At 60.8% G+C, this 115,343-nt stretch carries 97 protein-coding genes (2 of these 97 running past the window's edge); 54 read left to right on the top strand and 43 right to left on the bottom strand.

Features of this window, described 5'->3' with window-relative positions:
* The 4 genes from glyQ to L6D82_RS16760 form a co-directional block, all read left to right on the top strand.
* Positions 1-778: the 3' portion of a glycine--tRNA ligase subunit alpha gene (glyQ, locus tag L6D82_RS16775; protein WP_003187265.1), read on the top strand. Its footprint begins 176 nt before the window's first position; only the last 778 of its 954 coding nucleotides appear in the window; the start codon falls outside the window, past its left edge; it ends in the stop codon at positions 776-778.
* Positions 775-2,829 carry a glycine--tRNA ligase subunit beta gene (gene glyS, locus L6D82_RS16770; RefSeq protein WP_102687904.1) on the top strand — a complete coding sequence of 685 codons (2,055 nt, stop codon included), beginning with the start codon at positions 775-777 and terminating at the stop codon, positions 2,827-2,829. The genes glyQ and glyS overlap by 4 nt, the downstream gene beginning before the upstream one ends.
* Before the next feature lie 4 nt (positions 2,830-2,833).
* Positions 2,834-3,373: a D-glycero-beta-D-manno-heptose 1,7-bisphosphate 7-phosphatase gene (gene gmhB, locus L6D82_RS16765; RefSeq protein ID WP_165369524.1), complete on the top strand. Its 540-nt coding sequence runs from the start codon at positions 2,834-2,836 to the stop codon at positions 3,371-3,373.
* A gap of 82 nt (positions 3,374-3,455) precedes the next feature.
* Complete coding sequence (locus L6D82_RS16760; protein WP_102687905.1) at positions 3,456-4,235, top strand: lysophospholipid acyltransferase family protein; 780 nt, start codon at positions 3,456-3,458, stop codon at positions 4,233-4,235.
* 157 nt (positions 4,236-4,392) lie between these two features.
* Here L6D82_RS16760 and L6D82_RS16755 read toward each other — a convergent pair whose 3' ends face one another.
* On the bottom strand, positions 4,393-5,934 hold the full coding sequence (locus L6D82_RS16755) for a sensor histidine kinase (protein ID WP_129972470.1): 1,542 nt from the start codon (positions 5,932-5,934) through the stop codon (positions 4,393-4,395).
* Positions 5,935-6,097: 163 nt separating this feature from the next.
* On the opposite strand from L6D82_RS16755, the gene L6D82_RS16750 reads away from it, so the two are divergent.
* The gene (locus L6D82_RS16750) at positions 6,098-6,814 is read left to right on the top strand and encodes a response regulator transcription factor (RefSeq protein ID WP_064592400.1); all 717 of its coding nucleotides are present in this window, start codon (positions 6,098-6,100) and stop codon (positions 6,812-6,814) included.
* 62 nt (positions 6,815-6,876) lie between these two features.
* Here L6D82_RS16750 and gyrB read toward each other — a convergent pair whose 3' ends face one another.
* From gyrB to dnaA, 4 genes are read right to left on the bottom strand one after another with little or no spacing between them, the layout of a single operon-like run.
* The gene (gene gyrB, locus L6D82_RS16745; RefSeq protein WP_011331734.1) at positions 6,877-9,294 is read right to left on the bottom strand and encodes a DNA topoisomerase (ATP-hydrolyzing) subunit B; all 2,418 of its coding nucleotides are present in this window, start codon (positions 9,292-9,294) and stop codon (positions 6,877-6,879) included.
* A gap of 5 nt (positions 9,295-9,299) precedes the next feature.
* Positions 9,300-10,403, bottom strand: a complete 1,104-nt coding sequence (recF, locus tag L6D82_RS16740) for a DNA replication/repair protein RecF (protein ID WP_003220208.1) — start codon at positions 10,401-10,403, stop codon at positions 9,300-9,302.
* Between the two features lie 14 nt (positions 10,404-10,417).
* The gene (gene dnaN, locus L6D82_RS16735) at positions 10,418-11,521 is read right to left on the bottom strand and encodes a DNA polymerase III subunit beta (RefSeq protein ID WP_007954131.1); all 1,104 of its coding nucleotides are present in this window, start codon (positions 11,519-11,521) and stop codon (positions 10,418-10,420) included.
* 39 nt (positions 11,522-11,560) lie between these two features.
* Positions 11,561-13,084 carry a chromosomal replication initiator protein DnaA gene (gene dnaA / locus L6D82_RS16730; RefSeq protein ID WP_011331732.1) on the bottom strand — a complete coding sequence of 508 codons (1,524 nt, stop codon included), beginning with the start codon at positions 13,082-13,084 and terminating at the stop codon, positions 11,561-11,563.
* A gap of 568 nt (positions 13,085-13,652) precedes the next feature.
* On the opposite strand from dnaA, the gene rpmH reads away from it, so the two are divergent.
* The 24 genes from rpmH (at position 13,653) to L6D82_RS16610 (ending at position 37,670) form a co-directional block, all read left to right on the top strand.
* Positions 13,653-13,787, top strand: a complete 135-nt coding sequence (gene rpmH / locus L6D82_RS16725) for a 50S ribosomal protein L34 (RefSeq protein WP_003213577.1) — start codon at positions 13,653-13,655, stop codon at positions 13,785-13,787.
* A gap of 16 nt (positions 13,788-13,803) precedes the next feature.
* Positions 13,804-14,205 (top strand): ribonuclease P protein component, encoded by a 402-nt coding sequence (gene rnpA, locus L6D82_RS16720; RefSeq protein WP_011336726.1) that lies wholly within the window; start codon positions 13,804-13,806, stop codon positions 14,203-14,205.
* Positions 14,198-14,443, top strand: coding sequence for a membrane protein insertion efficiency factor YidD (gene yidD, locus L6D82_RS16715; protein WP_010465488.1), 246 nt, complete (start codon positions 14,198-14,200; stop codon positions 14,441-14,443). The genes rnpA and yidD overlap by 8 nt, the downstream gene beginning before the upstream one ends.
* A gap of 2 nt (positions 14,444-14,445) precedes the next feature.
* Positions 14,446-16,128, top strand: a complete 1,683-nt coding sequence (gene yidC / locus L6D82_RS16710; protein WP_085748005.1) for a membrane protein insertase YidC — start codon at positions 14,446-14,448, stop codon at positions 16,126-16,128.
* 81 nt (positions 16,129-16,209) lie between these two features.
* Positions 16,210-17,580 carry a tRNA uridine-5-carboxymethylaminomethyl(34) synthesis GTPase MnmE gene (gene mnmE / locus L6D82_RS16705; RefSeq protein ID WP_236190524.1) on the top strand — a complete coding sequence of 457 codons (1,371 nt, stop codon included), beginning with the start codon at positions 16,210-16,212 and terminating at the stop codon, positions 17,578-17,580.
* Positions 17,581-18,132: 552 nt separating this feature from the next.
* A complete protein-coding gene (gene mnmG / locus L6D82_RS16700) occupies positions 18,133-20,031 on the top strand; it encodes a tRNA uridine-5-carboxymethylaminomethyl(34) synthesis enzyme MnmG (protein ID WP_007954140.1) in 1,899 nt (632 codons plus the stop codon).
* On the top strand, positions 20,028-20,672 hold the full coding sequence (gene rsmG, locus L6D82_RS16695; protein ID WP_007911906.1) for a 16S rRNA (guanine(527)-N(7))-methyltransferase RsmG: 645 nt from the start codon (positions 20,028-20,030) through the stop codon (positions 20,670-20,672). Before mnmG ends, rsmG begins: the two co-directional genes overlap by 4 nt.
* Before the next feature lie 18 nt (positions 20,673-20,690).
* Positions 20,691-21,488, top strand: a complete 798-nt coding sequence (locus L6D82_RS16690) for a ParA family protein (RefSeq protein WP_007954142.1) — start codon at positions 20,691-20,693, stop codon at positions 21,486-21,488.
* 9 nt (positions 21,489-21,497) lie between these two features.
* On the top strand, positions 21,498-22,370 hold the full coding sequence (locus L6D82_RS16685; protein ID WP_064600630.1) for a ParB/RepB/Spo0J family partition protein: 873 nt from the start codon (positions 21,498-21,500) through the stop codon (positions 22,368-22,370).
* Positions 22,371-22,518: 148 nt separating this feature from the next.
* Positions 22,519-22,926: a F0F1 ATP synthase subunit I gene (locus L6D82_RS16680; RefSeq protein WP_003229783.1), complete on the top strand. Its 408-nt coding sequence runs from the start codon at positions 22,519-22,521 to the stop codon at positions 22,924-22,926.
* Positions 22,927-22,942: 16 nt separating this feature from the next.
* Positions 22,943-23,812, top strand: coding sequence for a F0F1 ATP synthase subunit A (gene atpB, locus L6D82_RS16675; RefSeq protein WP_007954148.1), 870 nt, complete (start codon positions 22,943-22,945; stop codon positions 23,810-23,812).
* A gap of 134 nt (positions 23,813-23,946) precedes the next feature.
* A complete protein-coding gene (gene atpE / locus L6D82_RS16670; protein ID WP_003097235.1) occupies positions 23,947-24,204 on the top strand; it encodes a F0F1 ATP synthase subunit C in 258 nt (85 codons plus the stop codon).
* Positions 24,205-24,261: 57 nt separating this feature from the next.
* Entirely contained in the window at positions 24,262-24,732 is a 471-nt protein-coding gene (locus L6D82_RS16665) for a F0F1 ATP synthase subunit B (RefSeq protein ID WP_011336718.1), read from the top strand.
* 12 nt (positions 24,733-24,744) lie between these two features.
* Positions 24,745-25,281 carry a F0F1 ATP synthase subunit delta gene (locus tag L6D82_RS16660; protein WP_011336717.1) on the top strand — a complete coding sequence of 179 codons (537 nt, stop codon included), beginning with the start codon at positions 24,745-24,747 and terminating at the stop codon, positions 25,279-25,281.
* 21 nt (positions 25,282-25,302) lie between these two features.
* Positions 25,303-26,847, top strand: a complete 1,545-nt coding sequence (atpA, locus tag L6D82_RS16655; RefSeq protein WP_041073579.1) for a F0F1 ATP synthase subunit alpha — start codon at positions 25,303-25,305, stop codon at positions 26,845-26,847.
* Positions 26,848-26,897: 50 nt separating this feature from the next.
* On the top strand, positions 26,898-27,758 hold the full coding sequence (gene atpG, locus L6D82_RS16650; protein WP_007954161.1) for a F0F1 ATP synthase subunit gamma: 861 nt from the start codon (positions 26,898-26,900) through the stop codon (positions 27,756-27,758).
* A gap of 27 nt (positions 27,759-27,785) precedes the next feature.
* Complete coding sequence (atpD, locus tag L6D82_RS16645; RefSeq protein ID WP_007954162.1) at positions 27,786-29,162, top strand: F0F1 ATP synthase subunit beta; 1,377 nt, start codon at positions 27,786-27,788, stop codon at positions 29,160-29,162.
* A 45-nt stretch (positions 29,163-29,207) separates the two neighbouring features.
* Positions 29,208-29,633, top strand: coding sequence for a F0F1 ATP synthase subunit epsilon (locus tag L6D82_RS16640; RefSeq protein WP_007954164.1), 426 nt, complete (start codon positions 29,208-29,210; stop codon positions 29,631-29,633).
* Between the two features lie 118 nt (positions 29,634-29,751).
* Positions 29,752-31,119 (top strand): bifunctional UDP-N-acetylglucosamine diphosphorylase/glucosamine-1-phosphate N-acetyltransferase GlmU, encoded by a 1,368-nt coding sequence (gene glmU / locus L6D82_RS16635; RefSeq protein ID WP_236190521.1) that lies wholly within the window; start codon positions 29,752-29,754, stop codon positions 31,117-31,119.
* Between the two features lie 130 nt (positions 31,120-31,249).
* On the top strand, positions 31,250-32,026 hold the full coding sequence (locus tag L6D82_RS16630) for a DeoR/GlpR family DNA-binding transcription regulator (RefSeq protein WP_102687914.1): 777 nt from the start codon (positions 31,250-31,252) through the stop codon (positions 32,024-32,026).
* A gap of 2 nt (positions 32,027-32,028) precedes the next feature.
* Positions 32,029-33,861 carry a glutamine--fructose-6-phosphate transaminase (isomerizing) gene (glmS, locus tag L6D82_RS16625; protein WP_102687915.1) on the top strand — a complete coding sequence of 611 codons (1,833 nt, stop codon included), beginning with the start codon at positions 32,029-32,031 and terminating at the stop codon, positions 33,859-33,861.
* A 73-nt stretch (positions 33,862-33,934) separates the two neighbouring features.
* Positions 33,935-34,861, top strand: coding sequence for a LysR family transcriptional regulator (locus L6D82_RS16620; RefSeq protein ID WP_085747999.1), 927 nt, complete (start codon positions 33,935-33,937; stop codon positions 34,859-34,861).
* A gap of 104 nt (positions 34,862-34,965) precedes the next feature.
* Positions 34,966-35,592 carry a glutathione S-transferase family protein gene (locus L6D82_RS16615; protein ID WP_064379665.1) on the top strand — a complete coding sequence of 209 codons (627 nt, stop codon included), beginning with the start codon at positions 34,966-34,968 and terminating at the stop codon, positions 35,590-35,592.
* Between the two features lie 38 nt (positions 35,593-35,630).
* Positions 35,631-37,670, top strand: coding sequence for a 2Fe-2S iron-sulfur cluster-binding protein (locus tag L6D82_RS16610; RefSeq protein ID WP_236190520.1), 2,040 nt, complete (start codon positions 35,631-35,633; stop codon positions 37,668-37,670).
* 4 nt (positions 37,671-37,674) lie between these two features.
* Here the strand turns inward: L6D82_RS16610 and L6D82_RS16605 are convergent, their stop codons facing one another.
* From L6D82_RS16605 to L6D82_RS16570, 8 genes are read right to left on the bottom strand one after another with little or no spacing between them, the layout of a single operon-like run.
* The gene (locus tag L6D82_RS16605) at positions 37,675-38,805 is read right to left on the bottom strand and encodes a glycosyltransferase family 4 protein (RefSeq protein ID WP_102717943.1); all 1,131 of its coding nucleotides are present in this window, start codon (positions 38,803-38,805) and stop codon (positions 37,675-37,677) included.
* Positions 38,806-39,936, bottom strand: a complete 1,131-nt coding sequence (locus tag L6D82_RS16600; RefSeq protein WP_236190519.1) for a glycosyltransferase family 4 protein — start codon at positions 39,934-39,936, stop codon at positions 38,806-38,808.
* Complete coding sequence (locus L6D82_RS16595) at positions 39,920-41,287, bottom strand: glycosyltransferase family 4 protein (RefSeq protein WP_236190518.1); 1,368 nt, start codon at positions 41,285-41,287, stop codon at positions 39,920-39,922. The genes L6D82_RS16600 and L6D82_RS16595 overlap by 17 nt, the downstream gene beginning before the upstream one ends.
* On the bottom strand, positions 41,284-42,537 hold the full coding sequence (locus L6D82_RS16590; protein ID WP_085747995.1) for an ABC transporter ATP-binding protein: 1,254 nt from the start codon (positions 42,535-42,537) through the stop codon (positions 41,284-41,286). Before L6D82_RS16590 ends, L6D82_RS16595 begins: the two co-directional genes overlap by 4 nt.
* Positions 42,537-43,334, bottom strand: a complete 798-nt coding sequence (locus tag L6D82_RS16585; protein WP_085747994.1) for an ABC transporter permease — start codon at positions 43,332-43,334, stop codon at positions 42,537-42,539. The genes L6D82_RS16590 and L6D82_RS16585 overlap by 1 nt, the downstream gene beginning before the upstream one ends.
* Positions 43,335-44,777: a mannose-1-phosphate guanylyltransferase/mannose-6-phosphate isomerase gene (locus L6D82_RS16580; protein ID WP_102687921.1), complete on the bottom strand. Its 1,443-nt coding sequence runs from the start codon at positions 44,775-44,777 to the stop codon at positions 43,335-43,337. It lies immediately after the preceding gene.
* 3 nt (positions 44,778-44,780) lie between these two features.
* Positions 44,781-45,752: a GDP-mannose 4,6-dehydratase gene (gmd, locus tag L6D82_RS16575; RefSeq protein ID WP_007954189.1), complete on the bottom strand. Its 972-nt coding sequence runs from the start codon at positions 45,750-45,752 to the stop codon at positions 44,781-44,783.
* Complete coding sequence (locus L6D82_RS16570; RefSeq protein ID WP_129972462.1) at positions 45,749-46,663, bottom strand: GDP-mannose 4,6-dehydratase; 915 nt, start codon at positions 46,661-46,663, stop codon at positions 45,749-45,751. The genes gmd and L6D82_RS16570 overlap by 4 nt, the downstream gene beginning before the upstream one ends.
* A 427-nt stretch (positions 46,664-47,090) precedes the next feature.
* Here L6D82_RS16570 and L6D82_RS16565 point away from each other — a divergent pair, with 427 nt between their 5' ends.
* The 6 genes from L6D82_RS16565 to L6D82_RS16540 are packed head-to-tail and all read left to right on the top strand — an operon-like array spanning position 47,091 to position 55,266.
* Positions 47,091-48,638: a glycosyltransferase gene (locus L6D82_RS16565; protein ID WP_236190517.1), complete on the top strand. Its 1,548-nt coding sequence runs from the start codon at positions 47,091-47,093 to the stop codon at positions 48,636-48,638.
* Positions 48,632-49,936, top strand: a complete 1,305-nt coding sequence (locus tag L6D82_RS16560; protein ID WP_102687924.1) for a glycosyltransferase — start codon at positions 48,632-48,634, stop codon at positions 49,934-49,936. The genes L6D82_RS16565 and L6D82_RS16560 overlap by 7 nt, the downstream gene beginning before the upstream one ends.
* Positions 49,933-51,087, top strand: coding sequence for an acyltransferase family protein (locus L6D82_RS16555; protein ID WP_236190516.1), 1,155 nt, complete (start codon positions 49,933-49,935; stop codon positions 51,085-51,087). The genes L6D82_RS16560 and L6D82_RS16555 overlap by 4 nt, the downstream gene beginning before the upstream one ends.
* Complete coding sequence (locus L6D82_RS16550; protein WP_085747987.1) at positions 51,081-51,899, top strand: class I SAM-dependent methyltransferase; 819 nt, start codon at positions 51,081-51,083, stop codon at positions 51,897-51,899. The genes L6D82_RS16555 and L6D82_RS16550 overlap by 7 nt, the downstream gene beginning before the upstream one ends.
* A gap of 48 nt (positions 51,900-51,947) precedes the next feature.
* Entirely contained in the window at positions 51,948-53,141 is a 1,194-nt protein-coding gene (locus L6D82_RS16545) for a DUF3142 domain-containing protein (RefSeq protein WP_236190515.1), read from the top strand.
* The gene (locus L6D82_RS16540) at positions 53,128-55,266 is read left to right on the top strand and encodes a hypothetical protein (protein ID WP_236190514.1); all 2,139 of its coding nucleotides are present in this window, start codon (positions 53,128-53,130) and stop codon (positions 55,264-55,266) included. The genes L6D82_RS16545 and L6D82_RS16540 overlap by 14 nt, the downstream gene beginning before the upstream one ends.
* On the opposite strand, the gene L6D82_RS16535 is transcribed toward L6D82_RS16540, so the two are convergent.
* Positions 55,263-55,892, bottom strand: a complete 630-nt coding sequence (locus tag L6D82_RS16535; RefSeq protein WP_236190513.1) for a LysE family translocator — start codon at positions 55,890-55,892, stop codon at positions 55,263-55,265. The genes L6D82_RS16540 and L6D82_RS16535 overlap by 4 nt on opposite strands.
* Positions 55,893-56,036: 144 nt before the next feature.
* Here L6D82_RS16535 and L6D82_RS16530 point away from each other — a divergent pair, with 144 nt between their 5' ends.
* On the top strand, positions 56,037-56,510 hold the full coding sequence (locus L6D82_RS16530; protein ID WP_236190512.1) for an Lrp/AsnC family transcriptional regulator: 474 nt from the start codon (positions 56,037-56,039) through the stop codon (positions 56,508-56,510).
* A 37-nt stretch (positions 56,511-56,547) separates the two neighbouring features.
* Here the strand turns inward: L6D82_RS16530 and lpdA are convergent, their stop codons facing one another.
* Positions 56,548-57,948 carry a dihydrolipoyl dehydrogenase gene (gene lpdA / locus L6D82_RS16525; protein WP_085747982.1) on the bottom strand — a complete coding sequence of 467 codons (1,401 nt, stop codon included), beginning with the start codon at positions 57,946-57,948 and terminating at the stop codon, positions 56,548-56,550.
* A gap of 210 nt (positions 57,949-58,158) precedes the next feature.
* On the opposite strand from lpdA, the gene hflK (L6D82_RS16520) reads away from it, so the two are divergent.
* The 5 genes from hflK (L6D82_RS16520) (at position 58,159) to cfaB (ending at position 65,472) form a co-directional block, all read left to right on the top strand.
* Positions 58,159-60,105: a protease modulator HflK gene (hflK, locus tag L6D82_RS16520; protein ID WP_236190503.1), complete on the top strand. Its 1,947-nt coding sequence runs from the start codon at positions 58,159-58,161 to the stop codon at positions 60,103-60,105.
* Positions 60,102-61,148 (top strand): protease modulator HflC, encoded by a 1,047-nt coding sequence (hflC, locus tag L6D82_RS16515; protein ID WP_236190501.1) that lies wholly within the window; start codon positions 60,102-60,104, stop codon positions 61,146-61,148. Before hflK (L6D82_RS16520) ends, hflC begins: the two co-directional genes overlap by 4 nt.
* Complete coding sequence (gene hflK, locus L6D82_RS16510; protein ID WP_236190498.1) at positions 61,145-62,203, top strand: protease modulator HflK; 1,059 nt, start codon at positions 61,145-61,147, stop codon at positions 62,201-62,203. The genes hflC and hflK (L6D82_RS16510) overlap by 4 nt, the downstream gene beginning before the upstream one ends.
* A complete protein-coding gene (locus tag L6D82_RS16505; RefSeq protein WP_236190496.1) occupies positions 62,200-64,107 on the top strand; it encodes a heavy metal translocating P-type ATPase in 1,908 nt (635 codons plus the stop codon). The genes hflK (L6D82_RS16510) and L6D82_RS16505 overlap by 4 nt, the downstream gene beginning before the upstream one ends.
* Before the next feature lie 177 nt (positions 64,108-64,284).
* Positions 64,285-65,472 carry a C17 cyclopropane fatty acid synthase CfaB gene (gene cfaB, locus L6D82_RS16500; protein ID WP_236190495.1) on the top strand — a complete coding sequence of 396 codons (1,188 nt, stop codon included), beginning with the start codon at positions 64,285-64,287 and terminating at the stop codon, positions 65,470-65,472.
* Positions 65,473-65,474: 2 nt separating this feature from the next.
* Here the strand turns inward: cfaB and cls are convergent, their stop codons facing one another.
* Entirely contained in the window at positions 65,475-66,914 is a 1,440-nt protein-coding gene (gene cls, locus L6D82_RS16495) for a cardiolipin synthase (RefSeq protein WP_011336657.1), read from the bottom strand.
* A gap of 146 nt (positions 66,915-67,060) precedes the next feature.
* Between cls and L6D82_RS16490 the strand changes: the two genes are divergently transcribed.
* Positions 67,061-67,579 carry a DUF3617 domain-containing protein gene (locus L6D82_RS16490; protein WP_007954220.1) on the top strand — a complete coding sequence of 173 codons (519 nt, stop codon included), beginning with the start codon at positions 67,061-67,063 and terminating at the stop codon, positions 67,577-67,579.
* 44 nt (positions 67,580-67,623) lie between these two features.
* Here L6D82_RS16490 and L6D82_RS16485 read toward each other — a convergent pair whose 3' ends face one another.
* From L6D82_RS16485 to folE2, 6 genes are read right to left on the bottom strand one after another with little or no spacing between them, the layout of a single operon-like run.
* On the bottom strand, positions 67,624-68,961 hold the full coding sequence (locus L6D82_RS16485) for a dihydroorotase (protein WP_236190493.1): 1,338 nt from the start codon (positions 68,959-68,961) through the stop codon (positions 67,624-67,626).
* Positions 68,962-68,964: 3 nt separating this feature from the next.
* Positions 68,965-69,525, bottom strand: coding sequence for a gamma carbonic anhydrase family protein (locus L6D82_RS16480; protein ID WP_011336655.1), 561 nt, complete (start codon positions 69,523-69,525; stop codon positions 68,965-68,967).
* Positions 69,522-70,397: a metal ABC transporter substrate-binding protein gene (locus L6D82_RS16475; protein WP_236190491.1), complete on the bottom strand. Its 876-nt coding sequence runs from the start codon at positions 70,395-70,397 to the stop codon at positions 69,522-69,524. The genes L6D82_RS16480 and L6D82_RS16475 overlap by 4 nt, the downstream gene beginning before the upstream one ends.
* 11 nt (positions 70,398-70,408) lie before the next feature.
* A complete protein-coding gene (locus tag L6D82_RS16470) occupies positions 70,409-71,275 on the bottom strand; it encodes a metal ABC transporter permease (RefSeq protein ID WP_039765042.1) in 867 nt (288 codons plus the stop codon).
* Positions 71,275-71,943: a metal ABC transporter ATP-binding protein gene (locus tag L6D82_RS16465; RefSeq protein WP_102687935.1), complete on the bottom strand. Its 669-nt coding sequence runs from the start codon at positions 71,941-71,943 to the stop codon at positions 71,275-71,277. Before L6D82_RS16465 ends, L6D82_RS16470 begins: the two co-directional genes overlap by 1 nt.
* Positions 71,940-72,836, bottom strand: coding sequence for a GTP cyclohydrolase FolE2 (gene folE2 / locus L6D82_RS16460; protein WP_236190490.1), 897 nt, complete (start codon positions 72,834-72,836; stop codon positions 71,940-71,942). The genes L6D82_RS16465 and folE2 overlap by 4 nt, the downstream gene beginning before the upstream one ends.
* An 84-nt stretch (positions 72,837-72,920) precedes the next feature.
* Here folE2 and L6D82_RS16455 point away from each other — a divergent pair, with 84 nt between their 5' ends.
* A complete protein-coding gene (locus L6D82_RS16455; RefSeq protein ID WP_236190488.1) occupies positions 72,921-74,120 on the top strand; it encodes an N-acetylmuramoyl-L-alanine amidase in 1,200 nt (399 codons plus the stop codon).
* Here the strand turns inward: L6D82_RS16455 and L6D82_RS16450 are convergent.
* Positions 74,117-74,491, bottom strand: a complete 375-nt coding sequence (locus L6D82_RS16450) for a glutamine synthetase (RefSeq protein ID WP_085747970.1) — start codon at positions 74,489-74,491, stop codon at positions 74,117-74,119. The two genes, L6D82_RS16455 and L6D82_RS16450, sit on opposite strands and share 4 nt — an antisense overlap.
* 224 nt (positions 74,492-74,715) lie before the next feature.
* On the opposite strand from L6D82_RS16450, the gene zigA reads away from it, so the two are divergent.
* Together zigA and L6D82_RS16440 are read left to right on the top strand one after the other, a co-directional pair.
* Positions 74,716-75,921 (top strand): zinc metallochaperone GTPase ZigA, encoded by a 1,206-nt coding sequence (zigA, locus tag L6D82_RS16445; RefSeq protein ID WP_102687939.1) that lies wholly within the window; start codon positions 74,716-74,718, stop codon positions 75,919-75,921.
* Complete coding sequence (locus L6D82_RS16440) at positions 75,921-76,571, top strand: DUF1826 domain-containing protein (RefSeq protein ID WP_236190486.1); 651 nt, start codon at positions 75,921-75,923, stop codon at positions 76,569-76,571. The genes zigA and L6D82_RS16440 overlap by 1 nt, the downstream gene beginning before the upstream one ends.
* 4 nt (positions 76,572-76,575) lie before the next feature.
* On the opposite strand, the gene L6D82_RS16435 is transcribed toward L6D82_RS16440, so the two are convergent.
* Entirely contained in the window at positions 76,576-76,932 is a 357-nt protein-coding gene (locus L6D82_RS16435) for an NADH:ubiquinone oxidoreductase (RefSeq protein ID WP_129972449.1), read from the bottom strand.
* 25 nt (positions 76,933-76,957) lie between these two features.
* On the opposite strand from L6D82_RS16435, the gene L6D82_RS16430 reads away from it, so the two are divergent.
* The gene (locus tag L6D82_RS16430; protein WP_236190484.1) at positions 76,958-77,929 is read left to right on the top strand and encodes a CobW-like GTP-binding protein; all 972 of its coding nucleotides are present in this window, start codon (positions 76,958-76,960) and stop codon (positions 77,927-77,929) included.
* Position 77,930: 1 nt separating this feature from the next.
* On the opposite strand, the gene L6D82_RS16425 is transcribed toward L6D82_RS16430, so the two are convergent.
* Complete coding sequence (locus L6D82_RS16425; protein WP_007954242.1) at positions 77,931-78,344, bottom strand: DUF3301 domain-containing protein; 414 nt, start codon at positions 78,342-78,344, stop codon at positions 77,931-77,933.
* Between the two features lie 117 nt (positions 78,345-78,461).
* Here L6D82_RS16425 and pdxY point away from each other — a divergent pair, with 117 nt between their 5' ends.
* The gene (pdxY, locus tag L6D82_RS16420) at positions 78,462-79,334 is read left to right on the top strand and encodes a pyridoxal kinase PdxY (RefSeq protein WP_129972447.1); all 873 of its coding nucleotides are present in this window, start codon (positions 78,462-78,464) and stop codon (positions 79,332-79,334) included.
* A gap of 102 nt (positions 79,335-79,436) precedes the next feature.
* Here pdxY and L6D82_RS16415 read toward each other — a convergent pair whose 3' ends face one another.
* Complete coding sequence (locus L6D82_RS16415; RefSeq protein ID WP_236190482.1) at positions 79,437-79,919, bottom strand: acyl-CoA thioesterase; 483 nt, start codon at positions 79,917-79,919, stop codon at positions 79,437-79,439.
* A gap of 282 nt (positions 79,920-80,201) precedes the next feature.
* On the opposite strand from L6D82_RS16415, the gene L6D82_RS16410 reads away from it, so the two are divergent.
* Positions 80,202-81,965 (top strand): cation:proton antiporter, encoded by a 1,764-nt coding sequence (locus L6D82_RS16410; protein WP_085686044.1) that lies wholly within the window; start codon positions 80,202-80,204, stop codon positions 81,963-81,965.
* Between the two features lie 21 nt (positions 81,966-81,986).
* On the opposite strand, the gene L6D82_RS16405 is transcribed toward L6D82_RS16410, so the two are convergent.
* From L6D82_RS16405 to uvrD, 4 genes are all read right to left on the bottom strand, one after another.
* Positions 81,987-82,394: an SMI1/KNR4 family protein gene (locus L6D82_RS16405; protein WP_236190480.1), complete on the bottom strand. Its 408-nt coding sequence runs from the start codon at positions 82,392-82,394 to the stop codon at positions 81,987-81,989.
* A gap of 138 nt (positions 82,395-82,532) precedes the next feature.
* Positions 82,533-83,411: a Tim44 domain-containing protein gene (locus L6D82_RS16400; RefSeq protein WP_085653924.1), complete on the bottom strand. Its 879-nt coding sequence runs from the start codon at positions 83,409-83,411 to the stop codon at positions 82,533-82,535.
* A gap of 175 nt (positions 83,412-83,586) precedes the next feature.
* Positions 83,587-84,027: an EamA family transporter gene (locus L6D82_RS16395; protein WP_064379739.1), complete on the bottom strand. Its 441-nt coding sequence runs from the start codon at positions 84,025-84,027 to the stop codon at positions 83,587-83,589.
* A gap of 148 nt (positions 84,028-84,175) precedes the next feature.
* A complete protein-coding gene (gene uvrD, locus L6D82_RS16390; protein ID WP_007954248.1) occupies positions 84,176-86,359 on the bottom strand; it encodes a DNA helicase II in 2,184 nt (727 codons plus the stop codon).
* 259 nt (positions 86,360-86,618) lie between these two features.
* Between uvrD and L6D82_RS16385 the strand changes: the two genes are divergently transcribed.
* The 3 genes from L6D82_RS16385 (at position 86,619) to L6D82_RS16375 (ending at position 90,824) form a co-directional block, all read left to right on the top strand.
* Entirely contained in the window at positions 86,619-89,492 is a 2,874-nt protein-coding gene (locus tag L6D82_RS16385; protein ID WP_236190477.1) for a putative bifunctional diguanylate cyclase/phosphodiesterase, read from the top strand.
* A gap of 150 nt (positions 89,493-89,642) precedes the next feature.
* Positions 89,643-90,509: a transcriptional regulator HexR gene (hexR, locus tag L6D82_RS16380; RefSeq protein ID WP_007954250.1), complete on the top strand. Its 867-nt coding sequence runs from the start codon at positions 89,643-89,645 to the stop codon at positions 90,507-90,509.
* A gap of 108 nt (positions 90,510-90,617) precedes the next feature.
* Positions 90,618-90,824: a PA3496 family putative envelope integrity protein gene (locus L6D82_RS16375; RefSeq protein ID WP_007954251.1), complete on the top strand. Its 207-nt coding sequence runs from the start codon at positions 90,618-90,620 to the stop codon at positions 90,822-90,824.
* On the opposite strand, the gene L6D82_RS16370 is transcribed toward L6D82_RS16375, so the two are convergent.
* Positions 90,766-91,728 (bottom strand): LysR family transcriptional regulator, encoded by a 963-nt coding sequence (locus L6D82_RS16370; protein WP_007954252.1) that lies wholly within the window; start codon positions 91,726-91,728, stop codon positions 90,766-90,768. The genes L6D82_RS16375 and L6D82_RS16370 overlap by 59 nt on opposite strands.
* Positions 91,729-91,918: 190 nt before the next feature.
* Between L6D82_RS16370 and L6D82_RS16365 the strand changes: the two genes are divergently transcribed.
* On the top strand, positions 91,919-93,334 hold the full coding sequence (locus L6D82_RS16365; RefSeq protein WP_007954255.1) for an acetyl-CoA carboxylase biotin carboxylase subunit: 1,416 nt from the start codon (positions 91,919-91,921) through the stop codon (positions 93,332-93,334).
* 11 nt (positions 93,335-93,345) lie between these two features.
* Positions 93,346-95,154, top strand: coding sequence for a sodium-extruding oxaloacetate decarboxylase subunit alpha (oadA, locus tag L6D82_RS16360; RefSeq protein ID WP_102717915.1), 1,809 nt, complete (start codon positions 93,346-93,348; stop codon positions 95,152-95,154).
* 105 nt (positions 95,155-95,259) lie between these two features.
* Here oadA and L6D82_RS16355 read toward each other — a convergent pair whose 3' ends face one another.
* The 5 genes from L6D82_RS16355 to L6D82_RS16335 form a co-directional block, all read right to left on the bottom strand.
* Entirely contained in the window at positions 95,260-96,726 is a 1,467-nt protein-coding gene (locus tag L6D82_RS16355) for an autotransporter outer membrane beta-barrel domain-containing protein (protein WP_309295558.1), read from the bottom strand.
* 200 nt (positions 96,727-96,926) lie between these two features.
* The gene (locus tag L6D82_RS16350; protein WP_236190475.1) at positions 96,927-99,884 is read right to left on the bottom strand and encodes an autotransporter outer membrane beta-barrel domain-containing protein; all 2,958 of its coding nucleotides are present in this window, start codon (positions 99,882-99,884) and stop codon (positions 96,927-96,929) included.
* A gap of 221 nt (positions 99,885-100,105) precedes the next feature.
* Positions 100,106-100,777 (bottom strand): GNAT family N-acetyltransferase, encoded by a 672-nt coding sequence (locus L6D82_RS16345; RefSeq protein ID WP_102688441.1) that lies wholly within the window; start codon positions 100,775-100,777, stop codon positions 100,106-100,108.
* A gap of 12 nt (positions 100,778-100,789) precedes the next feature.
* Positions 100,790-101,236 (bottom strand): GNAT family N-acetyltransferase, encoded by a 447-nt coding sequence (locus L6D82_RS16340; protein ID WP_011336633.1) that lies wholly within the window; start codon positions 101,234-101,236, stop codon positions 100,790-100,792.
* A 10-nt stretch (positions 101,237-101,246) separates the two neighbouring features.
* The gene (locus L6D82_RS16335; protein WP_236190473.1) at positions 101,247-101,870 is read right to left on the bottom strand and encodes an FMN-binding negative transcriptional regulator; all 624 of its coding nucleotides are present in this window, start codon (positions 101,868-101,870) and stop codon (positions 101,247-101,249) included.
* 92 nt (positions 101,871-101,962) lie between these two features.
* Between L6D82_RS16335 and pdxR the strand changes: the two genes are divergently transcribed.
* Positions 101,963-103,516, top strand: a complete 1,554-nt coding sequence (gene pdxR, locus L6D82_RS16330; RefSeq protein WP_236190470.1) for a MocR-like pyridoxine biosynthesis transcription factor PdxR — start codon at positions 101,963-101,965, stop codon at positions 103,514-103,516.
* Here pdxR and L6D82_RS16325 read toward each other — a convergent pair.
* The 7 genes from L6D82_RS16325 to aspA form a co-directional block, all read right to left on the bottom strand.
* Positions 103,513-108,126: a dermonecrotic toxin domain-containing protein gene (locus tag L6D82_RS16325; protein WP_236190468.1), complete on the bottom strand. Its 4,614-nt coding sequence runs from the start codon at positions 108,124-108,126 to the stop codon at positions 103,513-103,515. The two genes, pdxR and L6D82_RS16325, sit on opposite strands and share 4 nt — an antisense overlap.
* A 117-nt stretch (positions 108,127-108,243) precedes the next feature.
* Entirely contained in the window at positions 108,244-109,350 is a 1,107-nt protein-coding gene (locus tag L6D82_RS16320) for a polyamine ABC transporter substrate-binding protein (RefSeq protein WP_236190466.1), read from the bottom strand.
* Positions 109,347-110,372 (bottom strand): histone deacetylase family protein, encoded by a 1,026-nt coding sequence (locus L6D82_RS16315; protein WP_007954279.1) that lies wholly within the window; start codon positions 110,370-110,372, stop codon positions 109,347-109,349. Before L6D82_RS16315 ends, L6D82_RS16320 begins: the two co-directional genes overlap by 4 nt.
* A 132-nt stretch (positions 110,373-110,504) precedes the next feature.
* Positions 110,505-111,503 (bottom strand): AraC family transcriptional regulator, encoded by a 999-nt coding sequence (locus L6D82_RS16310; protein WP_085747955.1) that lies wholly within the window; start codon positions 111,501-111,503, stop codon positions 110,505-110,507.
* 88 nt (positions 111,504-111,591) lie between these two features.
* Positions 111,592-112,596, bottom strand: coding sequence for an asparaginase (locus L6D82_RS16305; protein ID WP_102688437.1), 1,005 nt, complete (start codon positions 112,594-112,596; stop codon positions 111,592-111,594).
* A 99-nt stretch (positions 112,597-112,695) separates the two neighbouring features.
* Complete coding sequence (locus L6D82_RS16300; protein WP_085747953.1) at positions 112,696-114,141, bottom strand: alanine/glycine:cation symporter family protein; 1,446 nt, start codon at positions 114,139-114,141, stop codon at positions 112,696-112,698.
* Between the two features lie 442 nt (positions 114,142-114,583).
* On the bottom strand, positions 114,584-115,343 hold the 3' portion of the coding sequence (aspA, locus tag L6D82_RS16295; RefSeq protein WP_003229645.1) for an aspartate ammonia-lyase. The gene runs 665 nt beyond the window's last position; the window shows 760 of its 1,425 coding nt (coding positions 666-1,425); the start codon falls outside the window, past its right edge; it ends in the stop codon at positions 114,584-114,586.

Below are 115,343 nucleotides of genomic sequence, written 5' to 3'. Positions count from 1 at the left end.
CTACGTGCAGCCAAGCCGCCGTCCGACTGACGGCCGTTACGGCGAAAACCCGAACCGTCTGCAGCACTACTACCAGTTCCAGGTAGTCCTGAAGCCGAACCCGGACAACTTTCAGGAGCTGTACCTGGGCTCCCTCAAGCATGTCGGCCTGGACCCGCTGGTCCACGACATCCGCTTCGTCGAAGACAACTGGGAATCGCCGACCCTCGGCGCCTGGGGTCTGGGCTGGGAAGTCTGGCTGAACGGTATGGAAGTGACCCAGTTCACTTACTTCCAGCAGGCGGGCGGCATCGAGTGCTACCCGGTGACCGGCGAGATCACCTACGGTCTGGAGCGTCTGGCCATGTACCTGCAGGGCGTGGACTCGGTCTACGACCTGGTCTGGGCTGACGGTCCGTTCGGCAAAGTGACCTACGGCGACGTGTTCCACCAGAACGAAGTGGAGCAGTCCACCTACAACTTCGAACACGCCAACGTCGACAAGCTGTTCGAACTGTTCGATTTCTATGAAAGCGAAGCCAAGCGCCTGATCGAACTCGACCAGCCGCTGCCGTTGCCAAGCTACGAAATGGTTCTGAAGGCCTCGCACACCTTCAACCTGCTGGATGCGCGCCGGGCGATCTCGGTGACTGCGCGTCAGCAATACATTCTGCGCGTTCGCACCCTGGCGCGTTCCGTCGCCCAAGCCTACCTGCTGGCCCGCGCCAAGCTGGGCTTCCCGATGGCAACCCCGGACCTGCGTGACGAAGTACTGGCCAAGCTGGAGGCTGCACAATGAGTGCTCAAGATTTTCTGGTTGAACTGGGCACCGAAGAACTGCCACCCAAAGCCCTGAACACCCTGGCCGAAGCGTTCCTGGCCGGTATCGACAAGGGCCTGCAAGCTGCCGGCCTGAATTACGAGACCAAAACCGTCTACGCCGCGCCGCGCCGTCTGGCTGTGCTGATCACCGCGCTGGCCACCCAGCAGCCGGATCGCAGCATCAACCTCGACGGCCCGCCGCGTCAGGCCGCTTTCGATGCCGAAGGCAACCCGACTCAAGCGGCACTGGGCTTTGCCAAGAAGTGCGGCGTCGATCTGAGTGAAATCGACCAGAGCGGTCCTAAACTGCGCTACAGCCAGAACATCGCCGGCAAGCCGACCGCCAGCCTGCTGCCGACCATCGTCGAAGACTCGCTGAACGATCTGCCGATCCCGAAACGCATGCGTTGGGGTGCGCGCAAGGAAGAGTTCGTGCGTCCGACCCAGTGGCTGGTGATGCTGCTCGGCGACCAGGTCATCGACTGCACGATCCTTGCCCAAAAGGCTGGTCGTGAATCCCGTGGCCACCGTTTCCACCACCCGGAAAGCGTGCGCATCGGTTCGCCGTCGAGCTATCTGGCAGATCTGCGTGCCGCCTACGTGCTGGCCGACGCCAACGAGCGTCGCGAAATCATCAGCAAGCGCACCGAAGAGCTGGCGACCCGTCAGGAAGGCACCGCGATCGTGCCACCGGCGCTGCTCGACGAAGTGACTGCGCTGGTCGAGTGGCCGGTGCCGCTGGTGTGCTCGTTCGAGGAACGTTTCCTGGACGTGCCGCAGGAAGCGCTGATCACCACCATGCAGGACAACCAGAAGTACTTCTGCCTGCTGGATGCCGATGGCAAGTTGCTGCCGCGTTTCATCACCGTGGCCAACATCGAATCCAAAGACCCGCAGCAGATCATCGCCGGTAACGAGAAAGTGGTTCGCCCACGTCTGACCGACGCCGAGTTCTTCTTCAAGCAGGACAAGAAGCAGAAGCTCGAAGCGTTCAACGATCGCCTGCAGAACGTGGTGTTCCAGGAAAAACTCGGCAGCGTCTACGACAAGGCCGAGCGCGTATCGAAACTGGCCGCGTACATCGCCGCTCGCATCGGTGGCAACGCTTCGTGGGCTGCCCGTGCAGGGTTGCTGTCGAAGTGCGACCTGGCCACCGAAATGGTCGGCGAGTTCCCGGAGATGCAAGGTGTCGCCGGTTACTACTACGCCCTCAATGACGGCGAGCCGGAAGACGTCGCCCTGGCGCTGAACGAGCAGTACATGCCGCGCGGTGCCGGCGCTGAACTGCCAGCCACCCTGACCGGTGCGGCCGTGGCCATCGCCGACAAGCTCGACACCCTGGTCGGCATCTTCGGCATCGGCATGTTGCCGACCGGCAGCAAAGACCCGTATGCCCTGCGCCGTGCGGCACTGGGCGTGCTGCGGATCCTGATCGAGAAACAACTGGATCTGGACCTGAACGACGCCGTGGCGTTCGCCGTGAATGCGTTTGGTGCCAAGGTCAAGGCTGCCGGCCTGAACGACGCGGTGCTGGAGTTCATCTTCGATCGTCTGCGTGCGCGTTACGAAGACGAAGGCGTGGATGTTGCCACTTACCTGTCGGTACGTGCCCTGAAGCCGGGTTCGGCGCTGGACTTCGACCAGCGTGTGCAAGCGGTGCAGGCCTTCCGCAAACTGCCGGAAGCGGCAGCGCTGGCGGCGGTGAACAAGCGTGTTTCGAACCTGCTGAGTAAAGTCGAAGGCTCGGTGCCGACCGACGTTCAGGCCAAGTACTTCGACAACGCCAACGAGTTCTCACTGTACTCGGCGATCCAGCAGGCGGACCAGGCTGTACAGCCAATGGCCGCGGCGCGTCAGTACAACGAATCGCTGGCACGTCTGGCCGCCCTGCGCGAGCCGGTCGACGCGTTCTTCGACGCGGTGATGGTCAATGCCGAAGACGCCAATGTACGGGCCAACCGTTACGCGCTGCTGGCGCGTCTGCGTGGCCTGTTCCTGGGCGTTGCCGACATTTCGCTGCTGGGTTGAGGGATTGCTGTTGAAACTGCTGATTCTCGATCGGGACGGAGTGATCAATTACGACTCCGACGCTTACATCAAGTCGGTGGAGGAGTGGATTCCGCTGCCCGGCTCGATCGAAGCGATTGCGCAGTTGAGCAAGGCCGGCTGGACGGTGGCGGTCGCCACCAACCAGTCGGGCATTGCTCGCGGCTACTACGACCTCGCCACCCTCGATGCCATGCACGCGCGTCTGCGCGAACTGGTGGCGGAGCAGGGCGGTGAAGTCGGGTTGATCGTGTACTGCCCGCATGGGCCGGACGAGGGTTGCGACTGCCGCAAGCCGAAACCGGGGATGTTGAAAACCATCGCGCAGCATTACGACGTCGCGCTGACGAATGTCTGGTTCGTCGGCGACAGCCTTGGTGACCTGGAGGCCGCCAAAGCCGTCGATTCACAGCCCGTTTTGGTAAAGACCGGGAAAGGCGAAAAGACTCAGGCCAAGACCTTGCCGGTGGGCACCCTGATTTTTGACGATCTCGCGGCGATTGCCGCAGAACTTATCCACAACTAGAGTGCTTCTGAAGTTCCTGACCAGGGATTGATCGGGAGTGCGCTTGAACAGTCGGGCATCGCCCGTAACGGTAAACGTCGCCATGTCGATACTGCAGGCCATCAGAATCTTCCTCTTTTACCTGCTGCTGGGCACCACCGCTCTGCTGTGGTGCAGCCTGAGCTTTTTTATCGCGCCCTTTCTGCCGTTCAAGGCGCGCTATCGTTTCATCAACGTGTACTGGTGCCGCTGCGCCTTGTGGTTGACCAAGGTGTTTCTCGGTATCCGTTACGAAGTCAAAGGCGCGGAAAACGTCCCTGACCGGCCCTGCGTGATTCAATCGAACCACCAGAGCACGTGGGAGACGTTTTTTCTCTCCGCTTATTTCTCGCCCTTGAGCCAGGTGCTCAAGCGCGAACTGCTGTACGTGCCGTTCTTCGGCTGGGCGATGGCCATGCTGCGGCCGATCGCGATTGACCGCGACAACCCGAAAGCCGCCCTCAAGCAAGTGGCTGCGAAGGGTGACGAGCTGCTCAAGGATAATGTCTGGGTGCTGATCTTCCCTGAAGGCACTCGCGTTCCCCACGGCACCATCGGCAAGTTCTCCCGCAGTGGCAGCGCGTTGGCGGTGAATGCGGCGCTTCCGGTGCTGCCGATTGCGCACAATGCCGGCAAGTTCTGGCCGAAAATCGGTTGGGGTAAAAAGCAGGGTGTGATTACCGTGGTCATCGGTGAGCCGATGTACGCCGAGGGCAGCGGCCCGCGCGCCATCGCCGATCTGAATGACCGGGTGCAGGCGTGGAACGAGAAAACGCAACGAGAAATGGGCTCGCTGCCTCCGGCCCCTGAGGCACCGGCTGCGAACGATCAGATCGCTGTCTGAGATTTGTGGATAACCTGTGTACGGTTTGTTCGCAAAGTCCCGAATTATCAAATTAAGTAACTGATTTACTTATATATTTCCGAAACTGATAAAACGCCGTAAAAGGTGCATAAGTTTTTTTCGGAAGTAAGGAAACCGGCTGATATAGCCGGTTTTTTTATGCCTGCTCTTCGGCGATCAGCGGCAGATCCAGGCGGAACGTCGTGCCTTGATCGACCACGCTCAGGCACTCGATCCGACCGCCATGGTGATCGACCACGGCTTTGACCATCGACAACCCCAGGCCCACGCCGTCGATGCCCTGTGCAGAAGAAAAGCGCCGGTACTGGCTGAACAGGTCGGGCAGCTCCTCTGCAGCGATGCCTTTGCCTTGATCGGTCAGTTCACAACGCAGCCAGTCGTTGTGGCAACTGACACGCAGATCGACGGTTGATCCGGCCGGGCTGTACTTGATTGCATTTTCCAGCAGGTTGAACAGTGCGCGGGTCAGCAAGCCCTGATCGGCCAGGATCAGGCGCTCGTGTGATTGTTCGTCCATGTCGCTCAAAAGCTCAATGCGTTTTTGCTGGGCGATGGGCAAGGCCTGATCCAGCACGTCCATGACCAGCATCCCGAACAGGCTCGGTTGAAACTGATACGTCTCGGATTCGGCCCGTGCCAGCAGAACAAAGCCGTCGGTGAGCTCCAGCGCCCGGCGTACCTGGCGCTCAATCTGTTCGAACAGCGGCGAATCCGTTCCCGTCTGATGCCGGTGTACCTCGAGCAGGGCAAGAATCGCCGAATGAGGGGCACGCAGGTCATGGGACAGGAAGCGCAGCAACACACCGCGCTGTTCCTCGGCGGCGCGTTCGGCGCTCAGGTCAGTGAGGCTCAGGAGCCAGCCGATCGGCAAGTCGCCATCGACCGGCAATAAAGCGGCGCGCTCCAGACGCAGGCTACGCTCCTTGTGGTCACGAAATTCCAGCAGAGGAAGCTCGGATAGCGGCGGACGCGACTCTGTGGACAACTCCGGATAGCCCAGGCTCGCGAGTTGATCGAGCACATCCTCGCCCACCAGATTGTGATCGAACAGGCTCCGGGCCTTGCGGTTGCCCAACAAGACTTGTCCCCGTGGATCGCTGATCAGCGTTGCGACCGGCAGATACTCCAGCCCGTCGGCAATGAATCGGCGGGTATCGCGGGTGCGGCTCATGGCTTGCTCAAGCGCCATGATCTGCCCCTGCAAGCGGTCGGCGCTGGGAAACTGCGCCCGACGCCGTTCGGGAAAGACTTTCGGTTCACTGTCCAGCCGCGCCAGCTCCCAGCCGAAATAGGTCAGCACCACGCTCAGACGTCGCCAGTTCCAGATCAAATAACCGAACAACATACCCAGCACCGCCGGTGTCGGCGACCACCAACGCCTCATCTCCGCCAGCCCCGCACTGGTCAGCAGCACGCAGGCCATCCCGCCCAATGTCAGCCAGAGCGCCAGACGTGGACGCCACAGCAGCAATCCAAGTACGCACGCGACCATGGCTACCGAGAGTCCTGCGCCCATCAATGGCGCCGGGTCATGCAAATTGATCTGCGCGCGCCAGGAAAGCAGTGCAGTCAGCGGCAACAGCACTAGACTTATCCACACCCACTCGCGCACCAGTTGCCGGAACAAACGCTGAACCTGGCTGGGGACGCGGCTTTCATGTCGGCGCTGGTTATTCATGGGAAACAGGGCAGGGCGGGTTGAATGGTTTCATAGGCGGCCGGTCTGAGGACGTAGACCCGAAGAATCATAGCGGCTCGCCCTATGGCGTGCCGCTTACTTTCACTGCATGGAGTGAGCCGATCCGGTCGGCACCCACCCGAGCGACAAGGAACCACCGCGTATGCGCGTTGCGATACTAGACGATGAACCCGCCGAACTGCGCCGGGTCGAGCAGACCCTGCAACAAATGGCCGAGGCCGGAGGACAGCCCTGGTCACTGCACAGCTTCGAAAGTGGTGAAGACCTGCTGCGACAGTTGCGCCGGGAAACCTTCGACCTGCTGATCCTCGATTGGCAATTGCCCGACCTCACCGGCCTCGCGCTGCTGCGCTGGACCCGCGAACACATGGAAGCCCCCCCGGCGGCCATCATGCTCACCAGCCGCGACGGTGAAAGCGATATCGTCCAGGCCCTGAATGCCGGGGCCGACGATTACGTCAGCAAACCGTTTCGGCCCAATGAACTGAAGGCCCGCGTGGCGGCGGTATTGCGTCGGCACAGCCTGCAACGAAGCGCCCCGGCCGAGGTTCTGCGTTTCAATGACCTGGTGTTCGACGATGCCGAACTGACCGTCACCCGCGACGGGAAACCGATCGTCATGACTGAACGTGAGTATCGTCTCGCCCATTGTCTGTTCAGCAACCTTGGCCGACCGCTGTCACGGGATTACCTATACGAACGATTCTGGCCCCACGAAGAAATGTCCACGTCTCGGCCACTGGACACTCATATCTATCGCCTGCGCAACAAGCTCGGGCTGACGGCGGATCGGGGTTGGCAGTTGCTGACGATTTATGGGTATGGGTATCGGTTGGAGAGTGTGGCGGCAGGGGAGTGAATCGCAGGCAATAAAAAAGGCCAACGCTTGTGCGTTGGCCTTTTCGTTAGCGCCGACCGGGATCAGAAATCCAGGTTGGAAACCGCCAGAGCGTTGCTCTCGATGAAGTCACGGCGAGGTTCGACCGCATCACCCATCAGGGTGTTGAAGATCTGGTCTGCGCCGATGGCGTCTTCGATGGTGACTTTCAGCATGCGGCGCACGCTTGGGTCCATGGTGGTTTCCCACAGCTGATCCGGGTTCATTTCGCCCAGACCTTTGTATCGCTGGATGGTGTGGCGCTTGGTGCTTTCGGCCATCAGCCAGTCCAGGGCTTCCTTGAACTCGGTGACCGCTTTCTTGCGCTCGCCACGCTGGATGTACGCGCCTTCGTCGAGCAGGGTGCTCAGTTGAGCACCGAGGGTGACGACGGTCTTGTAATCGTTGCTGCCGAAGAAGTCGCGGTTGAAGGTGACGTAGTTCGACAGGCCGTGGGAGATCAGTTCGACCTCTGGCAGCCACACGCCACGTTCACGGTCTTCACGCAGGCTGGCCTTGTAGACCAGGCCCGACTTCTCGACGGTGCGCAGACGGACTTCGTACTGGGCCAGCCAGTCTTGCATCTTGGCGTGGTCGCCGAGCATTTCCAGGCTCACGGCCGGCAGGTAGATGAAGTGCTCGGTCAGCTCCTGCGGGTAAAGGCGCGACAGACGCTTGAGGGTCTTCATCACCATGCGGAAGTCGTTCACCAGTCGTTCCAGCGCTTCGCCGGAAATGCCTGGGGCGTCTTCGTTCAGGTGCAGGCTCGCATCTTCCAGGGCCGACTGCGTCATGTACTCTTCCATGGCGTCGTCGTCTTTGATGTATTGCTCTTGCTTGCCTTTCTTGACCTTGTACAGCGGCGGCTGGGCGATGTAGATGTAGCCGCGCTCGATCAGCTCAGGCAACTGACGGAAGAAGAAGGTCAGCAGCAGGGTACGGATGTGCGAACCGTCGACGTCAGCATCGGTCATGATGATGATGTTGTGATAGCGCAGCTTGTCGATGTTGTACTCTTCGCGACCGATACCGCAGCCCAGTGCGGTGATCAGGGTGCCCACTTCCTGGGACGAGATCATCTTGTCGAAACGGGCTTTCTCGACGTTGAGGATCTTGCCCTTCAGCGGCAGGATGGCCTGGGTCTTGCGGTTACGACCCTGCTTGGCAGAGCCGCCCGCGGAGTCACCTTCCACGAGGTACAGTTCGGACAGCGCCGGGTCTTTTTCCTGACAGTCAGCGAGCTTGCCTGGCAGGCCGGCGATGTCCAGCGCGCCTTTGCGGCGGGTCATCTCACGGGCCTTGCGCGCCGCTTCACGGGCACGGGCGGCGTCGATCATCTTGCCGACGACCAGTTTGGCTTCGTTCGGGTTTTCCAGCAGGAAGTCGGAGAAGTACTTGCCCATTTCCTGTTCGACCGCGGTCTTCACTTCGGAAGACACCAGCTTGTCTTTGGTCTGGGAGCTGAACTTCGGATCCGGCACCTTCACCGAGATGATCGCGGTCAAGCCTTCACGGGCATCGTCACCGGTGGTGGCGACTTTGTGCTTCTTCGCCAGACCTTCCTGCTCGATGTAGTTGTTCAGGTTACGCGTCAGTGCGGAACGGAAGCCCACCAGGTGGGTGCCGCCGTCGCGCTGCGGAATGTTGTTGGTGAAGCACAACAGGTTCTCGTTGAAACTGTCGTTCCACTGCAGGGCGATTTCCACGCCGATGCCGTCTTCACGCTGGATGTTGAAGTGGAACACCTGGTTGACCGCAGTCTTGTTGGTGTTCAGGTATTCAACGAACGCACGCAGGCCGCCTTCGTACTTGAACAGCTCTTCCTTTCCGCTGCGCTCATCCTTGAGGACGATGCCGACACCGGAGTTGAGGAAGGACAGTTCACGAATGCGCTTGGCCAGGATGTCCCAGCTGAAGTGAATGTTCTTGAAGGTTTCGCTGGAAGCCTTGAAGTGAATCTGGGTACCGGTGGTTTCGCTGTCGCCAACGATCGCCATCGGTGCCTGAGGCACGCCGTGAACGTAGGTCTGTTCCCAGATCTTGCCGCTGCGGCGAACGGTCAGAACCAGCTCTTCGGACAGCGCGTTCACAACAGAAACACCTACACCGTGCAGACCGCCGGATACCTTGTAGGAGTTATCGTCAAACTTACCGCCAGCGTGGAGGACGGTCATGATGACCTCGGCGGCGGAAACGCCTTCCTCTTTGTGCACGTCTACCGGGATGCCACGGCCGTTGTCTTTAACGGTGATGGACTCATCCGGGTGGATGATGATGCTGATGTCGTCGCAGTGGCCGGCGAGGGCTTCGTCGATCGAGTTGTCGACCACCTCGAACACCATGTGGTGCAGACCGCTGCCATCGTCGGTGTCACCAATGTACATACCGGGACGTTTGCGCACGGCATCCAGGCCTTTCAGCACTTTAATGCTCGATGAGTCGTACGTATTTTCTTCGCTCAATGCCTTCACTCCCGATGGTCGTGGGTCTGGGTGATACGGCCCTGTTCCACGTGGAACAGAGCGACTGGCGTTTCCGTCTGCCAGCCTTCCCTCAATAATTCGTGATCTACACAGGTGATAAAGACCTGGCAGCGTAAGTCTTCCAGCAAGCGGCACAGCGCGCGACGGTGGCTCTCGTCCAGTTCGGACGGCAAGTCATCCACCAGATAAATACACTGGCCGCGTCGGGCCTGGCTCACCAGATGCCCCTGGGCAATCCGCAATGCACAGACCACTAACTTCTGCTGACCCCGGGACAAGATGTCCGCGGCATTGTGTGCGCCCAATCTAAGACGCAAGTCAGCCCGTTGTGGCCCGGCCTGGGTATGACCCATCTGCTGGTCCCGTTGCACGGATCCGGCAAGTACGGCGCTCAATTCCCGGTCCTTGTCCCAGCCTCGGTAATAGCTGAGCGTCAAACCTTCGAGCTCAACCAGTTCGCTCAAGGTTTGTTCAAAGACTGGTTTCAAGGCTTTGATGTAAGCGCGGCGGTATTCATCGATTTCAGCGCTGGCCTGGCACAGTTCCCTGTCCCAAACCGCTTGCGAAACGGCGTCAAGTGTACCATGCCGCAGCCAGGAGTTTCTCTGGCGCAAGGCCTTCTGCAAACGCTGCCAGGTGGCCATGAACCGCGGCTCGACGTGGAACACACCCCAGTCGAGGAACTGCCGGCGAATCTTCGGCGCGCCTTCCAGCAGGCGAAAGCTGTCGGGGTTGATCAACTGCAGCGGCAGGATTTCCGCCAGTTGTGCAGCGCTACGAGCATTCTGACCATCGATGCGAATCTGGAACTCGCCCTGACGGTCGCGGGATATCCCCAATGCGCTGTGGCCACCCTCGGCGAGTTCGACCTGACCGAATACGGTGCAAGCGAGTTGCTCATATTGGATGACCGGCAACAGTCGCGTGCTACGAAACGAACGGGCAAGCCCCAGCAGGTGAATGGCTTCCAGAACACTGGTTTTGCCGCTGCCGTTGGCGCCGTAAAGAATGTTGATTCGGGGGGAGGGGGAGAAGGTCACCGGGTGCAGATTGCGCACCGCGGTGACCGAGACGCGACTTAGCGACATCCAGAGTCAGCTGATTACAGACGCATCGGCATGACAACATAAGCCGAATCGTCATTGTCGGACTCTTGCACCAGCGCACTGCTGTTGGAGTCGGACAGGATCAGACGAACCTGCTCGGTAGTCATCACGCCCAGCACGTCGAGCAGATAGCTGACGTTGAAGCCGATTTCCAGGGAGCCGCCGTTGTATTCCACGCCTACTTCTTCTTCCGCTTCTTCCTGCTCCGGGTTGTTGGCCTGGATCTTCAACTGACCGCTGGCCAGTTGCAGACGGATACCGCGGTACTTCTCGTTGGACAGAATCGCGGTACGGCTGAACGCTTCGCGCAACGCCTGACGATCGCCCAGTACCAGCTTGTCGCCGCCCTTCGGCAGAACGCGCTCGTAGTCCGGGAACTTGCCGTCGACCAGTTTCGAGGTGAAGGTGAATTCGCCGGTGGTCGCACGGATGTGGTGCTGGCCCAGGACGATGCTGACGTTACCGTCCGGCTCGGTGAGCAGACGTGCCAGTTCGAGAATGCCTTTACGCGGCACGATCACCTGATGGCGTTCCTGCTGACCGATGTCGGCCTGCATCGAGCACATGGCCAGACGGTGACCGTCGGTAGCCACGGCACGGATCACACCGGTCGACACTTCCAGCAACATACCATTGAGGTAGTAACGCACGTCCTGCTGGGCCATGGCGAAACTGGTGCGTTCGATCAGACGACGCAGCTTGCTCTGTTCCAGGCTGGTGGTCAGCGAACCCGGGCCTTCTTCCACAGTCGGGAAATCGTTGGCCGGCAGGGTCGACAGGGTGAAACGGCTACGGCCGGCTTTCACCACCAGCTTCTGCTCGTCGACCTTGATATCGATCAGCGCATCGTTCGGCAGGCTCTTGCAGATGTCCATCAGCTTGCGCGCAGGCACGGTGATGGAACCTGTTTCAGCCGGCTCCTCGAGTTGCACGCGACCGACCAGCTCGACTTCCAGGTCGGTACCGGTCAGCGACAGTTGCTGGCCATCGACAACCAGCAGCACGTTGGACAGTACCGGCAAGGTCTGTCGGCGCTCGACGACGCCTGCGACCAGTTGCAGGGGTTTCAACAGGGCTTCGCGTTGAATGGTGAAATGCATGGTCTAGTCCCTTGCCTTAATAAGCTGCGCTGGTGTTCATCAAGTGGTCAGTGTACGCAGCAGGTTCTTGTAGTCCTCGCGGATGTCCGCGTCGGATTCCTTAAGTTCGTTGATCTTGCGGCAGGCGTGCAACACCGTCGTGTGGTCGCGGCCGCCAAACACATCGCCGATTTCCGGCAGGCTGTGGTTGGTCAGTTCCTTGGACAATGCCATGGCCACCTGACGCGGACGAGCGACCGAACGCGAGCGGCGTTTGGACAGCAAGTCGGAGATCTTGATCTTGTAGTACTCGGCGACGGTGCGCTGAATGTTATCCACAGAGACCAGTTTGTCCTGCAACGCCAACAGGTCTTTCAGGGATTCGCGAATCAACTCGATGGTGATGTCGCGGCCCATGAAGTGCGAGTGGGCGATCACGCGTTTCAGCGCGCCTTCCAGTTCACGGACGTTGGAGCGAATGCGCTGGGCAATGAAGAACGCCGCATCGTGTGGCAACTCGACTTTGGCCTGGTCGGCCTTCTTCATCAAGATGGCGACGCGGGTTTCCAGTTCCGGCGGCTCGACGGCAACCGTCAGGCCCCAGCCAAAGCGGGATTTAAGGCGCTCTTCAAGGCCTTCGATTTCTTTCGGGTAGCGGTCACTGGTGAGAATGACCTGCTGACCACCTTCAAGCAGGGCGTTGAAGGTGTGGAAAAACTCTTCCTGGGAACGTTCCTTGCGGGCGAAGAACTGAATGTCGTCAATCAGCAGGGCGTCCACCGAACGGTAGAAACGCTTGAACTCGTTGATCGCGTTCAGTTGCAGTGCCTTGACCATGTCGGCAACGAAACGCTCGGAATGCAGGTACACGACCTTGGCATTCGGGTTCTTCTTTAAGAGATGGTTACCCACCGCGTGCATCAAGTGCGTCTTACCCAGACCTACGCCGCCATAAAGGAAGAGCGGGTTGTAGCCGTGCTTCGGGTTGTCTGCCACCTGCCAGGCCGCCGCACGGGCGAGCTGGTTGGATTTACCTTCGACAAAGTTTTCGAAGGTAAAGGTGCGGTTCAGGTAGCTGGTATGCTTGAGCGCGCCTTCGACCTGCACGGTGCGCTGTTCGGCGCGAACCGGGGCCTGTTGAGACGCGGCACCAGCCATCGGATCGAAGCTGTCGCGGGACGGCTCTTCACTGATCTCTTCTGTTTTCTGCGTTGTGCGCTTGGTCGGCGCAGGCGTCGGAGCTGGTGCTGGCGCACTGGCCGGCGCGGCATTGGCCTGAGCCTGGGACACTTGCGCAGCAGCCAACGGTGCGTTCGGTGCGGCACGAGGAGCCGAACTGCGCTTGCTGCCTATTAATAAGGAGAGCGACGGTGCGAGACCGTTGCCATGCTCATCCAGCAGTTCAAGGACGCGCCCCAGGTACTTTTCGTTGACCCAGTCCAGAACAAAACGGTTCGGTGCGTAGACGCGCAACTCGTCGCCTTCGGCTTCGACCTGTAGTGGACGGATCCAGGTGTTGAATTGTTGGGCAGGCAGCTCTTCGCGCAAAAGCTCCACGCACTGCTGCCAAAGTTCCACTGACACGGATATCCCCTAAGTTGAAAGCCGGTGAGGCAAAAACAAGCGGCCATTGTAGCGGCCAGTCGTCCACTTATCCACATGCAGGTTGCCCGGTGGACATGATTTATCAATGCGTTAAACGCGAAAAAGGCGACCGACGGTGTGTGCATAAGCTCTGTGGATAACCCTATCTGAGCACACTGGACAACTGGGGGCGAAAGTCGGTGGATAACCAGCCTGTGGATAACAACCTATTCCACACACAGGTTATCCGACAGCGCAGCACAGGCTGAACACGGTTTTCCACTGTAGTTGTCATTCTCTGTACATCGCTTGAAACAAGGCCTTGAGCCAGTTATCCACAGATAACTGTGTACCTAGCTTTTACAAGCTTTACAGAAAAGCTTTAAATAATTCCCTTCTTTATTTTTATCTTTGGCAAACCGGGTAAACAGGTCCTGGCGGCTCCGAAGATCTATTTATAAGGAAACGTTGGTTGGAAATTGACCTATTGGCTTGCTTTCTCTAGAATCCCCGGTCTCTTAAAACGGGGGCCATTCCGGCCCGTTGTGGACGAACCAGGTAACACGACATGAAACGTACTTTCCAACCAAGCACTATCAAACGCGCTCGTACCCACGGTTTCCGTGCTCGCATGGCTACCAAGAACGGTCGTGCCGTACTGTCGCGTCGTCGCGCCAAAGGCCGCGCACGTCTGGCAGTTTGATAATCCGGCACTGGAGGTGAGTCAGGACTTCAGTCGGGAAAAGCGTCTGCTTACTCCCCGGCATTTCAAGGCAGTCTTTGACTCCCCTACCGGCAAGGTTCCGGGGAAAAATCTCCTGCTCCTTGCGCGCAACAACGATCTCGATCACCCCCGTCTCGGGCTGGTTATCGGGAAAAAGAGCGTCAAGCTCTCCGTCGAGCGCAATCGCCTCAAACGTCTTATGCGCGAATCGTTTCGCCTGCACCAGGATTCACTGGTCGGCTGGGACATCGTTATCGTCGCGCGCAAAGGTTTGGGTGACGTAGAAAACCCCGAATTGATTCAGCATTTCGGCAAACTCTGGAAACGTCTGGCACGCAACAAGCCGGTACCAGCAGTCAAAACCGAAACTGTAGGGGTAGACAGTCCAGATGCGTAAACTGGCGCTCGTTCCGATCCAGTTTTATCGCTACGCCATTAGTCCCCTGATGGCCAGTCACTGTCGTTTCTACCCCAGTTGTTCTTGCTACGCGTATGAAGCCATCGAAAATCATGGCCTTCTGCGCGGTGGCTGGCTGACCTTTCGTCGTTTAGGTCGCTGTCATCCGTGGAATCCCGGTGGTTATGACCCGGTTCCACCTATCCCTACCTCCCGTTCTTCTTCGATGGCCGAGTAATCATGGATATCAAACGCACGATCCTGATCGTCGCCCTGGCAATCGTGTCCTACGTCATGGTCCTTAAATGGAACCAGGACTATGGCCAGGCTGCCCTGCCGACTCAGAATGTTGCTTCCAGTACGACTACATCCGGTTTGCCGGACACCGCCACTGGCAATAATGCTGCTGCCAGTGACGATATTCCGCGCGCCGCAAGCGATACCAGCGCACCTGCCGAAACGCCGGTCGCCGTCAGCAAGGATCTGATCCAGATCAAAACCGATGTGCTCGATCTCGCGATCGATCCACAAGGTGGCGATGTTGCCCAGCTGACCTTGCCGCTGTATCCACGTCGTCAGGATCGTCCGGACGTTCCGTTCCAGCTGTTCGACAACGGTGGCGAACGTACTTATCTGGCACAGAGCGGTCTGATTGGCACCAACGGTCCGGATGCAAACCCGGCCGGTCGTCCGGTCTACTCCTCGGAGAAGAAGACTTATCAACTGGCTGACGGTCAGGACCAACTGGTCGTCGACCTGAAGTTCAGCAAGGACGGCGTCAATTACATCAAGCGTTTCACCTTGAAACGTGGCCTGTATGACGTGACCGTGACCTATCTGATCGACAACCAGAGCGCTCAGCCTTGGTCCGGTTCGATGTTTGCTCAGCTGAAACGCGATGCAAGCGCTGATCCTTCGTCGACCACTGCTACCGGTACCGCGACTTACCTGGGCGCCGCCCTGTGGACAAGTTCCGAGCCGTACAAGAAAGTGTCCATGAAGGACATGGACAAAGCTCAGCTCAAGGAAACTGTCACCGGTGGTTGGGTAGCCTGGCTGCAACACTACTTCGTGACTGCATGGGTTGCTCCGAAGGGCGAAAACAACATCGTCCAGACCCGTAAAGACAGCAAAGGCAACTACATCATCGGTTACACCGGTCCTTCGCTGACCGCTGCACCGGGTGCGAAAGTCGAAACCAGCGCTGTTCTGTACGCCGGTCCGAAAAGCCAGGCTGTGCTGAAAGAGTTGTCCCCAGGTCTGGAACTGACTGTCGACTACGGGATTCTGTGGTTCATTGCCCAGCCAATCTTCTGGCTGCTGCAACATATCCACAGCATCGTCGGCAACTGGGGCTGGTCAATCATCTTCCTGACCATGCTGATCAAAGGGATCTTCTTCCCTCTGTCGGCCGCCAGCTACAAGTCGATGGCCCGCATGCGCGCCGTGGCTCCGAAACTGGCTGCACTGAAAGAGCAACATGGCGATGACCGGCAGAAAATGTCGCAAGCCATGATGGAGCTGTACAAGAAAGAGAAGATCAATCCGCTGGGCGGCTGCTTGCCGATCCTGGTGCAGATGCCGGTTTTCCTTTCCCTGTACTGGGTTCTGCTGGAAAGCGTGGAAATGCGCCAGGCGCCGTTCATGCTGTGGATTACCGACCTGTCGATCAAGGATCCGTTCTTCATCCTGCCGATCATCATGGGTGCGACCATGTTCATCCAGCAGCGTCTGAACCCTACACCTCCGGATCCGATGCAGGCCAAGGTGATGAAAATGATGCCAATCATCTTCACCTTCTTCTTCCTGTGGTTCCCGGCGGGTCTGGTGCTGTACTGGGTTGTGAACAACTGCCTGTCGATTGCCCAACAGTGGTACATCACGCGTAAGATCGAAGCGGCGACGAAAAAAGCCGAGGCGTAACTTACTCTGTGGATAACACCACTCAAAACGCCCCCTAGTGGGGCGTTTTGCTATCTGCCATTTTTGTCTGGATACCGGTTTATGAGCGCACCTCGTGAAACCATCGCAGCCGTCGCTACCGCCCAGGGCCGTGGCGGCGTGGGCATCGTTCGAATTTCCGGGCCGCTGGCCAGCGTTGCGGCCAAAGCCATCAGCGGCCGCGAGCTGAAACCACGGTTTGCCCACTACGGCCCGTTCTTCAGTGACGATCAACAGGTGCTGGATGAAGGTCTGGCGCTGTATTTCCCCGGGCCGAACTCGTTCACCGGCGAAGACGTATTGGAACTGCAGGGCCACGGTGGCCCGATCGTCCTCGACATGTTGCTAAAGCGTTGTCTGGAACTGGGCTGCCGTCTGGCTCGTCCCGGTGAGTTCAGCGAAAGAGCGTTCCTCAATGACAAACTCGATCTTGCTCAGGCCGAGGCCATCGCCGATCTGATCGAAGCCAGTTCTGCACAGGCCGCGCGCAATGCCTTGCGCTCCTTGCAAGGGGCCTTCTCCCAACGTGTGCATAACCTCACCGAACAGCTGATCGGCCTGCGGATCTATGTCGAAGCGGCGATCGACTTCCCGGAAGAAGAAATCGACTTCCTCGCCGACGGCCATGTGCTGAGCATGCTCGACAAGGTTCGTAACGAGTTATCCACCGTATTGCGCGAAGCCGGGCAGGGTGCGTTACTGCGTGACGGCATGACCGTGGTGATTGCCGGTCGTCCGAATGCCGGCAAATCCAGCCTGCTGAACGCACTGGCCGGTCGTGAAGCCGCGATCGTGACCGAAATCGCCGGCACCACTCGGGATATCTTGCGCGAACATATCCACATCGACGGCATGCCGCTGCACGTTGTGGACACCGCCGGTCTGCGTGATACCGATGACCATGTGGAAAAGATCGGCGTTGAACGAGCGTTGAAAGCCATTGGCGAGGCTGACCGAGTACTGCTGGTCGTCGATGCCACTGCGCCAGAGGCCGCCGATCCGTTCGCCCTGTGGCCGGAATTCCTTGAAACCCGGCCAGATCCGGCGAAGGTCACCTTGATCCGCAACAAGGCCGATCTCACCGGTGAGCCTATTGCCCTGGAAGTCAGTGACGATGGCCACGTGTCGATCAGTCTGAGCGCCAAATCCGCCGGCGAAGGGCTGGATCTGCTGCGTGATCACCTCAAGGCCTGTATGGGTTACGAACAAACGTCGGAAAGCAGTTTCAGCGCGCGCCGCCGGCACTTGGAAGCCCTGCGTCATGCCAGTGATGCCCTGGAACATGGACGTGCCCAACTGACCTTGGCGGGTGCTGGCGAGCTGCTGGCCGAAGACCTGCGTCAGGCCCAGCAGTCCCTTGGGGAAATCACCGGAGCGTTCAGCTCGGATGATCTGCTGGGACGGATATTTTCCAGCTTCTGCATCGGTAAATAAGCCTTCCGTTGTCCACAGACAGGTCCGTTCGCGACCTGTCTGTTCTCCCCCCCTCGTATTTCCTTCCTCCAGTGCCGGACAGATATCTATTCCTGAGCGGATTTTCCGTGTCCGCGATTCCTTCATTCATCCGATTTCTGTGGATTAAGCCCTGTGAATAACTGCCGCTGAGGGCAGTTGATAACAGGGCCTGAAAACTGAACATAACTGCCGCTGTGGATAACCACCTCATTCATCCACAGGCTTACACCGGTTATCCAAGGGCCTCATGGCGACATGGCCACAGGGTTTTAAATCTCTGTACACATTGAAAATAGAGGCCTGTAGAGATCTATCCACAGAAACGACGGGCAGTAAGAATAAGCTTTAAAACAAAGGTTTTATAAATTTCTCTCTTTTTTATTCTTTTAACCGCGAGTTCTCCACAGCTGGTTAAATTTTGTGCAAAGGGTTCTTTAGGAAGGGCGAAGTCCCTATACTTGCCGACCAGGTCCAGAAACCTGATCTCAAACTATTCCTGAATGACCTACTTAAGCAGGCACGAGGTGCGTGGTGGATTTCCCTTCCCGTTTTGAAGTGATCGTCATCGGCGGCGGTCATGCCGGTACCGAGGCAGCACTGGCCTCAGCACGCATGGGTGCAAAAACCCTTCTGCTGACGCACAACGTGGAAACCCTCGGTGCCATGAGTTGCAACCCGGCCATCGGCGGCATCGGCAAAAGCCATCTGGTCAAGGAAATCGATGCCCTCGGCGGCGCGATGGCCATGGCCACCGATTTGGGCGGTATCCAGTTTCGCGTATTGAACAGCCGCAAAGGCCCGGCCGTACGTGCAACCCGTGCGCAAGCCGACCGTATTCTTTACAAGGCCGCTGTTCGCGAAATTCTGGAAAATCAGCCGAACCTGTGGATATTTCAACAAGCCGCTGACGACCTGATCGTCGAGCAGGAACAAGTGCGCGGTGTCGTCACGCAAATGGGTCTGCGGTTCTTCGCCGATTCCGTGGTGTTGACCACCGGTACGTTCCTGGGCGGACTTATCCACATCGGTTTGCAGAATTTTTCCGGCGGTCGCGCCGGAGACCCACCGTCGATCGCCCTGGCGCATCGTCTGCGTGAACTGCCGCTGCGTGTCGGTCGCCTGAAAACCGGTACGCCACCGCGTATCGACGGCAAGTCGGTGGATTTCTCGGTGATGACCGAGCAACCAGGTGATACGCCGATCCCGGTGATGTCGTTCATGGGCAACAAGGAACAACATCCACGGCAAGTCAGTTGCTGGATCACCCACACCAACGCCCGCACCCACGAAATCATTGCCGCGAACCTCGACCGTTCGCCGATGTATTCCGCTGCCGGCGAAATCGAAGGCATCGGCCCGCGTTATTGCCCGTCGATCGAAGACAAGATTCACCGCTTTGCCGACAAGGAAAGCCATCAGGTGTTCATCGAACCGGAAGGTCTGACCACCCATGAGCTTTATCCGAACGGGATATCCACAAGCCTGCCGTTCGACGTGCAATTGCAGATCGTGCAATCGATCCGCGGCATGGAAAACGCGCACATCGTGCGTCCGGGTTATGCAATCGAGTACGACTACTTCGATCCGCGCGACCTGAAGTACAGCCTGGAGACCAAAGTCATCGGCGGTCTGTTCTTCGCTGGTCAGATCAACGGCACCACCGGTTACGAAGAAGCCGGCGCCCAGGGTTTGCTCGCCGGCGCGAACGCCGCATTGCGTGCGAAAGGCAAAGAAGCCTGGTGCCCGCGTCGTGATGAGGCGTACATCGGGGTATTGGTCGACGACCTGATCACCCTCGGTACCCAAGAGCCGTACCGCATGTTCACTTCCCGTGCCGAGTACCGCCTGATCCTGCGTGAGGACAACGCGGACCTGCGTCTGACCGAAAAAGGTCGCGAACTGGGTCTGGTCGATGACGCGCGCTGGGCGGCGTTCTGCAAGAAACGCGAAAGCATCGAACTCGAAGAGCAGCGCCTGAAAAGCACCTGGGTTCGCCCGGGCACTCCGCAGGGCGATGCGATTGCCGAGAAATTCGGTACGCCGCTGACTCACGAATACAACCTGCTCAATCTCTTGAGCCGTCCGGAAATCGACTACGCTGGTCTGGTCGAAGTGACCGGGCAGGGCGCGGAAGATCCACAGGTCGCCGAACAGGTCGAGATCAAGACCAAATACGCCGGTTACATCGACCGTCAACAGGACGAAATCGCCCGTCTGCGTGCAAGCGAAGACACGAAACTGCCTGTGGATATCGATTACACCAACATTTCCGGTCTCTCCAAGGAGATCCAGAGCAAGCTTGGCGCGACTCGTCCCGAGACGCTGGGCCAGGCTTCGCGGATCCCGGGTGTGACCCCGGCAGCGATTTCGCTGTTGATGATTCATTTGAAAAAACGCGGCGCGGGCCGTCAGTTGGAGCAAAGCGCTTGAGTTCTAAGGTCACTTCGCAACACGCCGAAGAGTTATCCACAGGAGCCCGCGAGCTCGGTGTCAATCTCACTGAAACCCAGCACGAATTGCTGCTGGGTTATCTGGCCCTGTTGATCAAATGGAACCAGGCCTACAACCTGACCGCCGTCCGCGATCCGGACGAAATGGTTTCCCGTCACTTGCTCGATAGCCTCAGCGTGATGTCGTTCATCGAGAACGGCCGTTGGCTGGATGTCGGCAGCGGCGGCGGCATGCCGGGGATCCCTTTGGCGATCCTGTATCCGGACTCGCAAGTGACTTGCCTGGACAGCAACGGCAAGAAAACCCGCTTCCTGACCCAGGTCAAACTCGAACTCAAACTGGATAACCTGCAAGTTATCCACAGTCGCGTCGAAGCATTCCAGCCTGCACAGCCGTTCAACGGGATCATTTCCCGGGCCTTCAGCAGCATGGAGAACTTCACCAACTGGACTCGCCACCTCGGCGACGCCGATACGCGCTGGCTGGCAATGAAGGGCGTCCATCCGGCCGATGAGCTGGTAGCATTGCCGGCAGACTTCAAACTCGATAGCGAACACGCCCTGGCCGTACCCGGTTGCCAAGGCCAACGCCATCTGCTGATACTGCGCCGCACGGCATGATTGGGAACACAAGCAAGAATGGCTAAGGTATTCGCGATAGCGAACCAGAAGGGTGGTGTGGGCAAGACCACCACCTGCATCAACCTCGCAGCATCCCTGGTCGCGACCAAGCGCCGGGTGCTGTTGATCGATCTCGATCCACAGGGCAACGCCACCATGGGTAGCGGTGTGGATAAACATGGCCTGGAAAACTCGGTCTACGACCTGCTGATCGGCGAATGCGATCTGGCCCAGGCCATGCACTACTCCGAACACGGCGGTTATCAACTGCTGCCGGCCAACCGCGACCTGACGGCGGCCGAAGTGGTGCTGCTGGAAATGCAGATGAAGGAAAGCCGTCTGCGCAGTGCGCTGGCGCCGATCCGTGAAAACTACGATTACATTCTGATCGACTGCCCGCCGTCGCTGTCGATGCTCACACTGAACGCACTGGTCGCTGCTGACGGGGTGATTATTCCCATGCAGTGCGAGTACTTTGCGCTCGAAGGTTTGAGCGACCTTGTGGATAACATCAAGCGCATCGCCGAACTGCTGAACCCGAACCTGAAAGTCGAAGGCCTGCTGCGGACCATGTATGACCCGCGCCTGAGCCTGATGAACGATGTATCGGCCCAGCTCAAGGAACACTTCGGTGATCAGCTGTACGACACGGTGATCCCGCGCAACATCCGACTGGCTGAAGCCCCGAGCTACGGCATGCCGGCGCTGGCCTACGACAAGCAATCGCGTGGCGCGCTGGCCTATCTGGCCCTGGCGGGCGAGATGGTTCGCCGTCAGCGCAAAAATTCACGCATCGCCGCTGCCCAGCCAACTTAAGGAATCCCCATGGCCGTCAAGAAACGAGGTCTCGGACGAGGACTGGATGCACTGCTGAGCGGTCCGACTGTCAGCTCGCTGGAAGAACAAGCGGCGCAGGCTGACAGCCGTGAGTTGCAGCACCTGCCGTTGGACTTGCTGCAGCGCGGCAAGTATCAGCCACGCCGGGACATGGATCCGCAGGCGCTGGAAGAGCTGGCGCAGTCGATCAAGGCCCAGGGCGTGATGCAGCCGATCGTGGTTCGCCCGATTGGCGGTGGTCGTTTTGAAATCATCGCCGGCGAGCGCCGCTGGCGCGCCAGTCAGCAGGCCGGCCAGGAAACCATTCCTGCGATGGTCCGCGACGTGCCGGATGAAACCGCGATCGCCATCGCGCTGATCGAGAACATCCAGCGCGAAGACCTGAACCCGATCGAAGAGGCGGTGGCCCTGCAGCGCTTGCAGCAGGAATTCCAGCTCACCCAGCAACAGGTCGCCGAGGCTGTGGGTAAGTCCCGGGTCACGGTAGCCAACCTGTTGCGCCTGATTGCATTGCCGGAAGTCATCAAGACCATGCTGTCCCACGGTGACCTGGAAATGGGTCATGCCCGTGCATTGCTCGGTCTGCCGGACAATCAGCAGGTGGAAGGGGCGCGACATGTTGTCGCACGCGGCCTCACCGTGCGCCAAACCGAGGCACTGGTTCGTCAGTGGTTGAGTGGCAAACCGGAGCCGGTCGAACCGTCCAAACCCGACCCGGATATCGCCCGGCTCGAGCAACGTCTGGCCGAGCGCCTAGGCTCTGCGGTGCAGATTCGCCACGGCAAGAAGGGAAAGGGTCAGTTGGTGATCGGTTACAACTCCCTCGACGAGCTTCAAGGTGTGCTCGCACACATCCGCTGAAACAATTCCTCTTGTAGCGCGCAGTCGGAAATCACTACCTGACAGTTGAATAGGGGCAGAACCGCCCCTATACTCTGCGCGCATTTTGTCGGCACAAATTATGCCAAGTTATTGAATTTCGGCAGCCGACCATTGGAGAGCAATAGTGATGGAAACCCGCAAGCCAAACCGCCTGCCGTTCCATCGCCTGGCGGTTTTTCCGGTGTTGATGGCTCAATTTGTCATTTTGCTCATTGCTGCTTTGGCGCTCTGGCAATGGCACGGAGTCGTTGCCGGATACTCGGGACTTTGCGGAGGCCTGATAGCCTTGCTGCCCAATGTTTATTTCGCTCACAAGGCATTTCGGTTTTCCGGCGCCCGAGCAGCCCAGTCCATCGTCCGGTCTTTCTATGCCGGCGAGGCAGGCAAACTGATTTTGACGGCAGTGCTGTTTGCACTGGTGTTTGCAGGTGTGAAGCCACTGGCGCCGATCGCTGTATTCGGCGCCTTCGTGCTGACTCAGTCGGTCAGCTGGTTCGCTCCCCTGCTGATGAGAACAAGACTTTCGAGACCTTAGGGCGTTTGAGGCAACCATGGCAGAAACAACCGCTTCGGGCTATATCCAGCACCACTTGCAGAACCTGACCTTCGGTCAGCTACCCAACGGCGGCTGGGGCTTTGCCCACACCGCAGCAGAGGCCAAGGAAATGGGCTTCTGGGCTTTCCACGTCGATACCCTCGGCTGGTCGGTCGCGCTGGGTCTGATCTTCGTTCTTCTTTTCCGCATGGCGGCCAAGAAGGCGACTTCCGGTCAGCCGGGTGCATTGCAGAACTTCGTTGAAGTCCTGGTCGAATTCGTCGATGGCAGCGTGAAAGACAGCTTCCATGGCCGTAGCCCGGTGATCGCACCGCTGGCACTGACCATCTTCGTCTGGGTGTTCCTGATGAACGCCGTCGACTTGGTACCGGTCGACTGGATTCCTCAGCTGGCCATCCTGATCTCCGGCGACCACCACATCCCGTTCCGCGCCGTGTCGACCACCGACCCGAACGCGACCCTGGGCATGGCGTTCTCGGTTTTCGCACTGATCATTTTCTATAGCATCAAGGTCAAGGGCCTCGGCGGCTTCATCGGCGAGCTGACCCTGCACCCGTTCGGCAGCAAGAACATCTTCGTTCAGGCCCTGCTGATCCCGGTGAACTTCCTGCTGGAATTCGTGACCCTGATCGCCAAACCGATCTCTCTGGCTCTGCGTCTGTTCGGCAACATGTATGCCGGCGAGCTGGTGTTCATCCTGATCGCTGTGATGTTCGGCAGCGGCCTGCTCTGGCTGAGCGGCCTGGGTGTTGTCCTGCAGTGGGCGTGGGCTGTGTTCCACATCCTGATCATCACCCTGCAGGCGTTCATCTTCATGATGCTGACCATCGTCTACCTGTCGATGGCGCACGAAGAAAACCATTAAGACCAGTCTCGACTAGTCTGATGTCCTTCCCGGTCAAACGGGAAGGGGCTCCTCACGGGGCACCATGAAACGATTTGTTTTACCGCTTTAATCTAAAAAACCTAAACCATACGACGTAAAAGTCGGGAGGAAAGATGGAAACTGTAGTTGGTCTAACCGCTATCGCTGTTGCACTGTTGATCGGCCTGGGCGCACTGGGTACCGCAATTGGTTTCGGCCTGCTGGGCGGCAAGTTCCTGGAAGGCGCAGCGCGTCAGCCAGAAATGGTTCCAATGCTGCAAGTTAAAATGTTCATCGTTGCCGGTCTGCTCGACGCCGTAACCATGATCGGTGTTGGTATCGCTCTGTTCTTCACCTTTGCGAACCCGTTCGTTGGTCAGATCGCTGGCTAATCATTCGGATCTCCGAGTGATTTGGTGTGATGGACAACGTAACTGCGAGGTGTTGGCGTGAACATTAATGCGACCCTGATTGGCCAGTCCGTTGCGTTCCTGATTTTTGTACTGTTCTGCATGAAGTTCGTATGGCCTCCGGTCATCGCAGCTCTGCACGAACGTCAAAAGAAGATCGCTGATGGTCTGGACGCTGCCAGCCGTGCAGCTCGCGACCTGGAGTTGGCCCAAGAAAAAGCGGGTCAGCAACTGCGCGAAGCGAAAGCTCAGGCAGCTGAAATCATCGAGCAAGCCAAGAAACGCGGTAACCAGATTGTCGAAGAGGCCGTTGAAAAGGCCCGCATCGACGCTGACCGTGTGAAGGTTCAGGCTCAAGCCGAGATCGAACAGGAACTGAACAGCGTCAAAGACAAGCTGCGCGCCCAAGTGGGCTTGCTGGCTGTCGGCGGCGCCGAGAAGATCCTGGGTGCCACAATCGATCAAAACGCGCACGCAGAGCTGGTTAACCAACTGGCTGCTGAAATCTAAGCGAGGGCGATCATGGCAGAACTGACCACGTTGGCCCGACCTTACGCTAAGGCGGCCTTCGAGCACGCTCAGGCCCACCAGCAACTGGCCAATTGGTCAGCCATGCTCGGCCTGGCAGCAGCGGTGTCGCAAGACGACACCATGCAGCGCGTGCTCAAGGCCCCGCGACTGACGAGCGCAGAAAAGGCCGCCACGTTCATTGACGTGTGCGGCGACAAGTTTGATGCCAAGGCACAGAACTTCATCAATGTCGTTGCCGAAAACGACCGTCTCCCGCTTCTGCCGGAGATCGCCGCTCTGTTTGACCTGTACAAGGCCGAGCAAGAGAAATCGGTAGACGTTGAAGTGACCAGTGCTTTTGCATTGAACCAAGAACAGCAAGACAAACTCGCCAAGGTTCTCAGTGCACGACTCAACCGGGAAGTGCGCCTGCAAGTCGAGGAAGACAGCTCCCTTATCGGGGGGGTGGTCATCCGCGCCGGCGACCTGGTTATCGATGGCTCGATTCGCGGCAAAATCGCGAAACTTGCCGAAGCATTGAAATCTTGAGTTTGAAGGGGCAGCAGAGCAATGCAGCAACTCAATCCTTCCGAAATAAGTGAAATTATCAAGGGCCGCATCGAAAAGCTCGATGTGACCTCCCAAGCCCGTAACGAAGGCACTGTCGTCAGCGTATCTGACGGTATCGTGCGGATTCACGGTCTGGCCGACGTCATGTACGGCGAGATGATCGAGTTTCCGGGCGGCGTCTACGGTATGGCCCTCAACCTGGAGCAAGACTCCGTAGGTGCCGTTGTACTGGGCGCATACACCAGTCTGGCTGAAGGCATGAGCGCCAAGTGCACCGGCCGCATCCTCGAGGTTCCGGTTGGTAAGGAACTGCTGGGTCGCGTTGTCGACGCACTGGGTAACCCTGTTGACGGCAAAGGTCCACTGGGCAACACCGAGACCGACGCGGTCGAGAAAGTTGCTCCGGGCGTGATCTGGCGTAAGTCGGTAGACCAGCCTGTACAGACTGGCTACAAGGCTGTCGATGCCATGATCCCTGTCGGCCGTGGCCAGCGTGAGCTGATCATCGGTGACCGTCAGATCGGTAAAACCGCTCTGGCGATCGACGCGATCATCAACCAGAAAGACAGCGGCATTTTCTGCGTCTACGTGGCAATCGGTCAGAAGCAATCGACCATCGCCAACGTGGTTCGCAAACTGGAAGAAAACGGTGCACTGGCTAACACCATCATCGTTGCAGCGAGCGCTTCGGAATCTGCAGCACTGCAATTCCTGGCTCCGTACTCCGGTTGCACCATGGGTGAATTCTTCCGCGACCGCGGTGAAGACGCGCTGATCGTTTATGACGATCTGTCCAAGCAAGCAGTGGCTTACCGCCAGATTTCCCTGCTGCTGCGCCGTCCACCAGGCCGTGAAGCTTACCCAGGCGACGTGTTCTATCTCCACTCCCGTCTGCTGGAGCGCGCATCCCGCGTTTCGGAAGAGTACGTAGAGAAGTTCACCAACGGCGCAGTGACCGGCAAAACCGGTTCCCTGACCGCACTGCCGATCATCGAAACCCAGGCTGGCGACGTTTCCGCGTTCGTTCCGACCAACGTGATTTCCATCACCGACGGTCAGATCTTCCTGGAATCGGCCATGTTCAACTCGGGCATCCGCCCTGCAGTGAACGCCGGTGTTTCGGTATCCCGTGTGGGTGGTGCCGCTCAGACCAAGATCATCAAGAAGCTGTCCGGTGGTATCCGTACCGCTCTGGCTCAGTACCGTGAACTGGCGGCATTCGCCCAGTTCGCTTCTGACCTGGACGAAGCGACCCGCAAGCAACTTGAGCATGGTCAGCGCGTTACCGAGCTGATGAAGCAGAAGCAATACGCACCGATGTCGATCGCTGACATGGCGCTGTCGCTGTATGCCGCTGAGCGTGGGTTCCTGACTGACATTGAAATCGCCAAGATCGGCAGCTTCGAACAAGCGCTGATTGCTTTCTTCAACCGCGATCACGCCGACTTGATGGCGAAGATCAACGTTAAAGGTGACTTCAATGACGAAATCGACGCTGGCCTGAAGGCTGGTATCGAGAAGTTCAAGGCCACCCAAACCTGGTAAGCCGCAGCGGGAGCCGCAAGGCTCCCGCTTGCTAACCTGATAGGTGTTACATGGCAGGCGCAAAAGAGATTCGCAGTAAGATTGCGAGCATCAAAAGCACGCAAAAAATTACCAGCGCCATGGAAAAAGTGGCGGTCAGCAAAATGCGCAAGGCACAAATGCGCATGGCTGCTAGCCGTCCTTATGCGGAGCGTATCCGCCAGGTAATTGGGCATCTGGCCAACGCCAACCCGGAATACCGCCACCCGTTCATGATCGATCGCGAAGTAAAGCGCGTCGGTTATGTCGTCGTGAGCAGTGACCGTGGTCTGTGCGGCGGCTTGAACACCAACCTGTTCAAGGCCCTGGTCAAGGACATGGCGGTAAACCGCGAAAACGGCGTCGAGATCGATCTGTGTGTCGTTGGTAGCAAGGGTGCGGCCTTTTTCCGCAACTTCGGCGGTAACGTCGTTGCAGCTATCAGCCACCTGGGTGAAGAGCCGTCGATCAATGATCTGATCGGCAGCGTCAAGGTGATGCTGGATGCCTACCTGGACGGCCGTATTGACCGCCTGTCCGTGGTATCCAACAAGTTCATCAACACCATGACGCAACAGCCTACCGTGGAGCAGTTGATTCCACTGGTGGCGACCCCGGATCAGGAACTCAAGCACCACTGGGACTACCTCTACGAACCAGACGCCAAAGAGCTGCTTGACGGCTTGATGGTGCGTTACGTGGAGTCGCAGGTGTACCAGGCGGTGGTCGAGAACAACGCGGCTGAACAGGCTGCGCGGATGATCGCGATGAAGAACGCTACCGACAACGCCGGTGATTTGATCAGCGATTTGCAGCTGATCTACAACAAGGCGCGTCAGGCTGCGATCACCCAAGAGATCTCGGAAATCGTCGGCGGCGCTGCCGCGGTTTAACGGTTCAAATATTCAGAGGATCCAGCTATGAGTAGCGGACGTATCGTTCAAATCATCGGCGCCGTTATCGACGTGGAATTTCCACGCGACAGCGTACCGAGCATCTACGACGCCTTGAAGGTTCAAGGCGCCGAAACCACTCTGGAAGTTCAGCAGCAGCTGGGCGACGGCGTGGTTCGTACCATTGCGATGGGCTCCACCGAAGGCTTGAAGCGCGGTCTGGACGTCAACAACACTGGCGCAGCCATCTCCGTACCGGTCGGTAAAGCGACTCTGGGCCGGATCATGGACGTACTGGGCAACCCGATCGACGAAGCTGGCCCGATCGGCGAAGAAGAGCGCTGGGGTATCCACCGCGCCGCTCCTTCCTTCGCTGAACAGGCCGGTGGCAACGAGCTGCTGGAAACAGGCATCAAGGTTATCGACCTGGTTTGCCCGTTCGCCAAGGGCGGTAAAGTCGGTCTGTTCGGTGGTGCCGGTGTAGGCAAGACCGTAAACATGATGGAACTGATCCGTAACATCGCCATCGAGCACAGCGGTTATTCCGTGTTCGCCGGTGTGGGTGAGCGTACTCGTGAGGGTAACGACTTCTACCACGAGATGAAGGACTCCAACGTTCTCGACAAGGTAGCCCTGGTCTACGGTCAGATGAACGAGCCACCGGGAAACCGTCTGCGCGTAGCGCTGACCGGTCTGACCATGGCCGAGAAGTTCCGTGACGAAGGTAACGACGTTCTGCTGTTCGTCGACAACATCTATCGTTACACCCTGGCCGGTACCGAAGTATCCGCACTGCTGGGCCGTATGCCTTCGGCAGTAGGTTACCAGCCGACCCTGGCAGAAGAGATGGGCGTGCTGCAAGAGCGCATCACTTCGACCAAGCAAGGTTCGATTACTTCGATCCAGGCCGTATACGTACCAGCGGACGACTTGACTGACCCGTCGCCAGCGACCACGTTTGCTCACCTGGACGCCACCGTCGTTCTGTCCCGTGACATCGCTTCCCTGGGTATCTACCCGGCGGTAGACCCACTGGACTCGACTTCGCGTCAGCTGGACCCGAACGTGATCGGCAACGATCACTACGAGACCGCTCGTGGTGTTCAGTACGTGCTGCAGCGTTACAAAGAGCTGAAGGACATCATCGCGATCCTGGGTATGGACGAGCTGTCGGAAGCCGACAAGCAGTTGGTAAACCGTGCTCGTAAGATCCAGCGCTTCTTGTCGCAGCCGTTCTTCGTGGCTGAAGTCTTCACCGGTGCTTCGGGTAAATACGTTTCCCTGAAAGACACCATTGCTGGCTTCAAAGGCATCCTCAACGGTGACTACGACCACCTGCCAGAACAAGCGTTCTACATGGTCGGCGGCATCGAAGAAGCGATCGAGAAAGCCAAGAAACTGTAATCCAGGCGCCCGGCAACGGGCGCTAATTTAGGTTGAGGCAATCAGATGGCTATGACAGTCCATTGCGACATCGTCAGCGCGGAAGGAGAAATCTTTTCCGGCCTGGTCGAGATGGTGATTGCGCACGGTGCTCTGGGTGATCTTGGTATCGCTCTGGGCCACGCGCCGCTGATCACTAATCTGAAGCCAGGTCCGATCCGCCTGATCAAGCAAGGCGGGGAAGCCGAGGTGTTCTACATCTCCGGTGGTTTCCTCGAGGTTCAGCCGAACATGGTCAAGGTGCTTGCCGATACCGTGCAACGTGCCGCCGACCTGGATGAAGCTCAGGCTCAAGCAGCTCTCAAGGCTGCCGAAGCTGCTCTGCATGAGAAGAGCGCAGATTTCGACTACGGAGCTGCATCCGCACGTCTGGCCGAGGCTGCAGCTCAGCTGCGCACCGTCCAGCAGATCCGCAAGAAGTTTGGCGGTTAATCCGTCAGCCACTTGTTGTGCGATTGATAAAAAAGGGTAGCCTCGGCTACCCTTTTTTCTTTTCAGAATTCCCGAAACCCGGTCGCAGTTGCTGACCACCCAGGATTGGTAGCCAGTCATGTCTCTTGAAATCGTTATCCTCGCGGCCGGTCAAGGCACCCGCATGCGTTCCGCGCTGCCAAAAGTGCTGCACCCGATTGCCGGCGACTCCATGCTCGGTCATGTTATCCACAGCGCCCGTCAACTTGATCCACAGCGCATCCATGTCGTCATCGGCCATGGTGCGGATGTAGTACGCGAACGTCTGGCCGCAGACGACCTGAACTTCGTGTTGCAGGACAAGCAGCTGGGCACCGGCCACGCCACGGCCCAGGCTGTTCCGTTCATTACGGCCGATACCGTACTGATTCTCTACGGTGACGTGCCGTTGATCGAGGTCGAGACCTTGCAGCGTCTGCTCAAGCACGTTGTACCGGGGCAAATGGGTCTGCTCACCGTCGAACTGGACGACCCCACCGGTTATGGCCGCATCGTGCGCGACGCCGACGGCAAGGTGGCCGCCATCGTTGAGCACAAAGACGCCAGCGAAGCACAACGGGCGATCACCGAAGGCAATACCGGCATCCTGGCTGTGCCGGCCAACCGCCTGGCGGACTGGATGAGTCGCCTGTCGAACAACAACGCGCAGGGCGAGTATTACTTGACCGACGTGATCGAGATGGCAGTCAACGACGGCCTGACTGTCGCCACCGAACAACCGCACGACCCGATGGAAGTGCAGGGCGCCAACGATCGCAAACAGCTCTCCGAGCTGGAGCGTCATTATCAGTTGCGCGCCGGTCGTCGCCTGATGGCTCAGGGTGTCACTCTTCGCGATCCGGCCCGGTTTGATGTACGTGGTGAAGTGACCGTCGGTCGCGACGTGCTGATCGATATCAACGTGATTTTCGAAGGCAAGGTCGTCATTGAGGACAACGTGGTCATCGGCCCGAACTGCGTGATCAAGGACAGCACCCTGCGCAAAGGCGTGGTGATCAAGGCCAACAGTCATATTGAAGGCGCAGTGTTGGGTGAAGGCAGCGATGCCGGCCCGTTTGCCCGTCTGCGTCCGGGCACTGTGCTTGAGGCCCGCGCCCATGTGGGTAACTTCGTCGAACTGAAAAATGCCCGCTTGGGCGAGGGCGCCAAGGCCGGACACCTGACATACCTTGGTGACGCCGAGATCGGTGCGCGCACCAATATCGGCGCCGGCACCATCACCTGCAACTACGATGGCGCCAACAAGTGGAAAACCGTGTTGGGCGAAGATGTGTTCATCGGCTCCAACAACTCGCTGGTCGCACCTGTGGATATCTCCGCCGGTGCAACCACTGCGGCCGGTTCGACCATTACCCAGAATGTGGATAACGCGCAGTTGGCGGTTGGTCGGGCACGGCAGAAGAACATCGATGGCTGGAAGCGGCCTGAGAAGATCAAGAGGAGCTGAGTTATCCACAATGCTCGATGTATGAAAAAGACCGCCGCCGGCGGTCTTTTTTATTGGGCACGTCTTGACGATTTGCAGCTGATAGGTTTTGATTGCTTCCGTTATCTTTCGAATCGAAACTTAATCAGCCATGTCGAAACGCAACACACCTCAGCGTCGTCACAACATTCTGGCTTTGCTTAATGAGCAGGGCGAAGTGAGTGTGGACGAACTGGCCAAGCGCTTCGAAACTTCGGAAGTTACGATTCGCAAGGATCTCGCTGCTCTGGAAAGTCACGGTCTGTTGCTGCGCCGTTACGGGGGAGCGATCACCATGCCTCAAGAGTTGGTGGCAGACGTCAGTCAGAACGTTTCCAAATACAAACAGGCGATTGCCCGCGCCGCGGTTACACGCATCCGCGAGCACGCCCGCATCATCATCGACAGCGGCAGCACCACCGCCGCCATGATTCCCGAGCTTGGCCAGCAGCCAGGCCTGGTGGTGATGACCAATTCCCTGCACGTGGCCAACGCCCTGAGCGAGCTCGAACACGAGCCGGTACTGCTGATGACCGGCGGTACGTGGGATCCCCACTCGGAATCCTTTCAGGGCCAGGTCGCCGAGCAGGTACTACGCTCTTACGACTTCGATCAGTTGTTTATTGGTGCCGATGGCATCGACCTGGTGCGCGGCACCACCACTTTCAATGAGCTGCTCGGCCTGAGCCGGGTGATGGCGGAAGTGGCGCGGGAAGTGATCGTGATGGTCGAGGCCGACAAGATCGGCCGCAAGATTCCCAACCTGGAGCTGCCATGGAGCAGCGTCCATACCCTAATTACCGATGATCGCCTGCCCCTTGAGGCACGCGCTCAGATTCAGGCTCGCGGTATCAACTTGATTTGCGCGACTGTCAGTCAGGAGAAATAAGCATGTGTGGAATTGTCGGCGCGGTAGCTGAACGTAACATCACCGCCATTCTGGTCGAAGGCCTCAAGCGCCTCGAATACCGGGGTTATGACAGCGCCGGTGTGGCGGTGTACACCAATGACGGCACTCTGGAACGCACCCGTCGTGTGGGCAAGGTCAGCGAACTCGACGCGGCGCTTGCCGAACATCCGCTGGTAGGCCGTCTCGGCATTGCCCACACCCGTTGGGCCACTCACGGTGCGCCGAGCGAGCGCAATGCCCACCCGCATTTCTCCGGTGACGTTGCCGTCGTGCACAACGGCATCATCGAAAACCATGAGGCGCTGCGTGAACAACTCAAGGCGCTGGGCTACGTGTTCACCTCGGACACCGACACCGAAGTCATCGCCCACCTGCTGACTGAAAAGCTCAAAAATCTGCCGGACCTGACCGACGCCCTGAAGGCCGCGGTCAAGGAACTGCATGGCGCCTACGGTCTGGCGGTTATCCACGCACAGCAGCCGGATCGACTGGTCGCAGCCCGCAGCGGCAGCCCGCTGGTGATCGGTCTGGGCCTGGGCGAGAACTTCCTCGCTTCCGACCAACTGGCCCTGCGTCAGGTCACCGACCGTTTCATGTACCTGGAAGAGGGCGATATCGCCGAAATCCAGCGTGACAAGGTGCAGATCTGGGACGTGAGCGGCAAAGCCGTCGAGCGCCAGACCGTCCAGTACACCGATGGCGCCGAAGCCGCCGACAAAGGCGAGTTCCGTCACTACATGCTCAAGGAAATCCACGAGCAGCCATCCGTGGTGCAGCGCACCCTGGAAGGTCGATTGAGTTCGGATCAGGTGCTGGTGCAGGCGTTTGGCCCGCAAGCGGCCGAACTGTTCGCCAAAGTGCGCAACGTGCAGATCGTGGCGTGCGGCACCAGCTACCACGCCGGCATGGTTGCCCGTTACTGGCTCGAAGAGCTGGCCGGCATTCCATGCCAGGTCGAAGTCGCCAGCGAGTTCCGCTACCGCAAGGTAGTGGTGCAGCCGGACACCCTGTTCGTCACCATTTCCCAGTCCGGCGAAACCGCCGACACCCTGGCTGCGCTGCGCAACGCCAAGGAACTGGGCTTCCTCGGTAGCCTGGCGATCTGCAACGTTGGGATCAGTTCGCTGGTGCGCGAATCCGACCTGACTCTGCTGACCCAGGCCGGTCGCGAAATCGGCGTGGCTTCGACCAAAGCTTTCACTACGCAACTGGTCGGTCTGCTGTTGCTGACCCTGTCTTTGGGTCAGGTGCGCGGTACTTTGGGCAAAGGCGTTGAAGCCACGCTGGTCGAAGAGCTGCGTCGTCTGCCAACCCGTCTGGGCGAAGCGCTGGCCATGGACAGCACGGTGGAAAAAATCGCAGAGCTGTTTGCCGAGAAAAACCACACCCTGTTCCTGGGCCGTGGCGCGCAATTCCCGGTGGCGATGGAAGGGGCCTTGAAGCTCAAGGAAATCTCGTACATCCACGCCGAAGCCTATCCGGCTGGCGAACTGAAACACGGCCCGCTGGCGCTTGTGGATAACGACATGCCGGTGGTCACCGTCGCACCGAACAACGAACTGCTGGAGAAGCTCAAGTCCAACCTGCAGGAAGTCCGCGCCCGCGGCGGCGAACTGATCGTGTTCGCTGACGAGAAAGCCGGGATGACCAACGGCGAAGGCACCCACGTGGTGCAGATGCCGCACATCCACGACATCCTGTCGCCGATCCTCTACACCATTCCGCTGCAATTGCTGTCGTACTACGTTGCTGTGCTCAAGGGCACTGACGTTGATCAGCCGCGTAACCTGGCGAAGTCGGTAACGGTGGAATAAGTTATCCACAGTTGAATCACCCCCATAAAATCGCAGCTTCGGCTGCGATTTTTTTATCCGGATCGAGGGCACCATGGATCGCTTCCAGGAAATGCAGGTCTTCGCCATCGTCGCCCAGGAGCAGGGCTTCTCCGCTGCCGCGCGGCGCCTGGGTTTGTCGGCAGCCAGCGTGACCCGGGCGGTGGCGGGGCTGGAGCAGCGAATTGGTACGCAGTTGTTGATCCGTACCACCCGCAGCGTGCATTTGAGCGAAGCGGGTCTGCGTTATCTGGAAGACTGTCGGAGAATTCTCGCCGAGGTGCAGGAAGCGGAGGATTCCGCTGCCGGCAGTCATACCCAGCCCCGTGGGCAGTTGACGGTGACGGCGCCAGTTTTATTCGGAGAACAGTTCGTCACGCCGGTAATGGCGCGTTATCTGACGCAATACCCGGACGTTTCCATCAATGCCCTGTTGCTCGACCGGGTGGTGAACATGGTCGAGGAGGGCGTCGACGTCGCGGTGCGCATCGGCGAGTTGCCGGACAGCAATCAGCATGCGATCCGGGTCGGTGAGGTGCGGCGGGTGATTTGTGGTTCGCCGGAATACTTTGCGGTCCATGGCCGGCCGACCCATCCGCAGGCCTTGGCCGGGGCGCCGGTGGTGGCGACGTCGGCCATCGGCCAGCAGCGCAGTTGGCCATTCATGGAAAACGGTGAGCTCATTGGCGTAAAACCGGAGCCGCGTCTGGTGGTTACCGCCAATCAAGCTGCGATCACAGCGGCGTCGTTGGGTCTGGGGTTGACCCGGGTGCTGTCTTATCAGGTGGCCGGCAAGGTGGCTTCCGGCGAACTGGAAATCGTCCTCGCCGAGTTTGAACTGCCTGCTCTGCCGATCCATGTGGTGTATCAGGGCGGGCGCAAGGCGCCGGCGCGGATACGCAGTTTTGTCGACTTCATCGTGCAGGCGCTGCGCGAGCATCCGGCGCTGAAAAACGCTGCGTTATTTCATCCAGAGAAATAATGGATTGCATTTGCTGGTGATTCTGTTGTTTTCGCGATCAGGGGAAGATGGCTCCTACGGCCACCGTCCATCCTGAACGGCGCCATCATCCAGCGGAGTCGACCATGCAAGCGATCAAACTCTACAACTTCCCGCGTTCCGGCCACGCCCATCGCGTCGAGCTGATGTTGTCACTGTTGCAACTGCCGACCGAGCTGATCTTCGTCGATCTGGCCAAGGGCGAACATAAACAGGCGGCATATCTGGCCATCAATAGCTTCGGCCAGGTTCCGGCCATTGATGACAATGGTGTGGTGCTCGCGGACTCCAACGCGATTCTTGTCTACCTGGCACAGAAATACGGCAATGGCCGCTGGCTGCCAAGTGATCCGGTCGGCGCCGCGCACGTGCAGCGCTGGTTGTCGGCCGCCGCCGGGCCGATTGCTTTCGGGCCCGCTGCCGCACGCTTGATCACGGTGTTCGGGGCGAAGTTCAACGCCGAGGAGGTCATCACCCGTGCGCACAATTTTCTCAAGGTGATGGATGCGGAACTGGGCAAAACCCCGTACCTGACCGGCACTGAGCCGACCATTGCCGATGTCTCGGCCTACAGTTACATCGCCCATGCGCCGGAAGGCAATGTGTCGCTGGACGACTACGCTAACGTTCGCGCCTGGCTTTCGCGGATTGAGGCGCTGCCCGGTTTTGTCGGCATGCCACGCACCGTTGCCGGCCTGCAAACCACCGTCTGACATTCAATCTGCGCCGACGGCGCAGGGGAGAGACCGTGATGGAACGTTCACCGTGGCACGCTGGCGAGCAACAGTTGCAGGCCCATGTCGGCGTTGCCGAGCGCATGGAGGAATTCGGTCGTAAGGTGATTCGCACCTGGATGCCGGATCAACACCGCCAGTTCTATCAGCAATTGCCCTTCATGCTGTACGGCGCGGTGGATGCCGAAGGTCGCCCCTGGGCCAGTGTGCTGGAGGGCGAGCCGGGCTTTGCTCACTCTCCCGAGCCGACGCAACTGCAGTTCGCCGGTCTGCCGGCTGCCGATGATCCGGCACAGCTAGAGGCCGGCGCCGCGATCGGCCTGCTCGGTATCGAGCTGCACACCCGTCGGCGAAATCGGCTCAATGGTCACATCAGCAGCCTTGGGGCGGATGGTTTTGCGCTGACGGTGGATCAGTCCTTCGGCAACTGTCCGCAGTACATACAGCTGCGCCAGTTCCAACGGGTCCCCCTGACGGATCCGCAGACCCGCAAAGCCGAACACCGTGATAGTCTCGATGACGCCGCGATTGCGCTGATCGAAAGCGCCGACACTTTCTTCGTCGCCAGTTACGTCGATGTCGACGGTGAGCGTTCGGTGGATGTTTCCCACCGCGGCGGTCAGCCCGGTTTTGTGCGGATCGAGGGTAATCGCCTGACGATCCCTGATTTTGCCGGCAACCTGCACTTCAATACGTTGGGCAACCTGCTCCTCAATCCCTTGGCCGGCTTGCTGTTCATCGACTTTTCCACAGGCGATGTGTTGCAGCTCAGCGGTCGCACCGAGATCATTCTCGAGGCGCCGCAGATCGAGGCCTTCCAGGGCGCCGAACGGTTGTGGACTTTCGAGGTGGAAAAACTGGTTCGGCGTCCGGCAGCGCTGGCTCTTCGCTGGCGCTTCGACGGCATGTCACCCACCAGCCTGCTGACCGGCAACTGGGCCCAGGCCGATGCACGATTGCAGGCCAAGGCATTGGGGGACAGCTGGCGGCCATTGCGCGTGGCAAAAGTCGAAATGGAAAGCCGTCACATCCGCTCGATCTATCTGGAGCCGGACGATGGCGCAGGACTGCCGGTGTTTCTCGCCGGACAGCATCTGCCGCTGCGGTTCAACCTCGATGGCGAGGTGCACATCCGCACCTACAGCCTGTCGGGTGCGCCGTCGGATGATTTCTTCCGGATCAGCGTCAAACGTGAAGGTCGGGTGTCGACGCATCTGCATGAACAGATTCGTGTGGGCGATGTGCTGGAGGCGCGCTTGCCTCAAGGACATTTCACCGTCGCGGCACTGGAGCGCAAGCCACTGGTGCTGCTCGCCGCCGGCGTCGGCATCACGCCGTTGCTTTCGATGCTGCGTGAGGTGGTGTATCAGGGCCTGCGGACCCGGCGGATTCGTCCGACCCTGTTTGTTCAGAGTTCCCGCAGCCTCGCCGACCAGCCGTTTCGCGCCGAGCTGGACCGGTTGCTGGAGGACGCCGGTGACGCCGGTGATGCCGTGAAAGTGTTGCGAGTGCTAAGTCAGCCGGAAGACGATCTGGTCGAAGGAAAAGACTTCGACCTGCGTGGCCGTATCGATGGCGATCTGTTGCGCAATCTGCTGACCGACGAGGATTTCGATCAGGTCGACTTTGTACTCTGCGGCCCCGGCGGTTTTACCCAGGGTATCTATGACACTCTGTGTGAACTGGATGTGCGGGACGGGCAGATCCATGCCGAAACCTTCGGCCCTTCGACCCTCAAGCGCCAACCCGATCCGGATGCGATCGTGATCGAGCAATTGCCCGCCGCGACCACATCGGTACCGGTGGTGTTCGAGCGTTCGGCCAAGGAAGCACGTTGGCAGCCCGACGGCGGCAGTTTGCTGGAGCTGGCGGAAAGCCGTGGATTGCGTCCGGAGTTCAGTTGCCGCGGTGGTTCGTGCGGCACCTGCAAGACACGGCTGATCAGCGGCGCGGTGAATTATCCACAGCCTCCGGCTGAAGTGCCGGAGGAGGGGCAGGTGCTGATTTGCTGCGCGGTGCCGGCGCAGAGTGCCCAGCCGCTGGTGCTGGATCTGTAAGGGATCAGGCGTAGGACAACGCCTTTTCCTCCAGCAGCTCCTGATACAACTCGGTCCACTTGCGGCCCATTTCGTCGGCTGTGAATAACTGCCGATAGCGGGCCTCTGCCTTGAGGCCCATTTCGGCGGCGCGGGCCGGGTTTTCCCACAGGGTGCGCATCGCTTCGCGAAACGCCTGGGGATGACTCGGTGGCACCACCAGCCCGGTTTCGTTGTGGATATTGATGTAGCTGGTGCCGGTGCCGATCTCGCTGGAAATCATCGGTTTGCCGTACATCGCGCCTTCGAGCAGAGAAATGCCGAACGCTTCCGAGCGCAGGTGCGACGGGAAGACGATGGCATAGCTCAGTTGCAGCAGGGCAACCTTGTCTTCATCGCTCAGACGGCCGAGGAAATGAATGTTTTTCAGGCCAAGCGCGGCGGCCTGGGCGTGCAGCTCCTGCTCCAGCGGGCCCGCGCCGACGATCACCACCGGGTAGTCAACGTCCTTCAAAGCATCAAGCAGGATGTGCAGGCCTTTGTAATAGCGCATCACCCCGACAAACAGGAAAAACTTATCCCCAAGCTGCTGGCGCCAGCGGTTCATGCGCTCGACATCGGCCTGTGGATAACCTGCCTTGTTCAAGCCATAAGGGATGACGCGGGTCTTGTCCTGGAATTGCTGCAACACATCGCTGGTGTGCAGATAGTTAGGCGAGGCCGCGACAACCCGGTCGGCGCTGGCGAGGAAGCGGTTCATCAGTGGGCGATAGAGTTTGAGCAGGTGCTTCTGGCGAATGATGTCCGAGTGGTACGTCACCACCGTCGGTTTGTTCACGCCGCTGGCGAAGTGCACCAGATCCATGAACGGCCACGGGAAGTGGTAGTTGATCACGTCGGCTTCGGCGGCCAGTTCGCGAAACTGCTTGAACACGCTCCAGGAAAAACCGGTGGAGGCGAACTGGATATCCAGTTTTGCCCGATGCACTTCGTGCTGGCCGAGACGCACCACAGCAGGCTCTGGATTGGCGCTAAGGGTCAGCACCTGGCCGTCGATGCCGTGTTGGGCGCCGCTCTCGCAGAGTTGAAAGATCACTTGTTCGATACCGCCGACCGAGTCAGGCAGGTACGTCTTGAAAAAATGCAGAACCCGCATTCAACCTCCCATGGCCTGGAGGTAGGCGCCGGCCGTGGCCTGCGCGCAACGCTTCCAGGAAAAAAGCCGTGCCTGCTGCAATCCGGCTTTCCGGCATGCCTGCCAGTGCGCTTGATCTTCGATCAGTCGGCTCATCGCATCACGCCAGCCGTCTGCATCGTCAGCTTCAATATAGTTGCCGGCGTCTCCCGCCACTTCCGGCATGGCCGAAGAGCGGGTGAGCACCACCGGCGTGCCGCTGGCCATCGCTTCCAGCACCGGCAGGCCGAAACCTTCATACAGCGACGGAAAAATCAGCGCCCGGGCGCCGGACAGCAATTGCGCGACTTGCTCATCGGGCAAGTAGCCGAGCAGGCACACGTGCCCGCAAGCCAGCGCCTGCTGCAATTCATCACTGAACTGGTCGCGCTGCCAGCCGGCCATGCCGACGATCAACAGCGGAAAACGCTGGCGTACCAGATCCGGCAACAGCGCGTGGGCGCGCAGAGCCAGGTTCAGGTTCTTGCGCGGCTCCAGGGTGCCGACGCAGAGGAAATACTCCCGGTACTCGACCGCGTGGGCCTTGAGCACCGAGTCGATGTCTTCCGGCTCGCGCGGATGGAAACGCTCGGCAACACCCAGCGGCGCGACCACGAAACGCTCGGCAGGCAGTCCGAAATATTCCCGGGCCTCGTCAGCGATGGCTTGCGAGTCGGTCAGAATGATCCGCGCCTGGCGTACGCCATCGGCGAGCCGCCGTTCGATTTCCCGCAGCCGGGCCGGCGGCTGGGTTTCGGGGAAATGCAGGTGCGTAAGATCGTGCAGGGTGATCACGGTCGGGCCATCGAAGGCCAGCGGCCACAGGCTCGGTTCGTGATACAGATCGACCGGTTGCGCCGGGCCCTGATCGAAGCGTTTCTGCTCAAGCCACCGGCGCGCCTGATAGGCCCCGGGGATCTGCCGCAGCAATGGCGTCAGACGCGAATAACCGGGCATCGCTGCTTCCGGCAGCTGCGAACTCCAGCCCCAGCCATGGAAGAGCGCCACGTCGATATCGGTGTCCGCGTGCAAGGCATTTACCAGCTCGGCGACGTAATGGCCGATGCCGGTGCGCGGTGCCTGGAGAATCCGGGCGTTAAGGGCTATGCGCATGTTGCCTCGCTGGCACCTGAGGCGCCTCCAGCACATGGCGCGCGGTACGCTCGGCCAGTTGCGCGCTGGCTTCACGCCAGCCGATCCATTGCCAGTCGCTGACATCCCGGGCGGCGGGGAATCGACCGCTGCGCTCAAAGCTCTGCACCAGATCGGCGAGGCTTTGCGGCGACTGCAGGTCGAAATACGCCATGAATTCACCGCCAATCTCGCGGAACACCGGGATGTCGCTGCCCATCGCCGGCAGCCCGCGTTGCATGGCTTCCACCAGCGGCAGGCCGAAACCTTCGACGAACGATGGAAACACCAGCGCGCCGGCATGGGCGTAGGCGTGTTCGAGGCTGGTGTCGCTCAAGTCGTTGAACATGAACAGGCGCCGGTTGAGCTCGGGGTGATGGCGAATCCGGGCAAGCAGCGTGTCGCACTTCCAGCCAATGCGTCCGGCGATGCACAACCGGGCTTTCGAGCCGTTCGCCCAGGCATGGTCGAAGGCATCCAACAGATAGTCGTGGTTCTTGCGCGGCTCGATGGTACTGACCATCAGGAACACCGGCTTCGGTGTGGCGAACAGCCGTTGCAGACGCGGTTCGACGGCAGCTTCGACGCTCTGCAGATCCAGCTCCGAACCGAGGTGAAAATAGTCGAACCAGCGTTTGCCGGTCTGTTCCGATCCGAGGCGACGTTGCAGTTCTGCACGCACCTGATCGCGCACGGTGGCGGAAATCGCCATGAAACCGTCGGCGTTGTGGGCGATCCAGTCGAACCACTCGCTGTACACCTCGACCAGCCGCGTGTCGTAAAACTGCGGGTGGGACAGGGGAATCAGGTCGTAGATCACCGCGACGATGCCCAGACCTTCATGCTTGAGGCGCTCGGCGTGCAGAAAAAAGTCCGAATGCCAGGACGAGTCCAGCAACACCAGATGATCGCCGGGCTGGTGTTGCAGCGGCTCACAGCGTCGATCCAGTTGATAGCGATTGATCTGCTCGACCAACCGCAGTGGTATCCCGAATACACCGAACGACGTGAGGCGATAGCCGACGTAAAACAGGCGTCGTGCCAGTTTTGTGCGGCAGCGTGTGTCCAGCCGCTGATGCACTTGCCAGAAGCGGTGGGCCAGTCGTTCCAGGCGTTCGCCAAGCGTGGCGATGGTATTGAACAGCGGTGAGTCCAGCGGCGCCAGACGCGTCACACGGTACAGCCTGCCCTTGAGCAGGATCACCGGCACGCATTCGACCCCTTCGGCGCTCGGCGGCAGCTGTTTGATGACGTTGCGCACCACCCGCTGAATCCCCGAATTGACCTTCGGGTGTTTGAACACGTGGGTGCATTCGACCAGCAGCCGGGTCATGGCGCGCGCTCAGTCAGCGCAGCGGCGGTATGGCGGGTTATCGAAGCCTTGGCGTCGAGCCACGAGCAGCCGACAAAATTTTCCTGCCGGCCGTTGATCACATGAAACACCAGGCCATAGTCGCGCCACTCGAAGTTCCGATCCATATGAGAGTCCAGTCGCGACAGGCTCAGCGATACCGAGTAATTGCCCTTGCCCAGACCCATCACGAAGGCAAAGCGATAGGTGAAACGTTCTCCGGCGTGCAGATCCGTCAGGGCCTTGTCGAGGCGATGGGTATTGATGCCATACATCATCTGGCCCAGGCGGTCCTTGATGAGAAAGCCGAGCACCATTCGTTCGATGTCGCTGCGCACCTCAACCTGTACTTCCAATACCACCGGCTGACCGACCTCTGCAGCCTCGATGGAGCGCTCCTGTTCATCCAGCAGGCGCACCCCGAGGATGACGGCCTCACCGGTGCCGGACACAGTCCGCACCTCGCCGCCGGCGAGCATTTCCTGACGCACGATCTGGCCTTCGCGTTCGGCCATCAGGGCGTTGTAGTAATCGAGCACCACTTCCGGCTTGTCGTACATGGCCATCTGGCCGTCCTTGAGCAGGATCGCCGAGTCGCAGATCGACTGGATCGCCGAGCGGTCGTGGGACACGATCAGCAGTGTCGTGCCCGCCTTGCGGAAGCTGCGGATGCGGTCGAAACTCTTGTGCTGAAAGTAGGCGTCACCCACCGACAGCGCCTCGTCGACGATCAGGATATCCGGTCGCCGTGCGGTGGCGACGCTGAAGGCCAGGCGCATCTGCATGCCGCTGGAGTAGGTGCGGACCGGATGGTCGATGGCCTCGCCGATTTCGGCGAAATGTTCGATCTCGGGCATCATCGCTTCGATTTCGTCGACCTGCAGACCCAGCAATTGCCCGGCCATGATTGCGTTCTGGCGGCCGGTAAAGTCCGGGTGAAAGCCCATGCCCAATTCCAGCAATGCGGCGACGCGACCTTCAATTTCAATCTTGCCGCACGTGGGTTGAGTGGTGCCGGTGATCATCTTCAGCAAGGTGCTTTTACCCGCACCGTTGGCGCCGACGATGCCCACCGCCTCGCCGGAAGCGATTTCGAAAGCGACATCCTGCAGCACCCAATGCTGGTGGTGGCGCAGGGGCGAAAACGGGATCAGCCATTCCGCCAGGCGACTCCAGCGATTGGGATACTGCTTATAGGCCTTGCCCAGGCCGGTGACGCGAATATGTCCCATCAGAGTTCATCCACCATTTCACCGACACGCCTGCGAAACAGCCGCAGGCCGATCAGGCACATCACCAGCGCGGTGATGAACACCGGCAGCAGCGAACTCCAGACGGGCCACTGCCCATACAGGAACAGGTTCTGATAGCTGCCGATCAGGTTGGTCAACGGGTTGAGTTGCAGCAGCCGCTGAACCCACTCCGGCAGGATGCTCATCGGGTACACGATCGGCGTCAGCCAGAACCAGAACTGCAGGCAGATGGCGAAGAGCTGACCGACATCGCGAAAGAACACATTCAATACGCCGAGGATCATGCCCAGCCCGGCGCAGAACATCATTTGCAGCGCGATCAGGGGGATCAGCGCCAGCAGCGCCATGCCCGGCCAGCGCCCGGTGATCAGCAGAAAGCCGAGGAACAGGCCGATGATGATGGCGAAGTTGATTGCCGCGTTGCAGAGCACAATCACCGGCAGGCAGATTCTGGGGAAGCTGATTTTCTTCAGCAGGTTGGCGTTGTCCAGAAACATGGTCTGGCTGCGCAGGGTGATTTCAGAGAACAGCCCCCAGGCCAGCAGACCGGCGCAGAGGTAGACGCTGTAGGCCATGCTGTCATCCACGCCCGGCAGGCGTGCGCGCATGATGTGGGAAAAGATCACGGTGTAGACGATGATCATCGACAGCGGGTTGAACACGGGCCACAAGGCACCGAGCAGTGAATTGCGATAGCGCGATTGAAACTCTCGCTGCACGCTGCCGAGAATGAAGCCTCGATAGTCATGCAGCGAGCGATACAGGGAAAGCAGCATTTAAACCGTCCTGCCGTACTGGTCTTCGAAGCGGACGATGTCGTCCTCTCCCAGGTATTCGCCACTTTGCACTTCGATGATCACCAGGTCGATCACGCCGGGGTTCTCCAGACGGTGCTTGTGACCGGCGGCGATGAACGTCGATTCGTTCTTCGCCACCAGGGTCGTGCCGCTGCCGTTGTTGGTGACCTTGGCCATGCCTTCGACCACCACCCAGTGTTCATTGCGGTGATGGTGCATCTGCAACGACAGCTTGCCGCCGGGCTTGACCACGATGCGCTTGATCTTGAAGCGCGGGCCTTCCTCGAGCACGGTGTAGGTGCCCCACGGACGGCTGACCGTACGATGCAGGCGATAGGCTTCGTGGGATTTGTCCTTGAGCTGCTTGGCCACGCGCCGCACATCCTGAGCACGGTCGGCGTGGGCCACCAGCACGGCGTCGGCGGTGTCGATGATGATCAGGTCTTCCACACCGACGGCGGCCACCAGCCGGCCTTCGCTTTGAACGAAGTTGTTGCGGCTGTCGATGAAGATCGCCTCGCCGCTCGCACGGTTGTTGTCAGCGTCGGCCGGCACCAGCGCCGCTACGGCACCCCACGAACCGATGTCGCTCCAGTCGAAACCGGCGGGCACCACCACGACTTTCTCCGAACGCTCCATCAATGCGTAGTCGATGGAAATGTCGGTGATCTCGGCGAACAGCTGCGGCGACAGTTCCTGTTGCAGGCAGCCGACGGTTTCCACCGGTTCGCTGGCGGCCATGCAGGCGCGAGTCTGTTCCAGCAACTCGGGGGCGTGCAGCGCCAGCTCGGCGATCAGGGTCGCGGTGGTGAAACAGAACATCCCCGAGTTCCACAGGAAGTTGCCGCTCTCCAGATAATGGGTCGCGGTTTGCAGATCGGGCTTTTCCACGAAGCGCTGCACCTTGGCTGCGCCGTTTGCGTCCAGTGGCGCGCCGGTTTCGATGTAGCCGAATCCGGTTTCCGGGGCGGTCGGCACCACACCGAAGGTCACCAGATAACCGTCTTTTGCCAGATTGACTGCATGTTCGACCGCGCTCTTGAGCGCGTCTTCGTTGACGATCAGATGGTCGGCAGGCATCACCACCATGATCGCTGCATCACCGTGCAGGGCTTGCAGCGACAGCGCTGCCGCCGCGATGGCCGGCGCGGTGTTGCGCCCGGTGGGTTCGAGCAGAAAGTGCCCGCGATGGCGTGAAAGGCGCGCGGCCTGATAGTGATCCTTGCTCTGGAAGTAGTACTCGCGGTTGGTCACCGTGACAATGTCGCCCCAGCCGTCCAGCAGCGCGGCGGCGCGCCGGTAGGTCTTGCCCAGCAGCGACTGGCCGTCGGGCAGGGTCATGAACGGCTTGGGATGGCCCTCCCGGGACACCGGCCACAAACGGGTGCCGGCACCGCCGGACAGAATCACGGGGATCAGCATGGCCTACTCCTTGGCGACGCGTTTCATGTCCGCATCCATCATCATGCGGATCAGGGTGTCGAGGTCGGTTTTCGGTTTCCAGCCCAGCACGCGCTGGGCCTTGGCCGGATTGCCGAGCAGCACTTCGACTTCCGCAGGGCGGAAAAACGCCGGGTCGATCTTCACGTAATCCCGATAGTTGAGGCCGACGTGATCGAAGGCGATGCGGCACATCTCGCGCACGGTGGTGGTGACGCCGGTGGCGACCACGAAATCGTCGGGCTTGTCCTGTTGCAGCATCAGCCACATGGCCTCGACGTAGTCACCGGCGAAGCCCCAGTCGCGCTTGGCATCGATGTTGCCCAGGGCCAGCTCCTGCTGTTTGCCCTGCTTGATCCGGGCCGCAGCGTCGGTGACCTTGCGGGTGACGAACTCGATACCGCGCAGGGGCGATTCATGATTGAACAAAATGCCGCTGCTGGCGTGCAGGTTGAAGCTTTCGCGGTAGTTGACGGTGATCCAGTGGCCATAGAGTTTGGCCACGCCGTACGGGCTGCGCGGGTAGAACGGGGTGTTCTCGTCCTGTTGCTCGGCCTGGATCAGACCGAACATTTCGCTGGTGGACGCCTGATAGAAACGCGTGTGCGGGCTGAACTGACGGATCGCTTCGAGCAAGTGAGTCACGCCCAGGCCGTCGACGATGCCGGTGGTTACCGGTTGGTCCCAGGAGGCGGCAACGAAGCTCTGGGCCGCCAGGTTATACACCTCGTCCGGCGCCGACTTGATCACCGCGCGCTGCACCGAGCAGGCGTCGGCCATGTCGCCGTCCAGGTAAACGATGTCGGCTTCAACGCCCATCTCGCGCAGACGCCAGCGCGAGTCGCTGCTGCGCCGTGCCACGAGGCCGTGAACCTTGTAACCCTTGTCGAGCAACAGTCTGGCCAGATACGCGCCATCCTGGCCGGTGATCCCTGTGATCAATGCACTTTTTGTCATTCTTGTCGTACTCGCGTCTCCCAGTCGGACAGGATCGCCCGCAGGGATTGTTGTGTAGTGATTTGCGGCGTCCATCCTGTGATCCGGGCCAGCCGTCGGTGGCTGCCGCAGACGCGACGCTGATCCGCGCGGCGCATACGTGCCGGATCCTGAACCAGTTGCAGCTTGACCTGGGCCAGGTCGCCCATCTGTTCGATGAGGCTGCGGATGCTTTGCTCATGGCCTGAGCAAATGTTGTACACCTGCCCCGGCGTGCCTTTTTCCAGCAGCGCGAAATAGGCCGAGACCACATCGCCGACGTCGAGGAAATCGCGGGTGACATCAATGTCACCGACTTCCAGTTGCGGCGCCTGCAGGCCTTGCTTGATACGGTTGATCTGCCGCGCGGCGCTGGCGATGACAAAACTGTCTTTCTGCCCGGTGCCGATGTGGTTGAACGGACGCGCGACCAGTACCGGCCAACCTTCGCTCAGCCCCCATTGCAGGCTGAGGAACTCCGCCGACAGCTTGCTGACTGCATAGGGATTGCGCGGGCAGGGTGGTTGTTGTTCGGTGATCGGCAGCGCGGGTTCTTCGACCTGGCCATAGACGTCGCCCGAGCTGACATACAGGAACGTGCCCTTGAAGCCGCGGGCCTTGAGGGCCTGCAACAGGTTCAGAGTGCCGAGCAGGTTGATGTCGAGAGTACGTGCCGGGTCGCGGAAAGCTTCGGGGACGAAGGTTTGTCCAGCCAGGTGAATGATCGCATCGGGCAGCTGCGGCCACAGATCGATAAGGCTGTCCGGTTTTGTCAGGTCGTAGGCCGAGGCGGCAGGCAGCAGCTGCCACGACGCGTCTTCCCCTTGCAGACGTGACTGGATGTGTTGTCCTACGAACCCACTGAGGCCCGTGATGAACAGACTTTTTTTCAAACAGCGACCCCTTGGTCTTTAACTTTCACCTCTTCCCACAGGCTTTAAGGGAATGTCTGTCAGCCCCCTGGTAAAACCGGGCAGAACGGCAGGTGAAGTCATTGTTGTAGTTGTTTGGCTGCCAATCTGTGCCAATTGCGCAGCAATTTCAACCGGCCAAACCGTGACCGGTCAGTTCTCGTCAGCGTAGTCGCGTTTTTCTCGTCGGGCGGTTCCCGAACCTTCAACGGATGTGTTTAGAATGCCCCTCGTCACGGTTCCCCGAACGCTGCCGGAGTGGGTGTGCAACCGGGTGAATCTGACCACTAAAACAAGAACGAAGACGTGTCCCGGAACACTGGACGAGCATCGGCCCTGCCGACTCGATCCAATGGCCAGGCCGTCATAGCGTGAAGTTGCCGGGATGGCGGTTTCACCGTGGGATGCCATGAATTTCATTCTCTACTCGGACGTCAACGACCGCTCCATCAGCCAGAGTCTCGGGCGTCCCGAATACAGCTATTACTTCGTGCTCAAGGCCTATCGCCCGGTGCTTGAAAGCCTCGGGCAGGTGCATGTGGTGTCCACCACCGCCGAGGTCGATCCGCTCTATCGACGGCTGCTTGCTGCCGGCGAGTCCAGCGTGTTTCTGTCTTTTACTCCGCCGCAAAATACCCCGAGCGATCTTGAATGCCCGACGATCTGCGTGATCGCATGGGAGTTCGATTCGATCCCGGACGAGTCGTGGGACGATGATCCGCGCCACGACTGGACGCAAATGCTCGCACGACAGGGACGGGCCATCACGCTGTCGAGCCACACCGCCCGCGCGATTCGCCGCGCCATGGGCGAGGACTTTCCGGTACTCGTGCTGCCGACGCCCTTGTGGGAAAACTTCGCCGTCATTCGTGAGCAGCACGTCAGTGCGCCGATCAATCCAGGCGCGACCCTGGCGATCAAGGGCTGCATTTTCGACAGCCGCACGCTGGGACTGTCTGCCGATGATTTGCTGCCCAAACCGCTGACCGCCGAACAACTGGCTGAAATCGAGGCACTGCGCCCGCCACCGCTGACGGTCAAACGACGCCTGGTCATTGCCCGTCACTATCTGCGTCTGTGGAGGCTGGGCGCGGGTGAAGAACGGGTGAAATTCCTGCACCACTGGTACTGGGAGGGTGTGCAGGATCTGCTGTCGGACAGCGCACACGCCTGGCTTGAAAAACGTTTCCCGGCCATCGCCGCTCCGCATGCGGTGGCGGTGGTCGAGCCACCCCCGCTGGATTTGCCGGACACCTCCTCAGTGGTCGAGACCGCGGTGGAAGGCGTGATCTACGTCACCGTGTTCAACCCCAAAGACGGCCGCAAGAACTGGCACCACCTGATCACCGCGTTCTGCTGGGCCTTTCGCGAAACGCCTGACGCGACGCTGGTACTGAAGATTACCCAGAACGATCTGGCGTCCTACTACAGCGAACTGATGACCCTGCTCGCGCAACTGACACCGTTCGCCTGCCGGGTGCTGGTGATGCACGGTTACCTGGACGACGCGCAATACGCGCGGCTTTACCAGGCCGCCAGTTTTTACGTCAACGCCTCACGCTGCGAAGGCCTGTGCCTGCCGCTGATGGAGTTCATGTCCAGCGGCAAACCGGTGATCGCCCCGGATCACACAGCCATGGAAGACTATATCGACGACACGGTGGCCTTCGTCGTCCGGTCCAGCGAAGAGCTGACGATCTGGCCTCAGGACACCCGGATAATTTATCGCACGCTGCGCTATCGGCCGGACTGGGCTTCGCTCAAAAGCGCCTACGAGAACAGCTACCGTATGGCCAGGGCGCAGCCGCAGGATTACGCGCGCATGTCTGCCGCCGCTGTCGAACGCATGCACGAGTATTGCGCGTTCGCCCCGGTGCAACGGCGCATGGCGGACTTTTTCGGCCTCGAGCCACTGGCCGCCGATGCCGCCCCTGTGACGGACAACGCCTCATGCTGATCATCATTCATTCGGAAACCAACCAGCACACCATCGCGCAAAACCTCGGCCGTTCGGAGTACAGCTACTACTTCGTACTCAAGGAGTACCGGCCGGTGCTCGAACGCCTTGGGCGTGTGGTGGAAGTCGTTGATCCGGCTCGCGAAGTCGATGCGTTGTATCTGGAATGCCTGGCCCGTGGCGAGCCCTGCGTGTTTCTGTCGTTCTCGCCGCCGCACCGCACGCCGATCCACCTCGCGTGCCCGACACTGCCGGTATTCGCCTGGGAATTCAGCACCATCCCCAACGAACCCTTCGACAACGAGCCGCGCAACGACTGGCGCACGGTGCTCCGGGCCTGCGGTGCGGCGATCACCCATTCCGGTTACACGGTCAATGCCGTGCGCGAGGCCATGGGCGCCGATTACCCGATTGTCGCGGTCCCGGCGCCGGTATGGGATCGCTTCGCAGCCCGAGGCGCGCAGCTTCAGGGTCAGTCTCCGACCGGACCGGTGCGACTGACGATCAAGGGACTGGTCGCCGACAGTCGCCAGCTCGACCTCGACGCCTTCGGCCCGGAACATTTGCGCCGTGGTGAGGGCATCGATTTCCAGGCACCGGTGTGCGAGCAAGAGTTGTTGCTGGACGGGGTCGTCTACACGTCGGTGTTCAATCCCGGTGACGGCCGCAAGAACTGGGAAGACATGCTGAGCGCATTCTGCGTGACGTTTCGCGACATCGAAGACGCGACGCTGGTACTCAAGCTCACGCACCACGATGCCGAAGAAGCGCTCAGCGACATTCTTCATCACCTGTATAAGAACCAGTCCTATCGCTGTCGCATCGTGCTGATTTATGGCTACCTCGCGGACGCGGACTACGAGCGTCTGGTACAGGCCACGCGTTACGTGGTGAATACTTCTTACGGTGAGGGCCAGTGCCTGCCGTTGATGGAATTCATGTCCTGCGGCAAGCCGGCCGTGGCGCCGCGGACCACGGCGATGATCGATTACCTGAGTGCCGAGAACGCATTCCTGGTCGAGTCCTCCGATGAACTTACCGCCTGGCCTCACGATCCGCGCAGGGCTTTCCGTACCCTGCGCTACATGACCAACTGGGCGTCGGTCTGCGTGGCCTACCGCGACAGCTACGAAGTGGCGAAACACGATCCGCAGCGTTACGCACACATGGCGGCCCGGGCCGTCAGCAGTCTGCAGGGTTTCTGCAGTCAGGCAGTGGCAGAGCAGCGGTTGCAGGTTTTTCTCGCGCAACTGTTCGAGCATCAGGCATCCGCGGGCACCGAGGTGCCCCAGGCATGAGTGACAAACGAATCCTGGACATCGAAGTGCTGCGGGCGATCGCGGTGCTCGGTGTGCTGTTTCATCATTTGCAGGGCAGCCTGTTCACCGACCCGGTACCCCTGCTGGAAAAAATCCACGCCTGGGCGCAGCCGTGGTGGGGCGTCGATCTGTTTTTCGCGATCTCCGGATTCGTCATAGCCCGCAGCCTGATCCCGGCGTTGCGAGGTTGCACGACCCGTCAGGAATACTGGGAGCAGACGCGCAACTTCTGGTTGCGCCGGGTCTTTCGTCTGCTGCCGTCGGCGTGGCTGTGGCTGGCGCTGATGTTGCTGGCGTGCCTGTTTCTCAATCGCTCCGGAGCGTTCGGTACGCTGCACGCCAACCTGCAGGCGACGCTGGCGGGCGTGTTGCAGTACGCTAATTTCCGTTTTGCCGACAGTTTCTTTCATTACGAGTACGGCAGCAGTTTCGTGTATTGGAGCCTGGCGCTGGAGGAGCAGTTCTATCTGCTGTTCCCGCTGCTGATTCTGGTGTGCCGCAAGCATCTGGTCTGGGCGCTGCTGGCACTGGTTGCGGTGCAATTGTTCACCCTGCGCACGCCGATACTGATGGTCATCCGTACCGATGCGCTGGCCCTGGGTGTGTTGCTGGCGATGTGGAGCATGCAGCCGGGCTATCGCCGGTGGGAGCCGACTTTCCTGCGCCGCCCGTGGGCCGGAGTGGGCGCGCTGATCGTGCTGGCGCTGCTGTTGAGCTACGTGGCCACCGACCGTTTCACCTTTGTTTCTTACCGCATCGGCTCGATTGCCGTGCTCGGTGCGCTGCTGGTGTGGATCGCTTCGTACAACCGCGATTACCTGCTGCCTGCCGGCAGGCTGCAACGGTTGATGGCATGGGTCGGCAGCCGTTCCTACGGGATCTACCTCATCCACATTCCGGCTTACCAACTGGTGCGTGAGCTGATCTTCCGCTTGCAGGAGGCGGGAATGTCCAGCCCTGCCGGTCACCCGATCATGACGCTGTTGCTGGCGTTCGGTCTGATCGTGCTGCTCAGCGAGCTCAATTACCGTCTCATCGAAATGCCGATGCGCAATCGAGGCGCTGCCCTGGTGCGGCGCCTCGGTACATCGCGAATCGCCGTCCCATCCTCTGGAGCCACCTCATGCTGAGCCTTTTGAAGAAACTCACGGCGTCGACGCCTGCACCGATGCCCGAGCAGCCAGCTGCCGGGAAGGTCGATTCGTACATGCTCGGCCTGCACGACGCGATGCTCAGCGGCTGGTTCAACCAGGAAACCGGTGAGCTGTTCAAAGGCTTCCCGGTGACCGCCGATGACACCTTGCTGGACGTTGGCTGCGGCGACGGTGGCAACGTGCATTTCTGCGGCATGCGCGGGGCGAAGATCATCATTGCCGACATCGACGGCGCCAAGGTCGAGGCGACCCGCCAGCGCCTGAGCGATACCCCGGCGCGTGGGGTCGAATGCCATGTCACCGACTGCAATCCGCTGCCGATCGCCGATGGCACCGCCACTCGTGTGGTGTCCACCGAAGTCATCGAGCACGTCGACGACCCGGCGCAGTTCCTTGCCGAGCTGGTGCGCGTCGGTCAGTCGGGCGCGCTGTACCTGTTGAGCGTGCCGCATCCGAGCTCCGAAGACCTGCAGAAAGATATCGCCGCGCCGGAGTATTTCCAGAAGCCCAACCACATTCGCATCATCAGTGAAGAGCAGTTCAAGGCGATGGTCAGCGAGGCGGGACTCGAGATCATCAGCCATAGCCAGTACGGCTTTTACTGGTCGATGTGGATGTTGCTGTTCTGGGAGGCCAAGGTCGATTTCAGCAACCCGGATCACCCGTTGCTCAACCATTGGGCCGAGACCTGGCAAGCGGTGCTCGACTCGCCGCGCGGCGCGCAGATCAAGCAGGCGCTGGATGCGGTGGTGGCCAAGAGTCAGGTGATCATTGCCCGCAAGCCCTGAACGCTTTTGTGTAACCTTGCAGCTTGATGTCTCAGGGATCTGCAAGGTATGCGCTTTATCATCGGGTGGTTGGCCCTGGTGGCTGTGTTGTTGCTGTGTGCTTGTGAACGACAGGACGCGGTGCCGCTCGATCAGCAGCTTTACGTCTGGCAACGGCAATGGACGCCAGCCCATGAACGTGCCTTGAACGACAGTCGCAACGACTTTTCGACGTTGCGGGTATTGGCGTTGCAGGCTTTCCCGAATGACGGCTGGAGTCTCGCACGCGTCGATTTCGCGCTGCTGAAACACGATGCGCGGCCGTTGATTGCGGTGATTCGCCTCGACGGCCAGCTCAAGGCGCTCGATACGCAAGCGGTCACGGCGCAAATCCTTCAAGTGCTCGCTGACTGGCAAGGCCAGGGGCTGAACCTGAGCGGCGTCGAGATCGATCATGACGCCGGCAATGCCCGACTGCCTGCTTACACTGAATTTCTCACTCAGTTGCGCGGCGCATTGCCGGCCAATCTGCCCCTGAGCATCACCGCGTTGCCCGCCTGGCTCGACAGCCCGCAATTGCCGGCGCTGCTGGCGACCGTCGACAGCAGCGTGTTGCAGGTGCATGCCGTCAGCGATCCGCGTCGCGGTCTGTTCGATCCCGAGCTGGCCCAGCGCTGGGCCAAGGCCTGGGGGCGGGTGACCGACAAACCGTTTTATCTGGCATTGCCGGCCTATGGCGTGGCGTTGTTGGCGGCTGCCGACGGCGCCCCGGTGGTGGAAAGCGAAGTGCCGCTCGAGCGGGGTGGCCAGCGACGTGAGTTGCTTGCCGATCCGCAACAACTGGGCCGGCTGGCCAATGAGTTACGCGAGGATCGCCCGGCGCACCTGGCCGGTCTGATCTGGTTTCGGCTGCCGTTGGCCAACGACCGCAGAGCCTGGAGCCTGAGCACGTTGCGTGCGGTCGCCCGAGGCGATGCATTGAGCAGCCAGCTCGGACTGACGTTCACCGAACAGAACGGCCTGCAAGACATCGCCCTGCGTAACGTCGGTAACCTCGACAGCGCCTGGCCCGCCCGCATCACCCTCAAGGCCCGGGGCTGCGAAGGTGCCGATGCGCTCGCCGGTTATGCGTTGCAACAGACGGCGGATCTGCTTACCTTCACCCGCCTGCGCGACGGCCGATTGCCGGCGAACGGGCAGCGTGCGATCGGTTGGGCACGCTGCGCAAATATTGATCAAGGAGGTTCGCATGTTGACCCGTAACTGGCCGCGCCATCTGCTTTGCCTGAGCCTCAGCCTGCCGCTGGGCTCGGCGCTGGCCTGCGGACCGGATTTCCCGATGCGTCTGCTCGACGATCGCGGGCAATCGCTGGCGGAGCTGCCGGAGGGCAACTTCAGGTTCGAGATCAGTCGCCTCGGCAAAACCATTGCCGGGCTGAAAAACGTCACCGCCGCCACCCACAATCCGGATGACATCTACGCCGAGGCTCCAGAACCCGCCGAGGTGCGCGACAAGGCCGAACAGATCGGCCTGACGCCTGAACAGCAAGCGCTGGTCAAACAGCTGCGCAGCCTGACCGACGCGCGTCAGGTCGAGGTGCAGGGCGCGAGCCTGCCAGCGGAACTGCGCCTGTATGTGGCGGGCGCCGTGGCGTTCGGTGCCGGTGACCATCAATTGGCTGTCGAGTATTTCCACCAGTTGCTGGCGTTGCCGGCCGATCAGCGCGCGTTGCGCAGCACCTGGGCCGCTTATTCGCTGGGCCGGGCGTTCTTTGCCATGAGCAGCGAAGCGGGCGATGCGCTTGAAGCCTGGGAAAACGCTATCGACGCGTTCCGCCAGACGCGGCAACTGAGCATCGACGGCTTCAGCGATCCGCTGGAACTGGGCGTGGCCAGCCTTGGCGAAGAGGCGCGAGCACTGCGCACGGCCGGCAGCTGGGACAAAGCCATCGAACTCTATGCTACGCAAAACCTGCATGGCTCGAACGTCGGCTACACCTCGCTGAAGCTGTTGATGAACGATCTGGCAGAAGAGCCCGAGGATCGACTGGAGAAGTTGCTGCGTGGCAAAGCCGTGCAGCAACTGGTGACCGCCTCGCTGATCAGCCGGATCGGCTGGTCGTTCGGCGATGAACCGCCGAACGAGAAGAAGCTGGTCAAGGCGCTGCAAGCGAGCACCCGCGGCAGCCTCGATAACGCTGATCGTCTGGCGGCGATGAATTATCAACAGGGCGATTACGCCAGCGCCAAGGCGTTCCTCGAACACGCTGGCGACAGCGGTCTGGCGTGGTGGCTGCGAGCGAAACTGGCGGTGCGCGATGGCGACAGGAACGCGGCGGCTGCGGCTTATGCGAAAGCCGCGCAAGCGTTCCCGCAAGACGAATCCTGGGGCGAGCGGCGCACTGCCGACTGGAATCTCGAAAGCGTGCAGCCCAAATGCCGGGTCGAGGGTGAAAGCGCCATTCTGGCGCTGCAACGTGGCGAGTACCTGCAGGCCTTCGATCAGTTGTATCGCAGCCAGAACATTTACTGGTTCGACGCCGCGACCGTGGCCGAGCGCGTGCTGACGGTCGAGGAGTTGAAAAACTATGTCGATACCAACGTCCCGGCGCCGCCTGCGTTGAGCCAGCAGGATCGCGACAATTACGTGCCGCTGCCGGTGGCCGCCAGTCTGCGTAATCTGCTGGGGCGACGTTTGTTGCGTGAGGGGCACTACGAAGAAGCGGTTGGCTATTTCGACAGCGCGGATCTGCAGAACAAGGCGCGGCTCTATGGTGAGCAACGCCTCAAAGCCGATTCGGCATGGTGGCCAACCAAACGTGCCAGCGCACTGTTCAATGCTGCGTGGACAGCCCGTGAGTGGGGCATGGACATCCTGGGCTACGAAATGGCCCCGGATTACGCGACCTTTGGTGGCAACTTCAGTCTGGAAAACGCCGAGCTGAAAGTCGGACCGCTGGTGAGCGAGGCCGAAGTCCAACGTCAGAAGGCCAGTGAAGCGCAGCCGGATGAGCGCTATCACTATCGGTTTGTTGCCACGGCGCTGGCCAGCCGTGCGGCGGATAATCTGCCGCACACCAGTCAGGCGTTTGCCGCTGTGTTGTGCTCGGCAGCCGGTTTCAATAGCAGCCTGCAAGAGCAAAGCGCGCTGTATCAGCGATATGTGAAAGAAGGTCCGTACATGGGCTGGGGCGGCTATTTCGGTCAGCAATGCCCTTATCCGGATTTCGCCAACGCAGACAAACGCTACGTCACCCAGGTTGTCGATGCTGTACGCGGAGTGTTGCGACCCTACAAGCGTGCGGTGCAGATCGGAACCATTGTCGGGTTAACCGTGATTGCGCTGGTGATCATTACCCGCCGCCAACGCAAGGCCCGCAAAACCTAAGCCTGCTGGACGAAGGTCAGGCGCACGGCAAAGCCGATCAACAGGCTGCCGAACAGCCACTGTTGCACACGTTGGGCCGTCTGGCTGTGTTTCAGCCAGCGGCCCAGCGCGGCGCCGGTCAGGGCGTAGGCGCTGTCGAACAGCAGGCCGGCGCCCACCAGCATCGCGCCGAGCAGCGCAAACTGCGTCAGCACCGGTGCGCCATTTGCCACGATGAACTGCGGCAGCAACACCGAGCAGAACAGCAACGCTTTCGGGTTGAGCAGGTTGGTCAACAGGCCGCGACGGATGGCGGCGTAGCACTGCGCATGACTGTCCGTGATGGTGCCGGCGTTCAGATCCGGCAGCAGCGTGGTGCGCAGGCACTGAATGCCGATCCACAGCAAGTACGCCGCCCCGGCGATCCGCACGGCATCGAACGTCCACGGCGCCGCCTTGAACAGCGCCGCCAGCCCCAACGCCGCGAGCGCTACATGACAGCCTCGGGCGATGGCCAGACCCACCGCCGTGGCCAGCGCTGCACCGCGCCCCTGGCGAGCGCCGGTCTGCAGCAGCAGGATCATGTCCGGGCCGGGCAACAGAAAGACCACTGCCAGCGCCAGGAAAAACAGCCAGAGACTCGCCATGTCGCACCCCTTTCGTTGTCGATTCGGTCGCCTCAGTCTAGGGCCGAAGGGCAGGGCAGGTGGTTGCGTAGTCAGCTTCTAAAGGCCTCTGAATTGGCATAACCTGCGCTCTTTCACCGCTCAAACCATCAGGATCTGCCAACCATGAAACTGGACGCCTTCGACCGCAAGATTCTCGCCGCGCTGCAAAGGGACGGGCGCTTGAGCAATGTGCAGTTGGCCGACGAGATCGGTCTGTCGGCATCGCCGTGTCTGCGCCGGGTGCGGATGCTCGAAGAGGCCGGGGTGATTCGCGGTTATCAGGCCAATCTGGATCGGGAAGAAGTGGGGTTGGGTCTGACGGTGTTTGTCGGGGTCAAGGTCGAGCGGCATAACGACGAACAAGCCGAGGCGTTCCACCGGGCGGTGACGGCGTTGCCGGAGGTGATTTCAGCGTTTCTGGTGTCCGGGGAGTCGGACTTTCTGCTGCAAGTGGTGGTGCCGGATCTACGCGCCTATGACCGCTTTCTCACCGGGTGCCTGTTGAAGCTGCCGGGGGTGAGCGACATCCGCAGCAATTTTGCGATCCACACGGTAAAAACGCCCGGCGCGTTGCCGCTGGGGCATCTGCCGTCCTGATACTTCCCGCATTGCGCGGGAAGTATTCGCACAGTGCTTACATCTGCGTCGCCATCCCCTCGACATTCATTGCTGCCTGACGAAGCGCTTCGGAGCGGGTTGGATGCGGGTGACAGGTCAGCGCGATGTCCTCGGCCGAGGCGCTGAATTCCATGGCCACGCAGAATTCGCCGATCATTTCGCTGACGCTCGGGCCGACCAGGTGCACGCCGAGGACTTCGTCGGTGCGCTCATCGGCGATGACTTTGGCGAAGCCTTCGGTCTCGTGATTGATCTTTGCCCGGCTGTTGGCGGTGAACGGGAATTTGCCGACCTTGTACGCCCGGCCTTCGGCTTTCAGCTGCTCTTCGGTCTTGCCGACGCTGGCCAGCTCTGGCCGGGTGTAGATCACGTTGGGAATCAGGTCGTAATTGACCTCGCCGGCCTTGCCGACGATCTGTTCGATGCAGGCCATGGCTTCGTCTTCTGCTTTGTGCGCGAGCATCGGCCCGGACGTCACGTCGCCGATCACCCACACGCCGGGCGCCTCGGTGCGATGCTGTTTGTTGGCGAGCATGCCGCGTTTGTCGGTGCTCAGGCCGACGTTTTCCAGGCCCAGGCCCTGGGTGTACGGACGACGACCGATGGCCACCAGCACGTAATCGGCTTCAAGGATTTCCGCGCTGCCGCCAGCGGCAGGTTCGACGCTGAGTTGTACGCCAGTGGCCGAGGAGGTGGCGCTGGTCACTTTCGAGCTCAGCTTGAAGCTGATGCCCTGTTTGCTCAGCGAGCGTTGCAGAGTCTTGCCGGCTTCGCCGTCGACACCGGGGCAGATGCGGTCGAGGTATTCCACTACCGTTACCTGCGCGCCGAGCCGGCGCCAGACCGAACCGAGTTCGAGACCAATTACGCCTGCGCCGATCACAACAAGATGCTTGGGCACTTCGCTCAAGGACAGCGCACCGGTCGAGTCGAGGATGCGCTTATTGTCGATTTCCACGCCGGGCAGGGGAGTGGGCTCGGAGCCGGTGGCGATGACGATGTCCTTGGCGGTGAGCTCGATTCGGCTGCCCTGATCGCCGGTCACGCTGACCTTTCCGGGGCCGTCGATGTGGCCCCAGCCCTTGATCCAGTCGACTTTGTTTTTGCGGAACAGGAATTCGATGCCTTTGGTCAGGCCGCTCACGCTTTCATCTTTCTGCTTCATCATTTGCGCAAGGTTGAGCGTGGGTTTGACCTCGATGCCGAGGTTGGCGAACTCCGCGCCCAGCGCCGCTTCGTAGAGCTCGGACGCATGCAAAAGCGCCTTGGACGGCATGCAGCCGACGTTCAGGCAGGTGCCACCCAGCGTGGCGCGGCCCTCGACACACGCGGCCTTGAGACCCAGCTGGCCGGCGCGGATGGCTGCGTTATAACCGCCGGGGCCACCGCCCAGAATCACCACGTCATAGTTGCTCATGCTCTTGCTCCTGGCTGAAGGATGCGGATCAGTAAAAGTAGTTCGTGCTAAAAATTACGAACGTAATATGAGCGTTTCCCGACATTTCGGTCAAGGCTTCAGGCAAGCGACAGGTTGCGCATCTTTGAATGATGCAAATGAGTACAAATATTTCACGACTTTCGTTATATCGTAACGATATGTGCAGTGAGCCAAGGGTTTTGGGGGGATATGCAAGTCGATCTGGATGAAGGCACGCCGGTCACCGGGTTGCCGCGCTTTCAGCAAGCGGCAGCGCAAGGCCGGCGCTTGCGTCGCCTGGCGATCGGTCTGGCTGCGTTGGCCGGTGCAGGGTGGGTGCTGGCATTTTTTGTCGGGCTGTTTGCGCCGCAATCGCTGTGGCCCGCGTTGCTGGTCAATCAGAGCGCGGCATTGCTGGTGCTGGTGGCCGGGCTGCAATCGGCGAGGTGGGTGACACAATGGCGGGCGCGGGTGATCAATCCCGTCGTGCCGGTGACGGCTGCTGAAGAACCTGCGCCGGATGGCTGGTACGAGCGACTGCTGGATCGCATGAGTCAACGCAGTCTGCACCTGCTAGGGCAGATCGGCGCGGCCACATTGTGGCTGGGCGGGTGGTCGTTGCTGGTGCTGTTAAGCATCGAGCAAATGTGGAGCCTGACGCTGCCGGCGGCGGGAGTGGGGTTGTCCGCCACGGTCGGCGCGGCCATCGCGTTGCTGCTGGCGTTCGCTCTGCTGGTACTGGAGCGGCAACTGGCGCAGGAAAACCCGGCGCAATGGCCCGAGGCCGAAGCGCTGGCGCAACTGACGCGGGTGGCAATCATTAGTCTTGTGCTGGGCGCGTTGTGCCTGTTGTTCGCCAGTGACAGTGCAATCTGGCCGGTGCGTCTGGCAGTGCTGATTGGCATTCTGCCGGGTTTGGTCGCTGTGGAATTGCTGCTGCGTGCCTTGCTGTCGCTGTTCAGCCCGCGCCGCGAACAGCTCGAACCGGTGCTGCTGGCGCGCAGTTTCGTCGCCGATCTGCTGCGCTGGCCGCCACAACCTCTGCTCGCGTTGCAGCATGAATTGCATAACCGCTTCGGCATCGATCTGCGTCAGATCTGGGCCTTCAGTTACATGCGCCGCGCCTTCTTGCCGGTGTTGGTGTTGGTGGCAGCGGTGGGCTGGTTGCTCACCGGCCTTCACGAAATACCGATGCAAAGCCGTGGCATCTACGAGCGCTTCGGCAAACCGGTGCAGGTGTTCGGTCCGGGTTTGCACGCTGGTTTGCCCTGGCCGTTGGGGCGTGTGCTGAACGTTGAAAACGGTGTGGTGCATGAACTGGCAACCAGTGTCGGCGAGAACCCGGCAGCCGTGCAGTTGGATCCGGCAGAAGGCCCGGCGCCATTTACTGCCAACCGTTTGTGGGATGCCAGCCACGTCAATGACAAATCCCAGGTTATCGCCAGCAGCCGGGGCGATCAGCAGAGCTTTCAGATCGTCAACATGGACGTGCGCTTCGTCTATCGCATCGGCCTGAGCGATCAAGCGGCGTTGGCCGCTACTTACAACAGCGCCGATGTGCCGACGCTGATCCGCAGCACCGCCAGCCGGATTCTGGTGCATGACTTTGCCTCGCGCACACTCGACGGTTTGCTTGGCGAGGACAGGACCGGGCTCGCCGAAGAAATCGGCCGCGCCGTGCAAAGCGATCTGCAGAAACTCGACAGCGGCGTGGAAATCCTCGCCACAGTGGTCGAAGCGATACACCCGCCAGCCGGGGCGGCCAATGCCTATCACAGCGTGCAAGCGGCGCAGATCGGTGCTCAGGCGTTGATCTCCCGCGAGCGCGGTGCCGCTGCCGAAGCGAGTAATCAGGCGCAGTTGCAGGCTAGCCTCGCGCGGGACCAGGCCAGTGCCAACGCCCACGAAATCAACGCCACGGCCCGGGCGGCGGATCTGAAATTCAGCGCCGAACAAAAAGCCTACGCCAGCGCCGGCCAGGCCTTCGTGCTGGAGCAATACCTCAGCCAACTCAGCCAGGGTTTGAGCAAAGCCAAACTGCTGGTACTCGACCATCGTCTGGGCGGCAGCAGTAACGCACCGACCATCGACCTGCGTACGTTCACGCTGCCGGCAGATCCGGCGCGCACCACCGCTCAGCCAGGAGCCACCCATTGAGCCAGTCGCACACTCACGATCACCATGACCACAGCGGCCACGATCATGCTCACGGCGGCGATCATCACCATCACGGGCATCATCACCATCACCACGGTGCGCCGGAGGAGGCGGGGCCTTTTCCGTGGAAACGCATGGGCTGGGCAGCGTTTCTGGTGGCGTTCGCCATCGCGGCGGCGAGCCTGGTGCAAGTGCGCTCCGGTGAAGCCACGGTCATCACGCGGTTTGGCAACCCGTCCCGCGTGTTGCTGGAGCCGGGTCTGAGCTGGCGCTGGCCGGCACCGTTTGAAGCGGCGATTCCGGTGGATCTACGTTTGCGCACGACCTCCAGCGGTTTGCAGGACGTCGGCACTCGTGATGGTTTGCGCATTATCGTTCAGGCTTACGTGGCCTGGCAGGTGCAGGGCGATCCCGACAACGTGCAGCGCTTCATGCGCGCTGTGCAGAACCAGCCGGACGAAGCGGCCCGGCAGATTCGCACGTTTGTCGGCTCGGCACTGGAAACAACCGCCAGCAGTTTCGATCTGGCCAATCTGGTGAACACCGATGCCAGTCAGGTTCGCATTGCCGATTTTGAAGCGCAGTTGCGTCAGCAAATCGATCAGCAACTGCTCGCGACTTACGGCGTGCGCGTGGTGCAGGTGGGCATCGAGCGTCTGACATTGCCATCGGTGACCCTGACCGCAACGGTCGACCGGATGCGCGCCGAGCGTGAAACCATCGCCACCGAACGCACCGCTATCGGCAAACGTGAAGCGGCGCAGATCCGCTCCGCCGCCGAACGCGATGCGCGAATCGTGCAAGCCGATGCCACGGTGAAAGCCGCCGATATCGAAGCTCAATCGCGGGTGGAGGCGGCGCAGATTTACGGACGCGCTTACGCCGGTTCACCGCAGCTGTACAACTTACTGCGCTCGCTGGACACCCTCGGCACCATTGTTTCGCCAGACACCAAACTGATCCTGCGCACCGACGCCGCGCCGTTCCGGGTGTTGGTCGACGGTCCGCCGAATCTCGACAGCAAAAGCGGATCGCAGCCATGAATGAAGTTCCACGTGGAACACATTCGCTGAACAGTCCATGGATTCAAGCGGGACGTCTGGCGTTTTTCGCGCTGTATGCGGTAACCGTGCTCGCGGCATTTGCCTGGGCGTTTTCCAATGTCCGGCAGATCGACCCGCAAAATCGCGCGGTGGTTTTGCATTTCGGAGCGCTGGATCGCATTCAGAATGCCGGGTTGTTATTGGCCTGGCCGCAGCCGTTCGAGCAGGTTGTTTTATTGCCGGCGGCGGATCGGGTCATTGAGCGACGGGTGGAAAATTTGCTGCGCAGCGATCAGGCCTTGCAGGCGGATCGCGTCGCAACCTTCGCCACGCCGCTGAGTGATGCGCTGGCCGGCTCCGGTTATCTGCTCACGGGTGATGCCGGAGTGGTGCAACTGGATGTGCGGGTGTTCTACAAGGTCACCGACCCGTATGACTTCGTACTGCAGGGCGAGCATGTGTTGCCGGCGCTGGATCGATTAGTGACGCGAAGCGCGGTGGCGCTGACGGCGGCGCGGGATCTGGACACGATTCTGGTGGCGCGGCCGGAGTTGATCGGCGCTGATAATCAGGCCGCCGAACGTCGTGAACGGCTGCGCGGCGATCTGGTGCAAGGCATCAACCGACGTCTCGCCGAGTTGAAGGCGAGCGGTCAGGGCATCGGCATCGAAGTGGCTCGGGTCGATGTGCAATCGAGTCTGCCGGAGCCGGCGGTCAGTGCGTTTAACGCTGTCCTTACCGCCAGCCAGCAGGCCGACAAAGCGGTCGCCAATGCCCGCACCGAGGCCGAGAAACTTACCCAGTCCGCCAATGAACAGGCTGACCGCACGCTGCAAGTCGCTCATGCCCAGGCGGGTGAGCGCCTGGCCAAAGCCTCCGCCGACACGGCGACGGTGTTGAGCCTGGCCAAGGCGCAACAGCAGGGCACGGACCCGCAAATGCTGCTGCGTCTGTACCGTGAGCGGATGCCGAAGATTCTCGGTCAGGCCGGTTCGGTGACCACGGTCGATCCGAAAGACGATTCACGCCTGATCATTCAGGGAGCCAGCAAATGACTGCCACCACCTCATCTCCGAGGCTGTTGTCCTCCGCCGAACAACGCCGCGCCGCCCGCCAGTTGACCCTGGCGATGCTCGCCCTCGGCTTGCTCGGTCTGGGGCTGATCTGGCGCTGGTTGATGCCGGAACAGACGGGCGTCAGTCAGCTGTTGCTCGGATTCGCTTCTTTATTAGTCGCGGTGCCGGTGATGCGTTCGGCGTGGTTCAGCCTGCGTTATCCGAGCCTGCACGGCATCACCGATCAGTTGATCGCCCTGGCGATGATCGGGGCCTGGGCCACGGGCGATCTGCTCACCGCGGCGTTGTTGCCGATCATCATGATCTTTGGCCATGTGCTGGAAGAGCGCAGTGTGATCGGTTCCCAGGAAGCGATTCATGCCCTCGGCCAACTCACGCGCAGCCATGCACGCAAAGTGCAGGCGGACGGTTCGATCATCGAAGTCGACAACGGCACGCTCAAGGCCGGCGACAAAGTCGAAGTGCGCGCCGGTGATCGGGTGCCGGCGGACGGTCGGGTTTTGTCCGGCCAGGCCAGCCTCGATACGGCGTCGATCACCGGTGAGTCGGTTCCGATGGAGGCGGGCGTCGGCATGGCGGTATTCGGCGGTGCGATCAACCTCGACGGGCTACTGCGAATTGAAGTAACTCGCACCGGGGATGAATCCACCCTCGGCAAGGTCATCGCGCTGATGCAGAACGCCGAACGCTCCAAGCCACCGATCACCCGGTTGCTCGAACGCTATGCCGGCAGTTACATGGTGTTGGTTTTGTTGCTCGCGGCGGTGACCTGGTTTATCACCAACGATGCACAGGCGATGCTCGCGGTGCTGGTGGCGGCATGCCCATGCGCGCTGGTGTTGTCGGCACCGGCCACGGCGATTGCCGGGGTGGCGGTGGCGGCGCGGCACGGGATTCTGATCCGCAGTTCGGCGTTCCTTGAGGAGCTGGCCGATCTCACCTCGCTGGTCGTCGACAAGACCGGCACCCTGACTTACGGCACGCTGCGCTTGCAGTCGATCAACAGCCCGCGAGCGGACCACGGTTCGGTGATGGCGCTGGCTGCAAGCCTGGGGGCGGCGAGCAGCCATCCGGTCAGCCGCGCGCTGGCCGGACTGGTCAGCGCGGAAGAGGTGTTGGTGCTGACCGATATCCATGAGCGGCAGGGGTTGGGCGTTGTGGCCAAGACCACGCAAGGCGAGGCCGCGCTCGGGCGCCCGGAGCTGTTTGCGCAGTTGGGCATCCCGACCACGGCGATCCCCGAACACGACGGCCCGATTGCCGGGCTGGCGTTGAACGGCGAATTCCTCGCCTGGCTGTTACTGGCCGACACTGTCAAACCGGAAGCGCGATTTGCCCTGAGTGAACTGCGTGACCTCGGGCTGGGGCGGCAACTGCTGTTGACCGGTGACCGGCAAAGCGTCGCACAAACTCTGGCCAAGGATGTCGGCCTGCACGAAGTCGAAGCCCAGGCGTTGCCCGAAGACAAACTGAACCGAGTGCTCAAGGAAATCGACAACGGCTTCCGGCCGATGGTGGTCGGCGACGGGATCAACGATTCGCTGGCGCTTAAAGCGGGCGTCGTGGGCGTCGCGATGGGAGCGGGCGGTGCAGATATCGCGCTGGCCTCCGCCGACATCGTGCTGATCGGCAGTGACCTGCGTCGGCTCGGCACCTGCGTGCGCCTGAGTCGTCAGTGCCGACGCACCTTGCAAGTGAACGTGATCATCGGCCTGGGCTGGACGCTGGCCATCGTGGTATTCGCGGCCTTCGGCTGGCTCGGTGCAGCGGGGGCGATGATCGCTGCGTTGCTGCACAACCTGAGCACGTTGCTGGTACTCGGCAATGCCGGTCGCCTGCTCCGTTTTCAAGAGCCACTGCTGAAGCTGAAAGCGTCGGATTGATCATTTTTCGAACTGTGCGCCGCTCTCGCAGTCATTTGAAAAGGCGCAATGAAACAGGGATGACAGCGCGGTGACAGCCGATGTGGCTGATAGTCGGCGACTATCAAATCGATAGCCTGCTAATTTTCAAGGATGGTCTACCCTCAGATCAGACGTCTGAAACCAGGGGGATATTCCATGCTCGCGCAACTTCCACCGGCCTTACAGAATCTGCAGCTTCCGCTTCGCCTGCGACTCTGGGACGGCCATGAATTCAATCTGGGCCCGGCGCCCAGCGTCACCATTGTGGTCAAGGACCCATTGATGGTGTCCCAGTTGACCCATCCAAGTCTCGACGCGCTGGGGGCGGCGTTCGTCGAGGGCAAGCTCGAACTGGAGGGCTCGATCAGCGAAGTCATCCGGGTGTGCGATGAGCTGAGCTCCGCGCTACTCGATGAAGACGATGACAGTCAGCCGGTGCGCACGCTCCACGACAAGGAAACCGACGCCAAAGCCATCTCCTATCACTATGACCTGTCGAACGCGTTCTACCAGCTGTGGCTGGACAGCGACATGGCGTATTCCTGCGCGTATTTCGAAACCGGCAGTGAATCCCTGGAGCAAGCCCAGCAAGCCAAGTTCCGGCACCTGTGCCGCAAGCTGCGTTTGCAGCCCGGCGAGTATCTGCTGGACGTCGGTTGCGGCTGGGGCGGATTGGCGCGTTATGCCGCCCGCGAATTTGGCGCCAAGGTCTTCGGTATCACCCTGAGCAAAGAACAACTGGCCCTGGCCCGCGAGCGAGTCAAAGCCGAGGGGCTGGAAGATCAGATCGAACTGCAACTGCTCGACTACCGAGATCTGCCCCAGGACGGGCGTTTCGACAAAGTGGTCAGCGTCGGCATGTTCGAACACGTCGGTCACGCCAACCTCGCCGAATACTGCAAAACCCTGTTCGGCGCGGTGAAAGAGGGCGGTCTGGTGATGAACCACGGCATCACCGCCAAGCACACCGATGGCCGCCCTGTAGGGCGGGGCGCTGGGGATTTCATCGAGAAATATGTGTTCCCCAACGGCGAACTGCCGCACCTGGCGATGATCTCGGCCGAGATCAGCGAAGCGGGTCTGGAGATCGTCGACGTCGAGAGTCTGCGCCTGCACTACGCGCGCACGCTGGACCACTGGAGCGAACGGCTGGAGGACAACCTTGAAGCCGCCGCGAAACTGGTGCCGGACCAGGCGCTGCGTATCTGGCGTCTGTACCTGGCAGGCTGCGCTTATGCATTCGCTCGCGGCTGGATCAACCTGCACCAGATCCTCGCCGTGAAGGCCCATGCCGACGGCAGCCATGAACTGCCGTGGACGAGGGACGACATCTACCACCCTTGAATCTAGAGAATCGGTGAAATCAGCCGGGCGATCCGCATGCCGACCTGTTGCAGGCGGTGGATCTCCCGGCTTTCTTCTTTGGCGACTTCATAGGCTTGGGCGAAGTCATCGTTGAGCATCTGTTCCACACTGGCGGCGAACTCGCTGTCGACGGTCAGCAGCATCACTTCGAAATTCAGCCGGAACGAACGGTTGTCCAGATTGGCGCTGCCGATGGCGCTGATTTCGCTGTCGATCAACACCACCTTCTGATGCAGGAACCCTGGTTCGTAGCGGAATACCCGCACGCCGGCGCGTACCGCTTCGAACGCATAAAGGCTGGAGGCGGCGTAGACGATGCGGTGGTCGGGACGCGAAGGCAGCAGCAGGCGCACATCGACCCCGCGCAGCACCGCGAGGCGTAATGCTGCGAACACGGCTTCGTCGGGAATGAAGTAGGGGCTGGTGATCCACACGCGCTCGGTGGCCGCGTGGATGGCTTCGACGAAGAACAGCGAGCAGGTTTCGTAGGCATCCGCCGGGCCGCTGGCGAGCAATTGGCAAAGCACGCCGTCCTCCGGGTACGCGTCCGGCAGGATCAGCGGCGGCAACGAACGCGCGGCCCAGAACCAGTCTTCGGCAAATGACTCCTGCATGCACGCCACCACCGGGCCGCGCACCTGGACGTGAGTGTCGCGCCACGGCGCCAGCGGTGGTTTTTCACCCATGTACTCGTCGCCGACGTTGTGCCCGCCGACAAACCCGATCAGCCCGTCGACCACCACGATCTTGCGGTGGTTGCGGAAATTCACCTGGAACCGATTGAGCCAGCCGCTGCGGGTGGCGAACGCCTTGACCTCGACGCCGCCGTCGCGCAGCGCCTGCACGTAGCTGTGGGGCAGGGCGTGGCTGCCGATGCGGTCGTAGAGCAAATGAATCACCACGCCTTCGGCCGCTTTCTTCAGCAGCAGGTCACGCAGGCGTTGACCGAGACGATCGTCGTGAATGATGAAAAACTGGATCAGCACCGCTTCCCGTGCCTGGTCGATTGCGTGGAAAATCGCCTCGAAGGTGGCCGCGCCGTTGATCAGCAATCGCACTTCATTGTTCGCCAGGCACGGCATGCGTCCCAGCTTTGGCATCGCGCGCAACGAGTCATAGGCATTCGAGGCGCGGGCGGTCAGGGCTTCTTCCACCCACGGGCGCCAGTTGAGTTCGGAAATCGCCTGGCGCATCTGTTCGTTGGCCTGGCGGCGGGCCTTGATGTAGCCATCGAAGGTGCTGCGGCCGAACACCAGATACGGGATGAGGGTGAGATAGGGAATGAAGATCAACGACAGCGCCCAGGCGATCGAGCCTTGGGCGGTGCGTACGGTCAATACGGCATGGATCGCGGCGATCGAGCCGAGGGTGTGTATCAGGGCGATCAGATAACCGAAAATGTGCGGTCCGAAATAATCCATGGGGCAACCTTGCTCCTGAAGATTCAATGCTTAACAGACCATGTTCCATGGCGATTGTCGCTATTTGTTTTCAAGCCGCCAGCGCCCGCCATGAACCGAAACAGGCGGCCGGCGTCTAACGGCCACTACTGATCAGGAGTTTTTCAATGAACGTTCGTCTGCTGGGTTTGGCGCTGGGCCTGGGTTTGGCCTTGCCGGTGGTTGCTCAGGCGCAAATGCTGCAGCCGGGGTTATGGGAAATGACGTCGAGCAATGTGAAGGTCGACGATCAGGTGATGGATGTGCAATCGATCCTCGGTCAGATTCAAGGCCAGATCACCCCGCAACAGCGGGCGGAACTGGAGAAGCAGGGGATCAACATCGGTGGCAAGGGCATCCGCGCCTGCCTGACGCCGCAGCAGGTGGCGACCAACGATATTCCGCTGGCGGACCCGCAGTCGGGCTGCAAACAGCAGATCACCGAGCGTGTCGGCAACCAGTGGAAATTCCGCTTCAGTTGCCCGAAAGCCCAGGGCACTGGCGTCGCGACGTTCCTCAGTGACCGTGAGTTCACCACCGTCGCCAATGGCACCTTCAATGCCATCGGGATCAACCAGAAGGGCAGTCTGGAAACCCGGGCAGTCTGGCTGGGTCAGGATTGCGGCACGGTCAAACCGCGAGCGTAACGTCACCATCGAAACCGCCTCCACATCGAGTGGAGGCGGTTTTTTCAGCGCATGAACCGCAGCGGCAATCCCTGGCAGTTGTCATGGATCCGATGGTCATGCCACGCGATCTGCCCAGACACCATCGTCGTGCTGACCCGATGCCGAAAGCTGCGCTGAGCGAAGGGCGTCCAGCCGCATTGCGACAGAACCGGCTGACGTGACACCGCGACACCCTTGGGCTCCGGTTGAATCAACACCAGATCCGCCCAATACCCCTCACGCAAGTAACCGCGATCCGGAATGGCAAACAGATCCGCCACCCGGTGACTGGTCTTCGCCACCAGCGTGGTGATCGGCAGCACGCCATCCGCCACCAGTTCCAGTAACGCCGGCAGTGCGTGCTGCACCAGTGGCAGCCCGGACGGTGCCTGTTCATACGCTTGCTGTTTTTCCGCCCAGGTGTGCGGCGCGTGATCGCTGCCGATAACGTCCAGTCGATTGCTCAGCAGCGCCTGGCGCAGGGCGTCACGATCGCTCTGGGACTTGATCGCCGGGTTGCATTTGATCAGGTTGCCGAGGTTCGGATAGTCACGGTCATCGAACAGTAAATGGTGCAGGCAGACTTCGGCGGTGATGCGTTTTTGCGTCAGCGGTTTATCTTCGAACAGGGCCAGCTCGCGCGCCGTGGTCAGGTGCAGGACGTGCAGACGAGTGCCGTGACGTCTGGCCAGATCCACCGCCAGCGACGATGAGCGAAAGCAGGTGTCGGCATTGCGGATCTGCGCATGGGCGTCGGGTGGCAGTTGGTTGCCGAAGCGTTCGCGAAGGTTTGCGGCATTCGTTTCGATGCTCGGCGTGTGTTCACAGTGGGCCAGCAGAATCGTCGGCACTTCAGCGAACAGGCGCTCGAGGGTGTGAGGGTCGTCCACCAGCATGTTGCCGGTGGACGCGCCCATGAACACTTTTACACCGGCCACTTCGCTCGAATTGAGCGCCGCGACAATGTCCAGATTGTCGTGACTGACACCAAAGTGAAAACCGTAGTTGGCCACCGAATTGATCGCTGCCCGGCGCTTTTTGTCGGCCAGCGCGTCAAGGGTCAGGGTGGCAGGGTTGGTGTTCGGCATGTCCATGAAACTGGTGATGCCCCCGGCCACGGCTGCACGGGATTCGGTGTGGATACTGCCCTTGGCCGGCGCACCCGGCTCACGGAAATGCACCTGGTCGTCAATCATTCCCGGCAGCAGCCATTGGCCGGTGGCGTCGATTTCACGGGTCGCGTTTTCACCTTCGATGCTGCCGGCGATCTTGACGATGCGTCCGTTGCTGACCAACAGATCGGCGTCGAACTCACGCCCCTCGTTCACCAGCCGCGCATTGCGAATCAGCACACTGCTCATGGTTCAGAACTCGTTCTGCAGGGCTTTGTAGCCGCGCACCAGGTCGACGTTGGTACGCGCCACGTCTTCGGAAAACTCCGAAGCGCTGACGCTCACCGGCGGGAATTGCGAGAGGTCGGTGCCCGGGCCGATGCGTGTCGTGGAGGGCACGTAGAACGCGTCCGGCAGATCTCGGCCGTCGACCACCGAGTTGTGCCGCACCACACAACCGTTGCCCACGACGCAATTGAACAGCACGCTGTTGAAACCGATGAACACCCGGTCGCCGACCGTGCACGGGCCATGCACGATCGAGCGGTGGGCGATGGAGCTGAATTCGCCGATGGTCACCGCCGCGCCGGATTTGGAGTGGATCACCACGCCGTCCTGGATGTTCGAATTGGCGCCGATGGTGATCGGTTCCATCTCGCCCGTGGCGTCCACTTCATCAGCGCGGATCACCGCGTACGGGCCGACGAACACGTTTTCGCCGATCACCACTTTGCCGCAGATGATCGCGGTTTTATCGACGTAGGCAGACTCGGCAATCTGCGGCAAATCACCGGAAGGATTTTTACGGATCATGGTTGGCTCAGGGCTTGGTAAAGAGTGTTGAGGTTGTATTCGAACAGCCCGGTGAAGGTGCTGGCCGGGCCACTGGCGGCGAGGGCGTCGGAGTACAGCGTGCCGCCGATGTGTGCGCCGCTTTCGTCGGCAATCTGTTTCAGCAGGCGCGCGTCCTTGATGTTTTCCATGAACACCGCTTTGACCTTGGCCTGGCGAATCTGGGTGATCAGCGCGGCGACTTCGGCAGCGGAAGGTTCGCGCTCGGTGGACAGACCTTGTGGCGCCATGAAGTGGATGCCGTAGGCCTGACCGAGATAACCGAAGGCATCGTGACTGGTGACGATCTTGCGGTTGCCCGGCGGCAGTGAACCGAGCTTGGCTTTCGCTTGGGCGAGGAGGGCGTAGATCTGTTTCAGGTAGGCCTGGCTGTTGCGCTCGTAGTCGGCTTTGTTTGCAGGATCGGCGGCGATCAGCGCCTTGGTGATATTGGCGACGTACAGCTCGGCGTTCGCCAGGTTGTGCCAGGCGTGTGGGTCGGGGACGGTTTCGCCGTCCTCATCCAGCGAGCGCGGAATCACGCCGCGACTGGCGCTGATCACGGTGGCCCTGGTATCGGTGCTGGCGACCAGCCGATCCAGCCAGGGCTCGAAACCCAGCCCGTTCTTTACGATCAGTTTCGCCTTGAGCAGGGCCTTGGCGTCATCCGGCGTCGGTTCGTAAGTGTGGGCATCGGCGTCAGGGCCGACCATGTTGGTGATCTGGATATGCTCGCCGCCGACCTGATGCACCATGTCGGCAAGGATGCTGAAACTGGTGACCACCGGCAGTTTTTCCGCCGCCGATAACGACATCGACAGCATCAGGCTGAACAACACGAGTAGAGCGCGCATCGGAAAACACCTCATTGGGATGTGAGCAAAGGCGGGCGGCGCAACAGACCATGAACCGGTCCGAACACCACGGATAACAGGTAACCGCCACCGGCGACCAACACGATGGCCGGGCCGCTGGGCAGCGAGTAGTAGAACGACAGCAACAGGCCGAGCCATACCGATGCGCAACCGATGAGCGCGGCGATGGCAATCAGGATCGGCAGGCGTCGGCTCCAGAAGCGTGAAGCGGCGGCGGGCAGCATCATCAGTCCGACCACCATCAAGGCGCCGATGGCCTGGAAACCGATCACCAGATTGAGCACCACCAGCGTCAGGAACACGCCATGGGCGACGGGGCCGAGTCGGCTGACTGTGCGCAGGAAGAACGGATCGAGGGTGTCGAGCAGCAACGGTTTATAGATCAGCGCCATGGCCATCAGGCTGAGCGCCGATACCCACAACATGCCGTTGAGGGTCGGGCCGTCAACCGCCAGTGCGGAGCCGAATAGCAGGTGGAGCAAATCGAGTCGCTTGCCCGCGATTCCCAGAATCAGCACGCCGCTGGCCAGCGAGATGGGATAGATGGCTGCGAGGCTGGCGTCTTCGCGCAGGCCGGTGCGTCGGGTGATCCACGCGGCGAGTCCGGCCATGCTCAGACCGGCACCGAGTCCACCGAGGGTCAGCGCCGGCAGACTCAACCCGGCGAACCAGAACCCCAACGCGGCGCCGGGGAGGATGCCGTGGGCAACGGCGTCACCAATCAGGCTCATTCGGCGCAGGATCAGAAACACGCCCAGTGGTGCCGTGCTGCACGCCAGGACCAGACCGCCGAGCAGGGCCCGGCGCATGAAAACGAACTCGTGGAACGGTTGCCATAAATGGCTCAGCGTGAGCATCAGGCCACCTGCGTGTGAGGTGTTTGCTGGATAAGGTCGACGCTGCTGCCGAATGCGCAGCCGCTCGGTTTGATCAGCAAGGTCTGTGGAATGTGTTGGCGCACGGCGGCAAGGTCATGGCAAACCACGACCAGGGTTCTTCCTTGTTCGTGCCAGGCGTGCAGGTGTTGCCACAACAGTGTCTGTCCCATTTCGTCGAGCGCGGCATGGGGTTCGTCGAGCAGCAGCAACGGTGTGTCGGCCAGACTCAATCGGGCGAGCAGGGCGCGTTGCAGTTCCCCGCCGGAGAGGGCCATCAGGGGGCGATGTTCCAGTCCGCTCAGGTGCCAGTCTTCCAGTGCGGATTCGAGACGTTGGGCTCTCAGTTGCGAGGACAGTCGACGTCCCCAGAAACCGGCGGCCACCAACTCTTGAAGACTGATCGGGAACTGTCGATCCAGATGCTGTTGCTGAGGCAGGAAGGACAAACCGCTTTGGCGTGGAACACCCAACTCGACCTTGCCGGCCAGCGGTCGCTGTAGACCGGCGATGACTTTAAGCAGGCTGCTTTTGCCGCTGCCGTTGACGCCGATGATTGCCGTCAGGCTGCCGCTTTCCAACCTCAGGTTGAGCGGTGCAGTGAGCGGTTGGCCGGGTATTCCCCAGCTCAGGTTGTGGCAGCGAATCATGGCTGCTCCCGGCGCCAATGACTCTCGGCGACGGCGTCGTGAGCATGAAGGCTTTCGGCGTGGATGACTCGTACGTGGAATTCGCTGACACCGGGTGAGCGGCGCAGTGCCAGGTTCAGGCGTCGTGCAGCGTCTTCGCAGAACATCAGGTTCTGGCCATTGGCGAGGGCGAAGGCTTGTTCGTCGGCGCGTTTCACAGCGGTTTGCACGGCGGTGCCGAGGGCTGCTTCGGCGTCGTTGATGATGGATGTCAGCGGTAGTTCGTCGACGAATTCATCCAGGTGCAAATGTAGCTGGGCGGTACTGCGCTGGCTGTGAGGTGTGGCCACGATGCCTTGGGTCGAGCCCAGCCACGCCAACACATCGGCGTGTTGCAGTGGTTTGTTGGCAAAGTCGTCGACAAATTGTTGCTGGATCAACTGTCTCGCCAATGCTGCGGAGCAGGGGCAAGTTGATGAATACGCGACGTCGATTTTCAGTTCCACGTGGAACACTTTGTTTTTTAGCTGGGCTGAAACGGTGACGGGATAGGTTTTCCACCCCGCCAAAGGACTGACCAATGCCGACCTTCTCAGCAACAAATCAGTTTGGATATTCAGATAAGCGGTTTCGGACAGATCTTCGTGGCTGTCGAGGAAACGCTTTAGGACCTGGCGTAAAACAGCAGGAGAAAGGTTCTGCTGCTCCAGCGCTTCCAGCCCAAGATAGAGCCGTGACATGTGAATGCCGCGTGCGTCTCCATCATCCAGGCTGACGCCTGCATCCGCTCTGGCAGCCAGACGTTGGCCTTCGATAAATACAGGTAAGGCGATGCCGCACATCCCCACCCATTCGAGAGGCAGGGCCTGGCGGGCGGCTTGAGCCGCAACATCCGGCAAAGTCAGCGCGTTCATGAGCAGTTCCATCATGGTGATTGAATTTAATGTTACATTATAACAATTCAAACCACGATGCCTTTTTCATGAACAGGCTTTCATATGCACAGACGCCACTTGCTCAACCTGATGCTGGCCAGCGCGGCCTTTGTTTTGCCTTTTTCGGTGTCCGCCACGCAGATACGCAATGCGCGGCTTTGGCGTTCGGATGACAAGCTTCGGCTGGTGTTCGATCTGAGTGGTCCTGTGAGCTACAAGACCTTCACCTTGAGTGCGCCGGAGCGGTTGATCATCGATTTGAGCGGCGCCAGCCTGAGTGGGGATTTCAGCCAGTTGGCGTTATCCGGCACCCCCATTCATTCGATCCGCTCCGGCCATTTTGGCCAAGGGAACACCCGGATCGTGCTGGATCTAAGCAGCCCGGTTCAGCTCAACTCATTTTTGTTGGCGCCTCAAGATGGGCAAGGACATCGCCTGGTTTTGGACTTGATGAGCGCATCATCGGGGCTGCCTCCGAGCGTTCCACGTGAAACACCCCAGGAAAAATCCCACCCCAAGCGCGACATCATGGTGGTGGTCGACCCTGGTCATGGCGGAAAAGATCCGGGTGCAATCGGCGCCAAAGGCGAGCGGGAAAAAGATGTGGTTTTGTCTATTGCACAACTACTCGCACGTCGGCTTAAACGAGAGAAAGGATTTGATGTGAAGCTGGTTCGTAACGACGATTTCTTCGTCCCGTTGCGCAAGCGTGTGGAGATTGCGCGTCAGCACAAGGCCGATATGTTCATCTCGGTGCACGCCGATGCTGCACCGCGTCTGACCGCCTCTGGCGCGTCGGTGTATTGCCTGTCCGAAGGCGGCGCAACATCCGCGACCGCGCGGTTCATGGCGCAGCGTGAGAACGGTGTGGATCTGCTTGGCGCCACCAGCCTGCTCAATCTCAAGGACAAGGATCCGATGCTCGCTGGCGTGATCCTCGATATGTCGATGAACGCAACCATCGCCGCCAGTTTGCAACTCGGAAGCACAATGCTGGGCAGCTTGGCCGGCATCACCACGCTACACCAAAAGCGCGTGGAACAGGCTGGATTTGCCGTTCTGAAATCGCCGGATGTGCCGTCAATCCTGGTGGAAACCGGTTTCATTTCCAACGCACGGGACAGTCAGCGCCTGGTGACGGCGCGTCATCAGCAAGCCGTGGCAGACGGTTTGTTTGAGGGCTTGCAGCGCTACTTCCAGAAGAATCCGCCTGTCGACAGCTACATGGCCTGGCAACAAGAGCAGAAAGGATCGCCGGTTTAGCAGCCAGTGATCCGGCTGCAGGTGAACTTCGCACTGCTGCCGCCTGAGCTGGAGAACCGATTGATCGTCGTCCAGCCCACGCGGCGGTTGTAGCCAACCCAGGCTTCCCCATCGGAAGCGATGCCGGTGAAAAAGGTCAGTTGCCCGTAGCGGCTGTTGGTTTGTGCCCAGTAGCGGTTGCCCGCTTTCTCGAATCCGCGCAGGTAAATCGTGCTGCCGACCGTGTTGACGCTATAGGCGTTGCCGTTGCCATCGATGCACGCCAGAAGGTTCGCGCTGCGCGTGCAATTGGCGAGCCCCGGCACTTGTGCTTCGGCAGTCAGCGTCAGCAATGCCAGGCAGATAAACGAGTATTTCAACGCGGTTTTCATGACGTAACTCGGCGGCGATCTGATTACAGCTTCGGGCCCTTTGTCACTTTGGGCAAGAAGAGAGTGGATTGATTTTGTTGTTATACTATAACATTAATCGGACAAGGCTTTCCGTGGCTTCCATTTCAAGCGTCCGCTTCCCTGGTGATCTCATCGAAGCCCAAGAACGCAGGTCCCCGAGAGCCTCCAGCGCTGTTTAGCGACCGTCTGATGAGGTTTATCCAATGTCTTCCCGACTTCCCGTGACCGTTTTGTCCGGCTTTCTCGGCGCCGGAAAAAGTACACTTTTGAATTACGTACTACGTAACAGAGACGATCTGCGCGTGGCCGTTATCGTTAACGATATGAGCGAGATCAACATCGATGGCGGCGAAGTCCAGCGTGATGTCAGCCTGAATCGTGCAGAAGAGAAGCTCGTCGAGATGAGCAATGGCTGTATCTGCTGTACGTTACGCGAAGACCTGCTTGAAGAGGTCAGCCAGCTGGCTCGTGAAGGCCGTTTCGATTACTTGTTGATCGAATCCACGGGAATCTCCGAGCCGTTACCCGTGGCCGAGACATTCACCTTTCGTGATGAGGAGGGGCAAAGCCTCGCCGACATCGCTCGGCTCGATACCATGGTCACTGTAGTCGACGGTATGAATTTCCTGCCGGACTACCAGGCCGCTGAAAATCTCGCCTCTCGTGGTGAATTCCTCGGTGAAGAAGATGAGCGCTCGATCACCGATCTGCTGATCGAACAGATCGAGTTCGCCGACGTCCTGTTGATCAGCAAGATCGACTTGATCAGCAGCCGCGAGCGGGAGGAGTTGATGGCCATTCTCAGACGCCTCAATGCTCAGGCTGAGATCATCCCGATGGTCATGGGTGAAGTACCGCTGGCGAAGATTCTCAGTACCGGTCGCTTCGACTTCGAAAAGGCCGCCCAGGCCCCGGGCTGGCTACAGGAACTGCGTGGCGAACATGTGCCAGAAACCGAGGAGTACGGCATCGCATCGACGGCTTATCGGGCGCGCCGGCCCTTTCATCCACAGCGTTTCTTCGACTTCATCGATCGTCCTTGGGTAAACGGCAAATTGCTGCGCTCCAAAGGCTTTTTCTGGCTGGCCAGCAAACCCACCGACGCCGGTAGCTGGTCCCAGGCAGGTGGCCTGATGCGCCACGGTTTCGCCGGGCGCTGGTGGCGCTTCGTGCCAAAGGAACAGTGGCCGCAGGATCAGGAAAGTACCGCCGCGATCATGGAAAACTGGATCGCCAGCGTAGGCGATTGTCGCCAGGAGCTGGTGTTTATCGGGCAGAACATCGATTTCGCACAGCTGTCGTCGGAACTCGATAATTGCCTGCTGACCGATGACGAAATGGCGCTCGGTACTCAAGGCTGGCTACAACTGCGCGATCCTTTTGGCTCCTGGCACGACGAGGTGGCCTGATGCTCGCCCTGAAACCGCTGCCAGGCAGTACACGTCATCAATCGCTCGGCCAGACCCCGCAGGCGCTGGCGGACATTCTTGACGATGAGACCAACCTCGCGGTCTGGCAACGACAGCTTCCGCTGCACATTGCCGTGTTCGCGGACTTATTGTTGTCTCTGAACGAACCTTACGCCGAGGCGCTGTGCCTGGAATTGCCGGACGAAGACGCAGAACCGGATCTCACGGGACTGGCCAGCGGCTTTCGCGATCTGGAAGGCTACGAAGGATTTATCGCCGATCTGAAATGGCTGGTCAGTGCCTTCGCCTGCCTGCTGGGCGCGCGGCGGATCGGCTTGCGCCTGCGGGTATTGGACAAGGCCATGTGTCCGCGTTTTCACGTCGATCATGTGCCGGTGCGGTTGATCACGACCTATTCAGGCGTTGGCAGCGAATGGCTCAGGGAAGGGGAAATGGACCGTCGGCAACTGGGACAGCCGCAAGCCGAGCCGCAGGAAACTTCACGGATTCAGCAATTGAATCGGGGCGAAGTGGCGTTGCTAAAGGGCGAGAAATGGCACGGCAACGAAGGTTTCGGGCTGATCCATCGCTCGCCGCAACCGGCGCCGGGAGAGCGGCGGCTGATGCTGACCCTCGACTGGCTCGGATAGCGCCTCAGGGCTTGAGCCATTTCCCCTGGCCCTGGGCCTCGCAATAGGGCTGCAAATACGCCGCATCGGTGGCCACGCCGTAATAGTGGATATCCTGGCGATAAGGCATATTGGCGACTTGCGCGTTGCTGCACACGCCGAATGCGCCGGCGGGGCACTGGCCGACGTATTGAACCTCGACTTTCTGCCCGGCCAGGGTCGGCTGGCAGAAGCCGTCGTTGAACAGTTTTTCCGGGATGTTGCGGTTCTGCTGGCAGACTTTCACGTCGAGCCGCTCCGCCTGACTGTGCACCACGCAGGCCTGGGCCAACGCCTTGCCCGACACCAGCGTCAGCAGCAACCACCATCCCATCCACCGCATCTTCGACCTCCAGAAAACCTTGATCATGTTGCAGAACATTCCCACCCACGTCATCGCCGGCCCCTTGGGCGCGGGCAAGACCAGCCTGATCCGCCATCTCATGGCCCAGCGACCGGCGGGCGAGCGCTGGGCGGTGCTGATCAACGAGTTCGGCCAGATCGGGCTCGACGCTGCGCTGTTGACCCGCGACGCCGATGGTATCGCACTGGGCGAAGTGGCCGGGGGCTGTTTGTGTTGCGTGAACGGTGCGCCGTTCCAGATTGGCCTGGGGCGTTTGTTGCGCAAAGCGCGGCCGGATCGCCTGTTCATCGAGCCCTCGGGGCTCGGGCATCCGGCGCAGTTGCTGAAGCAGCTGAACGAGGCACCGTGGCAAGGCGTTCTCGCCGTACAACCTTGCGTGCTGGTGCTGGACGCCCAGGCCCTCGTCGCGGGCAAACCGCTGCCGGACGCGCAGCAGGAAACCTTGTCCAGCGCAGGCTTGCTGCTGTTGAACAAAGCAGAAAGCCTCGACGAGCCCTCGCGTGAACTAATCACCAGACAGTTGCCGTCTGTACGATTGATCTGGACGCAGCAGGCGATGTTGCCGCTGAGCGAGTTGCCAGGTCTGGAGGTGCAGGCGCAAGCAGGTGTGGATAAGTTGATCGTCCCCCAAGGGCTGGCGCAGATGCCGGCCATCTGGAGCGATCCGGCATTGCCGATCTGCCTGAGCCAGGCGCAGGAGAGTGGTTGGAGCATCGGTTGGCGCTGGCATCCGAGCCAGGTGTTCGACGTGTCGGGGATAACCCGATGGCTGAAAAGCCTGGACTGGCGCCGGGCCAAACTGGTGATTCAGAGCCCGGAAGGCTGGCAGTCAGCCAATGCGCTGGACAATGCCGAGCTCAGTTGGGTGCCCAGTGAATGGCGCAAGGATTCCCGGATCGAGCTGATTTTCGACGAACCGCAGGCAGTCAGTGAATTACAGGCTGGGCTGGCCTGGTGTCGGCTTCAGACGGGCTGATTCAAGGCTTCCACTTGGTGTGTTCCTGACGCCACTGGCTCAGCTCGATCACTTCACCACGCGGCTTGGTCACTTCCACTACGGGCGGCGTGTCATCAAATGGTGCCGGGTAGGGCGCCAGTTCAATCTGCGCGCTGTGCGCGCCGAATTGAGTGATGGTGCCGTTGTGTCGGGTTTCGCCGGTCACGGTAAATTCGAAATTGTAGACCCGGGCCAGACGTCGCCGACCGCTGGCGTCCTTGATCAGGCCGATCTTCTTCAGTGCCACGTTACCGTCGAGCAACTCGACGCCGACATTCACGCAATGCTGTTTGACCCGCTCCAGCGCCCGCTCGCGCAAGCCGTGGTTGTGCCAGAGCCACGCACCGGCGACGGCGAACAGCATCAGCACGAAAATGTTTTCCAGGGTGAGCATCAACACGAAACTCCAAATGATGGCGTCAGCTTAACTGCGTCGCCGGTCTGTCGTACAGGCTGCGTTTCGTCGCATACTGCGCGGCTTGAATTTCAATCGTTTTACGGAAAAACCCGAATGAAACGTACGCCTCATCTGCTCGCCATCCAGTCCCATGTGGTGTTCGGCCACGCCGGCAACAGCGCTGCGGTTTTTCCGATGCAGCGGGTCGGGGTAAATGTCTGGCCGCTCAATACGGTGCAGTTCTCCAACCACACACAGTACGGCCAGTGGGCCGGCGAAGTGCTGGCGCCGCAGCGGATCCCCGAACTGGTCGAAGGCATCGCCGCGATCGGTGAGCTGGGCAATTGCGACGCCGTGCTGTCCGGCTATCTCGGCAGTGCGGCGCAGGGGCGGGCGATTCTCAGTGGCATCGAGCGGATCAAGGCGGCCAACCCGAAAGCCCTTTATCTGTGCGACCCGGTGATGGGGCATCCGGAAAAGGGCTGCAGCGTTCCTGCTGAAGTCAGTGATTTCCTGCTGGAAGAAGCCGCTGCCGTTGCGGACTTCATGTGCCCGAACCAGTTGGAGCTGGACAGCTTCTCCGGACGCAAACCGCAGTCGCTGTTCGATTGCCTGGCGATGGCGCGGGCGCTGCTGGCTCGTGGGCCGAAAGCGGTGCTGGTCAAACATCTGGATTATCCGGGCAAACCGGCGGATGGCTTTGAAATGTTGCTGGTGACCGCCGAGGGCAGCTGGCATCTGCGGCGTCCGCTGCTGGCGTTTCCGCGTCAGCCGGTGGGAGTGGGCGATCTGACGTCCGGACTGTTTCTGGCGCGCGTGCTGCTCGGGGATAGCCTGGTGGCGGCGTTTGAATTCACCGCAGCAGCGGTGCATGAAGTGCTGCTGGAAACCCAGGCCTGCGCCAGTTACGAACTGCAACTGGTGCGGGCGCAAGACCGGATTGCGCATCCGCGGGTGAAGTTCGAAGCCACGCCGATCAGCCTCTGATACCGCGTCGGCTTCAATCGCGAGCAGGCTTGCTCCCACGGATAAAACATCACCTGTGGGAGCGAGCCTGCTCGCGATAGCGGTCGTCAGATCGCTAAAATCTCAGGCGTCGCCCTTGATTTCCTGATAGCGCTTTTCCAGCTCCTGACGGATCTGCCGGCGTTGTTGCGCCTGCATGTAGCGGCGGTTGTCTTCGCTGTTCTGTGGTTGCAGCGGCGGTACGGCGGCGGGTTTGCGCTGATCGTCTACCGCGACCATGGTGAAGAAGCAGCTGTTGGTGTGGCGTACCGAGCGCTCGCGGATGTTCTCGGTCACCACTTTGATGCCGACTTCCATCGAGGTGTTGCCGGTGTAGTTGACCGACGCCAGGAAGGTCACCAGTTCGCCGACATGGATCGGCTCGCGGAAAATCACCTGATCCACCGACAGGGTCACCACGTAGCGGCCGGCATAACGGCTGGCGCAGGCGTAGGCCACTTCGTCGAGGTATTTGAGCAGGGTGCCGCCATGGACATTGCCAGAGAAGTTGGCCATGTCGGGGGTCATCAGTACCGTCATCGACAGCTGGGCGTTTCCGGGTTCCATAACGTTCTCACGGGTCAAGGCAGGGTTGCTGGAAGAAACACCTCTGCGGGTGCCTGGTCGCTTTTCAAAAGCACCGTTATCGGGACGCCAGGCAACTGGCCGCCGTCACGCCCGAATCGATCTGTTTCCATATATTGCACCGCCTTTCAGCCGGAAGTCGCGGTGTTACCCTGCAAAAGCGCCTTCCCAAGGGCGACTCCTACACCCAAAGCGGATTTTTACTCAGCTCGCCCAGACATTTCCCATGCCTGCGTGAGCCTCGTCATTCAAGGAGCCCACACCATGCATGCCATCAGCTTTATTCAGGATCTGGCGGTGATCATGTTGGTCGCAGGTGTGGTGACCGTGCTGTTCCACCGCTTCAAGCAGCCGGTAGTACTCGGCTACATCGTCGCCGGTTTCATCATCGGCCCGCACACACCGCCATTCGGCCTGATCCACGACGAAGAAACCATCAAGACCCTCGCCGAGCTGGGGGTGATTTTCCTAATGTTCTGCCTGGGCCTGGAGTTCAGCCTGCGCAAGCTGTTCAAGGTCGGCGCGACGGCCTTCATCGCGGCGTTCCTCGAAATTGTCCTGATGATCTGGATCGGCTACGAAATCGGCCGCTGGTTCGACTGGAACACCATGGATTCGCTGTTCCTCGGCGCGATCCTGGCGATTTCCTCGACCACCATCATCGTCAAGGCGCTCAACGACCTGAAGATGAAAAACGAGCGCTTCGCGCAGTTGATCTTCGGCGTGCTGATCGTCGAGGACATTCTCGGCATCGGCATCATCGCCTTGCTGTCGAGCATCGCGGTCAGCGGCACGGTGAGCTCCGGCGAAGTGTTTTCCACGGTCGGCAAGCTCTCGCTGTTCATGATCGTCGCGCTGGTAATCGGCATTCTGCTGGTGCCGCGACTGTTGGCCTACGTGGCGAAATTCGAAAGCAACGAGATGCTGCTGATCACCGTGCTCGGGCTGTGCTTCGGCTTCTGCCTGCTGGTGGTCAAACTCGAGTACAGCATGGTGCTCGGGGCGTTCCTGATCGGCGCGATCATGGCCGAGTCGCGGCAACTGCTGAAAATCGAGCGACTGATCGAGCCGGTACGCGACCTGTTCAGTGCGATCTTCTTCGTCGCCATCGGCCTGATGCTCGATCCGATGATCCTTCTGCAATACGCGTGGCCGATTGCGGTGATCACTGTGGCCGTGGTGCTGGGCAAGATGCTGTCCTGCGGCCTCGGGGCGTTTATCGCGGGGAATGACGGACGCACCTCACTGCGGGTCGGGATGGGGCTTTCGCAGATTGGCGAATTTTCTTTCATCATCGCGGCGCTGGGGATGACCCTGCAGGTCACCAGCAACTTCCTGTATCCGGTGGCCGTGGCGGTTTCGGTGATTACCACGTTGCTGACGCCGTACCTGATCCGGGCTGCCGATCCGCTGTCGATCAAGCTGTCCGCCGCGATGCCGCAGCGCCTCGGTCGAGTGTTCGGAATGTACGGCGAATGGCTGCGCAGCATTCAGCCGCAGGGTGAGGGCGCGATGCTGGCGTCGATGATCCGGCGGATCCTGCTGCAGGTCGGGGTCAATCTGGCGCTGGTGATCGCGATTTTCTTTGCTGGCGCTTTCTTTGCCGGACGCCTCTCGATCTGGATGCAGGACTGGATCAGCGATCCTAGCTGGCAGAAGGCGTTGATCTGGGGCGGGGCGTTGCTGGTGTCGTTGCCGTTCCTGATCGCGGCCTATCGCAAGCTCAAGGCGCTGTCGATGCTGCTGGCGGAGATGGGCGTGAAGCCGGAAATGGCCGGGCGTCACACGCAGCGAGTGCGCCGGGTGATCGCCGAAGTGATCCCGATCATCTCGCTGCTGGTGATTTTCCTGCTGTTGGCAGCCTTGTCGGCCAGTATCTTGCCGACCAACAAGTTGCTGGTGCTGATCGCCGTGGTCGCGGCCGCCGTGGCGGCGCTGCTCTGGCGCTGGTTCATCCGGGTGCACACGCGGATGCAGGTGGCCTTGCTGGAAACCCTCGACAACCACAAGGAGCCGTCGGGGCACTGACCACCCATGGGGAGGGGCGTTTCAGCTTTCCAACCAGACGTCCCGAGCCCAGTGCCAGACCGATTCCCAGGACTCTTCGGTGATCAGTTCTTCTTCGCCCGACCACAGCACCACGGTGCCGTCTTCTTCGACGCAGTAGTAGTCATCACCGTCCTGGCAGATCGGAATCAGGTCGCGCGGCACGCCGGCATCCCAGGCGTTGGCGGCAACGTCCGGCAGGTAGGTGTGGGATTGCGGGTCGGTGACGGTCGCCGGCTCCAGGCTGCCGTAAACCACGTCGCTGACGGTCAGCAGAAACTCTTTGAAGACGAACGGGATGTTGATGAAGAGCTCTTCTTCGATTTCCACCAACTGGTCTTCGTCGGGCAACTCCAGGGGAACCGGTACGGGTTCGTTGGCTTCGCGCAGTTGTTCGATGATTTCTTCCACGTCCGGGATCCTCTTGCTTGAATGGCGCGGTTTATATGGGGCGGTTTATACAGTAGCTCGCTATAGATGCAACCGCGAAATAGAAAACCCCGGCCGAGGCCGGGGTTTTCATTACTGCGGGTAAAACGTCGGAGGTGATCAGCCGTTCTGGCGGATACCGGCGACCAGCCAAGGCTGGTTGTCGCCCTGTGGACGTTCCATGTTCCAGCTTTCGCTGAACACTTCGCCCTGCTGGTCGAAACGCGAAGTCTTCGACACGCCGCTGAAGGTCAGCGTGGCAATGGTCTTGTCCGCACGGTCATCCACGCCATCCAGTTGCACCTGGAGATTGTCGATGTAGGTGGACTGGAACGCATCACCCAGTTCCGCACGCTCGCGCTTGAGGAACTCGAACATTTGCGGAGTCACGAACTCGGCGATCTTGTCCATTTCGTTGGCGTCCCAGTGCTGCTGCAGCGCCTGGAAGTGGCTGCGGGCGGCTTCAAGGAAGCGCTGTTCGTTGAACCAGGCCGGCGCGTTGATCACCGGACGGGCGGCAGCAGGCGCGGCCGAACCACCGAAGATCGAACCCATGGCTGCTGGTTTCTGTTCAAACACTTCACGCTGCATCGGCGCGCCGGCCGGAGCGAACTGCTCCTGCTGCTTGCGACGACGGGCGGCGATGAAGCGGAAGATCACGAACGCGATCACGGCCATGATCAGGATGTCGAAGAACTGCATGCCTTCGAAGCCACCGCCCATGAACATGGAAGCGAGCAGGCCACCGGCCGCGATGCCGGCCAGAGGGCCGAGCCATTTCGAAGCACCGCCGGCCTTGGCCGCAGCGCCCGCGGCACCGGCAGCACCAGCGGTCGCCGCAGCGCCGCCCATGCCTGGGGAAGAAGGAGCCATCTGGCTGGTCTGGTGCGTCGGCGCAGCGCCGGCGCTTTTGCCACCACCAAAGCGCTTGGCGTTGGCGTCGAGGCTCATCGTCAGGCCGATGCACAACGCCATGGCGATGCTAAGAAAACGTTTCATAAAGGGAATTCCCGTTTGTGGAGACACGCGCGCCATGTTGCACAGCTGAAGTGTTACTGGCTAGCGAGAGAGTGTTTCGGGCTTTTGCCTGACAGGTTACGTTCAGCTCGGTCGGGGCAATAAGGCCATTTACTTTTGTCTGTAGGAAAAGGCGATAGGTTCAGCAGGAAATGGATCAGCGCCGCAAGGCCAGCATCACCACACCGGCGGTGATCAGGCCGATGCCGCCCCACTGGCGCAGGTCGAGTTTCTCGCCCAGCAGGATCACACCGAGCACCGCCACGAAGACCACGCTGAGCTTGTCCACCGGGGCGACCAGCGATGCCGGTCCGACTTTCAACGCCCGGAAGTAGCACAGCCACGAAGCGCCGGTGCCCAGGCCCGACAACAGCAGGAACAGGTAGCTCTTGGCGGAGATCGATCCCAAGGACTGATATTGGCCCGTGGCGTACAAAATCAAGGCCAGACTCACCAATACGACGATTGTGCGCAGGAGGGTGGCGAAGTCGGAGTTGACGTTTTCGATGCCGATCTTGGCGAAGATGGCCGTCAGCGCGGCGAAAGTAGCCGAGAGCAGGGCCCAGAACGTCCAGGAAGAAAAAAAGCCCGAGCCCATCGATGTTGCCTCCAGTGTTCGTGTCCGATCGTTCCCACGCTCTGCGTGGTAACGCCGCCATGGACGCTCCGCGTCCACATTGACGCAGAGCGTCACGGGATGCATTCCCACGCAGAGCGTGGGAACGATGAGCAACGACGGGCTGCCCTTAAATGGCTTCCAGCTTCGCGTACCCGAGCATCAGCCACTTGCTGCCTTCGGCGAAGTTCACCTGCACCCGCGCCTGGGCGCCGGCGCCCTCGAAATTGAGGATCACGCCGTCGCCGAAGATCGAGTGACGGACAGCCTGACCAAGGCTCAGGCCGGTTTCCGGAATCTCGCTGCCGCTGAACAGGTTGCTGCCGCCCATCGACTGGTTGCCGCCGAACGGCCGGCTGACGCTGTTGGACAGACGCACTTCCTGAATCAGGCCTTTCGGTACTTCCCGTACGAAACGCGACACCTTGTTGTAGGTTTCGCTGCCGTACAGGCGTCGGGTTTCAGCATAGGTCATCACCAGATTCTGCATCGCCCGGGTAATGCCGACATAGGCCAGTCGCCGCTCCTCCTCAAGGCGCCCCGGTTCTTCCAGGCTCATCTTGTGCGGGAACAGGCCTTCTTCCATGCCCACCAGGAACACGTAAGGGAATTCCAGGCCCTTGGCGCTGTGCAGGGTCATCAACTGAATGCTGTCTTCGTGCTCGTCGGCCTGGGTGTCGCCGGCCTCCAGCGAAGCGTGACCGAGGAACGCCGCCAGCGGCGTCAGCTCTTCGTCTTCTTCGGTGTTCTCGAAGTTGCGCGCGGCGCTGACCAGTTCCTCAAGGTTTTCCACCCGGGCCTGGCCTTTCTCGCCTTTTTCCGCTTCGTGGTAGGCGATCAGTCCGGATTGCTCGATAACGGTCTGGGTCATCAGGTGCAACGGCATCTCGGCGCACTTGGCGGCGAGGTTTTCGATCAGTTCGATAAATGCGCCCAGCGCACCGGCGGCGCGACCGGTCAGACCTTTGTTGGCCACCAGCTGGCGCATGGCTTCCCACATCGACACATCGCTGTGGCGCGCATGGTCGCGGATCGCTTCGACGGTTTTCTCGCCGATGCCGCGAGCCGGGACGTTGATCACCCGCTCCAGGGCCGCATCGTTGCCGCGACCTTCCAGCAAACGCAGGTAAGCCATGGCGTTCTTGATTTCCGCCCGCTCGAAGAAGCGCTGGCCGCCATAGATGCGGTACGGAATGCGTTCACGCAGCAAGGCTTCTTCCAGAACGCGCGATTGGGCGTTGGAGCGGTAGAGAATCGCGATATCGCTGCGAGCCAGGCCGGTTTTCAGCGCGCTTTCGATGGTTTCGACAACGTAGCGTGCTTCATCATGTTCGTTGAACGCGGCGTAAAGATTGATCGCTTCGCCATCGCCGCCGTCGGTCCACAACTCTTTGCCGAGACGCCCGGTGTTGTTGGCGATCAGGGCGTTGGCAGCCTTGAGAATGCCGGCCGTGGAGCGGTAGTTCTGCTCCAGACGGATGGTCACCGAATCCGGGAAGTCCGAAGAATACTGGTGAATGTTTTCGATTTTCGCGCCGCGCCAGCCGTAGATCGACTGGTCGTCGTCGCCAACCACCATCAGGCTGTCGCCACCCTTGCCCAGCAGACGCAACCAGGCGTACTGCACGGCGTTGGTGTCCTGGAATTCGTCCACCAGAATATGTCGGAAACGCTTCTGGTAGTGCGCCAGCAGGCCCGGGTGGTCGCGCCACAGGTCGAGGGCGCGCAGCAGCAGTTCGGAGAAATCGATGACGCCGGCACGCTGGCACGCCGCCTCGTACGCTTCATAAATGCCGCGCATGGTGGCCAGGAACAGATCGCCGCTGGCTTGAATGTGTTGCGGACGCAGACCTTCGTCTTTCTGCCCGTTGATGAACCACTGGGCCTGACGGGCCGGCCAGCGTTGCTCGTCCAGTCCCAACTCGCGGATCACCCGCTTGACCAAGCGTTGCTGGTCGTCGCTGTCGAGAATTTGAAAGGTCTGGCTCAGCCCGGCTTCCTGCCAGTGCGCCCGCAACAGGCGGTGCGCCAGGCCGTGGAAGGTACCGACCCACATGCCGGCCGGGTTGATGCCCAGCAATTGCTCGATGCGGTGACGCATCTCGGCAGCGGCTTTATTGGTGAAGGTCACCGACAGAATCGAGTGGGGCGAGGCGTTTTCGACCTGGATCAACCAGGCGATACGGTGCACCAGCACTCGGGTTTTGCCGGAGCCGGCACCGGCCAGGACCAATTGACGACCAACGGGAGCCGCTACGGCCTGGCGTTGGGCATCGTTGAGGGAGTTCAGCAGAAGGGAGAGATCATCGCGCATCGGGGCATTCTAGGGTGCGCCGCAGGCCCGGGCAAACCGAGCTTTGCATTAGCCGATGAAAGTCCTGCCGATGACGACCGGTCGGTCACCGGCTACAGGCGTTGGCCCGCCTCGCTTGGGGGCTTTTGCGGGTGTCGGGAGGCTGAAAAGTTTCGGTGAAATTATGATCTGGGGCAGTTTGGCAAGTGGTTCGGCTTGTGTATGCTCCGTCCACGTTTCCGGGCGCATGCTCACACTTATAAGAACAAGAACGTTGCCTATGACCCTCAGCTTCGACCTGTCGGGCCCCTCTGTGGAACCCAGGGTAATCCGCAAGCATTACGCCACCCAGATGGCGGTCGAGCGCACGCGCCTTCTTTATCAGGGTTCGCTGTTGCCAACCCTGTTCATGTTGATCAATGGTCTGGTCTGCGCCGGTCTGCTCTGGAGTCCGCAGCGTTACTTCGTGGTCAGCGTCTGGCTGGTGTGGCTGCTGTCGCTGGTGGCGTTGCGGGTGATTCAGGTCGCGGCCTTCGATTCGGCGATTCCCGATCGCCAGGCCCAGCCGATCTGGGGGCGGATGTTCCTGCTCGGCTCGACCATGACCGGCCTGACCCTGGCCGGTGCCGGCATCGCCCTGGTCCCGGCCGACAACTTCATGCAGCAAGCCTGGGTGTTCGGCCTGATCGGTGCCGCGACCCTGTCGGCCAGCGTGGCCTACGCCGTGAGCATTCCGGCCTTCCTTTCCTTTACCTTGCCGTGCCTGCTGCCGGCCATCGGCTACCTGTTCTGGGGCGGTGACGAACTGGCGCGCGGCTGGGGCTGGCTCGGGCTGATCCTGCTCGGCTCGCTGAGTGTGGTGGCGTGGCAGGTCAATCGGCTGATTGATCGCGGTTTGCTGCGGCGCTTCCAGAACCAGCACCTGATCGAACACCTGCAACAGACACAAACTCGCAGCGAACAGCTCAATCAGGAGCTGGCGAAGGAAATCGAACATCGGCGTTGCGCCGAGGGCAAGTTGCGTGAAGCCCAAGTTGAACTGGAGGACCGAGTCGCCCAGCGCAGCCGGGAACTGGACGTCGCCAACCAGGCCCTGAGCAAGAGCGAGGCGCGCCTGGCCCTGGCGTTGAAAGCCAGTGAGCTGGGGCTGTGGGACTGGAACCTGCAGACCGACGAAGTTCACCACACACAGATTCAGGAACTGTTTGGCATTGACCCGGAATACGTCACCGGGCTGCTCAGGCATCTGCGGCCACGCCTGCACCCGGAAGATGTGCCACCGCTCAAACGAGCACTGATTGAGCACTTGAAGGGGCGCACCGAGGATTATCAGATCGAATACCGCGTGCGCCACGGCGACGGCCACTGGGTCTGGATCGAAGACCGTGGGCGAGCGGTGGAGCGCGACGAGAACGGGCGGGTCATCCGCATGGTCGGCACCCGCCGCGACATCAGCGTCAGCAAAAGCCTGGAAGCCCAGCAACAACTGGCGGCGACGGTGTTCGAGGCCGCCAGCGAAGGCATCGTGATCCTCGACCCGAATTATTCGCTGATCGCCATCAACCAGGCCTTCAGCCGGGTCACCGGGTATGACATCGACGACATGCTCGGGCGCAACGTCGTCGAACTGCCGTGCAGCCGCGACGCCCGTCGACACTACGTCGCGATCCGCCACGCGCTGGAGCAGCACGGCAGTTGGCAGGGCGAATTGGTGGAAACCCGCAAGAACGGCGAGCTGTATCCGCAATGGCTGCAATTGAATGCCGTGCGCGACAGTCGGGGAAATGTCAGTCATATCGTCGGCTTCTTCGCCGATCTGTCGGCGCGCCGCGAATCCGAAGAGCGCATGCGCTACCTGACCCACTACGACGAACTCACGGGTCTGGCCAACCGCTCGCTTTTCCGCGAACGCCTGCACGAAGCCCATCAGCGCGTGCGGCAGGGCGGGCGCCGGAGTCTGGCGCTGCTGCATATCAATCTGGATCGCTTCAAGCTGCTCAACGACAGCCTCGGTCATGAGATCGCCGACCAGTTGCTGCAAAAGATGTCGCGGCGGCTGGTCAATGCTCTGCCGGAAGCCGACACCATCGCCCGGCTGTCCGGCGATGAGTTCGCGGTACTGTTCGACGCCTACGGCAACCTGTCGAGCCTGGCGCGGGTCGCCACGCGACTGTCGAGCAAGCTGCGCCTGCCGTTGACCGTGGAAGGGCATGAGCTTGTAGTCAGCGCCTCGATGGGCATCAGCATGCTGCCGGACAACGCCCGGGAGATTTCCGCGCTGGTCAGCCAGTCGAATATGGCCATGCAACATGCCAAGCACCTGGGCGGCAACAACTTCCAGTTCTACACCGACAGTCTGCAGGCCAGCACGCTGGAGCGCCTGCAACTGGAAAACCAGCTGCGCAAAGCCATCGAGGAAAAGCAGCTCAACGTCTTCTATCAACCGAAACTGTGCCTGGCGACCGGGCGTCTCAACGCGGCGGAAGCGCTGGTGCGCTGGGATCACCCGACCATGGGCCGGGTACCGCCGGGGGATTTCATCGGTCTGGCCGAAGAAACAGGGCTGATCGGGCCGATCGGCGAATTCGTCCTGCGTCAGGCCTGCTGGCAGGCGTGTGAATGGCAGCGTCAGGGGCTGGCGCCGATCCGGGTTTCGGTGAACCTGTCGGTGCATCAACTGCGCCAGGGCAAACTGGTCAGTCTGGTGCGTCAGGTGCTGGAGGAAACCGGCCTGGCACCGCACTACCTCGAACTGGAACTGACCGAAAGCCAGCTGCTCGACAGCGTCGAACACATCATCGCCACGTTCCAGCAGTTGCGGGATCTGGGGGTGAAACTGGCGATCGACGATTTCGGCACCGGCTATTCATCGCTGAGCTATCTGAAGCGGATTCCGGTGGACTACGTGAAGATCGATCAGGCCTTTATTCGCGGGTTGGGCGAGGGCAGCGAGGACGCGGCGATCACCCGGGCGATCATTGCGATGGCTCACGGGCTGTCACTGAAAGTTGTCGCCGAAGGTGTCGAGCGATCCGAGCAGCTGGCGTTTCTGAAAGCTGAAGGTTGCGACGAGGTGCAGGGCTATCTGATCAGCCGTCCGGTGGAGGCGGTCGGCCTTGCCGCGTTGCTGCGTGAACAGGAAAAACCGCTGTAAAGGGCTACATGCAGCGCATGTCGCCTGATCCGGGGGGATCGAGTTACGCATTGAGCAGGCAAAAAGCCGATTCATGTAGTATAACTACAAACTTGCTACATCCCCGGCATCTGGCCAAAGCACATCTTTCCATAACAAGAGTCCAGCCCCTTGAATCTGCTGCAACACATCGCCCAGTCACGTCACCTGTTACGCAAGTCGGAGCTCAAGGTCGCCGACCACGTGCTGCTTGACCCTGCGGCAGTGATGCACAGTTCCATGGCCGACCTGGCTCACAGCGTCGGCATCAGCGAGCCGACCATCGTGCGCTTCTGCCGGGCCATCGGTTGTTCCGGTTTTCAGGATCTGAAACTCAAGCTCGCGCAAAGCCTCGCGGCCGGCGCCAGCTTCGGTCAGTTCGCGATCCATGAAGACGACTCCGTCGCCGACTACAGCCTGAAGATTTTCGACACCACGTTGCACACGCTGATGGAGGTTCGCGAGAAGCTCGATCCTCTGGAGCTGCAACGCGCGGTGACGCTGATGTCCCAGGCCCAGCGCGTCGAGTTCTACGGTTTCGGTGCGTCGGGCGCGGTGGCGGCGGATGCGCAGCACAAGTTCTTCCGTCTGCTGCTGACCGCCGCGGCGTATTCCGACCCGCATATGCAGGCGATGTCGGCGGTGACGCTGAAGCCGACAGACGTGGCGATCTGCATTTCCCAGTCCGGCCGTTCCAAAGACTTGCTGATCACCGCCAACCTCGTTCGCGAGAGCGGTGCGTCGCTGATCACCTTGTGCCCGAGCCAGACACCGCTGGCCGAGCTGTCGACCGTCAACCTGGCGATCGACGTTCACGAAGACACCGAAATCTACACGCCGCTGACTTCGCGTATCGCTCACCTGGTGGTGATCGACGTACTGGCGATGGGCGTGGCCATGGCGCGCGGGCCGAGCCTGGTCAACCACCTCAAGAGCGTCAAGCGCAGCCTGCGCAGCTTGCGGCTGTCGCCAAAATCGGTGAAAGCGCTGGATGATTGATTGTGGTGGGGTGATGGCAATCTTCATCTGCCTGTAACCCCGACGCAGCCAAATCGTCATCCACCGCGCCTATCGTGAAACTCCCGTAAACGCCTTGGGAGACTCGAAATGGCTCAGCCTTACGAAGAACGCAACAGCGCCGCGAAAACCCGTCGTCAGCAGGAAGACCAGCGCCGCATGGAGTTTCGCCGCGCCATCGAAGATCGCTTCGAACTTCGCCAGCTTCAGGCCGAAATCGGCGATTTTCCCGAGGATATCAATCACTGGCAGGCAGCACCGGCAGCTTCCCGTCGAAGCGCTCAACCAGCGCGCTGATCTGCACCCGTTCGCTGCGGATAAACGCCAGGAAGGCGTGCGCCACCGGTGACAGCCGCTTGGCTTTGGCTTGCACCAGGCACCAGCTGCGAAACAGCGGCAATTCTTCGACCGGCAGCTCGACCAGGCCGCCGGTCGCCAGCTCCAGGTTAAGGGCGTGGCGCGTCAACAGCGCCAGGCCCAGACCCGCTACCACGCATTCACGCTGGGCTTCGGCCGACGCCACTTCCTGGGTCTGGGTGAAGTGCACGCGCTTCTCCTTGAAATACTCCTCGCAGGCCAGTCGCGTGCCCGAGCCGGGTTCGCGGATCAGCAGGGTGTACGGCTCAAGGTCCTGCAAGCGCAGTGGGCCCATGTGCGCCAGCGGATGATCCGGCCGCGCCACGGCAACGATCGGGTTGTTGAGGAACGGCAGGAATTCCAGGCCCATGTCCTGGGGCACCATCGACATGATCACCAGATCGTCGCGGTTGTCGGAGAGCCGGCGGATCACCTGGCCACGGTTGACCACCGTCAGTTGCAGATTTACTTCCGGATGCTGACGCTTGAACGCCGCGAACAGATGCGGCACGAAGTATTTGGCGCTGGATTCCACCGCCAGCTTCAACTGGCCCTGCAGCGAGCCCTGCATGTCCGAGAGCTGCATGTCGAGGTTTTCCAACCGGCCGAAGATGTCCCGGCTGGCGCGCTGAAGTGCTTCGGCCGCTTCGGTCATGTAGAGTTTTTTGCCCACGTAATCGAATAATGGCTGGCCGATCAGCTCTTCGAGCTGACGAATCTGTAGGCTGACGGCCGGTTGTGTGAGCGACATTTCCTCGGCGGCACGGCTGTAGGAGCGCAAATCGCACACTTCGTTGAAGATCTGCAATTGACGCAATGTCATACGCATCAGGGACTTACGCATTTTCTACTGACTCTGGCCATTGGCTGATGCACTGACTATAAGTCTTTACTTATGCCTGACCCAATTTTTATTCATTTTTGTTAATCCCTTGTCAGCGCTAGTGTGGAGCCGAGACCAGATTGAAACATTTGGTCACGTGCCGACCTGGGTCTAGCAGGTCGTGGTGCCACCGGCTCAAGGGAACCTCCAAGTGATAACAAAGATCCTGATCGCCAACCGTGGTGAGATTGCCGTACGAATCGTGCGTGCCTGCGCCGAGATGGGCATCCGTTCGGTCGCGATCTATTCCGACGCCGACCGGCATGCCTTGCATGTGAAGCGTGCGGACGAGGCCCACAGCATTGGTGCCGAGCCGCTGGCCGGTTACCTGAACCCGCGCAAGCTGGTGAACCTGGCCGTGGAAACCGGCTGCGATGCGCTGCACCCCGGCTACGGTTTCCTCTCGGAAAACGCCGAGCTGGCAGACATCTGCGCCGAACGCGGAATCAAATTCATCGGCCCGTCGGCGGAAGTCATCCGCCGCATGGGCGACAAGACCGAAGCGCGCCGCAGCATGATCAAGGCCGGCGTACCGGTCACGCCGGGCACCGAAGGCAACGTTTCGGGCATCGAGGAAGCATTGAGCGAGGGCGACCGCATCGGTTACCCGGTGATGCTCAAGGCCACTTCCGGTGGTGGCGGTCGCGGTATCCGTCGCTGCAACAGCCGCGAAGAACTCGAACAGAATTTCCCCCGGGTCATTTCCGAAGCCACCAAGGCCTTCGGTTCGGCGGAAGTGTTCCTGGAAAAATGCATCGTCAATCCGAAACACATCGAAGCGCAGATCCTCGGCGACAGCTTCGGCAACGTCGTGCATCTGTTCGAACGTGACTGCTCGATCCAGCGCCGCAACCAGAAGCTGATCGAAATCGCTCCGAGCCCGCAGTTGACCCCGGAACAGCGCGCCTACATCGGCGACCTGTCGGTGCGCGCAGCCAAGGCCGTGGGTTACGAAAACGCCGGCACCGTGGAGTTCCTGCTCGCCGAGGGCGAGGTGTACTTCATGGAGATGAACACCCGGGTGCAGGTGGAACACACCATCACCGAAGAAATCACCGGGATCGACATCGTCCGCGAACAGATCCGCATCGCCTCCGGCCTGCCGCTGTCGGTGAAGCAGGAGGACATCCAGCACCGCGGTTTTGCCCTGCAATTCCGGATCAACGCCGAAGACCCGAAAAACAACTTCCTGCCGAGCTTCGGCAAGATCACGCGCTACTACGCCCCCGGCGGCCCTGGCGTGCGTACCGACACGGCGATCTACACCGGCTACACCATCCCGCCGTTCTACGACTCGATGTGCCTGAAACTGGTGGTCTGGGCGCTGACCTGGGAAGAGGCCATGGACCGTGGCCTGCGCGCCCTCGACGACATGCGTCTGCAAGGCGTGAAGACCACCGCCGCGTATTACCAGGAAATCCTGCGCAACCCGGAATTCCGTAGCGGCCAGTTCAATACCAGCTTCGTTGAAAGCCACCCTGAACTGACCAACTACTCGATCAAGCGCAAACCCGAAGAGCTGGCCCTGGCCATCGCCGCCGCCATCGCCGCCCACGCAGGCCTGTGAGGAATAGAACAATGACTAAAAAGATTTTCGTAACCGACACCATCCTGCGCGACGCTCACCAATCGCTGCTCGCCACCCGCATGCGCACCGAAGACATGCTGCCGATCTGCGACAAGCTCGACAAAGTCGGCTACTGGTCGCTGGAATGCTGGGGCGGTGCGACCTTCGACGCCTGCGTGCGTTTCCTGAAAGAAGACCCGTGGGAGCGTCTGCGCCAACTGCGCGCGGCGCTGCCCAACACCCGTCTGCAAATGCTCCTGCGCGGGCAGAACTTGCTGGGGTACCGCCACTACAGCGATGACGTGGTCAAAGCGTTCGTCGCCAAGGCCGCAGTCAACGGCATCGACGTGTTCCGTATCTTCGACGCGATGAACGACGTGCGTAACCTGCGCGTGGCGATCGAAGCGGTGAAGGCTGCCGGCAAACACGCCCAGGGCACCATCGCCTACACCACCAGCCCGGTGCATACCATCGACGCGTTCGTCGCCCAGGCCAAGCAAATGGAAGCCATGGGTTGCGACTCGGTGGCGATCAAGGACATGGCCGGTCTGCTGACCCCATACGCCACCGGTGAGCTGGTACGTGCACTGAAAGCCGAGCAGTCGCTGCCAGTGTTTATCCACTCCCACGACACCGCCGGCCTGGCAGCCATGTGCCAGCTCAAGGCCATTGAAAACGGTGCCGACCACATCGACACCGCCATCTCCAGCTTCGCTTCGGGCACCAGCCACCCTGGCACCGAATCGATGGTCGCTGCACTCAAAGGCACCGAGTTCGATACCGGTCTGAACCTGGAGCTGTTGCAGGAAATCGGCCTGTACTTCTACGCCGTGCGCAAGAAGTACCACCAGTTTGAAAGCGAATTCACCGCCGTCGATACTCGTGTTCAAGTCAACCAGGTGCCGGGCGGGATGATTTCCAACCTGGCCAACCAGTTGAAAGAGCAGGGCGCTCTGAACCGCATGGGCGAAGTGCTGGCGGAGATTCCGCGCGTGCGTGAAGACCTTGGCTTCCCGCCGCTGGTGACCCCGACTTCGCAGATCGTCGGCACCCAGGCGTTCTTCAACGTGCTGGCCGGCGAGCGCTACAAGACCATCACCAACGAGGTGAAGCTTTACCTGCAAGGCGGCTACGGCAAGGCGCCGGGCACCGTGAACGAGAAGCTGCGTCGTCAGGCCATCGGCAGCGAAGAGGTGATCGACGTACGCCCGGCCGACCTCCTCAAGCCGGAAATGGCCAAGCTGCGTGCCGATATCGGCGCACTGGCCAAGTCCGAAGAAGACGTGCTGACATTCGCCATGTTCCCGGACATCGGTCGCAAGTTCCTCGAAGAGCGTGCCGCCGGCACCCTCACTCCGGAAGTGCTGCTGCCGATCCCGGAAGCGGGCAAGGTGGCTTCGGCCGGCGGCGAAGGCGTACCGACCGAGTTCGTCATCGACGTGCATGGCGAAACCTACCGCGTGGACATCACCGGTGTCGGCGTCAAGGCTGAGGGCAAGCGTCACTTCTACCTGTCCATCGACGGCATGCCGGAAGAAGTGGTGTTCGAGCCGCTCAACGAATTCGTCGGCGGCGGCAGCAGCAAGCGCAAGCAGGCTTCGGCCCCGGGCCACGTCAGCACCACCATGCCGGGCAACATCGTCGATGTGCTGGTCAAGGAAGGCGACACCGTCAAGGCGGGCCAGGCTGTGCTGATCACCGAAGCGATGAAGATGGAGACCGAAGTCCAGGCGGCGATTGCCGGCAAGGTCACCGCCATTCATGTCGCCAAGGGCGACCGGGTGAACCCGGGCGAAATCCTGATCGAGATCGAAGGCTGAGATAACGGCCTCGATACAACGCTTTAAACCTCGGGGGGGCATGTGCTCCCCTTTTTTTTTGCTTTCAAATTGCTGCCGCACCGTGCGGCAGCAACCCGTCCGGACTTAGAACGCCATTCGCCATTGCCCCGATACGCCGTGGTTTCGGCTGTCGGTACCGATCTCACCCGACAAGCCAACACCGAGTGTGTGGCTGGACGAGACGGCCAGATCAAGCCCGGTGTCGAGCGTCAGGCTGTTGCGATCCAGCTCCGCGCCGTAAACGGTGTAGTCATGGCCGCCGGTGACCAGACGTTGCCGGGTGCTGGTGTAGGTCTCGCCATAAACGTGTTTCCACCCCGCGCTGAGTCGTGGCGTGAGGTGCATGCCGTTATCCAGCGTGCTGACTTTCGCCATGCGCAGGCCGACGGTGGTGTTGAAGTTGCCTTGGGATTGAGCGTGAACCTTGAGCGCCGCCGCTCCGCCTTTCTCGGTGTAGCCGTCGCGCTGGTAGCGTTGGTAACCGAGGCTGGCAAATGGCTCGATGCTGACGTTGGCCCGACCCAGGTTGTATCCCGACTCGATGAACACTTGCTGGGTGCTGGCCTGGTAGTTGCCTTTCAGTCGGTCATGGAAGCGGCCGAACGCGACTTCGCGGCGGGTACTGCCTTCATGGTTGCTCCAGGCTGCGCCGAGCCGAAGTGACAGCGGGCCGGTCTGACGCAAGGCGTAAGCGCCGAGGTGCCAACTGTCGAGGTCGCCGTCCAGTTCCTTGCTGTCCATGCGCGTATCGGAGGTGCCGCCCATCAAACCCAGGCGCCATTCTTCGTCGAGGCGCCAGTCCGCACCGAGCAGCAGGCCTTTGGTGGAATGCTGCATGGGCTCCACATCGCGATCCAGTTTCCCGCTATGGCCGAGGGCCTGCAGCCAGACCCTGCCGCTCTCGGCGTTTCCGGCCGCGTGGCGCGGTGCGTTTGGCTGGTTTTCATGCAGGTTATCGAGCTGGTGCATGGCCGACAGCAGGCTGGCGCTGACCGGTGTGACGCTGCTCAAGGTGGCCTTGGCGAGGTTGGCGTTGCTGCCGCCGGCCAGTTGATCGAGGGCGACGGCGGCTGTGACTTTGTCGCTGGTGAGCAGGGCCGCCACGGCTGCGTTGCCCGGTGATGAAGGGGAATCCGTTGACTGCGGCTGGTCAACCACTTGGGTTTGTTGAGCTGCGGGTGTTTCGGCCAGAACCGGTTCCGGTAAGGGCACTGGTTTTTCCAGGCTTTCTTCGAGCGCGCTGCCGCTTTGCGTCTTGGCGACTTTCTCGGCGGGAATGTCCTCGGGTGCAGGAAGGGGGGAAGCTGGAATCTCAGTGCTGACCGGAAATGTTTCTGGCGTCGGAGCGATACTTTCTGCAAGCAGTGGCTCTGGAGCTAGGCTGGGCAGAGCAGGTTTTTCTTTCTTCTTGCGCGCAGGCTTGGGTTTCACTTCGTCCATGACGGGCGCATCGGGCTCCGACTGCTCCGCCAGAGAAAATTCCACGCAACCGACTGCCAGCGCAACCGCCAGCACAAGATGTTGAAGCTTGTATTTGCATTGAATGGGCATTCAGTTCGTCTCATGTGAAATGAGGCCAAACTGTAAAAGTCGATGCCGGTCCACCGATGCCGGGCAATTCCGAGTCGGATGCAGGTGATGGCGTCTGCTTTTGTAGCCCGGGCGCTGGCAGGTAATGAACCCGCCATGATTACCCGATCGACCAGGCGCCTTTACCTACAACTCCCGCTGAAATCCGGATTGGCGAAATCTCAAAAACTCATCTGCCACTGCCCGATCAACCCGTGATTACGGCTGTTGCTACCAATCTCGCCGCTGTATCCCAGCCCCAGCGTATGCCGCGCGGAAATGCCAAGATCCAGCCCTGCTTCGAGTACGAGGCTGTCGCGATCCAGCGAGCTGCCATCGACGCTGAACGCCGTGCCACCGACCATGAATGCTTGACGGGTCGAGCTGCTGACATCGCCGTAGGTGTGCTTCCAGCCGGCGGCCATGCGCGGGGTCAGGGCCATGCCATTGTCCAGTGAGCTGAGGTGCGCCAGGCGCACACCGAAGGTGCTGCTGAAGTTGTCCTGGGTCTGACTGTCGACCTGCAAGGCCGCGGCGCCACCCTTTTCCTGATAGCGGTCGCGGTGATAGCGCTGGTAGCCGAGGCTGGCGAACGGTTCGGCGCTGAGCCGGCCAGTGCCCATGGCGTAGCCGAGTTCGGCGAAGGCTTGCTGGCTGTCGGCGTCGTAATCGCCTTTGGGACGATCACTGAAACCATTGAACGCGATGGTGCGTTTGCTTTCGCCCTGATGACCGCTGTACGCCGCGCCCAAGCGCAAGGCGATCGGACCGTTTTGATGCAGCGCATAAACGCCGGCGTGCCAGCTCTCGACATTGCCGTCGAAGCCGGTGGCGTCCAGGTCAGTCTTCGAATAGCCGCCGAGCACGCCCAGACGCCATTGTGGATTCAGTGCCCAGTCGGCACCGAGCACGCTGCCCTTGGTGCGCTGTTCCAGACCGCTGCTGCCGTGTTCGCCATCCAGCTTGCCGTAGCCGCCGATGGCCTGCAGCCAGAGCCGGCCCCGGGCGTTCGGATCATTCAGGTTTCGCGCTTCGGACGGTACGCCGTTGGCGGCGAGGATCGGTGTCTCACGCTGATCGAGGCCGACCATCAGGCCTGGACTGCCACCCATTTGCTGCATCGCCGAGAGCATGCTGCTGCCGACCTGGCTGCTGGCGCCGAGAGTGGCGCTGGTGAGGTTGGCGTTGCTGGTGCCGGCCAGTTGCTCGATGGCCGCGCCTGCACTGTTTTGAGTGGTGTTGAGCAAGGCGTTGTACAGCGCGTTGTTCTTGCCGATCGAGGCCAGGCTGTTGGCGGCGTTGCTGCCGTTGCCGGTGGCGGCGAATTCATTGAACGCCACGTCATTGCGGGTGTAAGTCAGGTCGACCTGCGTTGGCGTGTAAGCGAGGGTCGGCGTGAGGAACGCGTAGTCGCTGGTGACCGCGCCGAACGTGCCGTTGACCCGCGCTGCCTGCAGCACTGTGTAATGGCTCTGCCACGGATAAGTGCCGCTGCCGGGATTGACCGCCAGCGTTGCGCCGTTGAGGTTGGCCGTGCCGCCGACCTGGACCGGCGCGCTGCTGCCATCGGCATTGACGCCATAAGCGAGGGTGGATGCGCTGCCCATGTTCAAGTCGTGCACGATGGCCGCGGTGCCGAGGCGGGTGTCGGTGCGCAACGTGCCATTGACGTTGAGGTTGCCTACCGAACCGCCACCCGCATACATACCACCGACGTCCACGGTCAGGTTGCCGGCGATACCGCCCTGGTTGATCAGCGTGGCGCCGCTGCGCACGGCACCACCGTCGCTGAAGTCGCCGCTGCCGGTCAGCGTCCAGGCACCTTGTTTGACTTCCAGCCATTCAAGGTTGCGGCTGGCACCGAAGCTGCCGCCCGCCGCGTCGTCCATTACCACGCGGTCATAACCGCTACCGCCATCGACCACGCCGACAAAGCGGCTGCCGTTGCGCAGGGTCAGGCTATCATTGCCGCCGCCCAGATCCAGCGCCAGCCCGTTACTGCCGCTGACGGTGCCACCGTTGATCACGTTGTCGGCGAACTCACCGACGAATTTCACCCCGAAACCGTCGAGGCCCTGGATGGTGCCGAAGTTCTCCAGCGTGGTGGCCGCCAGCCCAGAACCACCGCTGCCGTCGTCCACCAGAATGGCGCTGTTGGCGCCGCTGATCAGCGCATCCATGGCGTTGAGGATATAGCCGCCGCCCAGCGCAATGCCTTCACTGCCATTGGCGAAGCCACCCTTGTCCACACCGCCGGCGCCGACGCCCTGGATGGTGCCGTAGTTTTCAATGTGGGCGATCTTGTCGATGTCCACGCCGTCGCCGTCGCCATTGGCTTGCAACCCGGAATAGGCGCCAGTGATGGTGCCGTGGTTGATCACCGTGCCGTCGCCATCGGAACCGAAACCGGAGCCGTTGCGCCCGGTGATTTGCCCGTAGTTGACCAGCGTCGCTCCCAGGTCGGTGGTGATGCCATGGCGCCCGCCCGAAATCACGCCGTAGTTGGTCACGTTGACACCGGTCGCGGTGTCGATATCGATGCCGTCGAACTTCTGGTCGGCGTTGTGCGAGTCACCGGTGGAGATCTCGCCGTAGTTGCTGATGGTCGCGTTGGCGCCGGTTTTCATGCCGTCGCTGGCGTCGCCACGAATCAGCCCACCCGCGCGGTTGATAATCGTGGTTTTCACCCCGTCGCTGCGCAACGCATCCAGATCCAGGCCTTGGCCTGTGGTCGAGCGAATGGTGCCGCTATTGTCGATCAACAGGCTGCCGCTGACGAAGTTGCTGTCGATGCGAATCGCGTCGTTGGAGCCGAGAATCTGCCCGCCGCTGCGGTTATAGATGGCGTAGTTTCGCGCCTGGGTCAGGTCGCCGCTGCTGTCGATGGCACGGCCACCGGTAGAAATGATCTTGCCGGCGTTGTCGATGATCACGCCGACACCGCTGGTGCCGTCCTTGAGGCTTACCGCCTTGCCGCTGTTGGTGATGCTGCCCGGCGCCGAAATTGTCAGCGTGTCGCTGCCACCCAATGTCTGCGATGCAGTCGTGGCGGTGTCGATTTGCACGGTCTTGCCGTGGGCGGCGCTGGCGGCGATCAGCAGGGCAATGGCAAACGACAGGCGCTGGGGCGGGAAGGGCATGGGGCGGACGTCCTTTTTGTTATAAGCGGGGCGTCCTGTATAGCGGAGGGTTTTTACAGAATGATGTACGGACTATGTGCATTCTTTTGCAGTTCAGGCCTCAGATTTGGACGTTCATCTGCAATTCATTGCAGATCCGACGGTGGCGAAGAGTCGAAATCGCAGCCTTGGACATCGCTTGAACGAGATGCCACAGGCTGCGCTCTTTTACGTTCACTGGTTCAACCGCGGCACTCAACCAACCCCTTCACCTGCCCATCCGCCGTCTGATTCTCATCGCTCAACCAGCGCTCGAACCCCGCCGCAATCGCCGGCCATTCCGAGTCCAGAATCGAGTACCACGCGGTGTCGCGGTTCTGGCCCTTGACCACCATGTGCTGGCGGAACACGCCTTCGAAGCTGAAGCCCAGACGCTCGGCCGCGTATTTGGAGCGGGCGTTGCCGTTGTTGCATTTCCATTCGAGGCGGCGATAGCCGAGGGCGAAGGATTCTTTGGCCAGCAGGTAGACCGCCTCGGTGCTTTTCGGCGAGCGCTGCATCGGGGCGCCGAAGGTGACGTGGCCGATTTCGATGCGGCCCTGTGCCGGGACGATCGACATCAGGCTGAGGATGCCTTGCACCTGGCCGCTGGCGCGGTCGATGACGCTGAAAAAATACGGGTCGCTGTGGGCGGCGTGGTTGTTCAGCCAGTCATTGAAGGCGCTGCGTTCCGGGAACGGGCCGTAGGGCAAGTAATCCCAGAGTTTCGGGTCGGCGCCGGGGCCTTGCAGGGCGTTGAACAGGTCGTCGCCGTGGCGTGCCGGGTCGAGTTTTTCCAGGCGGATGAAGCGGCCTTCGATCAGCGTGGTGGAGGGTGGCGGCACGCCTTTCCAGTCAGCGAGAGAAATCGTCATGCGCGTGGCTCCTTAAATGGCTTTGCGAAACTGGATGAAACCCGGGCGCTCGGCGATGCGCTCGTAGAGCTGGATCGCCGTGGCGTTGGTTTCGTGGGTCAGCCAGTGCACCTTGCAGCACCCGTCGGCCTTGGCCGTGGCGTAGACGTGTTCGATCAGCAGGCGACCGACGCCGGTGCCACGGGTTTGCGGCTCCACCAGCAGGTCTTGCAGGTAGCAGGAGTTTTCGATGCTCCAGTTCGAACGATGGTAGATGAAATGCACCATGCCCACCGCTTTGCCGTCAGCCCAGGCGAGGGCGGCATGGGTCGGTTCGTTCGGGTCGAGAAAACGCTGCCAGGTGCTCTGGCTGACGGCGTCCGGCAATTCAGTGTTGTAGAAGCGCAGGTAGGCCTGCCACAGCGGCAGCCAGGCCGCGTGATCGGCGGCGCTGACCGGACGGATGTCGATCTGACTCATGGTGATTTCCTTAACGCATCAAGTGAGCGAGGGTTTGATCGTTGATGTCGGAGCTGGCAGCCAGGCCTTCGCGCACGCCGGCGATATCTTCGACGCTACGGTTCTGGCTGAGCTTGCGCTTGCCTTCGAGGCGGTCGATCGGAATGGCGAACCCGACGATGGCCTTGAGCATGCCGTCGATGTAATCGGCCGGGGCATCGTCAACCGACCAGGGCTGGGCGCGGCCCGCTTCATGGCGGTCGGTGAGGGTGCTGACGATGTCCAGCAGGCGACCGCCATTGCTGAAGGTTTCGGCGTGACCGTAGGCATGCACAGCAACGTAGTTCCAGGTCGGCACGACTTTGCCGTGCTCGGCCTTGCTCGGGTAAAACCCCGGGCTGACGTAGGCATCGGCACCGGGAAAGATCAGCATCGCTTCGGCGCCGTCGCGCAGGTCTTTCCACTGCGGATTGGCTTTGGCCAGATGCCCGTACAGCGTGCCGTTCGGACCTTGTTCGCGATGCAGCAACACCGGCACATGACTGGCCTGCAAGCCTTGTTCGCCGTGGGTGACCAATATGGCGAGGCGGGTGGCGAGGATCAGTTCGTGCAGTTGGGACAAGTCTTCGATGGCAAAGGCGCGGGGTGTGTACATGGAGAAAATTTCCTTGGCGAATGCCTGCATCGTAGGCAGGCTATTGGTCTGTTGTAAGAGCCATTGATGACCAATTTCATAGGTCCATTGTGATGCCCGATTCGACCACGCTGTCACTGCCGTTCAACCCTGCCGGTATCGAGCTCGACCGCCGCAAAGGGCTGAGCCGTCAGCTCTATCAGGCCTTGCGCCTGCGGGTGCTCGACGGACGTCTGGCCAGCGGCACGCGCCTGCCGGCCAGCCGCGATCTGGCAGCGGCGCTGGGGATTTCCCGCAACAGCGTGGTGCGCGCCTACGATCAGCTGTATGCCGAAGGTTTCATTGAAGGCCGGGTCGGGGACGGCACTTATGTGGCGCAGTTACCGCAATCGGTGGCGCCCGCGAAAAAATTATCCACAAAAGTATCCACAGGGTTTTCAACAGGCTTACCCACAACCTTATCCACAATTTCGGTCAATTCCACTGGGGATTTATCCAGCAAAGTTATCCACAGTGGTGCATTGCAGCGGCTTGAGCAGAACCATTTACCGACGCCACCGAGCGGTCCGCCGCGAGCATTCCGGGTCGGTGTTCCGGCGTTTGATCTGTTTCCGTTCGACGTCTGGGCCAAGCTGAACGCGGCGTTCTGGCGCAAACCCGATTTGCAGCAACTGTGTTACGGCGACCCGGCGGGCGATGCGCGCCTGCGCGGTCTGATCGCCGCTTATTTGCGCAGTTCGCGCGGCCTGCAGTGCTCGGCTGAGCAAATTGTGATCACCAGTGGCGCGCAACAGGGAATCAGCCTTTGTGCACAGTTGCTGGTGGAGCCGGGCGCAGGGGTGGGCATCGAGAATCCCGGCTATCGCGCAGCGGGTCATGCGTTCGCCTTGGCCGGCGGTCGATTGCACGGTATTGCCGTGGACGAAGAGGGCATCGACTGCGCGGCACTGGCGGCCGCCGAAGATTGCCGGGTGGCTTATGTCACGCCGTCTCATCAATACCCGACCGGTGTGGTGATGAGCCTGGCGCGACGTCTGGAACTGCTGGCCTGGGCCGAGCGCACCGGCGGCTGGATCGTCGAGGACGACTACGACGGCGAATATCGCTACACCGGCGCGCCACTGGCTCCGCTGGCTGCGCTCGATCGCCAGGGTCGCGTGTTGTACGTCGGCACTTTCGGCAAAGTCGCGTTCCCGGCGCTGCGTCTGGGTTATCTGGTGTTGCCGCCGGGGCTGGTCGAGGCCTTTGCGCAGCGGCGCGCGGTGGATGTCCGGCATTCGGAAGTGAGCACTCAAGCGGTGATGGCCGAATTCATGGCGGCCGGGCATTTCCAGCGGCACATCCGGCGGATGCGCCGGGCAGCCCTCAGTCGGCGTAACGCCCTCATCAACGGTTGGCCGCAAGGATTGGCGGGCGTGGGTGAGCTGCCGGCGGTGTCAGCGGGACTGCATCTCACCGTGGCGGTCGACAGCGTGGCCCGCGAACAACAGCTGATTGAGCAGGCCGCCAGCGTGGAAGTGGAAGTCCACGGCCTGAGCAAGTATTGGCTGCCGGACTCGACGACCCCGATCGATCAGCGCGCCGGTCTGGTGCTGGGTTTTGCGGCGGTGCCGGAGCCGGCGATCGAGTCGGCTCTGGCCCGTCTGCGTGAAGTCTGGCGCCCTTAAGCGTCTTTCGGTTGAGCCTGCGGCTGCGATTTCAGGAACAGATCGCGTACCTGCGGATCGACGATGCGCCGTAGTGCATTGTCGACGGCATCGAAGGTGCTGAGTGCCTGCCGCGTTTTGTCATCGAGCGTCTGCAGATAGGCATCGGCCGGTTTCAGGTGGGCGGTGGTGTACAGCTCATCTGCATCCCCGAGCTGGTCGTAGTGGAAGTGCGCCACCCACAGCGGCTTGTCAGCGTTGTTCCTGTCGAGAATCCGATACTCCTGAAAGTAGTCCCCGCGATAACGGGTACGAATGCGCCCGCGAGGGTCTTTGCTGACCTTGACCTGCCCGTTGTCGTGCATCCAGTGGAAATAGGTTTCCCGAGGTTTGCGGTGTTTAAGCATGGTCGCATAGACCGCTATGCCTTCGGCCTGTGTGCGGATGGCACCCGCGCGCAGGTTCGGGATGAGGGAGGTGACGGGCCACGGATCCTTCCTGGCGTTTTTTCTTCGGGTGATAGCGCTTTCGACGTCATTGGCCGCTTGCTTGAGCCGCTCGACTTGCTGTTCGAACATGTCGCGGATGTCGGCGGGAATGCGCCCTGGTCGCTTGGCATCCTCGCGGGTCTTCCTGTTGAATCGGTCGATGTCCGCTTCAAGCTGGATGGCCGATGAAAGAAGGTCCTCGTCATCTTTGGGCATCTTCGGGTCAGGTCGTCGAGTGGACAGTTTGACGAACGGGACCTCTGCGCTGGAGTCGCCGTCCGGGGCAGTGGAAGCCTGCTCGTCCACCTCTGGGCGGGGGCGGCTCTTGGAGACCTTCACTTTGGACTGCGATGTGGAGGGCTGCGCTCTGGACTTGACGGGTGCCGGTCGTTCCTCAGGTTCAGGCAGTTCCGTGGTCAGTCGATTGCGAGCCAGCAGGTGGAACTCGCCGATCAGCTCGCGAACCCTGTCGAGTCTGTCCTGGACGAACTGGCCGGGATGGTCGGCAGGCAGCTGTTCGACGCGTTCACCGAGGCTGGCGAAGAGGTCGTTCCATTGCGACAGGCGTTCAAGACGCGCTGGCTGTCCGTCTGCGGTCACCGCTGTTTTGCTCAACAGGATCAGCTCATGGCTGGCGTCGGCGGCAGCGGCCGTAATGATCCCGATGGCAACACGGGCGGCATTCATGGCGGCCCCCGGTTGATCCACGACACAGCGTTCGTAGGACATGCCGATTTCATTGGCCTTGAGATCGAGCGGGCTGAAGTCCGGCAGCAGCAATTCCAGTCGTGTGGCCACTTCTCTGGCCTTGGCCGAGTGGCTGTTCAAGACGTGCAGCGAACGATCCAGGGTCTGCAGGGTGGCAATCATTTCGTCGCTCATCGCGGTGGCGACGGTGGCTATTTCGATCTGCTTGTTTCGCGATATCGCTGTCTGGTTGATTGCGCTGTCAACGAATATTTGCGTGGTCTTGGCATAAGTCCGCATCTTCACTCGCAGCCACGAGCCAAAACAGCGGTGCTGACCCAGAGTAAGGCTCATCAGTTTGGCCTGGTGTACCGAGCCGCCGCCCCCTGCCTCGCGCCAGATCTCGAGTTGGTCCAGGGCCTTGGTGTAGTCATTGCCCAGCTTCGTGGCGCGGTCCAGATAAATGGACGCGGAGTGCTCGAATCCGGCTTCGCTGATATCCCGTGGAAGGGCGACCAGTGCTCGCAGCAGCAGTGTTTTCGCTTCGGTTTCGCCTGCTTCAAATTGTTCCAGCTCAGTCCACGCTGCATCCATGATCTGTTTTTTGGATCGACGGAATGCCTCGATCCGGCTTTTCGGCATGCCGCCGCGCAAACGCAGTTTCGGGTCCCAGTGCCATTGTCCGGCCGTCTCGTCGTATTTCAGGGCCATGCCGATACGCTGTGGGTCGGCCGGGTCAACGATGTGAACCGGCTCGCCTGGCCGGGCGATCACTTCAAACCAGCGCATGCCGACCTGGACGCACGTCTTGCCGTCGAGGGTGTAGAGGTGAGTGACCGACGAGGCTCGTTTGCCGCTCAAGTCAGGTGCGGCGATCCTGAAACGGTCGAGCATCGCGATGAAGCGTGCGCTGGTGCCAGATCGCAACAGCGTCCCCTGTTCGAGTTGAGTGAAATGATCGGCAGGGACTTCGCCGGTGACAACCAGCGGATCGAGGACGACCGATGGCGCGACCGCTGGCGCAGGTTGCGGCGTTCTCGCGGACGCCACGCTCTCCGGCGTCCCTTGCTCGAACTCGTACGATTTACTCCGGCGCGGCGACCAGGAGCGGTTGCGTCGTACCACGGCGTGCTGAGTCATGATGATGCCGAGGGTGAGCAGAACATCGGCGGTGGATTGCCAGGCCACCAGATTGTCGTCGCGTTCATGGGCATCAATCGCCTGCTGGATCTGCGTGATGGTCTGCCAGACCCAGACAGCGGTGCCGGTTGCGCCGCTCATGAAATTTGCGGCGACACTGAAAATGGCCCAGCCGCTGTCCGCCAGAAGTGCCCAGCGACGCTCACGGTTGGACTGTGACTGACGGTTCGCAAGCTCGACCAGTGCCTGACTGTTCGCCGTGTACAGCGCAGCGAGGATGTCGCCGTCGAGCGGCGCATTTTCCAGTTCGATCGGGCCGGTCAGGTCCAGATGCATGAACGGTTCCGTGGCCAGTTGAGTGACGATCCACGGCGAGGGCAGACCCACCGGGAAGGCGTATTGCGAGTACTCGAAACTCAGGGCCGCGCTGCCCATCCAGGCGAGTACCGAATTGCGCAGTTCGCCCGCCTGATACAGCGCATACATCAGGTTCTGCAACGAAGCGAACTGCATCAATGGGGTGTCCAGCAGCGGTCGGTACAAAAGACAGGGACCGTGTGCGTGATCTCGCGGACAAATGATGAACATGTTGGCGACCACGTCCGAGCGCCGGCTCAAGCGGCGGCGCGGGACGAACGCCAGAGGCCGGATGGTCACCGGATGTTCGGCCGCCGGCAGTTTGCGGTTGATGGCATCCATCAACTGGCAGACATAGTTATAGCCACGCTCATCGATTGCACCCTGGCGTCTGAGTTTGCACTCCAGCGCGAGCATCGGCAGAAGCGTCGGCAGCTGGCGCAGATAGCGAGTCCGGTGCGCGGTCGAACGGATCGGGTCATCGATCAGCGCGCGTTTGATCAGTTGCGGATAGTGACCACCGATGTCGACCTTTTCCGCGACGGCGGTCAGAAAATCCACCGTCAACCAGTCAGGTACGGCTCGGCCATCATCGAAGGCGATCGTGGCCTGGTAGGGCGCGGTATTTTGCAGGGCAAATTCACCCAGAGTTTCGTGTCCTCGATCAAACGGGTTGGGCAGCGTGAAGCCGCCGGCTTCGAGGCTGTTCGTCACCGTGATTCGCAGCTGTTCCAGAGGCAGGTCGGCGGCGCCTTCAGCGCTTTCGTCGGCAATGATCGCTTCACGCATCCGACGTTCGGCGTAGGGTTTGATCAGGGGAATGTCATCTTCCCTGAACGCGCCATTCCCGGCTTCGTTGCGCAACGTGCCGAGCTCGGCAACGTAGCGACTGTAGTCCTGCAGGTCGTGCGCCGACCCTTCGAGTAACCAGTCGGGAATGGCCTCTTCCAGCTGGTCGAGTCGAGCCCGCTCAAGTGGGCTGAACCGACTGCGGCGCTGCTGCCCGGAGCCGGCGTGGGCACTGATCGACCGGCTGGCGGGATCCAGTGCCTCGATCGCGCCGAGCTGGTTGCTGATCTGCGCCTGTGCGACGGCATCGAAGATGTTTCCTTCGGGCTCGATCAGGCGCCATTTCAAGGAGCGATCGGACAGCCGGGGATCGAGTCGCTGCGGCAATGTTTCTCCCAGCGCGGTCAGCGAGTCGAATGATTCATAGCCATCGGCAACGGTGTACATCAGGATCCGGCTTCGTTTTTTGACGGTGGCGGTCAGCACGAGAGCCCCGGCGACAAGCAGGTGTGTACTGTCCTCGCCGTCGACCAGTTCGATGTCCATCAGGCAGGCTTTCAGTCCGACGAAATCGTTGGCCGCGGGCGAGCGTTCACTCCGGTCTGGATGCTGCGCGACAAATCGTGCCAATGCGCACTCGTCGGCGTCCCAGCCGCTGGCGGACTGCACATTTGCCGCCGAGCACAACTGATCGGACAGCTCTTGCCAGCGTGGCTGGCCATTGGCGGACTCGTTCCAGTAATCGAGCTGGCGCTGCTGATATTCGAGGAACAGAAAAGGTGCAAGGTCGTTCATCAGCGCAGTGATGTCGTCCATGCTCACCGGCAGAAGCGTGGGAGGGACTGCATTGGGTGTTCGGGTCAGGAAGTGCTCGCCTTCGATGTAATCGGCTGTGGTCTTGTGCAGGCAGTGCTGGATGAAGGCATGGGTCAGCGACTCGAAAGCGAAGACCCTGGCGGTGCTCTGTGAAGTGTCGGTCTCGCGCAGAGGTGTCGCGAGCATGCAGTGATCCGGATCGATGTGTTGGTCGGGATAGCTTTTGTTCAGTCCTTCGCGCAACAACGTCGAGGCGACTTGATGCAGCGAGTAGCCCTGGCCGGTCAGTTCGACCAGCCGGCTCTGTTTCAGCAAAGGAGGGGAAACGTCTGGGGCGGCGGCAGGTTCAGTCATGTTCATGTCCACGGGGAAAAATCGGACACTAAAATCCTGGCCGCGCTGCGATGCGGTACATAGATCTTGCAGGCAAAAAAAGACCCGCGGCTGCGGGTCTGGTTGGGTCGCAGCGCTTCAGGTGCCGGACTTGATCTTGGTCCAGGCCCGGGTGCGCGCCCGTTCCGCATCACGCGGCAACGGTTGCAGGGTGTAGAGCGTGTTCATCGCCGCATCGGTCGGGTACAGATTCGGGTTGTTGCGAATCGCCGGGTCGACAAGTTCGGTGGCGTCCTTGTTCGGGTTCGGATAACCGACAAAATCGCTGACCGGCGCAATCACCTGCGGTTGCAGCAGGTAGTTGATGAAGGTGTAGGCATCCTGCGGATTCTTCGCACCTTTCGGGATGGCAAGCATGTCGAACCAGATCGGCGCGCCTTCTTTCGGCAGACGCATGTCCACCACCACGCCATTTTTCGCTTCCTTGGCGCGGTTGGCCGCTTGCGAGAAGCTGCCCGAATAGCCGACGGCAACGCAGATGTCGCCGTTGGCGATGTCGGCCATGTACTTGGACGAATGGAAGTAGGTCACGTACGGACGAATCTTCATCAGCAGCGCTTCAGCCTTGGCGTAGTCCGCCGGGTTCTTGCTGTTGGGATCCAGACCGAGGTGTTGCAGGGCCAGCGGCAGAATCTCCGATGGCGAGTCGAGCAGGGCCACGCCGCACTGCTTGAGCTTGCTGATGTTCTCTTCCTTGAAGATCAGGTCCCAGCTGTCCACCGGCGCGTTGTTACCCAGCGCGGCCTTGACCTTGGCCGGGTTGAAGCCGATCAGGATAGTGCCGTACATATACGGCACGGCGAACTGGTTGCCAGGGTCGTTGGCCTCGATCAGCTTCATCAGTTTCGGGTCGAGGTGGTTCCAGTTCGGCAACTGGCTGCGATCCAGCGGCTGGAACACCCCGGCCTCGATCTGCTTGGCGAGGAACACGTTGGACGGCACCACCACGTCATAGCCGGAGTTGCCGGTCAGCAGCTTGGCCTCCAGCGCTTCGTTGGTGTCGAAGATGTCGTAGACCAGTTTGGTCTGGCTGTTCTGCGCCTTGAAATCTTCCAGTGCCTTGGGAGTGATGTAGTCGAACCAGTTGTAGACGCGCAGGGTACGTTCTTCCGCATGAGCGCCGCCGCCGCTGCTCAGCAGCGCCGCGCACAACGCCGGCGCGATGAAGTGCTTGAGTCTGCTCATTGTTCGAAACCTTCGAGCACGTTCACCGCGTTGATGCCGATTTCTTCCACCGCGTAGCCACCTTCCATGACGAACAGGGTCGGTTTGCCGAGCGCCGCGATGCGTTTGCCCATCGCCAGGTAATCCGGGCTGTCGAGTTTGAATTGCGAGATCGGGTCGTCCTTGAAGGTGTCGACGCCCAGCGACACGACGATGATGTCGGCACCGTAGTTGTCGATCTCCTGGCAGGCCTGATCCAGCGCTGCACTCCAGACATCCCAACCGGAACCGGCCGGCAGTGGATAGTTGAAGTTGAAGCCTTCACCGGCGCCTTCGCCGCGTTCGTCTTCGTAGCCGAGGAAGAACGGGAATTCCGCTTCCGGATGGCCGTGGATCGAGGTGAACAGCACGTCACTGCGCTCGTAGAAAATCGATTGGGTGCCGTTGCCGTGGTGGTAGTCGACGTCGAGGATTGCGACCTTCTTGTGGCCCTGATCGAGGAACGCTTGCGCGGCGATGGCGGCATTGTTGAGGTAGCAATAACCGCCCATCAAGTCACCGGCAGCGTGGTGTCCCGGTGGACGGCACAGGGCGAAGGCACCACGGGCGCCACGCTGGATTTCCGCTTGTGCGGTCAGTGCCACTTGCGCCGCGCTGTACGCCGCTTGCCAGGTGCCGGCGGTGATCGGTGCGCCGCCGTCGAAGCTGTAATAGCCGAGCTGGCCGTGCAGGCTGGTCGGTTTGACCTGACGCAAGGTGCGCGCCGGCCAGGTGTAGGGCAGCAAGTCACCGTCGGTGTTGAATTCGGTCCAGCGCGCCCAGGCGCCTTTGAAGAAGTCGAGGTAGTCGCGGCTGTGAATGCGCTCGATCGGCCCGAGGCCGAAATCCTTCGGCGCCTCGACCGGGCCGAGGTTTTGATTTTTTACCCGTTGCAGCACGTGGTCGGCGCGTGACGGCATCTCGAAGCAAGGCTTGAGTTGCCCGTCGATCAATTCGCAGCGGCCATGGTGCAGGTGGTGATCGTCAGAGTAGATCGTCAGCATTTGTTGTTCTCCGCAGGGGCTGATTCGGTTGGCTCCAGTGTTGCGGCGCGGGGCGAATCGGAGAACGGCCAGAGAGGCCAAAAGGGGATCGATATGGCCAAAAATACTGACCTGATATCGCCCCTCGACGGTTTAACCGTGTGGTCGGAACTGACTCGGCGCCACACCGCTCCAGCGCACGAAGGCATGGCGGAAGCTCGCAGTCTCGCTGAAACCGAGGGTTTCGGCGATGCGGTAGATCGGCAATTGATCCTCGCAAAGCATCTGCTTGGCTCGCTCGAAACGCAGTTCGTCGAGCAGCTCCTGATAGCTGCAACCCATGTCTTTCAGATGCCGGCGCAGCGTGCGTGGCGAGCAGTTCATCTGCTGCGCCAGACCTTCCAGCCCCGGTGCGGCATTGAGTTGTGCGCTGAGCAACTGGCGGATCCGCCCCAGCCACGCCTGGCGGCCGGTGAACTCGGTGTTCTGTTTGCGGCAGCGTTCGGCCATGGCCTGGTGGGTGATGATGTCGGCCAGCGGCAGCGGCTGGTCGAGCCAGCGCCGGTCGAAGGCGAAGGCGTTGTCCTTGGCGCCGAAGTGCAGGGGCGCCTTGAAGTGTTCGGAATAGCTGTCGCGATAGTCTGGCGCGCTGTGTTCGAAGCGGGCAGCCAGCAATGGCAACGGATGGCCGAGCAGGTCGTCGCAGATGACTTTCAGCGACACCAGACAGAACTCCGCGTTGAACACCGCCATCGCCGGGCTCTCGCGATAATCGGCGGCGACAAACCAGACGCGCTCGCCGTCATCTTCCAGGCTCAGCTCGAAAAGTGTTCCCAGCAGCGCCGGATAACGGATCGCCAGGCGCAAAGCGTCACCGAAGGTGGCACAGGTCAGCAGCGCGTAACCGAGGATGCCGTAGCAGGAAACATGCATGCGCCGGCCCAGCTCCAGACCGATGTCGTGTTTGAGCGCGACCGCGTTGGCGCAGACCTGCATCTCCTGATTGGTGGTGATGCGGGTGTCGGCCCGGCTCAGATCCGCCGCGCTGATGCCGCTGCCGGCCAGCAGCGCTTCGCTGGACAGGCCCTGATCCCTGAAGGTGTTGAGCACCAGGGAGACGGCGTTGAGGGTGGTGAGGTGGGAGTGGAGCATCGCGAACTTCCAGCCTTGGGATGCTGGAAACGGCAGCAAGTTGCATGCCGGGCTGTGGGAGCAGAGGTGCTCCCACAGCTTGTTGCGATCAGATGAGCTCGCCGCACAAGTCGAGTTCGACCAGTCGCCGCACTTCAGCTGTCTCAAGACCCGCGCCAAGCAATCCGTTCAACTTGCCGAACGCTGCTTCGCGGGTCATGCCGCCACCGGACAGCACGCCAACGCCACGCAAGCGGCTGCCCGCTTCGTAGACATCCAGCTCAACACCGCCTTCATGGCACTGCGTGACCGCAACCACCACGACACCGTTGTCCCGCGCCCGGCCAAGGCTGGCGAGGAACTCCGGATTGTCGCTCGGCCCGGTGCCGCTGCCGTAGCACTCCAGCACCAGACCCTGAATGCCGCTGTCGAGCAGGCCGTCGATGATCTCGGCGCCGATGCCCGGGAACAGCGGCAATACCGCCACCTTGGCCAGTTGCTTGGGCTGGTTGTAGTTCAGCGCTGCCGGCAGGGACGTGGCCTTCAAGCCGCCGCCCTGACGCTCCAGGCGTTTGAACGGATGACGGCCGAAGCTGCGCACTTTCGCGCAACGGGTCGGCGCCAGCAGTTCGCCGTGGAAATAAAGGTGTACACCCGGCGCCAGGCCTTGGCCGAGGGCGACCAGCGCACCGCTGAGGTTTTCCCAGGCGTCGCTGTCGGTGACGCCGGCCGGCAGCATCGAACCGGTGAAGCACACGCGGGCATGCAGGCCGAGCAACTGGAAGCTCATGGCGGCGGCGCTGTAGGCCAGGGTGTCGGTGCCGTGCAGGATCAGCACGCTGTCGCAACCTTGCACATCGACGGCATCGACGACGGCTTCACGCAGTTGCTGCCAGTAGGCCGGGGTCATGTTGGCGCTGTCGATCAGCGGCGACATCTCGCGAAAGCGCCACTGCGGTACGACCAGCTCAGGCTGGCTGTGCAGGTAGTCGCGCATCCGCGCTTCGAAACCGGACGCCGGGGCCAGGCCATTGGCGCTGGCCTGCATGCCGATGGTGCCGCCGGTGTACAGCACCATGACGTGCTGGGCGGCAGGGTAGGTCGAGGAATTCATGGGGAGTTCTCCTGAACGAAGACAGCATGCGGTCGAGCATGACGCCGACCGCCGCCTGTGTCACGCCGGGCGCAAGACCTGCGCCCGGTTTTTACCCGATCAGCGTTGCGCTGCAGGGATGCCTTGCGGCTGAGCGTCGGCCTGGGTGTCGGCCGACGGATTGGCAGGCCAGGCCTTCAGGTCCAGATCCAGGTCGCTGAACTTGCTGGAGTCGAACACCGGCTGGTCGACGCCGGCGCGACGCTGCGCATCGTAGTCGCGCATCACGCGCATGCCGACCTTGAACAGCATGGCCAGGGCCACCAGGTTGACGAAGGCCAGGCAGGTCATGGTGATGTCGGCGAAGGCGAACACGGTCGACAGATCCTGCATCGAACCCCAGACCACCAGCGCCAGCACCAGGCCGCGGAACGTCATCAGCGCAGCGCGGTTGCGGGTGAGGAACTGCAGGCTGTTTTCGCCCAGGTAGTAGTTGTAGAGGATGCAAGTGAAGACGAACAGCGACAGCGCGACGCTGACGAACATGCGGCCCCAGTCACCCACCACGGCGGCCAGCGAGTTCTGGGTCAGGACGATGCCGTCACCTTCGAAGCCCGGGGTGTAGAAGCCCGACAGCAGGATCAGCAGCGCGGTGCAGGTGCAGATCACGAAGGTGTCGAGGAACACGCTGAACGCCTGAACCACGCCTTGAGCGCCCGGGTGCTTCACGGCGGCCACGGCGGCGACGTTCGGCGCACTGCCCAGGCCCGCTTCGTTGGCGAACACGCCACGTTTCACGCCCATCACGATGGCGCTGCCGAGCAGGCCGCCGAAGGCCGGGTCGAGACCGAAGGCGCTCTTGAAGATGGTTTCCAGCATGGCTGGCACGTGTTCGATCTGGGTGCCGATCACGTACAGGGTCACGCCGATGTAGGCCAGGGTCTTGATCGGTACCAGCAGGTCGGACACCGAAGCGATGCGCTTGATGCCACCGATGAAGGTAATGGCCAGCAGCACTGCCAGGACGATACCGGTGTGTTGCGGATCAAAGGCAAAGGCGTTTTGCAGCGAGTGGGTCACGGTGTAGGACTGCAGGCCGATGAAGGCGAATCCGTAAGTGACCAGCAGCAGAATCGAGAACACCACCGCCATGCCTTTGAGTTTCAGGCCGTGCTGGATGTAGTAAGCCGGACCGCCACGGTACAGGCCATCGCCATCGGCGCGCTTGTAGACCTGGGCCAGCGTACATTCGAAGAAGCTGCTGGACATGCCGACCAGAGCGGTCACCCACATCCAGAACACCGCACCCGGACCACCGAGAGTCACGGCGATGCCGACACCGGCGATGTTGCCTGCACCGACGCGGCCGGCGAGGCTGAGCATCAGGGCCTGGAACGAGCTGAGTTGCCCGGCGCTGCCTTTGAGGCTGTCGCGGAACACCGCGAACATGTGGAAGAAGTGGCGCAATTGAACGAAACGCGAGCGAATCGTGAAGTAGCTACCGAGCCCGACAATGAGCACGATCAGTACTTTCCCTGAGAGGAAGTCGTTGATGACTTCGAGCATGGATTTTTCCTCGCTGTTTATTGTGTAAGCAAATGCTGGATGGTCGGAAACATCGCGTTACACCGGTGTGCGTGCGGCACAACGGGCGAGGCGAGGGTTTCGTCCCGGATCCATATCGCGGGTTTGTTATTAGTTCGGGTTTCGCATGGGTTATGGCCTCGTTACCGACGACCGCTCACGCGAAGAGGGGCGGCACTATACCGATCAGTGCGGCGCCCGTCTGCACGGTTGTGGTGCAAGCGACGAAACGAAGCTTTGAAACACCCGACGTTACCGGCGTCGGGCTTGTCTGGGAGCCGGTTTGCAGCCAGCTTCCATACATACGGTTCTCAGGTTCAAACAGTTAAAAAAAAGGGCTCGGGGAATGCTCCCCAAGCCCTCAAAAGGTGAGAGGTGTCTAGTCCCTCGACCTGGTGAGCGGTGCTACAAGTAACGCGTCGGATCAGGCCTTCAGAGGCACCAGACGTGGAGCAATCATGTTTTCCGGGCGCAGGATGTCGGCGAGCATGGCTTCGTCGAGCAGACCTTCTTCGCGCACCAGTTCCAGCACGCCGCGGCCGCTTTCAAGGGCGATACGGGCGATGCGGGTGGCGTTTTTGTAGCCGATGTACGGGTTCAGTGCGGTGACCAGACCGATCGAGTGTTCGACCAGTTCACGGCAGCGCGCTTCGTTGGCGGTGATGCCGACGATGCAGTGCTCGCGCAGCATGTCCATGGCGCGTTGCAGCAGGCGGATCGAGTCGAGGATCTTGAAGGCGATCAGCGGCTCCATCACGTTCAGTTGCAGTTGGCCGCCTTCGGCTGCCATGGTCAGCGCCAGATCGTTACCGATGACCTGGAAAGCAACCTGGTTCACGGCTTCCGGGATAACCGGGTTGACCTTGCCTGGCATGATCGAGCTGCCTGGCTGACGCGCCGGCAGGTTGATTTCGTTGATGCCGGTGCGCGGGCCGCTGGACAGCAGGCGCAGGTCGTTGCAGATCTTCGACAGCTTGACCGCGGTGCGCTTGAGCATGCCGGAGAACAGCACGAAGGCGCCCATGTCGGAAGTGGCTTCGATCAGGTCGGCGGCTGGAACCAGCGGTTGACCGCTGATCAGCGCCAGACGCTGTACGGCCAGGGCCTGGTAACGCGGGTCAGCGTTGATGCCGGTACCGATCGCGGTGCCGCCCAGGTTCACTTCAGTCAGCAGTTCTGGAGCC

The organism is Pseudomonas paraglycinae, from assembly GCF_021601625.1.
Lineage (GTDB): Bacteria > Pseudomonadota > Gammaproteobacteria > Pseudomonadales > Pseudomonadaceae > Aquipseudomonas > Aquipseudomonas paraglycinae.
Note: the sequence above shows the minus strand (reverse complement) of the source record. Positions and strands in the feature narration are given on the sequence as shown.

Coding starts and splice junctions, on each gene's coding strand:
- dnaN (WP_007954131.1), bottom strand. CDS start 11,521: ATGCATTTCACCATTCAACGCGAAGCCCTGTTGAAACCCCTGCAACTG.
- rpmH (WP_003213577.1), top strand. CDS start 13,653: ATGAAACGTACTTTCCAACCAAGCACTATCAAACGCGCTCGTACCCAC.
- L6D82_RS16305 (WP_102688437.1), bottom strand. CDS start 112,596: ATGAATTCCTCGACCTACCCTGCCGCCCAGCACGTCATGGTGCTGTAC.
- oadA (WP_102717915.1), top strand. CDS start 93,346: ATGACTAAAAAGATTTTCGTAACCGACACCATCCTGCGCGACGCTCAC.
- pdxY (WP_129972447.1), top strand. CDS start 78,462: ATGAAACGTACGCCTCATCTGCTCGCCATCCAGTCCCATGTGGTGTTC.
- yidD (WP_010465488.1), top strand. CDS start 14,198: ATGCGTAAACTGGCGCTCGTTCCGATCCAGTTTTATCGCTACGCCATT.
- L6D82_RS16325 (WP_236190468.1), bottom strand. CDS start 108,126: ATGACTGAACCTGCCGCCGCCCCAGACGTTTCCCCTCCTTTGCTGAAA.
- L6D82_RS16565 (WP_236190517.1), top strand. CDS start 47,091: ATGAATTTCATTCTCTACTCGGACGTCAACGACCGCTCCATCAGCCAG.
- glmU (WP_236190521.1), top strand. CDS start 29,752: ATGTCTCTTGAAATCGTTATCCTCGCGGCCGGTCAAGGCACCCGCATG.
- L6D82_RS16345 (WP_102688441.1), bottom strand. CDS start 100,777: ATGACGATTTCTCTCGCTGACTGGAAAGGCGTGCCGCCACCCTCCACC.
- lpdA (WP_085747982.1), bottom strand. CDS start 57,948: ATGAGCAACTATGACGTGGTGATTCTGGGCGGTGGCCCCGGCGGTTAT.
- L6D82_RS16755 (WP_129972470.1), bottom strand. CDS start 5,934: ATGAATAACCAGCGCCGACATGAAAGCCGCGTCCCCAGCCAGGTTCAG.
- L6D82_RS16395 (WP_064379739.1), bottom strand. CDS start 84,027: ATGGGCTCGGGCTTTTTTTCTTCCTGGACGTTCTGGGCCCTGCTCTCG.
- L6D82_RS16350 (WP_236190475.1), bottom strand. CDS start 99,884: ATGCCCTTCCCGCCCCAGCGCCTGTCGTTTGCCATTGCCCTGCTGATC.
- L6D82_RS16310 (WP_085747955.1), bottom strand. CDS start 111,503: ATGCTCCACTCCCACCTCACCACCCTCAACGCCGTCTCCCTGGTGCTC.
- L6D82_RS16560 (WP_102687924.1), top strand. CDS start 48,632: ATGCTGATCATCATTCATTCGGAAACCAACCAGCACACCATCGCGCAA.
- L6D82_RS16385 (WP_236190477.1), top strand. CDS start 86,619: ATGACCCTCAGCTTCGACCTGTCGGGCCCCTCTGTGGAACCCAGGGTA.
- L6D82_RS16660 (WP_011336717.1), top strand. CDS start 24,745: ATGGCAGAACTGACCACGTTGGCCCGACCTTACGCTAAGGCGGCCTTC.
- L6D82_RS16490 (WP_007954220.1), top strand. CDS start 67,061: ATGAACGTTCGTCTGCTGGGTTTGGCGCTGGGCCTGGGTTTGGCCTTG.
- atpE (WP_003097235.1), top strand. CDS start 23,947: ATGGAAACTGTAGTTGGTCTAACCGCTATCGCTGTTGCACTGTTGATC.
- cfaB (WP_236190495.1), top strand. CDS start 64,285: ATGCTCGCGCAACTTCCACCGGCCTTACAGAATCTGCAGCTTCCGCTT.
- L6D82_RS16455 (WP_236190488.1), top strand. CDS start 72,921: ATGCACAGACGCCACTTGCTCAACCTGATGCTGGCCAGCGCGGCCTTT.
- L6D82_RS16630 (WP_102687914.1), top strand. CDS start 31,250: ATGTCGAAACGCAACACACCTCAGCGTCGTCACAACATTCTGGCTTTG.
- yidC (WP_085748005.1), top strand. CDS start 14,446: ATGGATATCAAACGCACGATCCTGATCGTCGCCCTGGCAATCGTGTCC.
- L6D82_RS16375 (WP_007954251.1), top strand. CDS start 90,618: ATGGCTCAGCCTTACGAAGAACGCAACAGCGCCGCGAAAACCCGTCGT.
- L6D82_RS16690 (WP_007954142.1), top strand. CDS start 20,691: ATGGCTAAGGTATTCGCGATAGCGAACCAGAAGGGTGGTGTGGGCAAG.
- L6D82_RS16545 (WP_236190515.1), top strand. CDS start 51,948: ATGCGCTTTATCATCGGGTGGTTGGCCCTGGTGGCTGTGTTGTTGCTG.
- L6D82_RS16615 (WP_064379665.1), top strand. CDS start 34,966: ATGCAAGCGATCAAACTCTACAACTTCCCGCGTTCCGGCCACGCCCAT.
- L6D82_RS16485 (WP_236190493.1), bottom strand. CDS start 68,961: ATGAGCAGTGTGCTGATTCGCAATGCGCGGCTGGTGAACGAGGGGCGT.
- atpD (WP_007954162.1), top strand. CDS start 27,786: ATGAGTAGCGGACGTATCGTTCAAATCATCGGCGCCGTTATCGACGTG.
- L6D82_RS16640 (WP_007954164.1), top strand. CDS start 29,208: ATGGCTATGACAGTCCATTGCGACATCGTCAGCGCGGAAGGAGAAATC.
- L6D82_RS16760 (WP_102687905.1), top strand. CDS start 3,456: ATGTCGATACTGCAGGCCATCAGAATCTTCCTCTTTTACCTGCTGCTG.
- L6D82_RS16370 (WP_007954252.1), bottom strand. CDS start 91,728: ATGCGTAAGTCCCTGATGCGTATGACATTGCGTCAATTGCAGATCTTC.
- L6D82_RS16430 (WP_236190484.1), top strand. CDS start 76,958: ATGTTGCAGAACATTCCCACCCACGTCATCGCCGGCCCCTTGGGCGCG.
- L6D82_RS16540 (WP_236190514.1), top strand. CDS start 53,128: ATGTTGACCCGTAACTGGCCGCGCCATCTGCTTTGCCTGAGCCTCAGC.
- folE2 (WP_236190490.1), bottom strand. CDS start 72,836: ATGAACGCGCTGACTTTGCCGGATGTTGCGGCTCAAGCCGCCCGCCAG.
- L6D82_RS16400 (WP_085653924.1), bottom strand. CDS start 83,411: ATGAAACGTTTTCTTAGCATCGCCATGGCGTTGTGCATCGGCCTGACG.
- L6D82_RS16475 (WP_236190491.1), bottom strand. CDS start 70,397: ATGCGCGCTCTACTCGTGTTGTTCAGCCTGATGCTGTCGATGTCGTTA.
- L6D82_RS16470 (WP_039765042.1), bottom strand. CDS start 71,275: ATGCTCACGCTGAGCCATTTATGGCAACCGTTCCACGAGTTCGTTTTC.
- atpG (WP_007954161.1), top strand. CDS start 26,898: ATGGCAGGCGCAAAAGAGATTCGCAGTAAGATTGCGAGCATCAAAAGC.
- glmS (WP_102687915.1), top strand. CDS start 32,029: ATGTGTGGAATTGTCGGCGCGGTAGCTGAACGTAACATCACCGCCATT.
- L6D82_RS16535 (WP_236190513.1), bottom strand. CDS start 55,892: ATGGCGAGTCTCTGGCTGTTTTTCCTGGCGCTGGCAGTGGTCTTTCTG.
- L6D82_RS16425 (WP_007954242.1), bottom strand. CDS start 78,344: ATGCTCACCCTGGAAAACATTTTCGTGCTGATGCTGTTCGCCGTCGCC.
- L6D82_RS16530 (WP_236190512.1), top strand. CDS start 56,037: ATGAAACTGGACGCCTTCGACCGCAAGATTCTCGCCGCGCTGCAAAGG.
- L6D82_RS16410 (WP_085686044.1), top strand. CDS start 80,202: ATGCATGCCATCAGCTTTATTCAGGATCTGGCGGTGATCATGTTGGTC.
- pdxR (WP_236190470.1), top strand. CDS start 101,963: ATGCCCGATTCGACCACGCTGTCACTGCCGTTCAACCCTGCCGGTATC.
- L6D82_RS16620 (WP_085747999.1), top strand. CDS start 33,935: ATGGATCGCTTCCAGGAAATGCAGGTCTTCGCCATCGTCGCCCAGGAG.
- L6D82_RS16750 (WP_064592400.1), top strand. CDS start 6,098: ATGCGCGTTGCGATACTAGACGATGAACCCGCCGAACTGCGCCGGGTC.
- L6D82_RS16505 (WP_236190496.1), top strand. CDS start 62,200: ATGACTGCCACCACCTCATCTCCGAGGCTGTTGTCCTCCGCCGAACAA.
- L6D82_RS16335 (WP_236190473.1), bottom strand. CDS start 101,870: ATGTACACACCCCGCGCCTTTGCCATCGAAGACTTGTCCCAACTGCAC.
- L6D82_RS16440 (WP_236190486.1), top strand. CDS start 75,921: ATGCTCGCCCTGAAACCGCTGCCAGGCAGTACACGTCATCAATCGCTC.
- L6D82_RS16300 (WP_085747953.1), bottom strand. CDS start 114,141: ATGCTCGAAGTCATCAACGACTTCCTCTCAGGGAAAGTACTGATCGTG.
- glyS (WP_102687904.1), top strand. CDS start 775: ATGAGTGCTCAAGATTTTCTGGTTGAACTGGGCACCGAAGAACTGCCA.
- atpB (WP_007954148.1), top strand. CDS start 22,943: ATGGCAGAAACAACCGCTTCGGGCTATATCCAGCACCACTTGCAGAAC.
- L6D82_RS16550 (WP_085747987.1), top strand. CDS start 51,081: ATGCTGAGCCTTTTGAAGAAACTCACGGCGTCGACGCCTGCACCGATG.
- L6D82_RS16610 (WP_236190520.1), top strand. CDS start 35,631: ATGGAACGTTCACCGTGGCACGCTGGCGAGCAACAGTTGCAGGCCCAT.
- L6D82_RS16315 (WP_007954279.1), bottom strand. CDS start 110,372: ATGCTGACGATCTACTCTGACGATCACCACCTGCACCATGGCCGCTGC.
- cls (WP_011336657.1), bottom strand. CDS start 66,914: ATGGATTATTTCGGACCGCACATTTTCGGTTATCTGATCGCCCTGATA.
- L6D82_RS16595 (WP_236190518.1), bottom strand. CDS start 41,287: ATGACCCGGCTGCTGGTCGAATGCACCCACGTGTTCAAACACCCGAAG.
- L6D82_RS16585 (WP_085747994.1), bottom strand. CDS start 43,334: ATGCTGCTTTCCCTGTATCGCTCGCTGCATGACTATCGAGGCTTCATT.
- L6D82_RS16465 (WP_102687935.1), bottom strand. CDS start 71,943: ATGATTCGCTGCCACAACCTGAGCTGGGGAATACCCGGCCAACCGCTC.
- L6D82_RS16480 (WP_011336655.1), bottom strand. CDS start 69,525: ATGATCCGTAAAAATCCTTCCGGTGATTTGCCGCAGATTGCCGAGTCT.
- atpA (WP_041073579.1), top strand. CDS start 25,303: ATGCAGCAACTCAATCCTTCCGAAATAAGTGAAATTATCAAGGGCCGC.
- L6D82_RS16590 (WP_085747995.1), bottom strand. CDS start 42,537: ATGGGACATATTCGCGTCACCGGCCTGGGCAAGGCCTATAAGCAGTAT.
- L6D82_RS16450 (WP_085747970.1), bottom strand. CDS start 74,491: ATGAAAACCGCGTTGAAATACTCGTTTATCTGCCTGGCATTGCTGACG.
- L6D82_RS16435 (WP_129972449.1), bottom strand. CDS start 76,932: ATGCGGTGGATGGGATGGTGGTTGCTGCTGACGCTGGTGTCGGGCAAG.
- L6D82_RS16580 (WP_102687921.1), bottom strand. CDS start 44,777: ATGCTGATCCCCGTGATTCTGTCCGGCGGTGCCGGCACCCGTTTGTGG.
- L6D82_RS16555 (WP_236190516.1), top strand. CDS start 49,933: ATGAGTGACAAACGAATCCTGGACATCGAAGTGCTGCGGGCGATCGCG.
- L6D82_RS16685 (WP_064600630.1), top strand. CDS start 21,498: ATGGCCGTCAAGAAACGAGGTCTCGGACGAGGACTGGATGCACTGCTG.
- gmd (WP_007954189.1), bottom strand. CDS start 45,752: ATGACAAAAAGTGCATTGATCACAGGGATCACCGGCCAGGATGGCGCG.
- L6D82_RS16605 (WP_102717943.1), bottom strand. CDS start 38,805: ATGCGGGTTCTGCATTTTTTCAAGACGTACCTGCCTGACTCGGTCGGC.
- L6D82_RS16600 (WP_236190519.1), bottom strand. CDS start 39,936: ATGCGCATAGCCCTTAACGCCCGGATTCTCCAGGCACCGCGCACCGGC.
- L6D82_RS16415 (WP_236190482.1), bottom strand. CDS start 79,919: ATGGAACCCGGAAACGCCCAGCTGTCGATGACGGTACTGATGACCCCC.
- recF (WP_003220208.1), bottom strand. CDS start 10,403: ATGTCGCTAAGTCGCGTCTCGGTCACCGCGGTGCGCAATCTGCACCCG.
- mnmE (WP_236190524.1), top strand. CDS start 16,210: ATGAGCGCACCTCGTGAAACCATCGCAGCCGTCGCTACCGCCCAGGGC.
- uvrD (WP_007954248.1), bottom strand. CDS start 86,359: ATGCGCGATGATCTCTCCCTTCTGCTGAACTCCCTCAACGATGCCCAA.
- L6D82_RS16340 (WP_011336633.1), bottom strand. CDS start 101,236: ATGAGTCAGATCGACATCCGTCCGGTCAGCGCCGCCGATCACGCGGCC.
- L6D82_RS16680 (WP_003229783.1), top strand. CDS start 22,519: ATGGAAACCCGCAAGCCAAACCGCCTGCCGTTCCATCGCCTGGCGGTT.
- hflK (WP_236190503.1), top strand. CDS start 58,159: ATGCAAGTCGATCTGGATGAAGGCACGCCGGTCACCGGGTTGCCGCGC.
- zigA (WP_102687939.1), top strand. CDS start 74,716: ATGTCTTCCCGACTTCCCGTGACCGTTTTGTCCGGCTTTCTCGGCGCC.
- L6D82_RS16355 (WP_309295558.1), bottom strand. CDS start 96,726: ATGCCCATTCAATGCAAATACAAGCTTCAACATCTTGTGCTGGCGGTT.
- hflK (WP_236190498.1), top strand. CDS start 61,145: ATGAATGAAGTTCCACGTGGAACACATTCGCTGAACAGTCCATGGATT.
- L6D82_RS16320 (WP_236190466.1), bottom strand. CDS start 109,350: ATGAGCAGACTCAAGCACTTCATCGCGCCGGCGTTGTGCGCGGCGCTG.